The sequence below is a fragment of the Georgenia satyanarayanai genome, from assembly GCF_023715365.1.
GTDB lineage: Bacteria > Actinomycetota > Actinomycetes > Actinomycetales > Actinomycetaceae > Oceanitalea > Oceanitalea satyanarayanai_B.
The window spans coordinates 1-114,029 of sequence record NZ_JAMBNZ010000009.1 but is presented as its reverse complement, the minus strand read 5'-3'; the positions used below and the strand labels follow the sequence as shown (position 1 = coordinate 114,029).

Sequence of the window (114,029 nt, the reverse complement as noted above, 5' to 3'; positions counted from 1 at the left end):
TTGCCGGCGAGGAGCTCGTCGACGGCGTCGACGCGCTTCTTCGTCAGCCCCTCGAGCTCCTTCTCCGCGCGGTCGACCTCGTCCTCGCCGGCCTCGCCGTCCTTCTTCATCCGGTCGAGCTCGTCCTTGGCCTTGCGGCGGACGTTTCGGATGGAGATGCGCGCGTCCTCGGCCTTGGTCTTGGCGAGCTTGACGTAGTCGCGGCGGCGCTCCTCGGTGAGGACGGGCAGCGCGACGCGGATGACGTTGCCGTCGTCCGTGGGGTTGACGCCCAGGTCGGACTCGCGCAGCGCCTTGATGATCGCGTTGGCGGCGCCCCGGTCGTAGGGCTGGATGAGGACGGTGCGCGCCTCGGGGATCGTCAGGGACCCGAGCTGCTGCAGCGGAGTGGGCGCGCCGTAGTAGTCGACGAGGATCTTGGAGAACATCCCCGCGTTCGCCCTGCCGGTGCGGATGCCGGCGAAGTCCTCGCTGGCCACCTCCACAGCCTTGTCCATCTTCTCCTCGGCCTCGAAGAGGATCTCGTCGATCACCGTGTCTCCTTCATGTCGTCTCCTGCCGCGGAGGTGTCGCCACCGCCGTCGACCGTCACCAGTGTGCCGATCTTCTCACCGAGCAGCGCACGCGTGACGTTGCCGGGCGTGGTCATGCCGAACACGCGCATGGTCAGGCCGTTGTCCATGCACAGCGAGAACGCGGCGGCGTCGACGACCCGCAGACCCTGGCGCAGCGCGTCGCCGTAGGTCACGTGGTCCAGGCGGGTCGCCGTGGGGTCGAGGTTCGGGTCGGCGGTGTAGACGCCGTCGACGCCGTTCTTGCCGACGAGCACCTCGTCGCAGTGCGTCTCGAGCGCACGCTGGGCCGAGACCGTGTCGGTGGAGAAGAAGGGCATGCCCGCGCCGGCGCCGAAGATGACGACGCGGCCCTTCTCCAGGTGCCGCACGGCGCGCAGCGGGATGTACGGCTCGGCGACCTGGCCCATCGTGATGGCGGTCTGCACGCGGGTGCGCACGCCGGCCTGCTCGAGGAAGTCCTGGAGGGCCAGGGCGTTCATCACGGTGCCGAGCATGCCCATGTAGTCGGCGCGGGAGCGGTCCAGGCCGCGCTGGGAGAGCTCGGCGCCGCGGAAGAAGTTGCCACCGCCGACGACGATGGCGATCTGCACGCCGGCGGCGTTCGCCTCGGCGATCTCCTTCGCCACGCCGGCCACGACGTCCGCGTCGAGACCGATGGAGCCGCCGCCGAAGACCTCACCGGACAGCTTGAGGAGGACCCGGCGGGGCGAGGGCCCGCTCGCGGGAGTGTCGGACGAGACGTTCATGCAGACCTCCGGAAGATGGTGTGCGGGTGGCCCCGGCCCGTGCGGGCCGGGGCCACCCGGACGACGTGTGTCAGGCGCCGACGCGGAACCGGACGAAGCCGGTCAGCGTGCCACCAGCACCCTCGACGACCTTGCCGACCGTGGTCTTCGGGTCACGGGCGTAGGCCTGCTCGAGGAGCACGGTCTCCTTGAAGAAGCCGTTCATGCGGCCCTCGACGATCTTCGGGAGCGCAGCCTCGGGCTTGCCCTCGTTGCGGGAGGTCTCCTCGGCGATGCGACGCTCGTTGGCGACGACGTCCTGCGGAACCTCCTCACGGGTGAGGTACTGCGGGCTGTAGGCCGCGATGTGCATCGCGACGTCCCGGGCGACCTCGGCGCCCGCAGCGTCCGTGGCGACGAGGACGCCGACCTGCGGGGGCAGGTCCTTGGCGGTGCGGTGCAGGTAGTGCGCCACCTTCGCGCCGGAGAGGCGGGCCACGCGACGCACGACGAGCTTCTCGCCGAGGGTGGCGGCGTGCTCGTCGACGAGGGCGCCGACGGTGCTGTCACCGGCGGGGGCCGCGAGGAGGGTCTCGACGTCGGCCGCACCGGAGGCGACGGCGGCCGCGAGGACCTGCTCGGCGAGGGTGATGAAGACCTGGTTCTTCGCGACGAAGTCCGTCTCGGAGTTGAGCTCGACCATGACACCGGTCTCGCCCTCGCCGTCGGCGACGACCTCGATCGCGATGAGACCGTCGGAGGCCGCGCGGCCCTCACGCTTGGCCACGCCCTTCAGGCCCTTGACGCGGATGATCTCGATGGCCTTGTCGGCGTCGCCGTTGGCCTCGTCCAGCGCCTTCTTGACGTCCATCATGCCGGCGCCGGTCTTCTCGCGCAGCGCCTTGATGTCAGCGGCGGTGTAGTTCGCCATGTGTGTGTCTCCTCGGAGTGTCGGGGATCAGGCCTGGCTGGCGGGGGGCTCGTCCGCCGCGGGGGCGTCCGTCGCGGGGGCGTTGTCGGCCACCTGCGTGGTGTCGGGGCCCTCGGCGCTGACGACGGGAGCGGACTCCTCGCCGGCCTCGGCGGCGGCGGCGACCTGCTCGGCGTCGTTCGTCACGCCGGCGACGTGCTGGGCGGCGTCGACGGCCGCGTCACCCTGCTCGGCGACGACCGGCGAGGCCTGCGCGCTCTGGTCGGCCTCGTTGGCGGCGAGGAGCTCGCGCTCCCACTCGGCCAGCGGCTCGGCCTCGGTCGGGGCGTTGCCCGAGCCGCCACCGTGACGCGTGACGAGACCGGCAGCGGCGGCGTCGGCGATCACGCGGGTGAGGAGACCGACTGCGCGGATGGCGTCGTCGTTGCCCGGGATGCCGTAGTCGACCTCGTCCGGGTCGCAGTTGGTGTCGAGGATGGCGATGACGGGGATGTTCAGCTTGCGCGCCTCGGCGACCGCCAGGTGCTCCTTCTTGGTGTCCACGATCCACACCGCAGACGGCACCTTGGTCATGTCGCGGATACCACCCAGCGTGCGCGAGAGCTTGTCCTTCTCGCGGCGCTGCATGAGCAGCTCCTTCTTCGTGAAGGAGCTGGAGGCGACGTCGTCGAAGTCGACCTGCTCGAGCTCCTTGAGGCGCTGCAGGCGCTTGTTGACGGTGGTGAAGTTGGTGAGCATGCCACCGAGCCAGCGCTGGTTGACGTAGGGCATGCCCACGCGCGCGGCCTGCTCGGCGACGGCTTCCTGCGCCTGCTTCTTGGTTCCGACGAACAGGATCGTGCCGCCGTGGGCGACCGTCTCCTTGACGTACTCGTAGGCACGGTCGATGTCGGTCAGCGACTGCTGGAGGTCGATGATGTAGATGCCGTTGCGCTCGGTGAAGATGAAGCGCTTCATCTTGGGGTTCCAGCGACGGGTCTGGTGCCCGAAGTGGACCCCGCTCTCGAGGAGCTGGCGCATGGTGACGACGGCCATGGCTCGTCCTTTCCGGTGCGGGTGCTCCGCACGTCCTGCGAACAGGGCGCGGGCGTACCGCTGCCTTGTCCGCTACTCGGTTGTCTGTGGTCGACCGGGTGGTCGCCACTCCTGGTGCTCACGACTGCCGGCCCCCGCCTTGGCGGGACCGCGCCGGCTGCCTCGCGTCGCTGGGTCCGAGGGACTGCGAGCGCGACATGTGGGCACGCGATGTCAACCAGATCGCTCCGGCTGCGGTGCCAACTCTACCGCACCCCACCCCCTCCCCCCGGCAGCGCAGGGAGGACCGCCGGTGTGTGGTACCCGCGACACCGAAAGCCCCATCCCGCCGACAGCTGGATTCCGCCCCGCACCCCACCCACGCCGACGGCTGACGTGTGACTCCCTCCCCCGACCGCCGAGCGCTCACTTGTGACCGGTCCACCGGTCACCGTCGCGTGGCCGCCATCCCCAGAGGCCGTCAGACGTCCGACGGTGCCGGCGCGCTGCCCCGATGCTGGTGCCATGGGTCTCAGCAGTGGCACCGTGGCTGCGGCGGGTGTGCTCGCCGTCCTCGGTGGTGCGCTCTTCCTGGCCCAGCAACCCGCGCCCGCGCCACAGGTCGCCGTGCAGAGCCCCACCACGTCAGTCGACCGGGTCCGGTACGAGTGGCCGACCGGCGGCTCCGGAGAGGTCGTCCGCCCCTTCGCCGCACCACCCGAACGGTGGGCGGCGGGTCACCGCGGCGTCGACCTCGCCCTCCCGGCGGGCGCAGATGTCGGGGCGGCAGGCGACGGCGTCGTCGCCTTCGCCGGTCGGGTCGCCGGCCGCGGCGTCGTGTCCGTCGACCACGCCGACGGCCTCCGCACCACCTATGAGCCGGTCACGGCGACAACTCGCCGCGGCGCCCTGGTGACGGCGGGACAGGTGGTCGGCGTGCTCGAGCCGCTCGGCCACCACTGCCCTGACGAGCCGTGCCTGCACTGGGGAGCACGGCGGGGTCGGGACGGCTACGTCGATCCGCTCACCCTCCTCACCGAGGATGTCGTGATCCGGCTGCTTCCCCAGCACGGGTGAGGGACCGAGCCCGCCACCGGGTCCGATCCGCGCTGCACGGCTCGACGTGCGCCAGCAGTCCGCTGGCGGGCGGGGTCCGGCTGTCAGCGGCACGTGAGCCGCCGGTAGTGACCGAGCCGCTGGTGGGCGGGACCCGACTGTCGGCGGCAGGCGACCGGTCGGTCACAAGTGAGCTGTCGGCGGAAGGTGGGGCGTCGGGAATACGTCGCCTCTCGGCGATGAACGGGCAAGACGTTCAGGCGCGGGGGTGGGCTTGGGTGTAGGCGGCGCGCAAGCGCTCGGGAGTCACGTGGGTGTAGCGCTGGGTGGTGGCGAGGGAGGCATGGCCGAGCACCTCCTGGACGGTGCGCAGGTCCGAGCCACCGGCGAGCAGGTGGGTGGCGGCGCTGTGCCGCAGGCCGTGGGGCGACATGTCGCGCACGCCGGCGAGCGCGGTCAGGCCGTGCACCCGCTCGCGCACCGCCCGTACGCCCAGACGCCCTCCCCGCGCGCCGAGGAAGAGGGCCGGTGGCGACGTCGGCGTCACGAGCTCCGGGCGGCCGCGTTGGAGCCACTCCGCCAGTGCGCGGTCGGCGGGGACGCCGAAGGGGACGACCCGCTCGGTGCCGCCCTTGCCGAGCACCCGCACGGTCCGCTCACGTCGGTCGACGGCGGCGAGGTCCATGCCGACGAGCTCGGCGACCCGCACGCCGGTCGCGTAGAGCATCTCGAGGACCGCCCAGTCGCGCAGGTGGAGGGGGTCGCCGTCGTCAGCCACCTGGGCCGTGAGGTCCAGCAGGACGGTCGCCTCGTCGACGGCGAGGACCTGCGGCACGCGCTTGTCGGCCCGCGGGCTCTGCAGCCGCGCACCGACGTCCTCGGCGAGGTGCCCCTGGCGCACGGCCCAGGAGCAGAAGGTCCGCGCGGCCGCCGCGCGGCGGGCGAGCGTCGACCGCGAGCGCCCCTCGCGGGCCTGCCCGGCCAGCCACGCGCGCAGGGCGGTGAGGTCGAGCCGGGCGAGGTCCACGGCGCCGTCGTCCTCGCGCAGCGTGTCGAGGAGGGAGCGGACGTCGGAGAGGTAGCCGCGCACGGTGTGCTCCGACAGACCTCGCTGCAGGGCGAGGTGGCGCCCGAAGGCGTCGAGGAGCGCGGAGGGGTCGGGCACGTGCTCACCGTCGCGCGTCCCGGCGGTGAGGGCAAGCCTCACCGCCAGGCGCGTCGGTCTCAGCGGATCGAGCCGTGGGCGTCGATGACGTACTTCTTCGCCGCGCCCTTGTCGAACTCCTCGTACCCGCGGGGTGCGTCGTCGAGGCTGATGACCTCCGCGTTGACGGCCTTGGCGATGTGGATCTTGTCGTTGAGGATCGCCTGCATGAGGCCGCGGTGGTACTTCATCACCGGGGTCTGCCCCGTGACGAAGGTGAGTGCCTTCGCCCAGCCGGTCCCGAAGTCCATCGACAGGGCGCCACGCTGGGCCGCCTCGTCGATGCCGCCCGGGTCACCGGTGACGTAGAGACCGGGGATGCCGACCGACGCGCCCGCAGACACGATGCTCATCACGCTGTTGAGCACCGTCGCCGGGGCCTCCTTGCCACCGTGACCCATCGCCTCGAAGCCGACGGCGTCGACGGCCGCGTCGACCTCGGGCACCTTGAGCAGGTCCTCGATCTGCTCGTGCGGCTGCCCCTTGCTAAGGTCGATCGTCTCGCAGCCGAAGCTGCGCGCCTGGGCGAGGCGCTCGGTGTTGAAGTCACCGACGACGACGACGGCCGCGCCGAGCAGCTGCGCCGAGGCGGCGGCCGCGAGCCCGACCGGTCCCGCTCCGGCGATGTAGACGGTTGAGCCCGTCCCGACCTTCGCGCTCACCGCACCGTGGTACCCGGTCGGCAGGATGTCGGAGAGCATGGTGAGGTCGAGGATCTTCTCCATCGCCTGCGCCTTGTCCGGGAAGACGAGGGCGTTCCAGTCCGCGTAGGGGACGAGCACGTACTCGGCCTGCCCGCCGACCCAGCCACCCATGTCGACGTAGCCGTAGGCGCTGCCGGGCCGGTCGGGGTTGACGTTGAGACAGATCTCGGTGCGCCGCTTCTTGCAGTTGACGCAGCGGCCGCAGGAGATGTTGAAGGGCACGGAGACGAGGTCGCCCTTCTTGACGAACTCCACGTCCCGTCCGACCTCGACGACCTCACCGGTGATCTCGTGGCCGAGGACGAGGTCCGCCGGCGCCGTGGTGCGCCCCCGGACCATGTGCTGGTCCGAGCCGCAGATGTTCGTCGCGACGGTCTTGAGGATGACGCCGTGGTGCACCTGGCGTCCCACGTTCGCCGGGTTGACCCCCGGCCCGTCCTTGAGCTCGAAGGTCGGGTAGTCCGTGTCGATGATCTCCACCTGACCGGTGCCCTTGTAGGCGACTGCGCGATTTCCTGCCATGTTCTTGCCCTCCTCTGCTGAGCCGGCCCGCGGGCGCCTCGTCGCGTCGGTGTGGCCGGTACGACGACGACATCGTCGCCCTGCCACGTTACCTCACTGTGACGTGGCTCACGTCAGCCTCGGGGTGCGGCGCCAGCCGCTGCCGCTGCGCTGGGCGTGGCCGCTCAGCTCGAGCCGCCCCACACCGGCCCGCACCTCCCGCTCGCTCAGTCCGGCCGCCCGCGCGAGGCTGGCCAGGCTCGCGGCGGACCTCGCCGGCAGGGCGTCGAGCACCCGGGAGCCGAGGGGGTCGAGCCCGTCGAGCAGGCCGGGCTGCACGGGCCGGTCCGGCGCGAGGTCCTCACCGCTGGGTGCGAGTAGCTCGAGGACGTCCGCGGCGTCGGTGACGCACACCGCGCCGTGGTCCCGCAGGAGGCGGTGGCAGCCCGCCGAGGCCATCGAGGTCACCGGCCCCGGCACCGCGGCCACCGGACGCAGGAGGTCCTCGGCGTGCCGGGCGGTGTTGAGGGCGCCCGAGCGCCACCCGGCCTCGACGACGACGCACACCCGGCCGAGGGCGGCGATCAGGCGGTTGCGCTCGAGGAAGCGGTGGCGGCCGGGCGACGAGCCGGGTGCCGGCTCGGCCAGGACGACGCCCTCGTCCATGATCGTCTCGAGCAGGCGGGTGTTGCCGGCCGGGTAGAGACGGTCCACTCCCCCGGCGAGCACCGCCCACGTGAGGCCGTCGGCGCTGAGCGCGCCGCGGTGGGCAGCGGCGTCGATCCCGTAGGCGCCACCGGACACGACGACGACGCCCCGCTCGGCGAGCTCGATGGCCATCTGCGCGGCAAGGGTCTCCCCGTACCGGGTGCTCGCGCGCATCCCGACGATCGCCACGGCCGGGCGCGGCAGGTCCAGGCGGCCGTTGCCGCGCACCCAGAGTGCCGCCGGCGCCCGCTCGGCGAGGTCCCCGAACACGGTCGGCCACTCCTCGTCACCCGGCAGGAGGAGACGACCGCCGAGGGCGTCGAGCATGCTCAGCTCGCGCCGGATGTCGAGGTCGTCGAGGCGCGGGACCCACCGGCCCACGGCCTTGCGCCAGTCATCGGCGGCGACGGCGTCGTCCACGAGGACCCCGCCGGGTGGGAGGACCGAGCTCGAGCCGGCGCGCCGGACGTGGCACAGCCACTCGAGTGCTGCGCCCGCCCCAAGGCGGGCGCGCAGCACACCGGCGGCGCGGTCACCGGGCTCGGCGACGCGTGTCCACGCGGCCGCGGCCAGTCGCTGGTCGGTGGTGTCGAAGGGCAGGTCAGGCACCGGTGCCTCCTCTGATGCGCAGGCTCATGGCGGCCCCGACGTCGTCGAGGTCGGGGTGGGGACGCTCGGAGAGGTCGGCGAGCGTCCAGGCGATCTTGAGCACGCGGTCCATCCCCCGCAGGCTCAGCGTCCCGGAGTCGAGGGCCCGCTCGAGCACGGCACGCGGCCGCGTCCCCAGCCCCTGCTCCGGGGCGCGCAGCCACGCTCCGGGAACCTCGGCGTTGCTCTGCCACGGGGTGCCCGCCAGCCGCCGGTGCTGGGCCGCACGCGCCGCGGCGACCCGCGCGGACACGACCCGGCTGCTCTCCCCCTCCGAGCCGAGCGCGGCGGAGGCGCGGGTGACCGCGGGGACGTCGATCTGGAGGTCGACGCGGTCGAGCAGGGGCCCGGACAGGCGGGCGAGGTACCGGCGCCGCTCCAGGGGCGTGCACGTGCACGCCAGGCCTTTGCCCGTCGCCTTGCCGCAGGGGCAGGGGTTGGCGGCGAGGACGAGCTGGAAGCGGGCCGGGTAGCGCGCGGCGCCACGGGCGCGGTGGACGACGATCTCCCCGTGCTCGAGCGGCTGGCGCAGCGAGTCGAGCACCCGCCGCGCGAACTCCGGGGCCTCGTCGAGCAGGAGCACGCCGCGGTGGGCGCGGGAGGCGGCGCCGGGACGCGGCACCCCGGACCCGCCTCCGACGATGGCCTGGGCCGTGGCCGTGTGGTGGGGGTCCTCGAAGGGCGGGCGTCGCAACAGTCCCCCACCGGCGTCGAAGGTGCCGGCCACCGAGTGGATCGCCGTCACCTCCAGGGCGTCGGCGTCCTCGAGGTCGGGCAGCAGACCGGGCAGGCGCGCGGCGAGCATCGTCTTGCCCGCTCCAGGCGGCCCGACCATGAGGAGGTGGTGGCCCCCGGCGGCGGCAACCTCGAGGGCGAAGCGTGCCTCGTCCTGCCCGATGACCTCCGCGAGGTCCGGGGGCGTCCGCGCCGCCGGCGGCGCCGGCACCGGCAGCGGCTCGGGCACCGGCACGCTCACGTCCGCGCCGTACTCGCGCGCGAGCTCGGTGAGGTGCTGGACCCCGCGCACCCGTGCACCGGGGACGAGCCGTGCCTCGGCGAGATTGCCGGCGGGCACGACGACGTCGGGCCGGCCGGCGGCGACGGCGGCGGCCACCGCGGGCAGCACCCCGCGCACCGGGTGGACGCGTCCGTCCAGCCCGAGCTCGCCGAGGTGGACCGCCCTCCCGGCCCGTCCGGCGTCGGGCAGGCCGTCCGCCCCCAGGCAGGCGACCGCGATGGCGAGGTCGAAGGCGGAGCCCGCCTTGGGCAGCGACGCCGGGGAGAGGTTGACGGTGCGCCGCCGCGCGTCCCAGGGCAGCCCGCAGGACGTCACCGCGGCGCGGACGCGCTCGCGTGCCTCGGACAGCGACGCGTCGGGCAGCCCGACGAGGATGAAGGCCGGCAGCCCGCTCGCCGCGTGCGCCTCGACCTGGACGAGGTGGCCCTCCACGCCCACGAGCGCCACCGACCACGTCCGTGCCAGGCCCACCTCAGCCCACCGCCCGCAGGTGCTCGACGAGCGCGGGGCGCCCGTGGCGGCGCAGCACCGCGACGACATCGATGCGCACCTCGGCGGCGCGCGTGCCGTGCTCGCTCAACCAGCGCCCGGCCAGCCGCCGCAGCCGCTCGAGCTTGACGGCGCCCACAGCCTCGGAAGGGTGGCCGAAGCCAGTACCGCTGCGGGTCTTGACCTCGACGAAGGCGATGGCGTCGGAGCGCGGGTCCCGGGCGACGATGTCGATCTCGCCCTCGCGGCAGCGCCAGTTGCGGTCGAGGATCTCGTAGCCGTCCTCACGGAGCATCGCTGCGGCGATGCGCTCGCCACGGGCGCCGAGCTCGTCCTTTGCGGCCACGGGGCACCACCTCCGCGACCAGCGTCGCCGACGCCGCCCGGGCGGGTCCGGGCACGGTCACCGACCGGTGGACAGCTTCAGCGCGAGCCCGCCCTGTGGGGCAAGGGCCTCAGGACGGGAGGTTGAGCTCCGCCCGCGGCAGCTCCTCGACGTTGACGTCCTTGAACGTCACCACCCGCACCGAGCGCACGAAGCGCGCGGACCGGTAGACGTCCCACACCCACGCGTCCCCGAGGGTCAGCTCGAAGAACACCTCGCCGCCCGCCGAGCGCACCTGCAGGTCCACCTCGTTGGCGAGGTAGAAGCGACGCTCCGTCTCCACGACGTAGGAGAAGAGCCCGACGACGTCCCGGTACTCGCGGTACAGGCCGAGCTCGAGATCGGCCTCGTAGTTCTCCAGGTCCTCAGCACTCACGTCCCCATCATGCCCCGGGACGAGGGAGCGCCGCACCGGCGGGCACCGGGACGGGCGTGGCCTCGCGCACAGCTGCCTCGGTGACGGCGGCTTCCCGAGCGGGCTCCTGAGCCGTCGGCAGACGCCAGGACCGGCGGTGCAGCTCGGTGGGCCCGAGCTCGCGCAGTGCGGCGAGGTGCCCGGGGGCGGAGTAGCCCTTGTTGGCCTCCCAGCCGTAGGCGGGGTGCTCCTCGGCCAGCCCGACCATGATCCCGTCGCGCTCGCACTTGGCCAGCACGCTCGCCCCCGCGATGACGGCGCACCGCAGGTCGCCCTTGACCTGGGTCCGCACCGGCGGGACAAGGACGGGCAGCTCGGGGTCGAGGCCGCCGAACAGGTCGTCGGGCGGGGTGAGCCAGTCGTGGATCCCGTCGAGGACGACGACGTCGGGCACCAGCCCCTGCCCGGCGAGCGTCACCAGGGCCCGGGTCCCGGCGAGCCGCAGCGCGGCGATGATGCCGAGGGCGTCGATCTCGTCCGGCCCGGCGTGCCCGACGGCGCTGCCCACCGACCAGCGGCGCACCGGCTCGCACAGGGCCTCCCGGGCGGGGGCGGTGAGGAGCTTGGAGTCGCGCAGCCCGCGGGGCAGTCGCCCGGTGCTCGCGTCGACGAGGCACACGCCCACGCTCACGGGCCCGGCGAGGGCGCCGCGCCCCACCTCGTCCATCCCGGCGACGAGCCGGTGGCCGGAGTCGAGCAGCTCACGCTCCAGCTGCCGGGTGGGCGCGCGGTTCACAGGCACGCAGCCATCGTAGGCACGGGCCCGGTCAGGGCTCGGGCACCTCGGCGAAGGTGTCGCCCGGGTTGCGGAGCACGGTCCAGCTGTCGAAGGGCCACAGGATGAGCACGGCGGTGCCGACGACGTTGCGCATCGGCACGGCACCACCGCCCGGGTCGCCCTGGTGGGCGCGGGAGTCCTGGGAGTTGGAGCGGTTGTCGCCCATGAGCCACAGGTGGTTCTCGGGGACGGTGACGGAGAACTCGGTCTCGCTCGGGGAGACACCCGGCTTGAGGTAGGGCTCGTCGATCCCGACGCCGTTGACGGTGATCCGTCCGTCCGCGTCGCAGCACTCGACGGTGTCCCCGCCCAGGCCGATGATCCGCTTGATGAGGTGCTCACCGGCGTTCTGCGGAAGCAGGCCGACGAAGGTGAGGACCTCCTCGACGCCGCGCTGCAGCTGGTTGCGGGTGTCGGGCTGGGGCTCGAGCCAGCCGCCTGGGTCGACGAAGACGACGACGTCGCCGCGGCTGACGTCCAGCGGCCCCGGCGCCAGCTTGCTCACCAGCACCCGGTCCCCGACGGCGAAGGTGTCCTCCATCGAGCCGGAGGGGATGAAGAAGGCCTGGACGAGGAAGGTCTTGATGAGGACGGACAGGACGAGCGCGCTCACGACGACGATCGCGGTCTCCCGCAGCCAGCCGCCCGTGCGCCGGGCTGCCGGCCCGGCGGCGTCGCCCGGCTCCTCGGACCGCAGCTGCTCACGGTCGCGGCGCGTGGCGCTGGTCCGTGCGTCGTCGTCGTTCGTCACGGCCTGCGCACTCCTGTGTCGGAAAAGAACTTCTGCCCGGCTCGAGACGAGCCGGGCAGAAGTGATGGTACGTGCTCGCGAGTCAGCGCTTCTCGCGGATCTTGGCCTTCTTCCCCTGCAGACCGCGCATGTAGTACAGCTTGGCCCGGCGGACGGCGCCGCGGGAGACGACCTCGATCTTGTCGATCGACGGGGAGTGGATCGGGAAGGTGCGCTCGACGCCGACGCCGAAGCTCACCTTGCGGACGATGAAGGTCTCGCGGACCCCAGCGCCGGAGCGGGCCATGACGTATCCCTGGAAGATCTGGATACGGCTGCGGTTGCCCTCGACGACCTTGACGTGGACCTTGAGGGTGTCGCCCGCCCGGAAGTCGGGGATGTCGTCGCGCAGCGATGCTGCGTCGACGTGGTCGAGGGTCTGCATGGTTGTGCCTTCCCGCTGGTGCCACAGGTCACCGGCGCTGTTCGTGGCAGCGGACGCTGCCGACATCTGATGGTGGCCACGCTGCCCGGATGCGCCGGTCCCCTGAGGCAGACCGCGCGCCGTGAGCGCATGACCGGTCCATCTTGCCACAGCGGGTCAGGGCACCGAAACCGGTGTGCTCATCACCACGTCGTCGTTGGGCACGCCCCCGACGTCGTAGGTCCGCTTCCCGACGACGGCGAACCCGCAGCGCTCGTAGAAGCGCCGGGCCCGCCGGTTGGCGGCGTTCGTCCCGAGCCACAGCTCCCTGGCCCCACGCTCCGCGGCAGCGTCCGTCGCGGCGGCGACGAGCCGGCCGGCCAGTCCCCTGCCGTGGACGTCGGGGTGGACGTAGCACTTGCTCAGCTCGGCCACGCCCTCGCTCTCCTCCCGGCCGGGGGCCGGGGAGTCGAGGACGACCATCGTGTAGCCGAGCAGCGCGCCGGTGTCCTCGTCGGCGGCGACGTGCACAAGGTGCGCGGGATCGGTGAGGAAGCGGGCGAAGTTGTCGGCGTCGAGCCGGGTCGCGACGTGGGCGGCGATCGCCTCGGGGCCGAGCGACGGCGGGCAGGCGAGCGGGAAGGTAAGGGCGGCGAGCGCGGCCAGGGCGACGGCGTCGTCGGGGCCGGCGAGGCGCACCTGCGCGCGGCGGGGGCCGGCCGGACCGACGTACCAGCCGAGGCCGGCGAGGACCCGGCGGTCCTCGCGGTCGAGCGCCTCGGGCGCGAGCCGCTCGAGGAGGTCGGGGCGGCGGGCGGCGGTGCGCTCCAGGGCGCGGTCACGGCGCCAGCGGGTCACTTTGGCGTGGTGCCCGGAGGTGAGGACCTCGGGGACCGGCAGGTCCCGCCAGGCGGGCGGCTTGGTGTAGACGGGGTACTCGAGCAGCCCCGCGGCGCCGTGGGACTCCTCGACGAGCGACTCGGGGTTGCCGACGACGCCGGGCAGCAGCCGCGCGACGGCCTCGACCACGACGAGCGCCGCCACCTCTCCCCCGTTGAGCACGTAGTCCCCGATGGACACCTCGCGCACGGTGACGCCCGGCCGGGAGGCGTAGTGCTCGGCCACGCGGGCGTCGATGCCCTCGTAGCGGCCGCAGGCCAGGACGAGGCGCCGCGCGCCCGCCAGCTCCTCGGCGGTGCGCTGGGTGAAGACCTCCCCGGCAGGGCTCGGCACGAGGAGCACAGTCCCGCCGTCGTCGGCGTCGCCCTCGAGGACGGCGTCCAGGGCCGTGCCCCACACGTCGGGGCGCATGACCATGCCGGCGCCCCCGCCGAAAGGGGTGTCGTCGACGGTGCGGTGCCGGTCGGTGGTCCACGCCCGCAGGTCGTGGACGGCGAGGTCGAGCAGCCCGGACTGGCGCGCCTTGCCGACGAGCGAGAGCTCGAGCGGCGCAAGGTAGTCGGGGAAGATCGTCAGGACGTCGATGCGCACGTCAGTCCTCGTCGTCGCCGGCGAGCAGCCCGCGGGGCGGGTCGAGGACCACGCGGCGTCCGGGAACGTCGACGAGCGGGACGATCTCGGCGACGAAGGGAACGAGGGTGCGCCGGCCGTCCTCCTCGGTGAGGACGAGGAGGTCCTGGGCGGGCAGCCGCTCGATCCCCGCGACCGTGCCGAGGTGGCGGCCGGTGGTGTCCTCCACGGGCAGCCCGACGAGCTCGTGGGGGTACCAGGCGTCCTCCTCCGGGTCCTCCTCGGGAGGGGCGAGGAGGAGGGTGCCGCGCAGCGCCTCGGCCCCGGTGCGGTCGGGGGCCTCGGTGAAGCGGACGTACCACGAGCCCTGCCGCTCGCTGCTCGCGGCCACGGTGAGGGGGCCGCGCTCGGGCGGGTCGGTGGCGAGCACCGTCCCGGGGGCGAAGCGGCCGGCGGGGTCGTCGGTCCGGACCTCCAGGCGCACCAGGCCGTGCAGGCCGTTGGGTGCGCCGATGCGGGCGACCACCAGCTCCATCTGTAGCTCTCCTCCGGGATAGAACGAGCGCGAGCCCTGGCTCACCGGGGGTGAACCAGGGCTCGCGTCCGTGGTCAGCGGTCGGTGTCGACGACGTCGACGCGGACCGGGCCGCGCGTGGACAGCGCGGAGACGACGGTGCGCAGGGCTCGCGCCGTGCGCCCCTGCCGGCCGATGACGCGGCCGAGGTCGTCGGGGTGCACCCGGACCTCGAGCAGCTCACCGCGACGCAGCGAACGGGAGGTGACGGTGACGTCGTCGGGGTTGTCGACGACGCCACGCACCAGGTGCTCGAGGGCGTCAGCCAGCATTGGTCTCGTCGGCGGGCTCCTCGGCGGGCGCGTCCGAGGGCGCCTTCTCCTCGGTGGCCGCGGCGGCGGCCTCGGAGGCCTTGGCCTTGCGCTTCTCGGCCTCGTCCTCGGCGGCCTTGACCGCGGCGGCGCGCGCCTCGGCGGCGTCCTCGGCGCTGACGCCCTTGACGCGCAGGGTGCCCTCGGCGCCCGGCAGGCCCTTGAACTTCTGCCAGTCGCCGGTCACCTTGAGCAGCGCGGCGACCTGCTCGGTGGGCTGGGCGCCCACGGAGAGCCAGTACTGCGCGCGCTCGGAGTCGATGTCGATGAGCGAGGGCTCCTCGGTCGGGTGGTACTTGCCGATCTCCTCGATCGCCCGGCCATCACGCTTCTTGCGACCGTCCATGATGACGACGCGGTAGTACGGCGCGCGGATCTTGCCCATGCGCTTGAGACGGATCTTGACTGCCACTGTGGTGGTCACTCCTGGTTCATGTGGGGTGGGCCGACGCGTGTCCCCGGTGGGTTTCGGGGACTGCTTGGCCCTGGACACGGCTCCGACGGGTGAGAGGGGCCCACCGGTCCGAGTACAGCGGGTCATTCTGCCAGACCGGCGGGCCCATTCCCAAGTGCGCGCCCTCAGCGGGTGGGTGGGGCGTTCGTCACGCCCAGCGGAACACCTTGGCCGCGACGGGGAAGCCGACGACGCTCCAGCCCGCCATGACGCCGAGCTCGCGCCATGGCACGTCCCCGGTGAACCACCCGGTGGTCATGGCCTCGCTCGCCGCACCGAGCGGCGTGAGGGTCGCGACGGTCGCGAGGGTGTCGGGCATCTGCGAGATCGGGAGCCACAGGCCGGCGAAGAACAGGAGCGGGAAGTACAGGAGCATCCCGATCCCCGAGGCGGTCGACGCCTTGGGCGCCAGACCGCCCACGACGAGGCCGATCGCGAACAGCGCGAGCGTCGCGAGGAGGAAGGCGGCGAGGACGACGAGGGGGCTCTCGGGCAGCGGGATCCCCAGCGTGGCCATCCCGCCCAGGAGGGCGAGGACGACGGCCACGGCGAGCGCCGCCCCGCTCACCGCGACGTGGGAGACCAGGACGGACTTGGGCCGCATCGGCGTCGTCGACAGGCGCCGGAAGATGCCCTGCTCCCGGTAGCCGGCCACGGTGGCCGGCAGCGTGGTGAGGGAGACCGTCGCGATCGCGGTGGCGAGCACGACCGGGCCCCACAGGTGGATGAGGGTGACGCCCTCGAGGCCGGGGACGCTGTCGACCTCCGTCCGCATCCCCGGGATGGCGTGCCCCATGCCGAGGAGCAGCACGGCCGGGAAGGCGAGGGCGAAGAAGACACCTCCGGGGTCGCGGAGGAAGAGCCGGCCCTCGGTCCTCACGAGCGTGCCGAGCCCGCGACGTCCCGAGGGCGCCCGGGTGGCGGCAGTGGCGCTCATGCGGGTACTCCTTCCGTGCTGGGTGAGCCGGTCAGCTCGAGGAAGACGTCCTCGAGGCTGCGGCGGACGGTGGTGATGTCGTCGGGGACGACGTCGTGGCGGGCGAGCTCGAGCACGACGGCGGGCAGCACGCGGCGCGTGCCCGTCACCTCGACCTCGCGGCCGTGGGCGGCGACGCCGGTCACCTCGGGCAGGGCTCGCAGCAGCGCCGGGTCGACGGGCTGCGGGGTGGTCATCCGGAAGCTGCGCTCGTCCGCGCTGCCCGCGGCGAGCTCGGCGGGGGTGCCGTCGGCGACGACCCGCCCGCCGTCGATGACGACCACGCGGTCACTGAGGTGCTCGGCCTCGTCCATGAAGTGGGTGACGAGGAGGATGGTGACCCCCCGCCGTCGGACGCCGTCGATGAGCGCCCAGGTCTCACGGCGGGCCTGCGGGTCCAGGCCGGTGGTGAGCTCGTCGAGGATGGCGATGCGCGGGTTGCCGACGAGCGCTAGGGCGATGGACAGGCGCTGCTGCAGGCCGCCGGACAGGCGCTCGAAGCGCCTGTCGCGGTGCTCGGTGAGGCCGAGGAGCTCGAGGAGCTCCTCGGCGTCGACGGGCTCGGCGTAGAAGGAGGCGTACAGCTCGACGGCCTCGGCCACGGTGATCTTCGGCGGCAGCTTGGCCTCCTGCAGCTGGATGCCCACGTGCTCACGGATGAGCTCGGGGTGGCGCTGAGGGTCGACGCCGAGGACGCGGACCTCGCCGCCGTCGGCGGTGCGCAGGCCGGCGACGGTCTCGACCGTCGTCGTCTTGCCGGCGCCGTTGCGGCCGAGGACGGCGACGATCTCGCCGGGGTGGACGTCGAAGCTGACGTCGGCGACGGCGACCCTGTCGCGGTAAGTCTTGCGGAGGTGGCGGACCTCGATGACGGGTTCCATCTCAGGACTCCGTTCGGGCGATGGGGACACGGCGGACGAGCAGGGCGAAGGCGAGGCCGGCCGCGAGGACGAGGACGGCGCCCACGAGGTAGGCGCTCCAGCCCGGCGCGTCGAAGGGGACGAAGGGGGCCTCCGTCCAGCTCGTCAGGAACATGACGGCGAGGATCGGGGAGATGGTGAGGGGCAGCGCGAGGGTCCCCCACCAGCCGCCGAGCCGGTAGTAGGTGATGCCGACGAGGAGCCCGGTGAGGGTGCCGGAGAGCGCGAGGAGGGCGTGGTCGACGAGGAGCGTGCCGAGCCCCGACTCCCAGACACCCGCGGTGTACTCCTCCCCCGGCTCGGCGTCGTGCTGCCACCCCATGCGGTCGTAGAGGACGCCCTCGAGCAGGAGCAGCCCGGCCGCCGTGACGGCATGGAGCACGGAGCTCGAGACGGCGGCGACGAGCCCACCGGTGAGGAAGGAGCGACGGGTCATGCCGTTGGCGACGTGCGCGGTGAGGTACGTCGTCGCGACGATGACGGCGATCGAGAAGAGGAACCACACGAGCGGGCCGGTGCGGACGAACTGGACCATCGACACGTTGACCGTGCCGACCCGGTCGACGACGGCGATGGCGAGGGCAGCGCCGACGACGACGATCGCCCACAACCACACCCACATGAGCAGGTAGACCTGCAGGTGGTGGACCGCCGAGCGGACCCACTGCGGGCGGCCGACGCTCACGCTGCCGCGCAGGCGCGGGGCTGAGGTGCCGGTGATCATGGGCGGGCCTCCTTCTCGGTGAGGGCGATGAACAGGTCCTCGATCGGCACGGCGCCGAGCTCGAGAGAGGCGGCGCGGAAGCGGCCGAGCGTGGCGTCGTCGAGCCGGCCGAGCACGGTGACGCGCTTGGTCGGCCCGAGCACCTGCTCCCCCAGCACGCGCAGACCGGCGGTGGCGGCGTCGACCTCGGCCGCGGGGCCGGTCACGGTGACGCCGTGGCTGCGCAGGGTGTCGGCCTCCTCGGTGAGGAGCACCCGGCCGCCGTCGAGGACGACGACGTGCTCGAAGAGCCGCTCGACCTCCGCGATGAGGTGGCTGGAGAGGATGATCGTGCGCGGGTGCTCGACGTAGTCGGCGATGAGGAGGTCGTAGAAGCGGCGGCGCGACGGGGCGTCCATGCCGAGGTAGACCTCGTCGAACATCGTCACCGGCGCGCGGGTGGCGAGCCCGATGACGGCGCCGAAGGCGGAGCGCTGGCCGCGGGAGAGCTTGCCCGGCTTCTTGCGCGGGTCGAGCTCGAATGCGTCGAGGAGCTCCTCGGCGTAGGCCTGGTCCCAGGTGGGCCGCGCGGAGGCGACGAGCTCGAGGGTGACCTTGAGCTTCTCCTCGCTCAGCACGTCCCCGCTCTCGCGGATGAGGCAGACGCTTTCCATGAGGCGCTCGTCCTCGAAGGGGTCGCGGCCGTCGACACGGACGGTGCCGCTCGTGGGGCGTCGCAGGGAGGCGATCGTCGAGAGCATCGACGTCTTGCCCGAGCCGTTGCGGCCGAGGAGACCGGTGATGGTGTCGGCGGGAAAGCGGACGGTGGCGGAGTCGACGGCGCGGGTCTCGCGGTAGTCGACCGTGAGGTCGGTGAGCTCGACGTCGAGGCCGCTCATGCTCCGGCTCCCTTCTGCTGGATGTAGCGGACGAGGTCGGCGGGGCTGATGCTCAGGACGCGCGCCTCGTCGAGGACCGCGTCGAGGCGGTCGGTGAAGAAGGCGCCGCGGCGGTGCTCGCGCAGCCGCTCCCGGGCGCCGTCGGCGACGAACATGCCCACTCCTCGCTGCTTGTAGATGACGCCCTCGTCCACCAGCTGCGCAAAGGCCTTTGCGGCGGTGGCCGGGTTGATGCGGTAGGTCGTGGCGTACTGGGTGGTGCTCATGACCTGGTCTCCCTCGGCGAGCGCGCCGTCGAGGATCTGGCGGCGCAGGTGCTCGGCGATCTGTACGTAGATCGGCTCCGGTCCGTCGAACATCTCCCACCTCCCTCGCCTCGTTGGTTCACTGCACGACCAATGAACCATAGGAGCGGCGACGGTGTCAACGGTCTCGGTCACGCGCGCCCCGCCCCATCGGCCATCACTCCGCGGACGCCCGGCGAGCGAAAAGAGCTCCGGCAGCGACCGCAGGCGAAGCTGACGAGCGTGGGCGTCATTTCGCTTCGCGCTCGTCACGTTCGCCTGCGCTCGTGCCACGCGGACGGACGGTGGCGCAGGCAGCCGGCCGGCACCGCCCGCAGCGCGGTCGCCGCGCGACGGTCGCGGTGATCGTCACGCCGTCGTGGTCGAGCTCGGCGTCCACCGTGACGCATCACGCCGACGTCCAGAGAGTGCGGAGGAATCCGGCTGTCGGCGGTGGGTGAGCGCTCGGCGCGTCCGAGGGCTAGAAGAGCTCGCCGCGCAGCACGACGGCGCGCGGGCTGGCGAGGACGGTGACGTCCTCTCGGGGGTCCTCGGCGTAGACGACGACGTCGGCGCTCGCGCCCTCGTGGATGCCCGGCACCCCGAGGAGGTCGCGGCCCCGCCAGCTCGCGGCGGCGACGACGTCGAGGACGGGTACGCCGGCCCGCACGACCTCGGCGAGCTCGGCGGGCAGGGAGCCGTGGCCGATGGTGCCGCCGGCGTCGGAGCCCATGAGCAACGGCACGCCGGCCTCGTGGAAGGCGCGCACCTGCTCGTAGCGGCGCTCGTGCATCGCCCGCATGCGCGCGGCGTAGACGGGGTACCTGGTCCCGGCCTGCTGAGCGAAGTCCGCGAAGTACGCCACCTGGAGCAGGGTCGGGGTGATGGGGATGCGGCGGCGGGCAGCCTCGGCGATGTGGTCGGCCGTCATGCCGGTCCCGTGCTCGATGCCGTCGATGCCGGCGTCGAGGAGGTCGTCGACGACTTCCCGGGAGAAGGCATGGGCGGTGACCTTGGCGCCGGCCTCGTGCGCGGCGGCGATCCCCTCGGCGAGGAGATCGGCCGGCCACAGCGGGCGCAGGTCGGAGTCGGCGCCCTCCGACCTGTCGATCCAGTCGGCGACGATCTTCACCCAGCCGTCCCCGTAGGCGGCCTCCTCGGCCATCGCCTGCGGCAGCTGGGCGACGTCGTCGAGCTCGCGGCCGTAGTGGCGCAGGTACCGCTTGGGCCGCGCGAGGTGGTGACCGGCGCGGATGAGCCGGGGCAGGTCGCTGCGCTCCTGCACCCACCGGTTGTCCTGCGGGGAGCCGGCGTCGCGGACGAGCAGCGTGCCGGTCTCGCGGTCGGCCTTTGCCTGGACCTCCGCCTCCTCGACGCTCACCGCTCCCTCGGGGCCGAGCCCGATGTGGCAGTGGACGTCGACGAGCCCGGGCAGCACCCAGCCCTCGACCTCGCGTGCCGGCTCGGCGGGCGGCTCGAGCGTGAGGCGGCCGTCGACCACCCAGCACTCGTCGAGCTCGGCGGCGTCGCCGACGACGATCGTCCCGGTCAGGTGCAGCGGCTGGCCCATCTCACTCCCGTCAGCGCAGGTACTTCTGTAAGTCCTCGAGGTCCGGCACGGCCTCCGGGGCACCGGACTGCCCACCACCCAGTCCGAAGGCGGAACCGGTGGGCGCGGCAGGCTGCTCGGCGGCCTTGCGCAGCGCCTCGGCCTCCTGCTTGGCGCGCTTGGCGGGGTTGCCGGACTTCGCCTTCTTACCCATCTTGGGCGGCGGGGCCATCCGGCCCTTGGACTTCTTGCCGCCACCGGGCAGACCGCCGGGACCGAAGCCACCGGGCGGCATCTTGCCGCCGGAGCGAGCCATCTGCCGCATCATCGTCTGCGCCTGGCCGAAGCGCTCCATGAGCTGGTTGATCTCGGTGACGGTGGTGCCCGAGCCGCGGGCGATGCGCGAGCGGCGCGAGCCGTTGAGGATCTTCGGGTTCGCGCGCTCCTGGGGCGTCATCGAGCGGATCATCGCCTCGATGCGGTCGACCTCGCGCTCGTCGAAGTTCTCCAGGTGCTCGCGCATCTGGCCCATGCCCGGGAGCATCCCGAGCATCTTCTTCATCGAGCCCATCTTCTTGAGCTGCTGCATCTGGTCCAGGAAGTCCTGCAGCGTGAAGTCCTCGCCGCCGGAGACCTTCGCGGCCATCCGCTCGGCCTCGCCTGAGTCGAAGACTCGCTCGGCCTGCTCGATGAGCGTGAGGATGTCGCCCATGTCGAGGATGCGGGAGGCCATCCGGTCGGCGTGGAAGCGCTCGAAGTCGGTGAGCTTCTCACCGGTGGAGGCGAAGAGGACGGGCCGGCCGGTGACCTTCGCGACCGAGAGGGCGGCGCCACCGCGGGCGTCGCCGTCGAGCTTGGTGAGGACGACGCCGGTGAAGTCGACGCCCTCCTGGAAGGCCTGCGCCGTCGCGACGGCGTCCTGGCCGATCATCGCGTCGAGGACGAAGAGGGTCTCGTCGGGCTGGACGACGTCCTTGATGGCCGCGGCCTGGGCCATCATCTCGGTGTCCACACCGAGGCGGCCGGCGGTGTCGACGATGACGACGGAGTAGAGCTTGTCCTGCGCGTGGGCCAGACCCGAGCGTGCGACCTCGATCGGGTCACCGACGCCGTTGCCGGGCTCGGGCGCCCATACGGGCACGCCGGCGCGCTCACCGACGACCTGGAGCTGAGTGACGGCGTTGGGGCGCTGGAGGTCGGAGGCGACGAGGAGAGGGGTCTGGCCCTGGTCCCTGAGCCACTTCGCGAGCTTGCCGGCGAGGGTGGTCTTACCGGCGCCCTGGAGGCCGGCGAGCATGATGACGGTGGGCGGGCGCTTGGCGAAGCGCAGGTCCCGGGCCTGTCCACCGAGGATCTCGACGAGCTCGGAGTTGACGATCTTGACGATCTGCTGGCCGGGGTTGAGCGCGCCGGAGACCTCGGCCCCGAGCGCCCGCTCGCGCACGGCGGCGGTGAACTCACGCACCACCGGCAGGGCGACATCCGCCTCGAGGAGGGCGCGCCGAATCTCGGAGACGGTGGTGGTGATGTCCTGCTCGGACAGCCGGCCCTTGCCGCGGAGGTTGCGGAAGGTGGCTGTCAGGCGGTCGGAGAGGCTGGCGAACAAGGACGTTCCTCGTGCTCGTTGGGTCCGGTCAGAGGTCCAGCGTACTTGGCGGCACCGACGGCGCGTGCCGCAGCCGCTGACGGCCTCCGGCGGGGAGCTCGCCGGCGGCAGGGCGAGCCGGGCCGCGCGCAGGTCACCGACGGAGTGCACACGGTCAGACCGCGGCGGCGCCGCGATCGCCCGTGCGGACCCGCACGACCTCCTCGACGGGAGAGACCCACACCTTGCCGTCGCCGATCCGCCCGGTGTGGGCGGCCTGGACGATGGCGCCGGTCACGACGGTGACGTCGTGGTCGTCGACGAGGATCTCGATGCGGACCTTGGGCACGAGGTCGACGGCGTACTCGGCACCGCGGTAGACCTCGGTGTGCCCGTGCTGGCGTCCGTAGCCGCTGGCCTCGGAGACCGTCATGCCGCGCACCCCGACGCTCATGAGTGCCTGCTTGACCTCGGTCAGCCGGTGCGGCTGGACGACTGCGGTGATGAGCTTCATGACCCGACCTTCGCTTCGCTGCTGACGGTGGTGGGAGCGGTCTCGCGGGGCGGGAGGGTGGCGGCCAGGCCGCTGCCCAGGCCCTCGTAGGCGGACTCGCCGTGGACGGCGGAGTCGATGCCGATCGTCTCGACGTCCTCGGTCACCCGCCAGCCCAGGGTTGCCTTGAGAGCGAGGGCGATGACGACGGTGACGACGGCGGACAGGAGCATCGCGACGACGGCGATGATCACCTGGACGGCGAGGAGCTTGGGCCCGCCGCCGTAGAGGAGGCCGCCGTCGGTGGAGAGGAAGCCGATCATCACGGTGCCGACGAGGCCGCCGACGAGGTGGACCCCGACGACGTCGAGGGAGTCGTCGTAGCCGAAGCGGTACTTGAGGGACACGGCGAGGGCGCACAGCCCACCGGCGAGGAGTCCCAGGACGATGGCGCCGACCGGGCTGAGCGCGCCGGCCGCGGGGGTGATGGCGACTAGGCCCGCGACGATGCCGGAGGCGGCACCGAGGGAGGTGGCGTGCCCGTCGCGCAGCTGTTCCACGGCGAGCCAGCCGAGGATCGCGGCGGCGGCGCACGTCGTCGTGTTGACCCAGGCGAGGCCGGCCAGGCCGTCGGCCGCGTAGGCGGAGCCGGCATTGAAGCCGAACCAGCCGAACCACAGGAGGGCGGCGCCGAGCATGACGAGCGGGAGGTTGTGGGGGCGGCTGGGGGTGCGCCTGAACCCGCGGCGCTTGCCGACGACGATCGCGAGCACGAGGGCCGCGACGCCGGCGTTGATGTGGACGACGGTGCCGCCGGCGAAGTCGATCGGTTCGGCGATCGAGGCGAAGGGGCCGTCACCGCTGAGGAGGCCGCCGCCCCAGACCATGTGGGCCATGGGGAAGTAGGCCAGGGTGACCCACAGGCCGGCGAACACCATCCAGGTGCCGAACTTCACCCGCTCGGCGAGGGCGCCGCTGATGAGGGCGGTGGTGATGATGGCGAAGGTGACCTGGAAGCCGACGTCGACGATGACAGGCAGCCCGCCGTCGAGGACGAACTCCCCGGACTCGTCCAGGATCGCGCCGTCGAGGCCGAACATCTCGAAGGGGTTGGCGAAGATGCCGCCGATGCTCTGGCTGCCGTAGGACATCGACCAGCCCCACAGGACGTAGATGACGCCGATGACGCCCATCGCCCCGAAGGACATCATCATCATGTTGAGTACGGACTTGGACCGGGTCATACCGCCGTAGAACAGCGCCAGCCCGGGGGTCATGAGCAGCACGAGCGATGCTGAGACCAGCATCCACGCGGTGATGCCGCTGTCGAGCTCCATGGGTGGTTCCTCTCGGTCCCGGCTCCCTACGGCCGGCTGGGACCACCCTGCACGCACCATATTTCAGGCACGTCGCAGCAATGTTTCGGTCAAGTGACGTTATTCACCCCCGTGTGACACCCGTATTTCCACCCCGCCCCCTCCCCCGCTCGTCCGCATATGCGGGATTACGACGTCCGGGGACTCCCCGCGTGCGTCGTTCTCCCGCATATGCGGGGAGGGGGGGAAGCCTCAGGCGAGGAGCGCCTCGACGAAGTCCTCGGCGACGAAGGGGGCGAGGTCGTCCGCGCCCTCCCCCAGGCCGACGAGCTTGACCGGCACGCCGAGCTCGCGCTGGACGGCGACGACGATCCCGCCCTTGGCGGTCCCGTCGAGCTTGGTGAGGACGATGCCGGTGACGTCGACGACCTCGGCGAAGACCTGCGCCTGGCGCAGGCCGTTCTGGCCGGTGGTCGCGTCCAGGACGAGGAGGACCTCGCTCACCGGCGCCTGCCGGGAGATGACGCGCTTGATCTTGCCGAGCTCGCCCATGAGGTCGGCCTTGTTCTGCAGCCGCCCGGCGGTGTCGACGAGGACGACGTCCGCCCCGGCGGTGCGCCCCGCCTGCACGGCGTCGAAGGCGACGGCGGCCGGGTCGGCGCCCTCGCGGTCCGAGCGCACGGTGGGGACGCCCACGCGTTCGCCCCAGGTCTGCAGCTGGTCGGCGGCCGCCGCGCGGAAGGTGTCGGCGGCACCGAGGACGACCTCGAGGTCCTCGGCGACGAGGACACGGGCGAGCTTGCCCACCGTCGTCGTCTTGCCCGTGCCGTTGACGCCGACGACGAGGATGGTCGCGGGGTGCGGCTCGCCGTCGTCGCCCACGCCCTTCGTGGTGCGCAGCGTGCGGTCCATGGTGGGGTCGACGAGCTGGAGGAGCTCCTCGCGCAGGACCTCGCGGACGGAGACGGCGTCCTTGGTGCCGAGCACCTGGACGCGGGTGCGCAGACGGTCCATCAGCTCGGTCGTGGGGCCGATGCCGACGTCGGCGAGCAGGAGGGTCTCCTCGATCTCCTCCCAGTCCTCCTCGGTGAGCGACTCACGGGAAAGGATCGACAGGAGCGAGCGGCCGATGGTGCCCGAGCGGGAGAGCCGCTCGCGCAGGCGGACCATGCGGCCGGCGACGGGCGCGGGACGCTCGGTCTCGACGGCGGGCGGCTCCTGGACGACGACGTCGCTGTCGTCCACCTCCGGTGGCAGCGTGTCGACGGGCGCCTCGGCGGTGGCGACGGACGCGGGCCGCTCCTCCGGCAGTGCGGGTGGACGACGGCGGCGCACGCCCGCGGTAAGGGCGGCGGTTCCGCCGGCGAGGACGACGAGGACGACGGCAAGGACTGCCCAGAGCTGATCGGTCACAACAGCCAAGTCTGGACCACAGGGCGGCCGCAGGGCCACCGCGCAGGTGAGGCGGGGGCACAGCGCGCCCGCAAACCGTGGGTCAGGCGGGCGCCTCGGTCGGCCGACCCTCGCGGCGGTCGGGCAGGGCGGGAGCGTGCTCGCGGATGTCGCGCAGTCGCTCGGCGAGCTCCTCGGCAGTCGTGTAGGCGTTGCCCGGCTCGCTCATGAGGTACAGCGTGCCGAGGCCGCCGGCGTCCTCCTCGTCGACCTCGTCGGCCCACGTGAAGTCCTCGCGCCGCCAGGCGCGGACCGTGGCACGCAGCCAGGTCCCCCAGCCCTCCGCGGGGCGCTGGGCCATGAGGACGGCAGCGAAGATCCCCGCGGCGCACAGCGCCGCGAGCGTGGTCACCAGGATCGCCCCCGTCATGGGCTCCATTATCACTCACGCACGGGCGATTCGTGCTATCCGGTCTCACCGGCGTGGTCACACCCCGGCGCGCTCCTCCTCGGCCAGCCGCTGGCTGATGACGGTGGTGACGCCGTCCCCGCGCATGGTGACGCCGTACAGGGCGTCGGCGATCTCCATCGTCCGCTTCTGGTGGGTGATGACGATGAGCTGGGAGTCCTCGCGCAGCTCGGTGAAGATCTCCAGGAGCCGGCCGAGGTTCGTGTCGTCCAGCGCCGCCTCGACCTCGTCCATGACGTAGAAGGGGCTGGGCCGCGCCTTGAAGATCGCGACGAGGAGCGCGACGGCGGTGAGCGAGCGCTCCCCGCCGGACAGGAGCGACAGGCGCTTGACCTTCTTGCCCGCGGGCCGGGCCTCGATCTCGATGCCGGTGGTGAGCATGTCCTCGGGGTCGGTGAGGACGAGGCGGCCCTCGCCGCCGGGGAAGAGCCGGGCGAAGACGTCGTCGAAGGCGGCCGCGGTGTCCGCGTAGGCCTCCGCGAAGACTCGCTCGACGCGCTCGTCGATCTCCCGGACGATCTCCATGAGGTCGGCGCGGGACTTCTTGAGGTCGGCGAGCTGCTCGGTGAGGAACTGGTGCCGCTCGGCGAGCGCCGCGTGCTCCTCCAGCGCCAGCGGGTTGACCTTGCCCAGGCGCGCGAGGTCGCGCTCGGCGCGCTTGCGCCGCTTGTCCTGCTCCTCGCGCACGTAGGCGACGGGCTCGTGCGGCTCCTCCCCCTCGGGCACGACGACGGGCACCGGCTGGTGGGGGCCGTACTCCTCGACGAGCACCTCGGGGTCCAGGCCGAGCTCGCTCACCGAACGCTCCTCGAGCTGGCTGATGCGCAGCCGCTGCTCGGTGCGGGCAACCTCGTCACGATGGACGGCGTCGGTGAGCCGCGCGAGCTCGCCGGTGGCCCCCTCGAGCTCGGTGCGCACCTGGGCGATCTCCCGCTCGCGGGCCCCGCGGGCCTCCTCGGCCTCCTCGCGGGCGTCCGCGGCTGCGGACAGCGAGCGCTCGATGACGGCGAGCGCCTGCTCGGCGCCGGAGCGGACGAGAGCCGCGGTCTCGGCCTGCCGGGCGCGGCGCTGCTCGCGCTCGGCGGCCTTGCGGCGCGCGACCCGCTCGGCCTCGGCGGCCCGCTCGAGGGACGCGGCCCGGCCGGACAGGGCCCCGGCCCGCTCCTCGACGGTGCGCAGCGCCAGACGTGCCTCGGTCTCCCGGGCCCGCGCGGCGCGGGCCTCACCGGCGGCGCGGTCACGCTCGGCCGTCGCGGCGGTGAGGTCCTCCTCGGTGCGCTCGGGCTCCCGCTGCGCGACCTCGAGGCGGGCGAGGAGCTCGGCGAGCTGGCGCTCGTGCTCCTCGCCCTGGGTGACGAGCTCGGCGATCGCGGGGCGGATGCGATCGCCCTCGGCCTCGGCGGAGCGGGCGGCGGACCCCAGCCGGCCCAGCTGCTCGGCGACGCCCGCGAGCCGGGCGTCCGAGGCGTGCAGGGCGGCGAGGGTCGCGTCGACGGACTCCTGGGCGCGGGCGACGCGGTCACGGGCGGCGACGAGCCCGAAACGCGCCTGCTCGGCGCGGGCGGTCGCGCCGTCCGCCTCGGTGACGGCCTCCTCGTGGGCGGCGTGCAGCTCGAGGACGTTCGGGCCGGCACCCGTGCCGCCGGCGGCCTTGGCGCGGGAGAGGACGTCGCCGTCGCGGGTGACGGCGAGGACGTCGGCGGCCGCGACGGCGGCCCGAGCGGTGGCGAGGTCGTCGACGACGACGGCGCCGGCCAGCAGGGTGGTCACGGCACCCGCGAGCTCGCCGTCGGCCGTGACGACGTCCCTGGCCCAGCGCCCGCCCGCGGGGGCGGCGGCGTCGTCGTCGGGGGTGGCGGCACCGGCGACGACGAGACGCACCTGGCCGAGGTCCTCGTCGCGGGCGCGGCGGATGGCGTCGACGGCGACGTCGGTGGACTCGACGACGGCGGCGTCGGTGTGGGCGCCGAGGACGGCGGCGACGGCGGCCTCGTAGCCGTGCTCGACGCTCAGCGCGTCCGGCAGGGAGCCGCGCAGTCCGGCGAGGCGCTCGGCGGCCTCGAGGAGCGCACCGGTGCCGTCCTTGCGGACGAGGGAGAGCTCGAGGGTGTCGCGGCGGGTCTGCCAGGTGCGGCGCTCGCCCTCGGCGGTGCGCTCCTCCTCGTGGAGCGCGGCGAGGGCGGCCTCGGCGGCGTCGAGCTCCTCCAGGGCCTCCTCGTGCGCCTCGTCCAGGCCCTCCTCGCCCTCCTCCTCGCCGGCGACCTGCTGCTCGAGGGCGGTGAACTCGGCCTGGGCGTGGCGGCTGCGCTCCTCGGCCTCGGCGAGGCTGGCGCGCAGGCGCCCGAGCTCGGCCTGGGCGGCCTCCGCGGCGCTGCGGCGGGCGGCGACCTGCCCGGTGAGCCGCGCGAGCCCCTCGCGGCGGTCCGCGACGCCCCGGTGGACGGCGGCCAGCGCTCGCTCGGCCTCGCGCTCGGCGTCCTCGAGGCGGGTGCGCTCGGCGACGACGGCGTCACGGGCGGCGCGGGCGGCCTCGACCTCCGCGGCGAGCGCCTGCTCCTCCTCGCGGGCGCGGGCGGCGCGGGCGTCGAGCTCGTCGGGGTCGGTGCCGCGGTGCTCCTGGGTGGGGGCGCCGAGCAGGCGGGTGCGCTCCGCGGCCAGGGAGTGCAGGCCGCGCAGGCGCTCGCGCAGCCCGGACAGGGAGTGCCACGTGTCGGTCGCCTCGCGCAGGAGCGGCGCGGCGGCCGCGGCATGTGCCTCGAGGGCGGCGAGGCGGCTGCGGGCGGAGTCCGCGGCGGCCTCGACGGCAGTGCGCCGCTCCCGCAGCGCCGTCTCGTCGGCGACCTCCCGCTGGAGGGTGGCGGTGAGCTGGACGAGGTCGTCAGCCAGCAGGCGGGCGCGGGAGTCGCGCAGGTCGGCCTGGATGACCTGCGCGCGGCGCGCGACGTCGGCCTGGCGGGCGAGCGGGCCGAGCTGGCGGCGGATCTCGGTCGACAGGTCGTTGACGCGGTCGACGTTGGCCTTCATCGCCTCGAGCTTGCGCAGCGCCTTCTCCTTGCGGCGGCGGTGCTTGAGGACGCCGGCGGCCTCCTCGATGAAGCCGCGGCGCTCCTCGGGCCCGGCGGACAGGACGGCGTCGAGCTGCCCCTGCCCGACGATGACGTGCATCTCCCGGCCCATGCCGGTGTCGGAGAGGAGCTCCTGGATGTCCAGGAGCCGGCAGGACTCCCCGTTGATGGCGTACTCCGAGCCGCCGCCCCGGAAGAGGGTGCGGGAGATCGTCACCTCGGAGTAGTCGATGGGCAGCAGCCCGTCGGAGTTGTCGATCGTCAGGGACACCTCAGCGCGGCCGAGCGGCGCGCGCGAGGAGGTGCCGGCGAAGATGACGTCGGACATCGAGCCGCCGCGCAGCGACTTGGCGCCCTGCTCGCCCATGACCCACGACAGGGCGTCGACGACGTTGGACTTGCCCGAGCCGTTGGGCCCCACCACGCAGGTGATCCCCGGCTCCAGGTGCAGGGTCGTCGCTGACGCGAAGGACTTGAACCCCCGCAGCGTCAGCGTCTTGAGATGCACGGAAGCAGCCTAACGGGCGGAACCGCGGTCCCCGGGGAGTCGCGGGCCGGTCCCCTGCCGCAGTCCGCTTGGCTAGGTTGGTCGCGTACCCGGCCGCCCGACCCGAAGGAACCTCGCATGACCGATGCACCGACCGGTGCGCCCGAGCGTGGCCCCGCCCCCGCGGTGTCGCGCTCGCTGCGGATCCTCACCCTGCTGGCGGACGCGCAGGGGGTCCCCTTGACGCTCAGCGAGATCGCCCGGGCCCTGGGCATCGCGAAGTCCTCGACGGCGAACCTGTGCGCGGCCCTTGAGGACGGCGCGATGATCGAGCGGGACAACGGCGGCTACCGGCTGGGGCGGCGGGTGGCCGAGCTCGGAGGCGCCTACGCGCAGCAGTTCAACCAGGTCCGCGAGTTCTACCGGGTCGTCGCCGCGTCGCCGGTGCTCCACGGTGAGGTGGTGCAGATCGCCATGCTCGACGGCAGCGAGGCGGTCTACCTCGCGCGGCACGAGGGGCGGTGGCCCAACCGCTTCGGCACCCCTCTCGGCTCGCGGCTGCCGGCGGCCATGACCGCCACCGGGCTGGCCCTCCTGTCCACCGTCGACGACGCCCAGGTGCGCTCCCTCCTGGCGGACTCGCAGCCCTTCCGGCAGCTGACCCCGGACAGCCCGACGACCGTGGACGAGCTCCTCCCCACACTCGCCGCGACCCGCGAGCGCGGCTACGCGATCGACCGCGGCGCCTCGCTCGCGCGGATCACCGGGGTCGCCGTCCCGCTCGAGCCGTGGGCGCCGGTCGATCCGCCGCTGGCGATGGGCGCCGCGCTCCTCACCGAGGAGGCGGACGAGGCGCGGGTCGCGGAGGTGGGCGCCGCGCTCCTCACGGCGGCACAGGCCCTGACGAACCCCCTCCACCGACCGGCAGTCTGACGACCCAGCATCAATCTGTTCAGCCGGTTGTACGTCGTTCAGCATGGTGTTACGGTTCACACGCAACGGAGCACGCCTATCGAGGGGATGGCACGTGACCAACGACGACACCACCAGGCGCCTGGACCACACGGACGATCCGGACTACGCCGACAACCTGCGCCGCGCGACGCTCGCCTCGAGCGTGGGAAGCGCACTCGAGTACTTCGACTTCGCCCTGTACGGGCTCTTCTCGGCGTTGATCTTCGGTGACCTGTTCTTCTCCAACCTTCCGCCGGAGCTCGCCGTCGTCGCCTCGCTCGCCTCCTTCGGAGTCGGGTTCGTCGCCCGTCCGCTCGGCGGCCTCTTCTTCGGCACGCTCGGCGACCGGCTCGGCCGCAAGTGGGTGCTCGTCGTGACGATCGCCCTCATGGGCGGGGCCACGACGCTCATCGGCGTGCTTCCCACCTACGACTCGATCGGCGTCTGGGCTCCCGTCCTGCTGACGGTGCTCCGTCTCCTCCAGGGCTTCGGGGCGGGGGCCGAGCAGGCAGGCGCGACGGTGCTCATGGCCGAGTACTCCCCGGTCCGGCGCCGCGGCTTCTTCTCCGCGCTGCCCTTCATCGGCATCCAGCTCGGCACCCTGCTCGCCGCCCTGGTGTTCTCACTCATGTCCCTGCTGCCCGACGAGGTCTTCTTCGGCTGGGCCTGGCGCCTGCCCTTCCTCTCCTCCTTCCTCCTCATCCTGCTCGCGCTGTTCATCCGCATGCGGCTGCGCGAGACCCCGACCTTCGTGGAGCTGGAGAAGCACGAGCAGGTCGCCGAACGACCCGTGCGCGACATCTTCACCACGGGCTTCCCCAGCGTCGTCGTCGGGATCGGGCTGCGGATGGCCGAGAACGGCGGCTCCTACATGTTCCAGACGCTGGGTCTGGCCTTCGTCGCCGGCAACTTCATCGCCAACCCCGTCGACCGCGGTGTCGCGACATGGGGCGTGACCCTCGGCGCGCTCATCGCGATGGTCGTGCTTCCGCTCAGCGGTCACCTGTCGGACCGGTTCGGCCGCCGCATCGTCTACCGCGCGGGGGCCGTGTTCCTGCTGCTGTACTCCTTCCCGGCCTGGTGGGTGCTCTCCCAGGGTCACCCCGTCGGCGTCATCGCCGTCATCGCGATCGGGATCGGTGTCGCGGTCAACACCATGCTCGGCCCCCAGTGCGCGATGCTGCCCGAGCTCTTCGGCAACCGCCACCGATACCTCGGCGTCGCGATGGCGCGGGAGATCTCCGCGGTCCTCGCGGGCGGGCTGGCGGGCGTGCTCGGCGCCTACCTCCTCGCGGTCTCCGACGGCGACTGGCTGCTTCCCGCCGTGTACATGGCCACGCTCGCGCTCATCACGACGGCGTCGACGTTCCTCGTGCCCGAGACCAAGGGCCGCGACCTCCTCAGGCACGACGACGCCATCCGCGTCTCCACCGACGAGACGCACGCGGCGATCAGCACGGCGGTGCGGTGATGCGCATCGGACGCGCGGTCCTCGACGGCACGGTCCGCCACGTCCGGTTCGACGGCGACGTCGTCCGGCCCGTCGGGGACCCGTACGTCGCCTTCACCGAGGGACGCCGCCCCCACGACGACGGCGAGGCCGTGCCGGCTGCGGGGCTGCGGCTGCTGCCCCCGACCGTGCCCACGGTGCTCGTCGGTATCGCGCAGAACCGGGGCACGTCGGAGCACCCCTCCCCCGTGCAGGCCTGGCTCAAGAGCCCGCGCACCGTCGTCGCGCACGGTGAGCCGGTGCGCCTGCGCCGCGACGCGGGACGCGCCGTCATGGAGGCGGAGGTTGCGGTCGTCATCGGCCGTGACACCGGCAGCCCGGAGGGCCCGGACCTCAACGAGGGGAACGCCCACGAGTTCGTCCTCGGCGTCACCGCCGTCAACGACATCTCCTACCCGGACCGCTCCACGCTCGACCCGCGCAACTTCGAGTCCAAGGGCGGGGACGGCTCCACGCCGCTGGGACCGTGGATCGACACAGCGGCGTCCCTCGACACCGGGCTGCTCGCCCTCGAGCTCGACGGCACCCGCGTGTGCGCGACGACGGTGGAGGCAATGCCCGTCCCCGTGAGGGAGTCCCTCGCCTACGTCGCCCGGTGGTTACGTCTGGGCCCGGGCGACGTCGTCATGGCGGGCGCACCGCTGTCCAACCACGAGGCCGGCCCCGGTCGCGTCGCCACGGTGCTCGCCGGCGGCACCCGCCTCGAGACCCCGCTGCGCTGACCTAGCCCCACCCGGCCCTGCCGCCCCCACCGAAGGAGATCCCGTGCCGGACCACACCCTCAAGGTGGCGCTCGGCGTCACCCTCGACGACGCATCGGTGGAGCTCATCCTCCGCCGCGAGCCGCGCATCGAGCTGCTGCGCGGACCTGGGCTCACCCCGCCGTGGCGCTGGAGCGGCGACTGGGAGGGTGACCCCGCCTGGCGCCGCGACCCGGCGCAGCAGCATGCCTTCGAGGCTCTGCTCCACGAGGCGGACGCGCTCTTCGGGATCCCCGACGTCTCCCCCGAGGCGCTCGCCCGGACCGTGCGCAGCAACCTGCGGCTGCGGTGGGTCCACACGACCGCCGCGGGCGGCGGCGGTCAGGTCAAGGCCGCACGGCTCACTGCCGAGGAGCTCGGGCGCGTCACCGTGACGACGAGCGCGGGCATGCACGCCGAGACGCTGGCCGAGTGGGCTCTCTTCGGTGTGCTCGCCGGCGCGAAGGACCTGCGGCGGCTCGAGGCCGACCAGGCGTCACGCACGTGGGGCGACGGCCGGCGCCTCATGCGGCACGTGAGCGAGATGACGGTCCTCGTCGTCGGGCTCGGCGGCATCGGTCGCGTCGTCGCGCAGCGCTTCGCGGCGCTGGGCGCCACCGTCTGGGGCACGAGCCGCCGGCGCGAGGCCCTCGAGCACGTCGACCGCGTCGTCCCGCTCGACGACCTCGCCGCCGCGGCCGCGCAGGCGGACGCGATCGTGTCGGCGCTGCCGGGCACCGACCGGACGACCGGCCTCCTCGGGGCCGAGGTCTTCGGTGGCCTGCGAGCCGGCACCCTCTTCGTCAACGTCGGCCGTGGGACCGTCGTCGACGAGGCCGCGCTGGTCGAGGCCCTCGACGCCGGCCGCGTCGGGTTCGCGGCGCTCGACGTCACGGCCGTGGAGCCGCTGCCCGTCGACAGTCCGCTGTGGGGCCACCCGAGCGTGCTCCTCAGCCCTCACACCGCCGCACTCTCCGAGCAGGAGCCGCGCCGGATCGCCGCACTCTTCGCCGAGAACGCCACGCGGCTGCTGGACGGCCAGCCGCTGCGCAACGTCATGGACACGCGCGAGTTCTACTGACCCACGCCCCACGACGCCGAGAGCCGAGCTGTTCCGGGGAACGGCTCAGCTCTCGGCGCGGACGGTGGGGTGTGTCAGAACGTGGGGAACCAGAGGGAGATCTCGCGCTCGGCGGACTCCGGGGAGTCGGAGCCGTGGACGAGGTTCTGGATGACCTTGGTGTCCCACGCGCGGGCGAGGTCGCCGCGGATGGTGCCGGGGGCCGCCGTCGTCGGCTCGGTGGTGCCGGCGAGGGACCGGAAGCCCTCGATCACGCGGTTGCCCTCGACGACGGCGGCGACGAGCGGGCCGGAGCCCATGAACTCGATGAGCGGCTCGAAGTGGGGGCGCCCGCGGTGCTCGGCGTAGTGCTCGCCGAGGAGCTCGGCGTCGGCGCTGCGCATCTCGAGGGCGACGATGCGGTAGCCCTTGGCCTCGATGCGGCGCAGGACCTCCCCGACGAGGGAGCGCTGGACGCCGTCGGGCTTGATGAGGACGAGGGTACGTTCGGTGGAAGTCACGCGACCGACCCTACCGGCCCGTCGCGGCCTCCCCCGCGCCGCGGCGCTCCTCGTGCTCGCGCTCGGCGTCCTCCCGCACCACGCGCTCGGCGTCGATCTGCCCGCCGACGCGCAGGGACACGAGCCACAGCAGCGCGAAGACGCCGCCGACGGCGTACATCATCGGCACGACGAGCCCGGTGGCGATGAGCGCGAGCTGGAGCAGCGAGCCGAGGACGTACCCGACCGTGCCGCGGCGCACGAGGACGCCGGCGAGGACGGCCCACAGCGCGAGCACCGCACCGCCGAGGACGATCTCCCGCACCGGGGCCAGGCGCAGGCCGTAGGCGACCAGGCCGGCGAAGAGGACGACCATCGCCTCGCTGAGGAGGAGGGTGGCCGTGAACAGCGCCCGGGCGCTGCGCCGGGGACGGCGGGTCACCGCTCCGCCTGCGGGGCGTACTCGGCGACGAGCGGCGTGACGTCGGCGATGGAGTCGACGACGCGGGTGGGCACGTAGGGGAAGCGGTCCACCTGCTCGGGCCGGGTCGACCCCGTCAGGACGAGGATGGTCCGCATGCCGGCCTCGAGGCCGGACACGACGTCGGTGTCCATCCGGTCCCCGATCATCACGGTGGACTCCGAGTGCGCGTCGATCCGGTTGAGCGCGCTGCGCATCATGAGCGGGTTGGGCTTGCCGACGAAGTAGGGCTCGACGCCGGTGGCCCGGGTGATGAGGGCGGCGACCGCCCCGGTGGCCGGGAGCGTGCCCTCCTGGGAGGGGCCGGAGGGGTCGGGGTTGGTCGCGATGAAGCGCGCCCCCGCCTCTACGAGCCGGATCGCGCGGGTGATCGCCTCGAAGGAGTACGTGCGGGTCTCCCCGAGGACGACGTAGTCGGGGTCGACGTCGGTCATCGTGTAGCCGATGTCATGGAGCGCGGTGGTGAGGCCGGCCTCGCCGACGACGTAGGCGCTGCCCCCGCGGCGCTGACCGTCGAGGAACTGAGCCGCGGCCATCGCCGAGGTCCAGATCGCGTCCTCGGGGATGTCGATGCCTCCGGCGCGCAGCCGGGCGCGCAGGTCGCGCGGCGTGAAGATCGAGTTGTTCGTCAGGACGAGGAAGCGCCGTCCGGAGGCGATGAGGGCCTGGATGAACTCGGCGGCACCGGGGATGGCCTGCTGCTCGTGGACGAGCACGCCGTCCATGTCGGTCAGCCAGCTCTCGACGGGCTTGATCTCGCTCATGGCCCCTATCGTGCCCTACCGGCCCCGCCGGTTCCTCAGTGGCCGCGGTCGACCCACTCCTGCAGGTGCGGCTTCTCGGCCCCGACGGACGTCGCGTCCCCGTGGCCGGTGAGCACCTCGGTCGACTCGGGCAGCGTGAGGACCCGCTCGCGGATCGACTCGATGATCGTCGGGAAGTCCGAGTAGGAGCGGCCGGTCGCGCCAGGCCCACCGTTGAAGAGGGTGTCGCCGGAGAAGAGGATGCCGCCCTCCCCCAGGTCCGGTGCGTGGAAGCACGTCGAGCCGGGCGAGTGGCCGGGGGTGTGCAGGGCGGTGAGCGTGACGCCGGCGACCGTGATCTCCTGCCCGTCGGTGATCTCCTCGTCCGCCGTCGTGCCGGGGTAGACCTGCTCCCACAGCATCGTGTCGGCCGGGTTGAGGTGGACCGGAGCGCCCACCCGGGCGGCGACGTCGCGCACGGCACGGATGTGGTCGTCGTGGCCGTGGGTGAGCAGGACGGCGACGACGCGGCGACCACCCACCGCCTCGACGACGGCGGCCGGGTCGTGCGCCGGGTCGATGACGACGCACTCGGTGTCGTCACCGACGATCCACACGTTGTTGTCGACGTCCCAGGTCCCGCCGTCGAGCGAGAAGGTGCCGCTGGTGACGAGGTTCTCGACGCGGACGCGTCCGCTGCTGTCCGTGCGCACGGGGGTGGTCATCGGGTGGCTCCCATCGGGTCGGGTGACGGCCGGTAACAACTCAGCTGTCGGCGATAAGGGGTGGGGGGCGTGGGGCGGGTCAGGTCGCGGGCGGGTCGTTGATCTCGACGACGGAGCGCAGCACCTTGCCGGCGGCCATCTTGTCGAAGGCGGGCTCGACGTCGTCGATGCCGATGCGCTCGGTGACGAAGCCGTCGAGGTCCAGGCGGCCCAGGCGGTACTGCTCGACGAGCATGGGGAAGTCGCGCGAGGGCAGGGTGTCGCCGTACCACGCGGACTTGATCGCCCCGCCGCGGCCGAAGACCTGGTCCAGCGGGATTTCCCACGCCGTTCCCGGGTCGGGCACGCCGACGAGGACGACGCGGCCGGCGAGGTCGCGTGCCTCGAAAGCCTGGGCGAAGGTCGCGGCGACCCCGACGGCGTCGACGACGACGTCCGCGCCGAAGCCACCGGTGTGCTCGCGGATCGCCTCGACGGGGTCCTGCTCGCGGGAGTTGACGGTGTGGGTGGCGCCGAAGCGGCGGGCAGTGGCGAGCTTCTCGTCGTCGAGGTCGACGGCGATGATCGTCGTCGCCCCGGCGAGCACGGCACCGGCGATCGCAGCCGTACCGACCCCGCCGCAACCGATGACGGCCACCGACTCCCCGCGCTGGACCGCGCCGGTGTTGAGCACGGCGCCGATGCCGGCCATGACCCCGCAGCCGAGCAGACCGAGGGCGGCGTACTGCTCGGGGGCGATGTCGCCCTCGATCCTCGTGCACTGGCCCGCGGCGACGAGTGTCTTCTCGGCGAAGGCACCGATGCCGAGCGCCGGGCTGAGCTCGGTGCCGTCCTGCAGGGTCATCTTCTGCGTCGCGTTGTGGGTGGCGAAGCAGTACCAGGGCTGGCCCTTGCGGCACGCGCGGCACTGCCCGCACACCGCGCGCCAGTTGAGAATGACGCGGTCCCCGACGGCGATCTCGGTGACGCCCTCACCGACGGCGGAGACGACGCCGGAGGCCTCGTGCCCGAGGAGGAAGGGGAAGTCGTCGCTGACCCCGCCGACCTTGTAGTGGAGGTCGGTCTGGCACACGCCGCACGTGACGACGTCGACGAGTGCCTCCCCCGGCCCCGGGTCGGGGACGAGGATCGTCTCCACGGTGGCGGGGGCGTTCCTCTCCTTGACGACGACGGCCTTGACCTCGTGCATGGGATTCCCTTCGGGCGACGGTGCTGTCGGGCTGAGCGTTCCGGCCACCATAACCAAGTCCCGGCGAGGCGGCGCTACTCCTCCCCGAAGCCCTCGTCGACGACCTGGGCGACGGCGTCGAGGACGTGCTCGGCCTGCGGGCCGCTGGCCCGGACCGTCATCGTCGCCCCGCCCGCGAGCCCGAGCCCGATGAGGGCGAGCACGCTGGCGCCGTCCACGCCGTTGATCTCGACGTGGACGTCGAAGCCAGTGATGAGGCGGGCGAGCTGCGCGGCGGGACGGGCGTGCAGCCCGAGCCGGTTGCGCAGCTGGAGGACCCGCTCCAGGACCTCCCCGTCCCGTGCCGGGCCGGCGGGGCCGCCGCGCTGGGCGGCGGCAAAGGACAGGGCGGCCTCCTCGGCGGCGCGCCGCACCTCCTCCGGGCCGGCACCGCCCTGCGCGGCGACGGCCGCGGCGACGGTGCCCTCGACGAGCGGGGCGTCGGCGAGCAGCACGCGGTCGTCGTCGACCATCTCGAGGACGGACTCGGCGGTCATCGTCGCCGAGCCGAGGTCGGTGAGGACGACGACGCCGTCACCACCGTCCGCGGTCAACTCACCGACCGCGGTGAGGAGCTTGTCGAAGCTCGTGCCGATGCGGCCGTCGTCGGTCCCGCCGGCCGGGCGAAGGAGGACGTCGGGCGCCATCTGCGCCGCCACCTCGCACAGCCCCTGGGCGAGCTGCGCGGAGTGGGAGACGACGACGATCGCCGTCGTCACTGCCCCGTCCCCGCTCCCCCCGCGGCGGCGTCGGCGGCGGCGCGCAGGATGAGGGCGCTGGACTGGGCGCCGGGGTCGCGGTGGCCGGCCGAGCGCTCCCCGAGGTAGCTGGCGCGGCCCTTGCGCGCCACCATCGGCTCCGTGGCCTCCGCGCCCGCGGCGGCGGCGTCGGCGGCGGCCTCGAGGGCCGCCCGGGCGCTGCCGCCCTCCTCGGCGACCGCACCGGCGGCCTCGGCGGCCGGGCGCAGCGCGTCGACCATCGTCTTGTCCCCGGCCGCCGCCCGGCCGCGCGCCGTCACACCCTCGACGGCGCCGGTGAGCAGCGCCGCGACCCCCGCCGCGTCGACCGGCCCGTCCCCCAGGGCCGTGGCGGCCCGAAGGAACGCGGTGCCGTACAGGGGGCCGGCCGCCCCGCCGACCGTGGACATGAGGGTGGTGGCGATGAGCTTGAGGGCCGCCGTCGGGGAGTCCGGGGAGGCGTCGGCGAGCTTGGCGCTGACGGCGGTGAAGCCGCGGTCGAGGTTGTCGCCGTGGTCGCCGTCCCCGATGGCGCGGTCGAGCTCCATGAGCGCGATCCGGTTCTCGGAGACGGCGTGCTGCGCGAGCTCGGCCCAGCGCAGCACCCAGGAGGTGTCGAGCGTGTCGTCCATGCGGTCCTCACATTCCCTGACGCAGTGCCACGGTGTGGGCAGGAGCGTCCCACAGCGTGATGAGCTCCTCGTCCAGCGGCATGACGCTGATACTCGCGCCCGCCATGTCGAGGGAGGTGACGTAGCTGCCGACGAGCGAGCGCACGACGCTCGCGCCGCGCTCCTCGAGCAGGCGCCGGGCGGCGCCGTAGAGGACGTACAGCTCGAGGGCGGGGGTGGCGCCCATGCCGTTGACGAGGAGGAGGACCTCGCGCCCGGACACGTCGCCGAGGTCGGTGAGCACGGCGTCGAGGAGCAGCGCGGCGGTCTCGTCGGCCGGCACGGCCTTGACCCGTCGGCGGCCCGGCTCGCCGTGGATGCCGATGCCGAGCTCGACCTCGTCGTCCTCGAGGTCAAAGGACGGGCGGCCGGCGGCCGGCACGGTGGGCGCGTGGAGGGCGATGCCCATCGTCCGCACGGCCGCGGCGGTGCGCTCGGCGACGGCGACGACGGCGTCGAGGTCGTCGCCGCGCTCGGCGGCGGCCCCGGCGATCTTCTCCACGACGAGCGTGCCGGCCACGCCGCGGCGCCCGGCCGTCCACGTCGAGTCCTCCACGGCGACGTCGTCGGCCACGAGGACACTGCGCACCCTCAGCCCCTCGGCCTCACCGAGCTCGGCCGCGACCTCGAAGTTGAGGACGTCGCCGGTGTAGTTCTTGACGATCTGGATGACTCCCGCACCGCCGTCGGCGGCCTGCATGGCGGCAAGGATCGGCTCGGGGCTGGGAGAGGTGAAGACGGCGCCGGGGACGGCGGCGTCGAGCATGCCGGTCCCGACGAATCCGGCGTGCAGCGGCTCGTGGCCGCTCCCGCCGCCGGAGACGAGCCCGACCTTGCCGCTGACGGCACCGCCGGCGCGGGAGACGAACAGGGGGTCGGTGCTGGCGGTGAGGATGTCGCCGTGCGCGGCCACGAGGCCGGCGACGGACTGGGTGACGACGTCACCCGGGTCGTTGATGAGCTTCTTCACTGCGGTCTCCCTCGTCGTCGTGGGACGGCGCGCACTGCCGCGCCGCAGCAGTGGCCGCCTCCCGGCGGGCTGACGCGGGCCGGTGACGAGGCCGGCCCCGCCTTCCCCCACACCGTACTCGGCCGGTGCGACCGGAGCGGCCGGATCCGGACGCGCACCGCACCCGGCGACAGGAGAATCCTGCCGCCGCCCCACTTCGCCCGCCGGAGGCTGATCGCGCGCGCGCAGGGCGGGCCCGGGTGGCCACCCCGCGCGGCGAGCTCAGCGACGCCGCCCGACGAGGAGCAGGTACTTCCAGCCCATGGTGAACCCGCCGGCCTCGCGGCGGCCGAACCGGTCGGCAACGCCGGTCAGGGCGGCGTCGAGCCCGGCGACGGCCTCGGCGTCACCGGCGTGCGCGCGGTAGAGCGCAACGGTCGGGCCGTAGGTCGTGGCGAAGAAGTCCCGGAAGTGCTCGGGCCCCGTGAACCGGTCGACCGCGAGGATGCGCCGCTCGGCGGTGAGGACCTCGACCCGGTCCCCGAGGAGGGTGCGCACGTGCCCCTCGTCGCCCCAGCGGGGCGCCGGCTGGGCGTCCGGGGGCGGGGTCGGGGCGAAGGGCCGCACGGCCGCGAACAGCTGACCGATGAAGCCCTCCGGGGTCCACGCCGTCAGGGCGAGGGTCCCGCCCGGTCGGACGACGCGGACGAGCTCGTCCGCAGCCCGCTGGTGGTGCGGGGCGAACATCACCCCGACGCAGGAGGTGACGACGTCGAAGGAGGCGTCCGGGAAGGGCAGGTCCTCCGCGTCGGCCTCGACCCACTCGACGGTGGCACCGAGCCGCTGGGCCCGTGCCGCGCCCGCCTCGAGGAGCGCGGGCGTGAGATCGGCGGCGACGACGCGGGCGCCGGTGAGCGCGGCGCGGACGGCGACGTTCCCGGACCCGGCGGCGACGTCGAGGACGGTCTGGCCCGGGCCGGTCCCGGCCTCGGCGACGAGCTCGGCGCCAAGCGCTGGGATGACCTCGTCGGCGACGGCCGGGTAGTCGCCCAGCGCCCACATGGCGCGGTGCCGTGCCTTGAGCTCCCGGTCGGCGGTGGTGCCGGTGGTGGTGATGGTGGACGGTGTCATGGCGAGACCCCTTTTCCGGTGACTGGTGTGCCCTCAGGGTCCGGCGGCCCGGGAGCCGGCTCCAGTGCCAGCTCTGTAGCGTCGGCGGTGCTGGATCTGTACTTGTCGGGAGCAGGCAGGCGGGCGTGTACTTGTCACCGGAGGCTGCGATGACGAGCTACGGCCAGTTCTGTCCTGTCGCCAAGGCGATGGAGATCCTCGACGAGCGCTGGACGCTCCTCGTCGTCCGGGAGATGCTCGCCGGCAGCCGCCACTTCAACGAGCTGCGCCGGGGTGTCCCGCGCATGTCCCCCGCCCTGCTCTCCAAGCGCCTGCGCACCCTCGAACGGGCCGGCCTCGTGCGGCGCGAGAGGGGACGAGGCAAGGTCGGGTACGCCCTCACCGACGCCGGCCGTGACCTCGAGGGCGTGGTGGGCGCCCTGGGAGTGTGGAGCCTGCGGTGGATCGGCGAGCTGGGTGAGGAGGACCTCGACCCCCACCTGCTGTTCTGGGACATGCGCCGGACCATCCCCGTCGAGGCGTGGCCGCGTACCCGCACGGTGCTCGCCTTCCACCTCACCGACCTGCCGCCGGGTGCCGCTGCCTGGTGGCTCGTCGTCGCCGGCGACGAGGTCGACGTCTGCGACCACGACCCCGGCTTCGACGTCACCGTCGACGTCGAGACGTCCCTGCGCACGCTCGTCGAGCTGTGGCGCGCCGACACGACCTGGGAGCGCGCGCTCGGCTCGGGCGCGGTGCGGCTCACCGGCCCGAGCGACGCCCGGCGCGCGGTCCCGGGGTGGCTGGGCCGGATGCGCCTCGCGGACCTCGCCGGCGCGTAGCGGTCAGCTGCCGCGCCGCAGGAGGAACCGCGCCTCCCCGACGAGGACGACCGAGCCCGTGACGAGGACGGCGCCGCCCGGCTCGCCGCCGTACTCGGCCCGGGCCGCCGCGAGGTCGATGGCCTCATCGATCCTGTCGGTGACGTGGACCCGCTCGGGGTCGAAGATCTGACGGGCGAGCTCGGCGAGGTCCTCGACGTCGTGCGCACGGTCGGTCGCCGCCCGGGTGAGGACGATCTCGGTGAGCATCGGCTCGAGGCCCGAGAGGATGCCCTCGGCGTCCTTGTCGGCCATAAGACCGACGACGCCGACCACGCGGCGCAGGTCGAAGGACTCCTCGAGAGCGGCGCGCAGCACCTCCACCCCGGCGGGGTTGTGGGCGGCGTCGACGAGGACGGTCGGGCTCGTGCGGACGAGCTCAAGGCGGCCGGGTGAGTCGACGGAGGCGAGGGCGTGCTCGACGACCTCCCCGCTCAGCGCGCCGCCACCGAAGAACGCCTCGACGGCGGCGACGGCGAGCAGCGCGTTGTGCGCCTGGTGGGCGCCGTGGAGCGGGAGGAAGACGTCGGTGTAGGTGGCGGCCGAGGTGCGCAGGACCAGCATCTGCCCGCCGACGGCGAGCTGGCGGTCGACGACCTCCATGTCCTGCCCGTCGACGACGAGCCGGGCGCCCAGCGCCTGGACGGCGTCCCGGACGACGGGGGCGACCTCCTCGTGCTGCTCGGCGCTCACGACCGTGGAGCCGGGCGTGAGGATGCCGACCTTCTCACCGGCGATCTCCGGCAGCGTGTGCCCGAGCCACCGCTCGTGGTCGCGGGAGATGGGCGTGAGGATCTCCACGGCCCCGTCGGCGACGTTCGTCGCGTCCCAGCGCCCGCCCATGCCCGTCTCGACGACGGCGACGTCCACCGGCGCGTCGGCGAAGGCCGCGTAGCCCATGACGACGAAGACCTCGAAGAAGCTCAGCCGCGGCCCGCCCTCGGCGCGGGAGCGCTGGTCGACCATCTCGATGTACGGCGCGACGTCCTCCCAGGTGCGGACGAAGGCCTCGGGGCTGATCGGCTCGCCGTCCAGGGCGATGCGCTCGCGCACCGTCGACAGGTGCGGGGAGGTGAACCGTCCCGTCCGCAGGCCGCGCTCGCGCAGCAGCCGCTCGACGACGCGCGCCGTCGACGTCTTGCCGTTGGTACCGGCGATGTGGATGACGGGGTAGGCGCGCTGCGGCTCACCGAGAAGGTCCAGGACCTCCCGGACCCGGTCGAGGCTGGGCTGGACGTCGTGCTCCGGGGCCCGGGTGAGGATCTCGGTGTAGACGCGGTGGACCTCCGTCTCGGCCTGGGCGCGAGCGACCGGGTCGACGACGACGGTGACGTCCGGCGAGGCGAGGACGTCGTCGATGACCGTGGGGTCGGGCCCGCTGAACAGGCCGGAGGCGACGAGCTCCTGGGCGGCGCGGTCGTGCTCGGCCTGGACCTCACGGGCGGCGAGCTCGGCGCCGTCGGGTGTCGCCGCGCTCGCCGGCGTGGGTCCGCCCGCGGCCGGTGGGACGGCGTGGTCGCCGGCCCGTCGGGAGAGCATCTCCCGGCGGGCGCGGTCATCGCTGTCCTCGGGACGCTGGTCGTCACGGTTCGTCACGGCTGTGCCACCTCCAGGCGGACGGCGATCTCATCGGTGGGGCTGACGTCGACGGTGAGGGAGACAGCGAGGGTCTCCTCGGTGACGAGACCGGCGTGGTTCTCGATCCAGCGGGCGTAGCGTCCGGGAACGTCGACGGCGAGGGTGATCCGGTCGGTGACGTGCAGGCCGGCGGCCTTGCGCTCGTCCTGGACCCGGCGCACGACGTCGCGGGCGACCCCCTCGGCGAGGAGCTCGTCGTCCAGGGCGGTGTCGAGGACGACGAAACCGCCGCCGTCGAGCACGCCCGCGGCGCGCTCGTCCCCGGCACGGTCCTCGACCTCCGTGGTGAGCGTGTACTCCTGCTCCTCCAGGGCGATGCCATCGACGACGACGCCACCGTCGGTCTGCTCCCACGCCCCCGAGCGGGCGGCCCTGATGACGCGCTGGACGTCCTTGCCGAGCCGGGGGCCAGCGGCGCGGGCGTTGACGGTGAGCCTGGTGTAGACGCCGTACTCCTGGGCGGTGTCGTCGGCGAGCGAGCGCAGCTCGACGGCCTTGACGTTGACCTCGTCGGCGATGAGCCGGGCGAAGGGCTCGAGCGCCGCGGGCTCGTCGGTGACGACCTGCAGGACACGCAGCGGCTGACGCACGCGCAACCCGCCGGCCTTGCGCAGGCCGAGGGTGGTGGAGACGACGTCGCGCACGCGGTCCATCGACGCGACGAGCTCGTCGGCGGCGAAGGCGTCGTCGAGCACCGGCCAGTCGGTGAGGTGGACGCTGCGCCCGCCGGTGAGCCCGCGCCACACCTCCTCGGTGATGAGCGGGGCGAGGGGCGCCATGACCCGCATGAGCACCTCGAGCGCGGTGTGGAGGGTGTTGAAGGCGTCCTCGTCCTCCTCCCAGAACCGGTCCCGGGAGGTACGCACGTACCAGTTGGTGAGGACGTCGAGGTGCTCGCGCACGGCCTGGCAGGCGCCGGGCACGTCGTAGGCCTCGAGCATGGTCCGCACGTCCGCGGCGAGCGCGCGGGTGCGGGCCAGGAGGTAGCGGTCCATGACCGGCAGGCCGGCCGCCTCCTCCGGCGTCACCTCACGGCCCACACGGCCCTGCCCGCCGTTCGCGGCACCCGCGTACAGGGAGAGGAAGTACCAGGTGTTCCACACCGGCAGGAGCACCTGGCGCACGTTCTCCCGGATGCCCTCCTCGGTGACGACGAGGTTGCCGCCGCGCAGGATCGGGGAGGCCATGAGGAACCAGCGCATCGCGTCCGAGCCGTCGCGGTCGAAGACCTCGTTGACGTCGGGGTAGTTGCGCAGGGACTTGCTCATCTTGCGGCCGTCGGAGCCCAGCACGATCCCGTGGGAGACCGACGTCGTGAAGGCCGGCCGGTCGAACAGGGCGGTCGCGAGGACGTGGAGGGTGTAGAACCACCCGCGGGTCTGGCCGATGTACTCGACGATGAAGTCGCCCGGGTAGTGGTGCTCGAACCATCCGGCGTTCTCGAAGGGGTAGTGCACCTGGGCGTAGGGCATCGACCCGGAGTCGAACCACACGTCCAGGACGTCGGGGATGCGGCGCATCGTCGACGTCCCGGTCGGGTCGTCCGGGTTGGGGCGGGTGAGCTCGTCGATGAAGGGGCGGTGGAGGTTGGGCTCGCCGTCGCGGCCCACCGGAAGGCGCCCGAAGTCCGCCTCGAGCTCGGCGAAGGAGCCGTAGACGTCGATGCGCGGGTGCTCCGGGTCGTCCGACACCCACACCGGGATGGGGGTGCCCCAGTAGCGGTTGCGCGAAATCGACCAGTCGCGCGCACCGGCCAGCCAGTTGCCGAACTGGCCGTCCTTGATGTGGTCCGGGACCCAGGTGATCTGCTGGTTGAGCTCGACCATCCGCTCGCGGAACTCGGTGACGCGCACGAACCAGCTCGTCACGGCCTTGTAGATGAGCGGCTGGCGGCAGCGCCAGCAGTGCGGGTAGGAGTGGTCGTAGGTCTCCTGGCGCACGAGGACCGGCCGCTCGACCTCCGGCCGACGGCCGATCGGGCCGGTGCCGTTCTTGAGGTCGGCGATGATCGCGCGGTTCGCCTCGAGCACCTGCGTGCCGGCGTAGTCGGCGACCTCACCGGTGAAGCGGCCGCCGTCGTCGACAGGGACGACGGTGCCGATGCCGGCGGCGGCGGACACGGCCATGTCGTCCTCACCAAAGGCCGGGGCCTGGTGGACGATGCCGGTGCCGTCCTCGGTGGAGACGTAGTCGGCGGTGAGCACCGTCCACACGTTCTCGCCCAGGCCCTCGCGGCCGACGAAGTAGTCGAAGACGGGTGCGTAGCGGCGCCCGGCCAGCTCGCGTCCCGTCGTCGTCGCCACGATCTGCGGCTCCTCGCCGAGCTCGCGGGCGAAGGCGCCCACACGGGCAGCGGCGAGCAGCACCTTCTCTCCCGCGAGCGCCCCCTCGGAAGGGACGACGGTGACGTACTCGACGTCCGGCCCGACGGCGAGGGAAAGGTTGGAGGGCAGCGTCCAGGGCGTCGTCGTCCAGATGAGGGCGAGCTCGCCGCTCTCCAGGCGCAGCCCCACCGTGACCGCCGGGTCCTGACGCATCTGGTAGACGTCGTCGTCCATGCGCAGCTCGTGGTTGGACAGCGGGGTCTGGTCGTTCCAGCAGTAGGGCAGCACCCGGTAGCCCTCGTAGGCCAGGCCCTTGTCGTAGAGCTGCTTGAAGGCCCAGATGACCGACTCCATGTAGGAGGAGTCGAGCGTCTTGTAGTCGTTGTCGAAGTCCACCCAGCGCGCCTGGCGGGTGACGTACTCGCGCCACTCCCCCGTGTACCGCAGCACCGAGTCCTCGCAGGCCTTGTTGAAGGCCTCGATGCCCATCTCCTCGATCTCGGACTTGTCCGTGATCCCCAGGGTCCGCTCGGCCTCGAGCTCGGCCGGCAGGCCGTGGGTGTCCCAGCCGAAGCGGCGCTCCACCCGGCGCCCGAGCTGGGTCTGGAAGCGGCCGACGACGTCCTTGACGTAGCCGGTGAGGAGGTGGCCGTAGTGGGGCAGGCCGTTGGCGAAGGGCGGGCCGTCGTAGAAGACGAACTCGTTGCTGCCGTCCTCGCCGGCCGGCCGGTTGTCGACCGACGCCTGGAAGGTTCCGTCGGCGGCCCAGTGGGCGAGCACCTCCTGCTCGAGCTCGGGGAACCGCGGGGAGGCCGGGACCTCGCCGCCGGTCTGGTGGCGCGGGTAGCGGGGGGTGGTGGCCATGGTGGTGGTGCTCCTCGTCGTCGTTCGCGTCGCTGCGAGGACGACGACGTACCCACCCTGGGCGGGTCCGCTGCCGCGGTACCACCTCGCTTGCCGCCGGGTCCTCGGCCGGAGCCGTGGCCCGGAGCCACTCTCGCGCGGATGTGACGGTCCGCTGCCGGCCGGTTCTACTGGGGGCTCGCACCCCGTTCTTCCGGCGGCTCACCGGTGATGACCGGGTCAATGCCTGTGCCCGGAAGTGTAGCCGTTCGCGGCAGCGGCACGGCGACCGGGCGGCACATGGGGAGTTCTCCCTATGCCCACCGCTGTCCACCGCGCGCGGTGCTCGCCATGATGGTCCCCGGCAGGCGTGCACCGGGCACGTCAGCGGCGAGAGAGAGGCGCACACGTGGTCGACCTGTTCATCGACGGCGACGCCCTGGCAGCCACGAGGACGACGCTGGAGACCATCCGCGAGACCCTGTCCGGCGCGGCCGGGGCGATGTCCGCCGTCCCCGGGGACGTGACCGGGCACGACGCCCTGCGGCAGCAGCTCAGCAGTTTCGGCGAGGAGTGGAACCACGGCATCGGGGAGCTCTCCGAGGTCTCCGGCAACGGTGCCGAGGGGCTCGCCGCGATCGCGCAGGGCTTCGCCGAGCTGGACGCGGCCCTCAAGGCGTCCATCACCGGCGGTGAGGGCTGATGGTCGCCAGGTCCTTCCCCTCCCTCGGCTTCGACCCCACGCCGGGCAGCGTCGTCTCCGCCGAGTCGGTCGCCGAGCAGGTCCGCACGACCGCCGCCCGCATCCGCGAGGCCGCGGACGTCCTCGGCGGCACCGGCCAGCAGGACTGGCAGGGCGAGACCGCCACCGCCTTCCACGAGACGATGTCCGGCGAGCTGACGCCCCGGGTCGTCACGGCCGCCGACAGCTTCGAGGCCGCGGCCGCCGCCCTGGAGACGTGGGCGTCCTCGCTCGTCACCTTCCAGCAGCAGGCCGACGAGCTCGAGACCCGCGCCGCGACGGCGATCACGAACGTGTCGAACGCCGCGGACGACCTCACGGCCGCCCAGCAGAGCGAGGACCCGGACGTCGACACCGACGGGCCGGCCAACCAGCTCACCGCTGCGACCGGCGAGCTCGACCAGATCCGTCTCGAGGCCCAGGGGCTCGCGGAGACCTACGCCGGCGAGGCGGAGTACGTCGCGTCCTGCCTGTCCTGCGCCGCCGGGGACGCCCCGGACTCGAGCATGTGGGACAGCTTCACCGACTGGCTCGGCGACGTCGAGGACTGGTTCCAGGACTACGTCCTGCCGGTGCTCGAGGACATCATCGACATCCTCGCCGTCGTTGTCGCCGTCGCGGCGATCATCGCGCTCATCGTCTCCGGACCGGTCGGCTGGCTCGGCATGGCCGGCCTCGTCCTCGGCGGTGCGGCGGTCGCCGTCGACTTCCTCCAGTTCGCCGGCGGCCGGGAGGACGCCACCGAGATGCTCACCGGCGCGCTCGGCCTGCTCGCCGGTGCGGGCCTCGGCAAGATCGTCCAGGGCCTGGGCACGATGGCGGCGAGCTCGGGAGGGATGTCCGGGCTCGTCCCGGCGGTCGCCGGCATCTCCCGGGGCACGGGCGGCGCCGGTGCCACGGCGACGGCGGCCCTCTCCTTCAACCCCGTCGGGCCGATGGCGACGTGGGGCTACGTCACCGGCCGCACCTACGAGGAGAGCAAGAACGTCATGGACACGCAGGAGAACCTCAACGACGTCGGCAACCCGCTGGGCCGGACGTTCGAGCGCTTCGGCAACCTCTTCGGCGGGCACGGCTTCGTCACCGACGAGCAGCAGCGCGACATCGCCGATCGGAACGACTGATGACCGTGACCGCCGCCCCGAAGCAGTTCTGGGTCCCCACCCCGCCCGGCTGGGTGGAGATCGCTGCCTTCGACATCGACGCCCGCGCCGAGGCTCACTGGCGCGACATGATCGAGCCCGCCCGCGAGCACCTCGGGGACGGTCCGACCGACCACCTCTACGTCGGTCTGCGCGAGGCCCGGGCAGCGGTCGCCGGCACCGGTGTCACCTCCGCGGGCGTCGTTCTGACGGAGGTCGACGACAAGCCGGCCGTGTGGACCTTCTCGACGACGATCGAGCACGTGCCGAGCGGGGAGGTCAACCCCGTCGCGCTCGTCGAGCGCGCCGTCGGGACCGCGGGCACCGTCGAGCGCGTCGAGGACATCACGCTCGTCGACGGGCGCACGGCGGTCCAGGCCTTCCTCACCCTCACCCCGCAGACCCGGCTCGGACGGGCGCACGGGTCCACGGCGCCGCGGCCGGCCACGGGCACCCCACCGGTCGAGCGGCTCGGCTGCTGCGTCGTCGCCGTCGCGCTCCCGGGGCGTCCGCACGACCTCGTCCTCGTCACGGGCAGCTCGCCCGACACCGAGCACCGTCCGCTGCTCGCGCACGTCGTCAGCGCGATCGCGGCCGGGGTCCACGTCGGCGCGGAGCCGCCGGAGGGGGTCGCCAAGGCCAGCGGTGTGCTGCCGGTGGACGGACCGACGCAGTCGTGAGGTTCCTGCCGGCGACGGCCGAGTCCTACGTCCTCGCCGCCGAGCGTGGGGAGACCACGGCCGGGCGCCGACCGGCCGTCCACGCCCTCGTCCGCGAGTACACCGGTGCCCCTCGCATCCTCACCGGCGTGGGGCTGTGGCTCGGTGTCGTCGCGGCACTCGTGCTCGCCGTCGTCGGCTGCGTCGCCGTCCTCGACGCCGTCATCGCCACCGGGAGTGCAGCGGTCGCTGCCACCGGTGTCGTCGCTGTGCTCGCCGCCCTCGCCGGTGGAGCCCTCGCCGCTGCCCGCGGCCTGGACCTGCTCCGCGCGGGCGCCCGCCTGTCCCGCGCCGCGGAGGTGTGGATGACGAGCAGCCCGGCCCGGCAGCCGGGTCTCGCGCACCGCGCCCACGGTCTCCTCTCCGCCCTGCGCCCCGAGCTGTTCCCGCGGGTCGTCCTCAGCAGCCTCGGCGCACTGGCCGCCGTGCTCTGCGCGTGCGCGGCCGGCTACTCCCTCTGGCAGCTGACCGAGGGCACGCCCGACGCCGCGCTCCACGTGCTCCTGGCCGCCGCGTGCAGCCTTCTCGCCGTCGACTGCGCCGTCCCTGCCGTCGCGCTGTGGCGTGGCTCCCGGCGAATCCAGCGCGGCCTCGTCCACGACCCCGCGGCCATGGCGTAGGTCAGGGTTTCGGCCGATCCTGACGAGCACGGCCGTCAGCGCACCGATCGCTGCGACGGTCCGACGGGGAACCGTCCGTCCTTTCCCTGCCGTCTGCCATCTTTCGATCACAGAACACCCGACGGGGTCTACGGGGGACGGCTCCACTCAAGCCCGGGCCTCGGCGCCGGCCGGCGGTCGGGCCCTGACGACCTCCCCAGTAGCGGCTCCCTGCCGGGCAAGATCGATTGAGCCTCAGCGCACGCCGACAACCCGATGAACAGGCTGGCCTCTGATCCGCCGTGGCATCCGGCCGAACTGTCCGACAACCACCATGGTCAGGAAAGTTCCAGCGGCTGGCGAGCACCTCGCCGGTCGAGGCGAGCCATGGGCCGGGCTGGTGGACACACGCGCCGGATGCCATGCGGCCCTAGCCGCCGGGGCGCTCGTCGTCGTGCTCGGGAGTGCTGCCCTCCTCCTGGGCCGATCGAGCTGTTGCTCGCCCCGCGGGCGGCTGTCGCCGGCGGTGCTAAGTCCACCGCGATGGCCGTCGCCGCCTCCTCTGCGGTGCCCCTCTCCGGACTGAGGAGGTCTGAGCTGCCCGGAAGCCCTCCTGTGGGGTGGCGAGCTCGGATGTCAGTGGTCGGTCCTAGCCTTGGAGGTAGGACGGCAGAGCAGTCGAAAGCCCGCAGAGGGGGTGGGGTTGGTGAGCAGCATCGAGGACTTCGACCCGCACGCTGCCTGGCTCGAGGACCCGTACACCCACGAGCCGATCGGTGAGCAGTCTGCCCGTCGTCTGCAGGAGCTGTGGGCCCGGGAGGAGGACGCGGCCGATGTGTTCCTCGGCGGCCGGGACAGGCCGCCACCCTCGGTGGTCACCACCGTGGAGCCGAGCTTCGAGCCGGTCCAGCCGGTGTCGGCCGAGGCCCTGGCGGGCATGGCGCCCGATGGTCAGCTCCTCACCGAGCTGGAGGACATCGACCCTGGCGAGGTGGATGAGTACTACCTCGTGGAGATGGCCGCCGGTTACCAGCGCATCGCCGCGTGGGCCACCGCCAAGCTCACCCGGGTGGCCGGTGAGCTCTCCCGGCGGCCGCTCATGAACGGCAGCGGCGCCCTGCCCTCGCACGTGAGGTCGGGGAACATGGCCGCCGACGAGCTCGCTCCGCGCCTGGGGCTGAGCCGCTTCGCCGCGCAGCGGATCGTGAGCAACGCCCGCGCCTTCGAGAACGTCTTCGCCCTCACCGGTCAGGCGCTGGCCACCGGGCACATCGACGCCCGCAAGGCCACGACGATCGTCTCGATGCTGGAGGACTACCCGGTCGAGATCGCCGTCCTGGTCCAGGACTCGGTTATCGACGACGCCGGCACCCAGACCCACAGCCAGCTCATCGAGGCCATCAAGAAGGCCGTCATCGCCCTCAGCCACGAGCACGCCGACCTCTTCCACGCCCGCGCCCGCGCCCGGCGACGGGTCGAGCACCCCCGTCAACTGCCCGACGGCATGGCCTGCATCCGCGCAGTCCTGCCCGCCACCGACGCCGCGGCCATCGACCTCGCCCTCCAGGCAGCCGCCCGCTCCGCACAGGCCAGCGGCGATGACCGCACCCTCGACCAGCTCCGCGCCGACATCCTCTCCCTCATGGGCCACACCGCACTCGAGCTCGGATACGTCGGACTACCACCAGGCACCACCCCGGCCACCGAGCAGCCCGCACCCGAGCCGATGCCCGACCGGCCAGGGGTACCTGAGCGCGACCCATTGCCGGCACCGATCGGCCCTTCGGACGACACGACGGTGCCCAGCAGCCCAGCGATCGAGGAGACTCCCGCCGCAGACGCCCCCACGGCGCTCCCAGGCCCGTCCACACCAGCGGCCGACCAGGATGAGGCCGGCCCGCTCGCACCGCCGGGCACCACGGACCCCGATCCGGCCGCTCCCGACCCACCCGACCACCGGTCCAAGGGGACAGGTACGCCCACGGTCGGCCCCTCCACCACCGCAGCACCACCCGAGCGGCCTGAGCCGCCTGAGCCGCCTGAGCCGCCTGAGCCGCCTGAGCCGCCCGCGGATGCTCCGCCACCCGGCAGCGGCGGCACCGTCCCGAGCCGTTGGCACATGCCCGTGGGCCACATCGGCGGGCAGCGCGCCCAGATCCGCGTCCTCGTGCCGCTCTCGGTCCTGCTCCCACCCGACATTGCCAGGCAGCTCGGCCTACCGGCCTCGAAGCCGGCCGGCGGCTCCGGCGCGGAGCTGGCCCCGCTGCCCGAGGAGGACGCCATGCTCGCCTTCCTCGACCGCGAGCCCGCCGAGGTCGCCGTCCTGGAGGGCTACGGGCCTATCTCCCCCGCCGTCGCCCGGGCCGCGGCGCTGGGCGGGACGTGGCGACGGATCATCACCGACCCGCTCACCGGCACCGTCCTGGACCACGGACGCACCCGCTACCGGCCACCCAACGAGCTCGCCGAACTCATCCGGCTACGCGACGGCACCTGCGTGCGCGCAGGCTGCACCCACACCGCCCGCCACTGCCAGCTCGACCACACCATCGCGTGGAACGCCGGAGGAACCACCTCCATGCTCGGCCTCGAAGCCCTCTGCGCCCACGACCACATCCTCAAGACCAGCGGCCAGTTCCAGCTCCACCGCCTCAGCACCGGCGCCTACCAGTGGATCACCCCCAGCGGCCACGTCTACCGCCGCCACCCCGGCGGCCGCGTCACCTGCGAACGCCGCCCCACACAACGCATGCCCGACACGCCCACCTTCTAGCACCGCCACAGCCGGCCGCGTCAACCGGAGTCACGGGCCCCCTGGATCGCGTCAACGGCAGGTGCTGCGCCTTCCCCGCAAGCTGGAGGGCCTCCCTTCGAAGGAGAGCTCCTCCCCAACCGGTCGATGCGCAACGCCGGGGCCGGACGTAGACCTTGGTCCTCGACGTCTGGCCGGCTACCGGTCGCGCGCCATGACGGTGTTCGACGCCTGCGCCCGGGGCCGCAGGACCATGAGGTCGACGTTGACGTGGTGAGGGCGGCTCAGCGTCCACGCGATGGCGTCGGCGACGTCCTCCGCGACGAGCGGCTCGGCGACGCCCTCGTAGACCCGTGCCGCGGCCGCCTCGTCACCCAGCCGGTTGAGGGCGAACTCCTCCGTGCGCACCATGCCCGGCGCGATCTCGATGACGCGCACCGGCTGGCCGACCAGCTCCAGGCGCAGCGTCGTCGCGATGACCCGCTCGGCGTGCTTGGCAGCGACGTACCCTCCGCCACCCGGGTACGTGTCGAGCGCCGCGGTCGAGGACACGACGAGCACGTCCCCGACGCCCGACTCTCGCAGGTCCGGCAGCAGCGCCTGCGTGAGCCGCAGCGTCGACAGGACGTTCATCTCGTACATCGTCCGCCAGTCCTCGACGCGGCCCGTCTCGATCTGGTCCGCACCGCGCGCACCGCCGGCGTTGTTGACGAGGGCGTGGAGCACGCCACCTGAGCGCACCGACGCGACGAGGGCGGCGACGTCGTCCTCGCTCGTGAGGTCGGCGGGGACGGCAACGGCGCCCGTCTCCTCGGCGAGCGCGGCGAGCCGGTCCGCGCGACGGGCCGTGGCGACGACGTCCCACCCGTCGGCGCGCAGGCGGCGCACGGTCGCGGCGCCGATCCCGCTCGAGGCACCGGTGACGAGGGCACGGCGGGCAGGCGTGAGCTGCGTGAGGTCCATGCCCTCATGGTGCCCGGTCGCGCGGACGGGGCGCCGTGGATACTGGGGTGCGTTCGCAGACGGCAGCGGGAGGCAGCATGACGATCGGGTTCATCGGAGCAGGCACCATGGCCGGCGCCATCGTGCGCGGCGTGACCGCGGCGGGCGTGGTCCCGGGCGGGGACGTGCTCCTCTACGACGTCAACGAGTCCGCGGCCCAGCGCCTCGCCGACGACGTCGGAGCCACCGTGGCGGACTCGGCGGAGGCGGTCGTCGCGGGCAGTGACGTCGTCGTTCTCGCCGTCAAGCCGCAGGTGCTGCCCGCTGTCCTGGGCGACCTGGCGTCCGCCGTCGTCGAGCGTCGTCCGGTGCTCGTGTCCATCGCCGCCGGGATCACGCTCGCAGCCCTCGATGCGCTGCTGCGCGGCGGTGACGTGCCGGTCGTGCGCGTCATGCCCAACGTCAACGCGATGATCGGCGCCGGCATGGCGGCCCTGTGCGGCAACGAGGCCGCCGGCGAGGCCGACGTCGCGCGCGTCGAGGAGATCTTCGCGGCCGTCGGCGGGACGGTCGTCCTCGCGGAGAAGGATTTCGCCACGTACACGGCGATCGCCGGCTCCTCCCCCGCCTTCGTCTTCACCTTCATCGACGCCCTCGCCCGCGGTGCCGTCCGCGACGGCATGCCCAAGGCCCTCGCCACCCGGATCGCCGCGCAGGCCGTGCTCGGCAGCGCCCGGATGGTGCTCGAGCGGGCCGACGACGGCGTGAGCCCCGCCGACCTCGTCGACATGGTGTGCTCCCCCGGCGGGACGACCATCGCCGGGATCGTCGCGATGGAGGAGGCCGGCTTCACCCCCGCCGTCGTGCGCGGGGTGCGGGCCGTCGTCGACCGGGACCGCGAGCTCGCCGACTGACCCCGCCCGTCGCCGTCGGATCATCCTCCTGCCCTCCCCGGTGGGTGGGCTCAGGTGGCCAACCGGACGTTCCGGGCAATGGTGTCGTCCTGGTCGAGGGCGATCGCGACCGCCTCCCCCCGGTTGTGCACCCCGAGACGTTCGTAGGCGTTCTCCAGGTGTTTGCGCACCGTCCCCTCGGAGATCCCCAGCGCGCGTGCGACGTGCCGGTTCGGCATGCCGAACCTCACCAGGCGCAGGATCTCCAGCTGCCGCGGGGTGAGAGCAGAGGCTGCGACCGTCCGCTCGCTCGCCGCGGCCACCAGCAGCGGCTGCAGGTGCGGATGAAGCAACCGCATGAGGACGAGCTCGCGCTCTGCGAACGGGCTGCCCGAGGTCCTGGGGGCGATGATCCGCAAGGACCGGAACGGCCCGACGGGGTGCCCCACGATCAACTCGTCCACGTAGTGCAGGATCTCGCGGTTCAGCGGGTCCTCGGCAAACTCCCGCTCGGTGTACCAGCTGCGGTCGGAGGTGACCACCGCGGCGCCGGTGCGCTCGATGAGGCTGCAGGTGCCGCTCCACCAGGAGCGCTCCCAGAGGTCCGTCGTCGGATCGTCCTCGGGGACTGCAAGATCCTCGGGCCCGTACAGGGCTTCCTCACCATCCACCATGTCCTGCTGGTGCCACAGTGCCAGCGTCACGGAGTCCATGGCCTGGAACGACACGCCGTCGCAGCCCAGGAGTGGCTCGAGCAGGCGGAGCACCTGGAACGTCGCGTCGACGGGCGACAGGTCGGGGCGCGGCCGGGCGAGGTCGAGGATGTCCCGCAGCGTGGCGATGTCACCCGTGGTGATGTTGCCGTTGACCATCGAGGCCTCCCCGGGCCGTGGCGTTGTCCCACGCTACTCCCCGGGTGGGGAGCAGCGACATACGCGCAACGTCGTATTCCGTCGGGGCCCGCGCGCGCCGGACAGTTGAGGGGTCGACCCGCGACGCCTGGCGTCCGGCAGGCGCACGGCACACCCGAGGAGGTCCTCATGTCCCGCATACGCAGCAAGCGCCACCACATGGTCACAGCGGTTTCCACCACCCTGCTGCTCAGCGGCTGGGGCGCGCTGGACGTCCCGAGCCCGGCCGGCGACCCCTCGGGGGCGGTGGCCGTGGCCACCTGCGAGGTGACGCCCGACTCCCGGCCCGGCGCGTCGATCGACGACCGCTACCGGCCCAGCATCACGCCGGGACTGCTCCTCCACTGGGCCGAGTGACAGACGCTCTGCCCTGCTCGCAGGTGCGAACGCGCGTCGGCTGGTCCCGACGGGTGTCGAGCATCTCGCGGGCGGGGTGGAGCGCGGTCCACCCTCTCCCCGCGCCGACCTCTGCTTTCGGCGCTAGCGTCCCCGTGACCGGACGGCGCGACGAGGAGAGGCCATGAGCGACAGCGGCAGCACGATGAACGGACGCATCCTCGGCATCAGCCTGGCAGCGGCCATGGGCGGGTTCCTCTTCGGCTTCGACACTGCCGTCATCAACGGCGCGATCGACGCGATGAGCGAGCATTTCGGCATCAGCGGCTTCCTCCAGGGCTTTGCCGTCTCCTCCGCGCTGCTCGGCTGCGTGGTGGGAGCGTGGCTCGCCGGGCCCATGGCGTCCCGCCAGGGACGCGTGCGCGTGATGATCATCGCCGCCATCCTCTTCCTCGCCTCGGCGATCGGGTCGGGCCTCGCCTTCGGCACCTGGGACCTCATCGCGTGGCGCGCCCTGGGCGGTCTGGGCGTCGGTGCCGCCTCCGTCATCGCCCCGGCCTACATCGCGGAGGTCTCCCCAGCGGACGTCCGCGGCCGGCTCGGGTCCCTCCAGCAGCTGGCGATCGTCCTCGGCATCTTCGCCGCCCTCCTCGCCGACGCCTTCCTCGCCGACGTCGCCGGCGGCGCCGCCGAGGAGCTGTGGCTCGGCCAGGAGGCGTGGCGCTGGATGTTCATGGCCGAGGCCGTCCCGGCCGCCATCTACGGGCTGCTCGCCCTCACGATCCCCGAGTCCCCGCGCTACCTCGTCGACCAGCATCGGGAGGAGGAGGCCGCGGAGGTGCTGCGGAAGTACACCGGCGTCAAGGACACGGCCGCGAAGATCAAGGAGATCCACAACTCACTCAAGCGAGAGGCCAAGGAGAGCCTCGGCGACCTGCGGGGCGCCTCGATGGGGCTCAAGCCGATCGTCTGGGTCGGCATCGCGCTCGCCGTGTTCCAGCAGTTCGTCGGGATCAACGTCATCTTCTACTACTCCACGTCGCTGTGGCGCTCGGTCGGCTTCGACGAGAGCCAGGCCCTGACGACGTCGGTCATCACCTCAGTGACCAACGTCCTCGTCACCGTCGTCGCGATCCTGCTCGTGGACAAGGTGGGCCGCCGCCCGCTGCTCATCGGCGGCTCCATCGGCATGGTCGTGACCCTCGGGACGCTCGCCGTCGCCTTCTCCCAGTCCCAGGGCAGCGGCGAGGACGTCAGCCTGCCCCAGCCCTGGGGCACCGTCGCCCTCATCGCCGCGAACCTCTTCGTCGTGTCCTTTGGCGCGACATGGGGACCGATCATGTGGGTGATGCTCGGGGAGATGTTCCCCAACAAGATCCGCGCGACCGCGGTCTCGGTCGCCTCCGCGGCGAACTGGCTGGCGAACTTCGCCGTCTCCACCACCTTCCCCACGCTCTCGGAGATCGGCCTCAGCCTCGCCTACGGGCTCTATGCGACCTTCGCACTCCTCTCCCTGCTCTTCGTCCTGTGGAAGGTGCCCGAGACGAAGGGCCGGGAGCTGGAGGACATGACCGACGACGCCAGGCAGAGCAAGGCCCGGACCTAGCTGCGCCCGTCCGGGGCCACGAGGCGTAGGCTGGACCGCGGACCCCGGGCAGCCCCGGTGGCGGGCCTCGACCTGGGCCCACGGTCCGCGCGCGGCGCTGTGACTGCGCAGAGCTCATCCCGTCCTGCTCTGGAGTCACGCGTGTCCCTGCCCCGCCGTGCCGCCGCCCTCGGCGCGCTCGCCCTCGTCCTCACCGCCTGCTCGGCGGCGCCCACCGACGACGCCACGAACGACGACGACGGCGGGAGTGCTGCGCCGTCGTCGTCCGCGGCCGGGTTCCCGGTGACCGTGACGAGCTGCGGGACCGAGACGACCCTGGACGCGCCACCCGAGCGGATCGTGACGATCAAGTCCTCGGCCACCGAGATGGTCATCGCGCTCGGCGCCGGTGACCGGCTCGTCGGCACGGCCTTCTCCGACGGTCCCCTGCCCGACGGCGTGACGCCGCCGCCCGTCCTCGCCGAGCGCAGCCCCTCACGTGAGTCGGTGCTCGATCTCTCCCCCGACCTCGTCTACGCCGGGTGGGAGTCCAACCTGTCCGACGACGGCGCGGGCGAGCGCGCGGGGTACGAGGAGCTCGGCGTCTCCACCTTCGTCTCCCCCTCCGCCTGCCAGGACCCCGCCCACCAGCCGAACCCGCTGAGCTTCGAGGACGTCTTCGCGGAGATCGAGGAGGTCGGCCGGATGCTCGGCGTGCCCGAGGAGGCGCAGGCCGTGGTCGCTCAACAGCGCGCGGACCTCGAGGCCGTGACACCGACCGGTGAGGGGCTCAGCGCCCTGTGGTACTCCTCCGGCTCTGACACCCCCTTCGTCGGCGCCGGCATCGGAGCGCCGCAGATGATCATGGCGGCGGCCGGGCTGACGAACGTCGCCGTCGACGTCGAGGACACGTGGACCTCGCTGTCGTGGGAGGTCGTGGCCGACCGCGACCCGGACGTCCTCGTCCTCGTCGACTCCGCCTGGAACACCGCCGAGCACAAGATCGAGGTGCTTGAGTCCAACCCCGTCACGGCCGCCATGCCCGCCGTCCAGGAGGGCCGCTACCTCACCGTTCCCTTCGCGGCGACGGAGGCCGGGGTCCGCAACGTCTCCGCCGTCGCCGACCTCACCCGACAGATCGAGCAGCTCGCGCGGTGACCGACCTCGACCGCCGTGCACCGGCCACCGACGCACCCGTCCCGGGTGCCGGTCGGCCGCGCCGCCTCGCCCTGGCCGGCGGTCTTCTGGGACTGCTCGCGCTGCTCGTCCTCGCGATGAGCTGGGCGGTCACCGTGGGGCCGGCCTCCATCACGGTGGGGCAGGTGTGGGGCTCGGCGTGGCACCACGTGTGCTCGGCCCTCGCGCCAGGCGCAGTGCGCTGCGCGGGTGATCCGCTCACTGCGATCCAGGACGCCATCGTGTGGCAAGGGCGCGGGGCACGGGTGGTCGCGGCGGCGAGCGTCGGCGCGGGGCTCGCGGTGGCCGGCACGGTCATGCAGGCAGTCGTGCGCAACCCGCTGGCCGATCCCTACCTCCTCGGGGTCTCTTCCGGCGCCTCCCTCGGGGCCGTGGGGGTCCTCGTGCTCGGGATGACCGTGCTGCTGCCGGTGGCCGCGTTCGTCGGTGCGATCGGAGCGCTCATGCTCACGTTGCTGCTGGCCACGGCCCGCGGCGGGAGCCTGCCTCCGGTCCGGACCGTGCTGGCCGGTGTCGCGGTCGGGCAGGCCTGCTCCGCGCTCGTCAGCTTCGTCATCTTCTGGTCCGCGACGGGTGACTCCTACCGGGAGATCCTGTCCTGGCTGCTCGGCTCCTTCGGGGGCATCACGTGGCCCGAGGCGACGCTCGCCGCCGGTGGCACGATCGTCCTGGGCGGCCTGCTTGCCTCACGCTCGCGGGTGCTGGACGCCTTCGCCTTCGGGGACGTGTCCGCCTCGTCCTTGGGCATCGACGTGCGGCGGGAGCGGTGGCTGCTGCTCGTCGTCGTCACGCTCCTCACCGCCGTCCTCGTGTCGGTGTGCGGGTCGATCGGCTTCGTCGGTCTCGTCGTCCCGCACGCCGTCCGGCTCGTCCTGGGCTCGCGCAACCACCGCGTCATGCCGGCCGCCGCGCTCGTCGGCGCGCTGTTCCTCCTCCTCGCGGACACCGCGGCCCGCACGGTCTTCGAGCCGCGCGAGCTGCCGGTCGGGATCCTCACCGCCGCCATCGGGGCGCCGGTCTTCGCCGTCCTCCTGCGCCGGAGCCGGCTGTGAGCTGGCCCGCGCGGACCGGCGCGCGCACCGACGCCGTCACCCTCACGGTTGGTGGGCTCGGGCTGCGGCTGGGCGGGACGCCGGTGCTGCGCGACGTGGCCGCCCAGCTGCCGCCGGGTGAGGTGAGCGCCGTCGTCGGGCCCAACGGCTCGGGGAAGTCGACGCTGCTGCGGCTCCTCGTCGGGGCGCTGGAGCCCGACCACGGCACGGTTCTCCTCGACGGCCGTGAGCTCGCCGAGCTGTCCCGCCGAGCCCGCGCTCGCGAGCTCGCCCTCGTGGAGCAGGACTCGAGCGCTCCCGTGTCCCTCGACGTCCTCGACGTCGTGCTCCTCGGCCGCACCCCGCACCGGCCGACGTGGTCCGCCGACTCAAGCGACGACGTCGTCCTCGCCCGCGAGGCGCTGGGGCGCACAGGGGCCGCGCACCTGGAGGGCCGCGACGTCGCCACGCTCTCCGGCGGCGAGCGTCAGCGCGTCCACCTCGCGCGCGCCCTCGCGCAGAAGCCGCGGCTGCTCCTGCTCGACGAGCCGACCAACCACCTCGACGTCGCCGCCCAGCTCGACGTGCTCCTCCTCGCGGAGGAGCTTGCCGCGACGGGTGTCACGGTGCTCACCGCGCTGCACGACCTCAACCACGCGCTCGCGTACTGCGCGCACGTCGTCGTGCTCGACGCCGGACGGGTCGTCGCGGCCGGCCCACCCACCGAGGTCCTCACCGAGGGGCTCGTCTCGCGCGTCTACGGCGTCTGCGCCGAGCGCGTCACCGTCCGCGGCCGCGACCTCCTCCTCTACACCCGCGCCTGACGCCGTTCGGATCGCGCCACGAGGACGGTCCGTCCAGGGCCAGGGCCAGGGCCAGGGCCAGGGCCAGCGTCTCGCTCGGCGTGTCGTCGGTGTGTCGCTCCCCGGCCGTCGTGCTTGTGGCGCGATCCGAGCGCCACTCCGTCCTACCGGCGCGACAACGCTGAGGCCGACCGGCCGTCGTCGCTGATGCTGCGGACGACGCGCGCCGGCGAGCCGACGGCGACGGACTCGGCGGGGACATCCCGTGTGACGACCGAACCGGCGCCGATGACGGCGTCCTCCCCGATGGTGACTCCCGGAAGAACGGTGACGTTCGCCCCGAGCCACACATTGCTGCCAATGACGACAGGCGAGGGCTCCAGGCCACCGCGTCGAGCGGGGTCGATGTCGTGCTGAAGAGTAGCGATGACAGCGTTGTGACCGATGAGGCAGTCGTCACCGATCGTGATCCCCCCTGGTCTTGGAACCGGCACCCGGAGTTGATGAAGAGGCGTTTGCCGAGCCTGATGTTCTGACCGAAGTCCGCGGTGAACGGAGGGAAGAGGGTGACGGAGTCGTCGACCGGGCGCCCGATGAGGCGAACAAGGCACTCCCGGACCTGCGCCGGTTCGTGGTAGCCCGTGTTGAGCTCCCCGGCGATCCGGAGTGCTTCCTGACCTGTCTCGAGCATCACGGCGTGCGCGGGAGAACCGCCGGTGATGGTCTCGCCGGCGTCGAGCGCGGCGAGAAGGTCGGTGAGCGTCATGCCCCGTCCTCCACATGAGTGACCGAGCCGTGGCCGGAGCGGTGCCCGCTCGCCGCGCCTGGCACCGCGGTCGTCGTCCCGGACGGGACCGACGAGGCCCTCATGCCCTCGCTCCTCACCCTCTCCGACGTCTACCTGACCGGGCACCACGCCGCGCACAAGGGCGGTGTGGAGGCAGGCAGGAGCGTCACCGTCATCGGCGACGGATCCGTCGGACTGTCGGCCGTGCTCACTTCCAAGCAGCACGGCACGGACACGATCATCCTCATGGGTCGCCACGAGGACCGTACCTTCCTCGGCCGTGAGTTCGGGGCCACCCATATCGTCGCCGAACGCGGTGAGGAGGGCGTCGCGAAGGTCCTCGACATCACCGGCGGTGGGGGCGTCCACGTGGTCATCGAGGCCGTCGGCCACATGCCGGCCTACGAGCAGGCCTACGGCATCGTCCGTCCCGGTGACGTCATCTCCCGCGTCGGGGTGCCGCAGTACGAGGAGGCTCCGGTCGGGTTCACCTCGCTGTTCGCCAAGAATGCGACGCTCACCGGCGGGCCCGCCACGATCCGGGCATACATCGAGGCCGCCCTCCCCCAGGTTCTCGACGGCACCATCGCGCCGGGCAGGGTCTTCGACCGCGAGCTCCCGCTGAGCGAGATCGCCGAGGCATACCGCTTGATGGACTCGCGTGAGGCGCTCAAGGTGCTGATCAGGCCCTGAGCCGGGCGGAGGAATCCGGCTGTCGGCGCGGGGGTGGGGCCAGCCCTGAGCGTCGGGGCAGGGGCGCAGGTCAGCCCTGGGCGTCGGCCCGGCCGCGGGCGTAGGCCTCGGCGGAGCCCTCACGGAAGAGATCGTCTGCGGCGGACCGGGCGAGGACGCGGGCGCCGTCGCCGTCCTCGGTCGTCACGAGGTGGGTCAGGCCGCGCACGACGGCCACCGGCCGCCCGTCGGCCTTGCCCTTGACGAGCTCGGCGGCCGCGGCGATCTCGTCGGCGGCGGCGATCGTCGTCATCCGCAGCTCGCGGCCGTACCCGTCGCGCCGGCCGCGGTGGTCCTGCAGGACGACGACCCCGGCCGCGCCGATCGCGATGTCCGCGACGCCCTCGCGCCACGGCCGGCCGACGGTGTCGGTGACGACGACGCCCGGCCGCACGCCCAGACGGGCGTCCAGCCCGCGGCGCAGCCGGCGCGCCGACTCGTCGGGGTCCTCCGGCAGGAGCAGCGCGGTCCCCAGCGGCACGTCGGAGGAGTCGACACCCGCGGCGGCCATGACCAGCCCCTGCGGGGTCTCGACGATCCGCAGCGTCGACCCGTCCGGCCGCGGCCGCTCCGCCACGACCCGCACCGTCTGGGAGGCGATGGCCGCCTCGAGCTCCTCGCGGGTCCGGGCGGCGACGAGCCGTCGTTCGGCCTTGGCCATGACCTTGCTCGCGACGACGACGACGTCCCCCGCGGCGACGCCGGTGCTCCCGTCGGGCCAGACCAGCTCCCGGAGGGCGGGCGCGACGACGGCGGCGAGGTCGTCCCCGCCGGTGACCGGGGGCAGGCCCTCGACGGCCTGGGCGAGCAGCATCAGCGGACGAGCTTGGGCAGGACGTCGCGGCCGAAGACCTCGACCCACTCACGCTGGTTGCGACCGACGTTGTGGAGGTAAATCCGGTCGAAGCCGAGGTCGACGTACTTCTGGATCTCCGCGCGGTGGACGTCGGGGTCGGCAGAGATGACCATCCGCCCCTCGAAGTCCTCGGGACGCACGAGCTTGGCCATGGCGGCGAAGTCGAAGGGCGAGCGGATGTCGGCCTTGGGGAACTTCATCCCGCCGTTGGGCCACTGGTCCAGGGCGTTCGCGAGCGCCTCCTCATCCGTCTCGGCCCACGACATGTGCAGCTGGAGGATCTTGGGCATGGTCTCGGGGTCCTTGCCCACCTCCCGCGCGCCGGAGGTGAACTTGTCGAAGAGCCCGGAGATCTTCTCCAGCGGCGCACCCACGGTGATGAGGCCGTCGGCGTGCTTGCCGGCGCGGCGCGCGGTCACCGGGCCTCCGGTGGCGACGTAGATCGGCGGTGCCTCCTCGGGCATCGTCCACAGCCGGGTGGACTCGAGCTTGTAGAAGGTGCCCGAGTGCTTGGCGTCCTTGCCGGCCAGCGAGGCGGTGAAGAGCTTGCGGATGATCTCGATCGCCTCGAACATCCGGTTGATGCGCTCGGGCGCCTCGGGCCAGTAGCTCGCGGTGACGTGCTCGTTGAGCGCCTCCCCCGAGCCCAGGCCGAGCCAGTGCCGCCCCGGGTACATGGCCGCGAGAGTGGCCGAGGCCTGGGCGACCATCGCCGGGTGCCAGCGGAAGGTCGGGGCGGTCACACCGGGGCCGAGGTCCCCGCGCGTGCGCTCGCCCAGCGCCGAGAGGACGTTCCACACGAACGCGGCCTGACCTTGCGACGGCGTCCAGGGCTGGAAGTGGTCGGCGGCCATGACGCCGGAGAACCCGTGCTCCTCGGCCAGCGCACTGATCTCGACCACCTCGGTGGGGTGGAACTGCTCCAGCGCGGCCGCGTACCCGATCGTGAGGTCCATGGGGCCAGTCTCTCAGGGCCGACAGGCGCCTGCGCGACCGCGGCCGGCAGCGCCGGGGCCGTTCGTGGACGGCCCCGGCGCTGCGCTCAGGCTCGACGGCGGCGGTGGGCCAGCGTCAGGAGCAGGCCACCGAGCAGCGCGACCAGCCCCGCCGTGAGGAGGAGGTCGGCGCCGGCGACACCCGTCGTGGGCAGTCGCCCGCCCTGGTCGGGGCCACCGACCGGCGCGGTGGGCTCACCTGGATCGGTGACCGGGTCGGTGGGCGTGGGCTGCTCCGCCGTGGGCTCCTCGCTCGGCTCCTCCGTCGGCTCCTCGCTCGGCTCCTCCGTCGGGTCCTCCCCGACCGGACCGCCCTCGCGGGTGATGACCTCGTGGATGAGCGGCGCCGGGGAGCCTGCCGCGAACACGAGCCGCACGCCCTCCACGGTCCCGAGGTCCACGGCCGCCTCGTGGAAGGCGACGTCGGCGTCGAGGGTGCCGACCGCCTGCCACTGCCCCTCGGCGAGCACCTCGATCGTGCCGGCCCCGGTTCCGATGACCGTCACCGACCCGACCGGCCGAGGCTCGGGGAAAACCACGGAGGCGAAGGCGCCCTCCTGCGGCGCACCGGCGGCGCGGTAGGCGGTGAGGAGGTCGCCGTCGAAGGCCCGCCCCACGCCCGCGCCCTCGGCGCTCGGCAGGTTGGTCTCGACCGGGGACGCTGCCGAGACGACGAACTCGCGCACCTTGACCCACGCACCGCCGGAGTTGTCGGCGTTCGCGACGAGACGGACGTAACGGGCCGTCACCGGCTCGTCGAGGTCGGCGACCGCGACGGACGTGTCGGTGAAGTCCTCGATGTCCGTCCACTCCTCGCCGTCGAGCGAGTACTGGAGGGTGGCGTCGGAGAACCTGTCCCCGCCCTCGTTGTCGGAGTCGGCCTGGTGCACGGCGACCCGCCCCACCTCGCGCGGCTCCCCGAGGTCGACCTGGACGTAGTCCCCGGTCCGCGCTGTCTCGTTGGACCAGTAGAGCGACTCCTGGTCCCCGTCGGTCATGCGGTCGACGGCGTAGTCCTGGTAGGTGCCCATCGAGCTCGTGGCCGTTGCCGGGTAGCCCACGACCGGCGGGGCGGGCTCGACGCCGAGCCACTCGGCGAAGGCGGCGACGGCGTCCGCGTCGAACTGCTCGAACGCCCCGTCCCCCACCGTGGGGACGATGACGTCGGGACGCAGGACACCGTCCTCGCCCTGGTCGTCGACCGTCGCCTCGTCCGTGAGCTCGATCTGCTCGCGGGCGGCGAGGAAGGCCGCCGCTGCCGGGATGCCGTGGCGCTCGGCCACCGCGGCGAGCATGTCGACGTCGCGCTCGAGCGCCGTGGCCCACTGCGCGGCCGCCGCGGCCCAGGGCTCGACGTCGCTCGCGAAGCCCGGTTCCGCCATCTGCGGCAGGGTCTCGGGCAGCGCCCCGATCACGGCGAGCCGGTCTGCGAGCGCCTCCTCACCGTCGTCGTCCCCGGCCTCGTACGCCCTCCAGAACGCCGCGATGTCGGCGCTGAGCTCCGGAGCGCGCTCCTGCCCCTCCCGGTCCGCCGGGTAGGGCCAGAACTGGTTGAGGTCCGCAAAGGCGGTGAGCGCCTCACGCACGGTGGCGTCCGACCCGGCAAGCTCGCGCAGCACGGCGGCCATCGAGGCCTCGGCGTCGTAGGCCGGGCCGTTCCACGTGTAGTCGGCGTAGTTGGCCAGCGCCGGCCACGAGGCGTACGGCTGGATCATCGGGTTGGAGGTGAAACCGTCGATGTGCTCGTAGAGGTACGGGTCACGGCCGGTGAGCGGGTTGAGGAAGAGTCGGTCGCGCCGCCCGTCGTTCACCGGGAAGTTGTCCCAGATGTACAGGTGGTCGGTGCGGTAGCTCTGCGAGGCACGCTGCACGGACTCCACCGTGATGGTGTCGGAGAAGACACCCTCGCCCGTCCACTGGACGCGGACGTCCTCGTCGAGGCGGTCACCGAAGCGGCCCTTGTAGGGGTCCTCGCCGGAACCTGCGTAGTTCGTCGGCACGGTCTGCAGGTCCTGCAGCCCGTTGGGCTCGATCCACTCGGTCTGGATGCGGTTGAGGTAGTCGGTCTGCGCGTCCGCGAGCCAGTACCAGTTGCCCTCGTTCGGGTAGCGCTCACGGTCGGCGTCGCAGTGGAAGGTCAGCGGGATGTCGTCGAGCGCGACGTAGAAGGAGTCCACGCCGAGGTCCCGGAGCTGCTCGAACTTGGCGATCGTCGCCTTGTAGTCCTCGTCGGAGGAGTAGCACATGTCATTGGCCGGGGACAGCGCGAAGGTGAAGTCGACGTGGTGCTCGCCCGCCTGCTCGACGAGCTCGGCCATGCGCTCGAGCTCCTCGCCCTCGTAGAGCTCGCGCCACTGGGCGCGCAGCAGGAGGTCGTCCTTGGGCGTGTAGATGTAGGTGTTGAGCTTGTGCGCCCCGGAGAACTCGAGCAGGTCCAGGCGTGCCTCGTGGGACCACGGGATGCCGTAAAAGCCCTCGATCGCGCCGCGGATCGGCATGAGCGGGTAGTCCCGCACGCGTAGCGCCGGCACGACACCGTCGCTCACCACCTGGCGCAGCGTCTGGGTCGCGTAGTAGGTGCCACGGGCGTCGGCTCCCGCGAGGACCAGCGTGCGCACGCCGTCAACGTCACCCGTGGCGAGCACGTAGCCCTCGGACGGCAGCGTGTCGGTGCCCTCCACCCCGAGGACGTCCAGCATCGCCTCGACGTCCGTGGTGCCCGCTCCGAGGTGGACGGCGACGCCCGCATCCGGTGCCGTGTCGGTCACCGTCGGGCTGCCGCCCACCCCGGTGACGAGCTCCTCGAGCGCCGCGAGCGCGACGGTGTCGATGTCCTCGGCAGCGACGATCGTCACCTCGCCGGAGAGGTCCACCTCCGCCCCGTGCATGGCCGCCTCCTGCGGCGGTGGGACGATCTCATCGACCGGCACCGCGGCGTCCGCCGGGGCTGCGGGGCCGAGCAGGCCGGCAGCGACGAGGCCGGTGGCCGCGAGCGCCGCGCCCGCCGCGGTGAGCCAACGGGTGACAGACGAGGACGGGTGGACAACAGACACGAGTACCCCCATGGACGTGCAGTTCATGACGGGCGTCACTCTACAACGCCTCACCGACACGGACGGGGCAGCCCGGCTCTCCTGGGAGCGTGGAACAATCTGGTCCCATGACCGACGCGCACGACCCCACCCCCGCCGCCCCGCTGCCCACCTCGTCCGTCCCGGACAAGGTCAGCCTCGACGGCCTGGAGGAGAGGTGGGACGAGCGCTGGGCCGAGCAGGGCACCTACGCCTTTGACCGCACCGCCACCCGCGAGCAGGTCTACTCGATCGACACCCCGCCGCCCACGGTCTCCGGCTCCCTCCACGTGGGCCACGTGTTCTCCTACACGCACACCGACGTCGTGGCCCGCTACAAGCGGATGACCGGCAAGCGCGTCTTCTACCCGATGGGCTGGGACGACAACGGCCTGCCCACCGAGCGCCGCGTGCAGAACTACTACGGCGTGCGCGTGGACCCCACGCTTCCCTACGTGCCGGACTTCGTGCCCCCGCACGACGGCGGTGAGGGCAAGAGCGTCAAGGCGGCCGACCAGCAGCCCATCTCCCGTCGTAACTTCGTCGAGCTGTGCGAGCGCCTCACCCAGGAGGACGAGAAGCAGTTCGAGGCGCTGTGGCGTCACCTCGGCCTGAGCGTGGACTGGTCGCTGCACTACCAGACCATCGGGCGCGAGTCCCAGCTCGTCGCGCAGGCCGCGTTCCTGCGCAACCTCGCCCGCGGCGAGGCCTACCAGGCCGCCGCTCCGGGCCTGTGGGACGTCACCTTCCAGACCGCCGTCGCCCAGGCCGAGCTCGAGGCGCGCGACTACCCGGGCCACTACCACCGGGTCGCCTTCCACCTCACCGACCCGGCCGCCGGCGCCGACCTGGAGCAGGTGACGGACGGCAAGGTCCACATCGAGACGACGCGCCCGGAGCTGCTGCCCGCCGTCGTCGCCCTCATCGCCCACCCCGATGACGAGCGCTACCAGCCGCTGTTCGGCACCACGGTCCGTTCCCCCCTCTTCGAGGTCGAGGTCCCGGTGCTCGCCCACCCGGCCGCCGAGATGGACAAGGGCGCGGGCATCGCGATGTGCTGCACCTTCGGTGACCTCACCGACGTCCAGTGGTGGCGCGAGCTCGACCTGCCCACCCGCCCGGTCGTCCGCCGCGACGGCCGTCTCCTGGCCGAGGCGCCGGAGTGGGTCGCCCAGCCCGCCGCCGTCGAGCTGTGGGAGCAGTCCCTGGCCGGGAGGACGACCTTCACCGCCCGCAAGGAGATCGTCGACGCGCTGCGCACCAGCGGCGACCTCGACGGCGAGCCGGTCGCCACCCAGCGCAAGACGAACTTCTTCGAGAAGGGCGACAAGCCGCTCGAGATCGTCACCTCGCGCCAGTGGTACATCCGCAACGGCGGCCGTCCCGGCACCGACTCCCAGGGCCGCGACCTGCGCGAGGGACTCCTCGAGCGCGGCCGCGAGCTGGGCTTCCACCCCGACTTCATGCGGGTGCGCTACACCAACTGGGTCGAGGGCCTCAACAGCGACTGGCTCATCTCCCGCCAGCGCTTCTTCGGCGTCCCGATCCCGGTCTGGTACGCCGTCGACGAGAACGGCGACGTCGACCACGAGCTCGTGCTCACGCCGTCGGAGGACCTGCTCCCGCTCGACCCGAGCACCGACGTCCCGGCGGGCTACACCGAGGACCAGCGCGGCAAGCCGGGCGGCTTCGTCGGCGAGGTCGACATCATGGACACCTGGGCCACCTCCTCGCTCACCCCGCAGATCGCCGGCGGCTGGCTGCGCGACGAGGACCTCTTCTCCCGAGTCTTCCCCATGGACCTGCGCCCCCAGGGCCAGGACATCATCCGTACGTGGCTGTTCTCCACGATGGTCCGCGCGCACCTGGAGTTCGACTCCCTGCCGTGGCGCGATACCGCGATCTCCGGCTGGATCCTGGACCCGGACCGCAAGAAGATGTCCAAGTCCAAGGGCAACGTCGTCACGCCGCTCGGCCTGCTCCAGGAGCACGGCGCCGACGCCGTCCGCTACTGGGCGGCCTCGGCGCGCCTGGGCACCGACGCGGCCTTCGACACCGGCCAGATGAAGATCGGCCGCCGCCTGGCGATCAAGGTCCTCAACGCCTCGAGGTTCGCGCTCACCATGGGCGGGGACACCCCGGCGAGCCTCGACGTCGCCGCGGTCACCGAGCCGCTGGACCGCTCGCTCCTCGCCGGGCTGGCCGACGTCGTCGAGAGCGCGACGACGGCGCTGGAGCGCTACGACCACACCCGCGCCCTGGAGCTGACCGAGACCTTCTTCTGGACCTTCTGCGACGACTACCTCGAGCTCGTCAAGGACCGCGCCTACGGCTCCACCGCGAACGGGTACACGCCCACCGAGGTCGCCTCGGCGCGGACCGCGCTGGCGATCACCACCGACGTCGTCCTGCGGCTGCTCGCCCCGTTCCTGCCCTTCGCGACCGAGGAGGTGTGGAGCTGGTGGCGCAGCGGGTCGGTGCACGCGGCTGCGTGGCCCTCGGCCGCGCCGCTGCGCCAGGCCGTGACCGACGCCGACCCCGCGCTCCTCCACGCCACCGGCAAGGCCCTCGCGGCCCTGCGGAAGGTGAAGTCCGAGGCGAAGGTGTCCCAGCGGACGACCTTCGCCCGGGTGCGTCTGGAGCTGCCCTCCTCCGACGTCGACCGCATCGGCCACGCGCTCGCCGACCTGCGCGCCGCGGGCCGGGTGCGCGGTGACCTCGAGGTCATGGGCCGCGCCGACCTCGAGGACGCCGTCGTCGGCGCCCACGAGCTGGACGAGCCCCCGGCCAAGACGCGCTGACCAGCCCCCGCGACGGGCGTGCCCCGCGCGCCCGTCGCCGCACGACCGAGCACCCGGGAGCCACTCCCGGGGAGAGGATCGACCGATGAACGAGCAGCGTCCCGAGGCGAGCACGCCCGGGGTCGGGCGGCTCGAGCCGCACATGTCCCTGCCCTGGGTGCTGGCCGACCGGCTGGCCCGCGACCCCGCCGGCGTCATCTTCGAGCGCAAGTCCTCCCTGGGCACGAAGTTCGTCCCGGTGAGCGTGCGGACCTTCGCCGAGGAGGTCACCGCCGTCGCCAAGGGCCTCATCGGCCTGGGCGTGGAGGTCGGTGACCGCGTGGCGATCATGGCGCACACGAGCTACGAGTGGTCGCTGCTCGACTTCGCGGCCTGGTCCGCCGGCGCCGTGCCTGTGCCGATCTACGAGACCTCCTCCGCCGACCAGGCCGAGTGGATCGTGTCGAACTGCGGTGCCCGCGTCGTCTTCGCCGAGACCCGCGGGATGGCGGCGATGCTCCAGCCCATGGTGGAGCGGCTCGAGCACCTCGAGCGGGTGCTCGTCCTGGACGAGAACGCCATCGAGACCGTCATCGGTCGCGGCACGGACGTCCCTGCCGAACGGGTCACCGAGCGCGCCGAGGCCGCCGACATGTCGAGCCTCGCGACGATCATCTACACCTCCGGCACCACCGGACGGCCCAAGGGCGTCGAGCTGACGCACGGGAACTTCGTCAGCCTCGTCGTCAACGGCAGCGACGACCCGAACTTCTCCGGCGTCGTCCGCGGCACGGACAAGCGGACCCTGCTGTTCATGCCGATCGCGCACGTCTTCGCGCGCTTCGTCCAGATCCTGTGCGTCTACTCCGGCGCGACGATGGGCCACGTGCCGGATGCGAAGAACCTCGTCGCGGACCTCGATGCCTTCAAGCCGACGTTCCTCCTCGCCGTCCCGCGCGTCTTCGAGAAGGTGTACAACTCGGCCGACGCCAAGGCGGGTGCCGGTGCGAAGCAGCGCATCTTCCGCTGGGGCGCAAAGGTCGCGATCACCTATTCGCGGGCCCTGGAGTCCGACGGCGGACCCACCGCAGCGCTCAAGGCGCAGCGCGCGCTGGCCGACCGCCTCGTCTACGGGAAGATCCGCGCCGCCATGGGCGGGAACCTGTCGTGGGCGATCTCCGGTGGCGGCCCCCTGGGCGAGCGGCTGGGCCACTTCTTCCGCGGGATCGGCGTCGGCGTCCTCGAGGGTTACGGGCTCACCGAGGTCGGCGCCCCCACCACCGTCAACCGTCCCGGCCTCACGAAGATCGGCACGGTTGGCCCGCCGTACCCGGGCACACGCGTGGCGATCGCCGACGACGGACAAGTGCTCGTCAAGGGCGACCACGTCTTCCGGGGGTACCACGACAACGCCGAGGCGACGGCGGAGGCCTTCACCGAGGACGGCTGGTTCGTCACCGGCGACCTCGGCCAGCTCGACTCCGACGGCTACCTGCGCATCACCGGCCGCAAGAAGGAGATCATCGTGACGGCCGGCGGCAAGAACGTCGCGCCCGCGCTGCTCGAGGACCGGCTGCGGGGTCACCCGCTGGTCTCCCAGGTCGTCGTCGTCGGCGACGGGCGTCCCTTCATCGGCGCGCTCGTGACGCTCGACGAGGACATGCTGCCCGGCTGGCTCTCCAACCACGACCTGCCCGCGATGAACGTCGAGCAGGCCGCCACGGACGAGCGGGTGCTCGCAGCCCTCGACCGCGCGGTCACGCGCGCCAACGAGGCGGTCTCCCGGGCCGAGTCGATCCGCAAGATCAACGTCCTCACGACCGACTTCACCATGGAGAACGGCTACCTCACCCCCAGCCAAAAAGTGAAGCGCGCCAAGGTCCTAATAGCCTTCGAGGCAGAAGTCAACGCCATCTACGGCACCTGAGGCACCTCACCTCCATCCCCCGCATATGCGGAAAAATCACGGCCGCTGCTTCGCGACGGCCGTGATTTTTGCGCATATGCGGGAGGGTGGGGGGTCAGTCGGCCTGGCGGGACTCCGCCGTCGCGACGTGGTGGCGGATGACTTCCTCGACGATGAAGGACAGGAATTTCTCGGCGAAGACCGGGTCCAGCCCGGCGTCCTCGGCGAGCGCGCGCAGGCGCCGGATCTGCTCGGCCTCACGGCCGGGGTCCGACGCCGGCAGCCCGAGGTCGGCCTTGATGTGCCCCACCCGCTGGGTGCACTTGAAGCGCTCGGCGAGCAGGTGGATGAGGGCGGCGTCGATGTTGTCGATCGTGCCGCGGGCGCGTGCCAGCTCGGCCGGGATGGTCTCGCTCATGGGCCGATCCTAGGGGCAAGGTCCCGCGCGACGGCTGCGTGGCCGTGCCGTGGACGCCGAGCCGCTGGCTCCGGCTCTCACCGGCGGTGTCACACGTCCGGGCCGGGGACGACGCCTGTCTCGTAGGCGTAGATCACCGCCTGCACCCGGTCGCGCAGCGCCAGCTTCATGAGCACCCGGCCGACGTGTGTCTTCACCGTGGTCTCCGACACGAACATCTCCGCGGCCATCTCCGCGTTCGTCAGTCCTCGCGCCAGCATCCGCAGGGTCTCGTACCCGCGGGCGGTCAGCGTCGCGAGGTTCGCTCGGGCCTCGACGTCGACCGGCCGCGGCCGCTGGAGGAACAGCTCGATCATGCGTCGCGTCACGGTCGGTGCGAGCAGCGACTCACCGGCACGCACCGCACGGATACCGGAGACGAGCAGCTCGGGTTGCACGTCCTTGAGGAGGAACCCGCTCGCGCCGGCCCGCAGGGCGGCGAAGACGTACTCGTCCATGTCGAAGGTCGTGAGCATCACCACCCGTGCCCCGCTGCCCGAGGCGATGATCTGGCGCTGGTCGGCTACGTGACGATGACGGTGTCCGTCGTCGGCGAGTACTTCACCCCGTGGACCGACCAGATGTTCCTCGTCGGCATCGCCGCTGCCCTGGTCATCGCCCGCAGTGGGATCGCCCTCGGGACGCTCCTGCTGCGTCGCGGGTTCCGGCCGCGGACGACCGCGGTTCTCCTCGTGCTCTTCCTCCCCCTGATGCTCGCCATCACGACCGTGACGTCCCTGGGCAACGCGCTGCTGCCGCTCGCGTGGGGATGGGCCCTCGCCTCTCGAGCGGCCGTCCGGGGCGAGCGACGGGCTTGGCTCGACGCAGGCCCACGCACCGAGCCGGTTGTCCGTCGGACCTGACGAGAACGTCACTGGACACGCCGACGGCGCCGCCCCCGTGGGACGGCGCCGCCGGTCGGGGTCAGGAGCGGGCGTTGTCCCCGCTCACCTTGTAGGCGTGCTCGCTCGGGGTCGAGGCGTCCCGCCACCGGAGCAGTGCACCGACGCCGTCGACCAGCTCGGCGGCTGCCTCGTCGACGATCGTCACACCTGCCGCCTGCTCCGCGGCGGCCCGGCCGATCGCGAGGTCGGCGCGCACCTCCCGCGGCTCGCTGACACCGAGATCGGCGACGAGGGCGGGGGTCGTGGCGATCTCGAGGGCCCCGTCCCCGGCCCAGAGGCTGCGGAGCCGCAGCTGGGAGTTGCGCCCCGTGGTGTCCTCCCGCAGGAGCAGCTCGGCAACCTGGCCGCGGGAGAGCGCGGCGACGACGTCGTCGACGCTCTGCGTCGCCGTCCCGTCCCGGCCCTCCTCCTGGCGGAAGCGGTCGAGCACGTCCTCGCGGCGGCGCACCCGGAAGATCTCCAGCGCCTCGTGCAGCTTGCGCTCGAAGGCCTGCTCGTTGACGCCGGCGGCGCGCGAGCCGCCCTCGAGCACCGTGGCGATCGCCCCGGCCTCCGCACCCAGCCGCTCGCGCACGAGCGCGACGGCCCGGACGTCGCCGGTGAGGAGCAGCAGCTCGGGCCGGCGCTCGGTGACGATCCGGTCCAGCTCCACGGCGACGGTCTCCGCGTTGCGCTCCCAGGAGTCCTCGGCGCGGGCCTGCAGGCGTCGGGTCGCCATCCCGGCACGGCGTACCTTGTTGATGACGTCCTGGTCGCCCTCCACGCTGTCCAGCTCGTCGCCCCCTGCCTCGTACTCGAAGGCGGCGTGCCTCTGCAGGGTGAGATCGGCCCCCGTGCGGTCGATCTCGGCCAGCAGGTAGGCGACGGTGCCGTCCGCGACCTTGGCCAGCGACACGGCGTCGAGGCCCACGACCCCGGTGTCGTCGGACGGCGGTTCGGGCAGCACCCGGTCGATGACGACGCCCTCCGGACCCGCCACGATCGCGCGACCGTGCTTGCCGGGGACGTGGGTGGGGACGCGCACCTGTTCCTCGACGTGGTCGAGGGTGGGGGCGCTCACGCCTCGGCCCTCCAGCGTGCGGCGCAAGTCGCGCCATCGGGTGAGCACGGCTTGGTAGCCGTTCTCCGACTCGCGCGTCGCGTCGAAGGTGACGGTGACGACGTCGTCGCCACTGGGAACCAGGCTCGTGAGCCAGTCGATCTGCATGTGACAGCACCTCACTCGTCTCGCGTGCAGTGCTGTCTACTGTGGTCCACGAAACGCGGGCCCGCACCTCATCGCAGGTGTGTCAGGCGCTCTTCTCACGAGGCGGACGGCGCTTCTTCTCGCGCGGCACGAGCGTGGGATTGACGTTCTGCTGGACGACCTCGCCCGTGATGACGACCTTTTCGACGTCGTCGCGGCTGGGGACGTCGAACATCGTCTCGCGCAGGATCTCCTCCATGATGGCGCGCAGGCCGCGGGCGCCGGTCCCCCGCAGGAGGGCGAGGTCGGCGATCGCATCGAGGGCGTCCTCGGTGAACTCCAGCTCCACGCCGTCGATCTCGAACATCCGCTGGTACTGGCGCACCAGCGCGTTGCGCGGCTCGGTGAGGATCTTGATGAGCGCGCCGCGGTCCAGCGGGGAGACAGTCGTGACGATCGGCAGGCGGCCGACGAACTCGGGAATGAGCCCGAACTTGTGGAGGTCGGCGGGCCGCACCTCGGAGAAGGGGTCCACGTCCACCTCGGTGGAGCGCAGCGTGGCACCGAAGCCGATGCCGCTGCGACCGATGCGGGAGGTGATGATGTCCTCGAGCCCGGCGAAGGCGCCGGCCACGATGAACAGGACGTTCGACGTGTCGATCTGGAGGAACTCCTGGTGGGGGTGCTTGCGCCCGCCCTGCGGCGGCACCGAGGCCTGGGTGCCCTCGATGATCTTGAGCAGCGCCTGCTGCACGCCCTCACCGGAGACGTCGCGCGTGATCGACGGGTTCTCGCTCTTGCGGGCGATCTTGTCGATCTCGTCGATGTAGATGATGCCCTTCTCGGCCTTCTTGACGTCGAAGTCGGCGGCCTGGATGAGCTTGAGGAGAATGTTCTCGACGTCCTCACCGACGTACCCGGCCTCGGTGAGCGCCGTCGCGTCGGCGATGGCGAAGGGCACGTTGAGCATCTTCGCCAGCGTCTGGGCGAGGTAGGTCTTGCCAGTCCCCGTGGGGCCGATGAGAAGGATGTTGGACTTGGCCAGCTCGACGACGTCGTCGGCGGCGGGGGTCTTCTCGGCGGCCTGGACCCGCTTGTAGTGGTTGTAGACGGCGACGGCGAGGGAGCGCTTGGCGGGCTCCTGGCCGACGACGTACTGCTCGAGGAAGTCGAAGATGGCGCGCGGCTTGGGGAGGTCGACCAGACCGAGCTCGCTGGCCTCGGCGAACTCCTCGTCGATGATCTCGTTGCACAGGTCGATGCACTCGTCGCAGATGTACACCCCCGGACCGGCGATGAGCTTCTTCACCTGCTTCTGGCTCTTGCCACAGAAGGAGCACTTGAGCAGGTCAGTACCCTCAGCACTCCGTGCCATGCTCACTCCTCTTCACCGGTGGGGTCACTGTCCATTGGACACCATGACGGGCCCACGTGTCTTGTCACCGGGCCGTGGTGTGTCGGGCGATACGCGGACGTCCCCCGGACACGGGTCCGCCGGCCGGGCAGGTGCCCGGCCGGCGGGGGTGGCTCACGCGGTGATCGCGGGAACCTGCGCCTTGCGGGACTCGAGGACCTGGTCGACCAGGCCGTACTCGAGGGCCTCGGCGGCCGTGAGGATCTTGTCACGCTCGACGTCCTCGCGTACCTGGTCGACCGGCTTGCCGGAGTGGAAGGCGATGGTCTCCTCGAGCCACTCGCGCATCCGCAGGATCTCCCGGGCCTGGATCTCGATGTCCGAGGCCTGGCCGTAGCCGCCGCCCTGGACCGCCGGCTGGTGGATCATGACGCGCGAGTTCGGCAGCGCCAGCCGCTTGCCGGGCGAGCCGGCCGCGAGCAGCACGGCCGCGGCGGAGGCCGCCTGGCCGAGGCAGACGGTCTGGATCTGCGGCTTGATGAACTGCATCGTGTCGTAGATCGCGGTGAGCGCCGTGAAGGAGCCACCGGGCGAGTTGATGTACAGCGTGATGAGGCCGTCGGGGTCCGAGCTCTCCAGGACGAGGAGCTGGGCCATGACGTCGTCGGCCGACGCGTCGTCGATCTGCACGCCGAGGAAGATGATGCGGTCCTCGAAGAGCTTGGTGTAGGGGTCCTGGCGCTTGTACCCGTAGGCGGTGCGCTCCTCGTACTGGGGCAGCACGTACCGCGCGGACGGCGCGGCAGGTGCGAGACCTCCGGCGAGGGCGGAGCCGTCAAGGCGTCCGGCGCGGGCCATGAACTGGGATTCGATGCTCACTGATGCTCCTGGGTGGTCGTCGTGGTCCGCTACTTGCCGGTCGTCCCGCCGCCACCGGAGACGGAGGCAGCGGACTCGACGACGTGGTCGACGAAGCCGTACTCCATCGCCTCGGGCGCGGTGAACCAGCGGTCACGGTCGGCGTCCCGGTTGATCTGCTCGACCGTCTTGCCGGTCTGCTCGGCGGTGATCTCGGCCAGCACACGCTTCATGTGGAGGATGAGCTCGGCGTTGATCCGGATGTCGGTGGCGGTGCCGCCGATGCCGCCGGAGGGCTGGTGCATCATGACGCGGGCGTGGGGGGTGGCGTAGCGCTTGCCCTTGGCACCGGAGGAGAGGAGGAACTGCCCCATCGAGGCGGCCATGCCCATGCCGACGGTCGCGACGTCCGGCTGGACGTACTGCATGGTGTCGTAGATGGCCATGCCGGCCGTCACCGAACCACCAGGGGAGTTGATGTAGAGGAAGATGTCGCGCTCGGGGTCCTCCGCCGCGAGCAGGAGCATCTGCGCGCAGATGGCGTTGGCGTTGTCGTCACGCACCTCCGTGCCGAGCCAGATGATGCGCTCCTTGAGGAGACGCTGGTAGATCGAGTCGCTGAGGCCGAGGCTGTTGCCCTCGTGGGCACCTCGAGGCTGGTGGCTCACGTACACGCTCCCATTGGTCGTCCGGGGCACCGGCGGTCGTGGGGACCCGCCGTGCGGCGATGTTCTTAGGACACTAACCCCGCCCGCGGCCCATCTCTGCCGCCTCACGGGTGTTTTCGCTGTTGGCGCACCTGGCCGGCCCGGGTACGCCGCAGGGCGGCGCCGTGTCGGCACCGCCCTGCGGATGGTCGAGTCAGTCGGCGCTGGGCGCGGACTCGGCGCTGTCGGCCGAGTCGGCGCTGTCGCCCGAGTCTGCGCTCTCGCCGGAGTCGGCGCTGTCCGCGCTCTCCCCGGACTCGGCGCTCTCGGCGGCCGGCTCGGCGGCGTCCGCGACGGCGGCGGCCTCGGCGAGGGCCGCCGCGGCGTCGTCGTCGTCGGAGCCGATGAAGTCGCTGAGGTCGACGTCCTTGCCCTCGCCGTCGACGACCTTGACCTTGCGCAGGGCCACGGCCAGCGCCTTGTTGCGCGCGAGCTCACCGGCGAAGATCGGGATCTGGCCCGCCTGGCCGGCGGACTGGATGAACTCGTTGGGGTCCATGCCGTACTGACGGGAGGTGGACAGGAGGAACTCGAGGAGCTCGTTCTGCCCGACCTGCACCTCCAGCGCCTGGGCCAGCTCGTCGAGGATGAACTGGTCGCGCATGGCCTTCTCGGTGTCCTCGCGGACCTCCTCGCCGTGCGGGTCGTCCTCGGTCTTGCCCTCGGCCTCGAGGTGCGCCTTGATCTCGGCGTCGACGGCGTTCTTCGGCAGCGGGAACTCGATCTCGCCGCGCAGGCGCTCGAGGAGCTGGTCGCGGGCGGCCACGGCGCGGTTCGAGTTCTTGTCCTTGCCGACCTGCTCTCGCAGGTCGGCACGCAGCTCGTCGATCGTGTCGAACTCGGAGGCGAGCTCGGCGAACTCGTCGTCGGCGGCGGGGAGCTCACGCTCCTTGACGCTGTTGACGGTGACGGTGACCTCGGCCTCCTCACCGGCGCGCTCGCCCCCCACGAGGGTGGTGGTGAAGGTGGTGCTCTCGCCGGCGGACAGGCCGGTGATGGCCTCGTCCATGCCCTCGAGCATCGTGCCGGCGCCGACCTGGTAGGAGGTGCCGGTGACGGAGTCGACCTCCTCCTCGCCCACGGTGGCCTTGAGGTCGATGGAGACGAAGTCGCCGTCGGCCGCCGTGCGATCCACGCCCACGAGCGTGCCGAAGCGCTCCCGCAGGGACTCGAGACGCTGCTCGACGTCCTCGTCGGTCACCTCGACGGAGTCGACGGTGATCTCGTAGGTGGACAGGTCGGGCAGGGTGATCTCGGGGCGCACGTCCACCTCGGCGGTGAAGGTGAGCTGGCCACCGACCGCGCCGGTGAGGTTGGGGACCTCGGTGACGTCGACCTCGGGCTGGCCGAGCGGCTTGATGCCGGTCTCAGCGACGGCGTCGCGGTACAGGCCGGGCAGCGCGTCGTTGACGGCGTGCTCGATGACGGCGGCACGACCGACGCGCTGGTCGATGATGCGGGCGGGGACCTTGCCCTTGCGGAACCCGGGCACGTTCACCTGCTCGGCGATGTGCGAGTAGGCGTGGTCGATGCTCGGCTTGAGCTCCTCGTACGACACCTCGACGGTGAGCTTGGCCCGGGTGGGCTCAAGGGTCTCGACGGCGCTCTTCACTGCGATGCTCTCCACTCTTCGGTTCCATGGGACGCCCCCGCGCGGGGGAAGTGCGGGTGCTGTGCGTTCGCGAACCGAGGCAGACGGACGTGCGCACAGGCGCGTTCCATCGTAGAGCACGGCTGCGCTGGCCCGCGACGGCGCGGGAGCCCGGGGGCGTGACGTCCGCCGCAGGCAGGGGGTCGGGATGACAGGATTCGAACCTGCGACCTTCCGCTCCCAAAGCGGATGCGCTACCAAGCTGCGCTACATCCCGGTCGGCCGGTGGCCGCGAGTGCGATTGTAGGGGAAGCCGCCCGGCGCGTTACACTCGGGTCTGCACGCCGGGAGACCGGCGCGCCCGCGGGTGTAGCTCAATGGTAGAGCCTCTGCCTTCCAAGCAGATGGTGCCAGTTCGATTCTGGTCACCCGCTCCACGCACCAGCGCAGGTGCGCCCCTCCAGGAGGTGGCCCGTGACCGCTCGCAGACAGCTGGCGGTGGGCGCCGTCCTGGCCGCCGTCGCCGGCGGCGTCATCGCCGCGGCACGCCCGAGCAGTCCGCCGCTCCCCCGCCGCACCGGCACGTCGGCCGGCGGGATGGAGTTCCTCGTCCTCGGCGACGGTCCGCGCTCCCTGCTCAGCATCCCCGGCGGCCCCGGGAGCGACCTGCCCGAGGGCCTCATGGGCCGGCTCAGCGAGCGCGAGCTGCGACCCTTCGTCGATGCCGGGTTCACCGTCTGGGCCGTCACCCGGCCCAGGCACATGCCCCCGGGTCACACGGTGGCCGACATGGCCACCGACCACGCCCGCTTCGTCCGCGAGGAGATGGGCGGCACAGCCGACGTCGTGCTCGGGCAGTCCTACGGCGGGCTCGTCGCTCTGCACCTCGCCGCCGACCACGCCGACGTCGTGGGTTCGGTCGTCCTCGTCGGCGCGGCGGCGCAGGTCGAGGAGTGGGGCACGGAGGTGGACGCCCGCTGGGCACGCCTGCGTGCCGAGGGCCGCGACGCGGAGGCCGGGGCCGTCTTCCTCGAGTACGTCCTGCCAGCCCCTCGTCACGCCCGACTGCGCCGCCTCCTCGGGCGGGCGGTGGGCAGGCTCTTCACCGGGTCGGCCACGCCGCCGGGCGACCTGCTCGTCGAGTCCGACGCCGAGCGCTCCTTCGACGGGTACGACGCGCTCGGGCGGATCACCGCGCCGGTCCTGCTCCTCGCCGGGGAGGAGGACCGGTTCTTCTCCCTCGACACCGTCCGGCAGACCGCGGCCGGCATCGCCGGCAGCACGCTCGTCACGTATCCGGGACGCGGCCACGTGGCGACGATCTCGAGCAGCGACGTGCCGCGCGACGTCCTCGGCTGGCTCGAGCGGCACGGGGCCGGAACGCGAGACGGCCGCCACCCCGAGGGGTGACGGCCGTCGACGCGTGAGTACGCGATCAGTCTGCGAACTCCAGGCCCTTCTGGTAGGCCTTCGCCAGGCGCCGGGGCACCTGGATCTCGCGGCCCTGGACGCGGACGGTCTGGAGCGTGGTGGGCTCCGCCTTCCACTGGGACCGGCGAGAGCGGGTGTTGCTACGGGACATCTTGCGCTTCGGAACTGCCATCTGCCCTGCCGCTCCTTTCGTGGTCGAGACGATTGCCGTCGTATAGCGTGCCACGGCGCAGGCGTCCGGGTCCAATGCCGGACGCTACGGCCGGGTGTGACATTGCCCCCTCCGGGGCGTCCACAATGGCCTCACCATGGATGTTCGCACCCTTGCCGGCGGCGTGACCACCGCGACCGAGCTGGAGATCCGCCGCTCGCGCTTCCTCACGTGGCTGCGCCGCGCCGACGACGAGGCCGCGGCGCGCGCGCTGGTCCACGACGCACGGCACGCCTTCCCCGACGCCCGGCACCACTGCTCCGCCTTCGTCGTCCGCGCCCCTGGGGCGAACCTCGTCGAGCGGTCCTCCGACGACGGCGAGCCGGCCGGCACCGCCGGCATGCCGATGCTCGAGGTGCTGCGCGGGAGCGGGCTGGTCGACCTCGCCGCCGTCGTCGTCCGTTACTTCGGCGGGGTGAAGCTCGGCACCGGCGGACTGGTACGGGCGTACTCCGACGCCGTCCGCTCGGCACTGGAGGTGGCACCGGTGGTGGTGCAGCGCGAGACGCGCCTCCACGCGGTCTCGCTCGCCCACGCCGACGCCGGCCGCGTGGAGTCCGAGCTGCGCGCGTTGGGCTTCGCCGTCGACGACGTCGCCTACGCCGAGCAGGTGACCCTCGTCCTGGCGACGAACGACGACGGCGCCCTCACCTCCGCGGTCGCGGGCCTCACCGGCGGCGTCGCCGAGGTCAAGACTGCGGGGACGCGCGTGGTCGAGCTCCCCGCATAGTCGCGAGAGAGTTGGGCTTGTTATAGTTGAGATAGAGCAAGTAGAGTTGACGCATGCTCATTCGCATCGACCCGTCCTCGGCGCTGCCGCTGTTCGAGCAGCTCGCCGGTCAGGTGCGCACCGCCGTCCTGCGCGGTGAGGTCGCCAGCGGCGAGCGGCTGCCCTCGGCGCGGGACCTGGCGGAGTCGCTCGACGTCAACCAGCACACGGTGCTGCACGCCTACCAGCTGCTCCGCGACGAGGGTCTCGTCGAGCTGCGCCGCGGGCGCGGCGCTGTCGTCACCGCCCACGCCGTCGAGCACTACGCCCCGTTGCTCGCGGCCGTGGCCACCGCCCGCCGCGAGGCAGGCCGCCTCGGCCTGCCGATGTCCGCCGTCGCCGCCCTGCTCAGCTCCACGGAGGAGACCTCATGACCCGCCCCCTGCCTCACCGCCGCCGCGCCTGGGCGCTCGGCGTCCTCGTGCCGGTGCTCGTCACGGCGGCCGCCTGGCTCGCCGTCGTCCGCCTGCTCCCCCGGCTGCCCGACCCCGTCGCGGTCCACTGGGGACCCACGGGCGCCGTCGACCGCACCGGCTCGATCACCGAGCTCCTCGTGCCGATGGCCGTCATCAGCGGCCTGTCGCTGCTCGTCATGGCCGCCCTCTCCGTCCTCACGGGCCGCCAGGCGATCACGCGCCGCCTCACTCTCGGCCTGGCCGTCGGGCTCTCGGTGCTGTTCGCCGGCATGACGCTGGCGAGCGTCGCCGCTCAGGTCGACGTCGCCTCGGCCACCGCTGCGGCCTCCCCCGACGGCTGGCTCGTCGCCAGCATCCTCGCTGCCCTGCTCCTCGGGGCGGTGGCGGGCGCGTCGGCCGGCGCCGACCCGGCCCTGCCCGCGACCGGTTCCCTCGCCGAGGGCGCCCCCACCGCGGTCCTGCCCGAGGGGCAGCGCGCCGTGTGGGTTCGCGGCGTCGCGGGCCTGGGCACCACGGTCACCTGGGTTGTCGTCGCCGTCGGCGCGGTGGGCGGCGTGGCCCCGTGGCTCCTCGGGGACACGCTGGTCCCCCTCGTCGTCGCGGTCCCGCTGCTCGCCCTCGTCCTCACCATGACGACGTGGCAGGTCCAGGTCGACGCGCGCGGGCTCACCACCCGCGGCACCTTCGGCTGGCCCCGGATCCACGTCCCCGCCGGTGAGGTGGAGCGCGCCGACGTCACCACGGTGCGGCCCTTCCCCGACTTCGGCGGCTGGGGACTGCGCACGAACGTGTCGGGGACGGTCGGCGTCGTCATCCGCTCCGGTGAGGCGGTCGCCGTCGAGCGTTCCGGCGGGCGGCGGCTCGTCGTCACGGTCGACGACGCCGCGTCGGGTGCCGCGCTCCTCAACACCTACGCCACCCGCGCCCGCCTGCAGACGCCCGCCCGCGATACGACCACCGATTGATCGGTCCGAGGGCCTGGTTTAGGGTTCAAGGAACGCAGGCCGGCACGTCGACCGGCCCGGCAGCAGTGAGAGGAGATGCCGCAGCCGTGCTCGTGCTTGCCGCCCCCGCCTCCTCCCGCCGCCGGCGCTGTCCGTAGAGCGCCCGGCTCCAACCGTGCGGCCTGCCGCATGCCCGGCGCTCCCCAGCCACCAGAGTCGGTGGCGCCCTTGCCCCGAACCTCCCGAAGTGAAGGAAGTCCCATGGCACGTATCTACGACGACGTCACCGCCCTCGTCGGCCGCACTCCGCTCGTGCGCCTCAACCGCGTCACCGAGGGCGTGAACGCGACCGTCCTGGCCAAGCTCGAGTTCTACAACCCCGCCAACTCCGTCAAGGACCGCATCGGCGTCTCGATCGTCAACGCGGCCGAGCAGTCCGGCGCCCTGCCCCCCGGCGGCACCATCGTCGAGGCGACCTCGGGCAACACCGGCATCGCCCTGGCGATGGTCGGCGCCGCCCGCGGCTACAACGTCGTCCTCGCGATGCCCGAGACGATGAGCCGCGAGCGCCGTGCGCTGCTGCGCGCCTTTGGTGCCGAGCTCGTCCTCACCCCGGGCTCCGAGGGCATGAAGGGGGCCGTCGCAAAGGCCGAGGAGATCGCCGCGGAGCGCAAGGGCGCCGTCCTCGCCCGGCAGTTCGCCAACGAGGCAAACCCCGCCATCCACCGCCAGACCACCGCCGAGGAGGTGTGGAACGACACGGACGGCGAGGTCGACTACTTCGTCGCCGGCATCGGCACCGGTGGCACCATCACGGGTGTGGGCCAGGTGCTCAAGGAGCGCAAGCCCGACGTCAAGATCATCGCCGTCGAGCCGGCCGAGTCGCCGATCCTCAACGGTGGCAAGCCCGGCCCGCACAAGATCCAGGGCCTCGGCGCGAACTTCGTCCCCGAGATCCTCGACACCTCCGTGTACGACGAGGTGATCGACGTCAACGCCGAGCAGTCGGTGGAGATGGCCCGCCGGCTCACCGCAGAGGAGGGCATCTTCGTCGGCATCTCCTCCGGCGCCGCCGTGACCGCCGCGCTCGAGGTCGCCGCCCGCCCGGAGGCCGAGGGCAAGACGATCGTCGTCGTCATCCCGAGCTTCGGCGAGCGCTACCTCTCGACGCCGCTCTACAGCGAGTTCGCCGACTGACGTGCACAACTCCCACATCCGCTTCTGGGTCCTCCTCCGGGAGGACCTCGAGGCTGCGCGCCGCGGTGATCCCGCGGCGCGCAGCCTCGCAGAGGTGGCGCTCGGCTACCCGGGGGTCCACGCCCTGTGGGCCCACCGGGTCTGCCACCGGATGTGGCACGCCGGTCCCCTCGGCAGGCTGCCGGCGCGACTGCTGTCCCAGCTCGTGCGCGCCCTCACCGGCGTCGAGATCCACCCGGCGGCAGTCCTCGGCCGCCGCCTGTTCATCGACCACGGCATGGGCGTCGTCATCGGCGAGACCTCCCGGGTGGGCGACGACGTCGTCCTCTTCCACGGCACCACGCTGGGCGGCCGCTCGATGACGCGTGGCAAGCGGCACCCCACGATCGGCAACCGGGTGGTCATCGGCGCCGGCGCCAAGGTGCTCGGCCCGATCAGCGTGGGCGACGACGCCCAGATCGGCGCCAACGCCGTCGTCGTCAAGGACGTTCCGGTGGGTGCCGTCGCGGTCGGGGTACCGGGCCGCGTGCGCGAGAACCCCCCGGAGATCGACCCCTACGCCGATCCCGCGCTGTTCATCTGAGCGGCCTCCTGCCGCACCGCGCCGGGGAAGGTCGGTGGCGCCGGGCACCGGCTGCCTCCCCACGGGCAACCGCTCCCGGCGCGCCGGGTCGGTGAAGTAGTCGTGGAGGGCGACCTCGAAGCCCGCGCAGGCGGCCACGCGGCGGTCGACGACGACCGCCACGTGGGCCGCCGGGTCACTGCTCGCCACCACCCCGACGACGCCCGCGAACCGCCGGCCGTCGGGCAGGACGACGACGGCCATCCGGTCGCCCGCGAGGGTTTCCTCAGGCGGCGGCCGAGGGGCGGCGCTGCTCGCGGGGGCACCAGAAGACCCGCCGGCCGGCCATCTCGTCCTCGGCGACCCTGCTCCCGCAGCGCAGGCAGGGGCGCCCCTCACGGTGGTAGACGTACCAGCGGTCCTCGTCCTCCTGCCGGTCCTCCGGCTCGGTCGTGACGATCCTGCCGGTGGCCACGCCGTCGGACATGAGCGTGACGAGGTCGGCCCACATCTCCCGCAGCCGCGGCGCGGCGACGGTCCGGCCGAGCTTACGAGGGTGCAGCCGGGCCCGGTAGAGCGCCTCGGCGCGGTAGATGTTGCCCACGCCGGCGATGACGGACTGGTCCATGAGGAGCTCGCCCACTGGGCGGGCCCGGCGACGCACGTTGGCGACGAACTGCTCGACGTCCCCGTCCGCCCGCAGCGGGTCGGGACCGAGCCGGGCGTGCACGGCGTCCTTCTCCTGCGGCGTCACGACCTCGCAGGCGGTCGGTCCGGTGAGGTCGGCGACGCCGTGCTCCCCGAGCAGCCGCACCCGCACGGCGCCCCGCGGCTCCGGCGGCTCCCACTCCGCCGGCGCCGGCGCCTGAGCACCGCCGTCGTCCACGGGCGTCTCCTCCTCGGCCACCCGGCGGCGCGGCGCGCCGATCGCGTGCGGCGCCTGGAAGGTGGTGTCCCCGGCGAAGGTCCACGAGCCGTACAGCCCCAGGTGCACCCGCAGCCAGCGGAAGTCCTCGGGCGCCTCACCGTCCTGAGAGAAGCCGAGGAACAGGTGCTTGCCGTGGGCGTCGGTCGCCGCCAGGCGGCGTCCGTCGAGCAGCTCGGCGCCCGCGGCGAAGCGCCCCTGCGGTGAGGTGACCTCCAGACGCTCGCCGTGGAGCAGCTCGTCAAAGGCGAGCGCGAGGCGGTGGATCGAGTGGCCTTCAGGCATTGGGTTCCTCCACGGGGTCCCACAGGGCGCGGGTGAGGTCGACGGAGCCGCCGGGGCGCCGCGGGGTCCCCTCGCTGCGGTAGTGCTCGCCGGCGCGGGCGGTGAGCTGTTCGGGCAGGGAGCCGTCGGCGCGGACCACCCGCCACCAGGCGACGGACCCGCCCTCGCGGGACATGACGGCGCCGACCGACCGCGCCGACCCACGGCCGGTGCGGGCGCGGGCAGCCTCCGCGATGAGTCCGTACGTCGTGGCGCGGCCGGGCGGGACGTCGTCGGCGATGTCGAGGACGAGCTCGCTCCAGTCGGTCACGCCGGCCATTGTCCCAAAATCCGCTCGCGGTGCCGTCGGGAGCGCTGCCATGCTCCTGTGCGTGACCTTCATCGACCCCACCCCCGTCCCCCTGCCGCCGGGCTACCGCCTCGCCGAGCTCGACGACGCCGCAGATCGTGCCGCCATGCAGGAGGTCGACCGCTGGGCCTTCGCCTCCGACCTCGCCCCGGAGGACGAGCCGGTCCAGGTGTGGACCCTCGAGCCAGGCCGCAGCGTCGGCGTGTGGCACGCGGGCGCCCGTGGCACGGCGCTCGCGGCCGTGCACTCCTCCTTCGCCTTCCGTCTCCAGGTGCCGGGCGGTGAGCGTGTGCCCGCGTCCGGACTCACCTGGGTGGGGGTGCACCCGGGCCACCGCCGTCGGGGTCTGGGGCGCGCCATGCTCCACGCCCACCTGCGGCGCTCGCGCGAGCGCGGGGAGGTCGTCTCGGTGCTCAACGCGGCCGAGAGCGGGATCTACGAGAGGTACGGCTACGGGATCGCCACCCACCGCGTCGCACTCAGCCTCGGCCGCGGCGCGGGCCTGCGCCCCGTGCCCGAGGCGGAGGACCTCGTCGTCGAGCTGGAGACCATCGACCCCGAGCACCACAGCGCGGACGTCGAGCGCGTCCACGGCGCGGTGGTGCGGCCGGGGTGGATCACGCGGGACACGCCGGCCCTGCGCACCGCGCACCTCGTCGACTGGCCCTCCGCCCGGCGCGGCGCCGAGCGCAAGCGCCTCGCCGTCGTGCGGGACGCGGCCGGCCGGCCGAGGGGCTACGCCGTCTTCCGCCGCAAGGACAGCTGGGGGGAGGAGAACCTCCCGGCGGGCACGGTCGAGGTCCACGACGCCCTCGCGCTGGACCCGGCCGCGGCGCGCGCCCTCTGGGGCACCCTGCTCGACCTCGACCTCATGGGTCAGGTCAAGGCGTACACCCTCGCGCCCGACGACGCGCTCCTCGGGCTGCTCACCGAGCTGCGCGGCATCGGGCGACGGGTCCATGACGACGTGTGGCTGCGCATCCTCGACCTGCCGGCGGCGCTGCGCGCACGGGCCTACCCGTGCGGCGTCGACGTCGTCCTGGAGGTGAGCGACCCGCTGGTCCCGGACAACGCCGGCCGCTGGCAGGTGCGCGGCGGGCCGGGCGGCGTCCAGGTCACCCCCACCGAGGAGGCGGCACACCTCGCGGTGGGCATCGCCGACCTCGGCGCGGCGTACCTCGGTGGCACGTCACTCACCGCGCTCGCGGCAGCGGGCCGCGTCACCGAGCTCGTGCCCGGGACGCTGGTACCCGCCGCGACGGCGTTCTCCTGGCCGGTGTCCCCGTCCACCGGCTGGGGCTTCTGACGCGGCGCGCCTCAGCGCAGCTCGTACTCCGCGAGCTGGTCGATGCGGCGCTGGTGGCGGGCCTCGCCGGAGAAGGGCTCGGCGACAAAGGCCTCGACCATGGCGACGGCGTCGTCGACCGAGTGCTTGCGAGCACCGAGGGACAGGACGTTGGCGTCGTTGTGGGTGCGCGCGAGCGTCGCGGTGTCGAGGTCCCACGCGAGCGCGGCGCGCACGCCGCGGACCTTGTTCGCGGCGATCTGCTCGCCGTTCCCGGAGCCTCCCAGCACGATCCCCAGGCTGCCCGGCTCCGCGACGACAGCCTCCCCGGCCGCGAAGCAGAAGGACGGGTAGTCGTCCTGGGCGTCGTAGGTGTGGGCCCCGTGGTCGACGACGTCGTGGCCCCCCGCGGTGAGGTGCTCGACGAGGGCGGCCTTGAGCTCGAACCCGGCGTGGTCGGCGGCGATGTGGATGCGCATGGCCCCTATCTTGCCGTGTCCCACGCCCGTCGCGGGCGCCGACTCAGCCCGCGCCGGCTACGGCACCTCCCGTATCGTCGGACCATGACGACTGACGAGACCACCACGTCGATGTCGTTCGAGCAGGCCATGGACACGACCGTGCGGCCGCAGGACGACCTCTACCGCCACATCAACGGGACCTACCTCCGCGAGCACGAGATCCCGGCCGACCGCGCTCGCGACGGCGCCTTCATGGTGCTGCGCGACCTGTCCGAGCAGCGGGTGCGCGAGATCATCGCCGACGCCGCCGCCGCGGAGGACGCGACGGACGAGGCCAAGCAGGTCGGCGACCTGTTCGCCTCGTTCATGGCCGAGGAGCGCATCGAGGCGCTCGGGACCGGGCCGCTCCAACCCGACCTCGAGCTGTTCACCGCCGCCCGCGACAAGGAGTCGCTCGCCCGCGCGATGGGCACCCTCGCCTCCACGGGGGTGGGCGGCGCCGTCGCGCTCTTCGTCGACACCGACTTCAACGACCCCGACAACTACCGCGTCTTCCTCTGGCAGAGCGGGCTGGGGCTGCCCGACGAGTCCTACTACCGCGAGGACGCCCACGCCGAGACCCGCGCGGCCTACCTCGCGCACGTCGCCGCGATGCTCGAGCTCTCCGGGCTCGTCATCGCCGACGAGGCGCTGGGCGCGGCGCAGCGCGTCATGGACGTCGAGACCCGCCTGGCCGCCGGCCACTGGGACAAGGTCCGCTCCCGCGAGGCGGATCAGATCAACAACCCCCGCACGTGGGCCGAGGTCCTCGACTCCGCTCCCGGCTTCCCCTGGGACCTGTGGCGCGAGTCGCTCGACCTGCCCGCCGGCGCCGTCGACTCCACCATCGTCGGGATGCCCTCCTTCCTCACCCACTTCGCCACGGCGTGGGAGGAGCTGGACGTCGACTCGCTGCGGATGTGGCTGCTGTGGCACGTCGTCTCGGCCCGCTCGCCGTACCTGCCGGCCGCCTTCGTCGAGGAGCACTTCGACTTCTACGGCCGCACCCTCACCGGCGCGCCGGAGATGCGCGAGCGCTGGAAGCGCGGCGTCGCGCTCGTCGAGGGTGCCCTGGGCGAGGCCGTGGGCAAGATCTACGTCGAGCGCCACTTCCCGCCCGAGCACAAGGCCAGGATGCAGGAGCTCGTCGACAACCTCATCGAGGCCTACCGCCAGTCGATCACCGAGCTGGACTGGATGGGCGAGCAGACCAAGGAGCGCGCGCTGGAGAAGCTCGCCGCCTTCACCCCGAAGATCGGCTACCCCGACACGTGGCGCGACTACTCCACCCTCGAGACGGACCCGACCGACCTCCTCGGCAACGTCCGTCGCGCCGAGCTCTTCGAGACCGCGCGCAACCTCGCCAAGCTCGGTGAGCCCATGGACCGCGACGAGTGGTTCATGCCGCCGCAGATGGTCAACGCCTACTACAACCCGACGATGAACGAGATCGTCTTCCCGGCCGCCATCCTCCAGCCCCCGTTCTTCGACGTCGACGCCGACGACGCGTGGAACTACGGCGGCATCGGCTCGGTCATCGGGCACGAGATCGGTCACGGCTTCGACGACCAGGGCAGCAAGTACGACGGCACCGGCCGGCTGCGCGACTGGTGGACCGAACAGGACCGTGCGGAGTTCGAGGCCCGCACCACGGCCCTCATCGCCCAGTACGACGCCTTCTCCCCCGCCCAGCTGAACGGCTCGCACCACGTCAACGGCGCTCTGACGATTGGGGAGAACATCGGGGACCTCGGTGGGCTGTCGATCGCGATCACGGCCTACGAGATCGCGCTGCGCAAGCAGGGCCTGTCCGGCCTGGAGGATGCTCCGGTGGTGGACGGGCTCACCGGTCTGCAGCGCATCTTCTTCTCGTGGGGCCGCATCTGGCAGCAGAAGGCGCGCGACGCCGAGGTGATCCGGCTGTTGTCGATCGACCCGCACTCCCCCAACGAGTTCCGCTGCAACGGGGTGGTGCGCAACCTCGACGCCTTCGTCGAGGCCTTCGACGTCCAGCCCAGCGACGCGCTGTACCTCCCGCCCGAGGAGCGCGTGCGCATCTGGTGACTCGCTGATGACGAGGGCCGCCCGAGGCTTCCGGGCGGCCCTCGTCGCGTCAGAACAGCTCGTAGGAGGCCCGAGCCACTGCGAAGCCGTAGCCGGAGTCGTCGTGGCGGCAGGTGACCCCGGACTCAGCGCTCTCGCAGGTGAAGCCGTGCGCCGTCGTCGTCTCCCCGTAGTTCAGGGCCGGCACGTCACCGGCGACGACGAGCGGCTCACAGGGCATCGACGCCCCGGCCGCCTCCACGCGCAGGTGCCCGCCGGCACCCTCCTCCTCGCAGTCGGCGTCCTCGGGCTCGTACTGGAAGTTCGAGATCACGCAGTCGGCGCTGTCGGGGGTGAGGGCGCAGACGATGTTGCCCGACGGCGAGGCGAAGTACTCCGCCACGGGCTCCGTCGTCCGCGTCACGTCGTCGGCCACGTCGTCGTCCGGGGCGGTGGTGGCCGTCGACGCGTCCGCACCCCGCTCGCCCCCGCCGCCCGTGAGGCGGCCGGCGAGGAGGATGACGAAGAGCAGCACGAGGATGCTGACGACGACGATGAGGAGCAGCTGCGCCGGCGTCAGCCGGCGGCCGGTGTCGGACATGGACCTTCCCGTCTCTCGAGAACCCCGACACGGTACGTGACGAGCCCCCGTGGGGGACAACTTAGCCGGTGGGGCGGGCTCCGAAGACGGCGGTCCCGACCCGGACCATCGTCGCGCCGGCGGCGACGGCGAGCTCGAGGTCGGTGCTCATCCCCATCGACAGCTCCCGCGCCTCGGCGGTCCCCGGCGCACCGCTCGCCACGACCTCGTCCCGCAGCGCGGCGAGCCGCTCGTAGGAGGCGCGGACGACGTCGACGTCCTCGGACCGGGCACCGATCGTCATGAGCCCACGCAGCCGCAGGTGCGGCAGGGCGGCGACGGCGAGGGCGTGCGCGACCGCGTCCTGCGGCGCCGCCCCGGCCTTGGTCTCCTCACCGGAGGTGTTGACCTGGGCGAAGACGTCGAGGCGGCGTCCCTCGCGCGCGGCGAGGCGGTCGAGCCGCTCGGCGAGGGCGAGGCTGTCGACGCTCTGGACGCAGCTGACGAGCGGCACGACCTTGCCGGCCTTGTTCGACTGCAGCCGCCCGATGAAGTGCATCTCGTGCGGGAGGCCCGCGAGCTCGGGGGCGGTGGCGACGAGCTCCTGCGCCCGGTTGTGCCCGAGGAGGTGGGCGCCGGCACCGATCGCCTCCCGGACACGGTCGACGGGCAGGGTCTTGACCGCGAGGAGGAGCTGGACCTCCTCCGGGTCGCGGCCGACGACGCGGGCGGCGCGGGCGACGCGGTCCCGGACTGCGACCAGTGCTTCCAGGACCTCACTCACGGGCCCGAGCCTATCGTTCTCACCGCTGCTCCCGGATCCCGCCACAAAGGGCGGCAGGCAGACGCGACACGCCGCGCCGACGCCGTGGACCGGCGGCGTGTCGCCGACGGTTGTGGCGGGATCCGGAAAACGCGGCTCAGGGGACCCGGTAGGTCCACGCGTCGTCGAGGAACTTGTCCTGGACGAGCTGCTCGGCGCGCGCCAGCTCGTCCTCGGTGTAGTCCGAGCGGACGGTGTCGTAGCGGCCCTCGAAGTGGGCGATGAAGGCGTCGATGATGGCCGCACGGCTCATGCCGGTCTGTGAGCGCATCGGGTCGACGCGCTTGTTGGCGCTCGCCGTGCCCTTGTCCGACATCTTCTCCCGGCCGATGCGCAGCACCTCGAGCATCTTGTCGGCGTCGATGTCGTAGCTCATCGTCACGTGGTGAAGGACGACGCCGCTGGCGAAGCGCTTCTGCGCGGCGCCGCCGATCTTCCCGGCGTCGGAGGCGATGTCGTTGAGGGGCACGTACCGGGCGTCGACCCCGACCTCCTTGAGGGCGCCGAGCACCCAGTCGTCGAGGAAGGCGTAGGAGCGCTCGAAGCTCAGCCCCTCGACGAGCGAGGTCGGCACGACGAGGGAGTAGGTGATGCAGTTTCCCGGCTCCATGAACATCGCCCCGCCGCCGGAGACGCGGCGCACGACCGTCATCCCGTGCCGGGCCAGGCCCTCGGCGTCGATCTCGTTGCGCACCGACTGGAAGGAGCCGATGACCACGAGCGGGGCGTCCCAGTCCCAGATCCGCATGAGCGGGCCGCGGCGGCCGGCGGCGACCTCCCCCGGCAGGACCTCGTCCAGGGCCACGTGCAGCGCGGGCGGCAGCACACGCGGGCCGATGACCTCGAAGGTGTGGTCGGCCCAGCTCGTCGCGTGGCCGAGCGCGCGGCGGACGGCGATCCCGACGGCGTCGGCGCTGAAGCCGACGAGCGCCACCTGCGGGTCCAGCGCCCGCGTCACCGCCTGCGCGAGCTCCTCGGCGCCCGCCGTCGCGGGCATGCCCTCGAGGGCCGCGTTGATGTCCTCCAGCGCGGAGTCGGGCTCGAGGAAGAAGTCCCCCGAGACACTGACGTGACGCAGCCGGTCCTCGACGACGTCGAGGTCGACGGCGACCAGCTTGCCCTGGGGAACCTTGTACTCGCCTCGCACGCCTGCAGGCTACCGCGCACCGCCCCTGCCGCGGCGGTCGCGGTCAGCGCGGGTGGACGTCACGGTGGAGCAGCCCGTAGACGACCGAGTCGACCAGGGCCTCCCAGCTCGCCTCGATGATGTCGGGGCCCACGCCCACCGTGCTCCACGAGCGGGCGCCGTCGGAGGTCTCGATGAGCACGCGGGTGGTGGCGTCGGTGCCGGACTGGGTGTCGAGGATGCGCACCTTGAAGTCGATGAGCTCGAAGTCCTCGAGCTCGGGGTACACGTCGACGAGAGCCTGGCGCAGGGCGTGGTCCAGGGCGTTGACCGGGCCGTTCCCCTCACCGGTGCACACGACGCGGCCGCGGCCCGTGTGGAGCTTGACGGTGGCCTCGGCGAGAGTGAGGGAGATGTCCTCGCTCAGCGTCTGCACCATGGCCCGCCAGCTCTCGACGGTGAAGTAGCGGGGGCGGGCGCCGTCGAGCTCCTCGCGGAGCAGGAGCTCGAAGGACGCGTCGGCGGCGTCGAAGGTGTAGCCCTGCGCCTCGGCGGCCTTGACCCGCTCGGTGACGCGCGAGAGGACGTCGGCGCGGCCGGACAGGTCGATGCCGAGCTCGCGGCCCTTGAGCTCGATGCTCGCCCGGCCCGCCATCTCCGAGACCAGCATGCGCATGTCGTTGCCGACGGCGACGGGGTCGATGTGCTGGTACAGGTCGGGGTCCACCCTGATCGCCGAGGCGTGCAGGCCGGCCTTGTGGGCGAAGGCGCTGGAGCCCACGTAGGGCTGGCGGGCGTAGGGGCTGATGTTGGTGATCTCGCTGATGGCGTGGGACAGGCGGCTGGACTCCCGCAGGCCCTCACCGGCGAGGGTGTCGACGCCGTGCTTGAGCTCGAGGTTGGCGACGACGGTGACGAGGTCGGCGTTGCCGGTCCGCTCGCCGTAGCCGTTGACGGTGCCCTGGACGTGCCGTACCCCGGCCTCGACGGCGGCGAGGGAGTTGGCGACGGCGCAGCCGGTGTCGTTGTGGGCGTGGATGCCCAGGACCCCGTCGACCCGGGAGCGGACAGCGGTGACGATCTCCCCGACCCAGCCGGGCAGCATGCCTCCGTTGGTGTCGCACAGGACGGCGACGTGCGCGCCGGCGTCCAGGCCTGCCCTGATCGCGGCGACGGCGTACTCGGCGTCGTAGCGGTAACCGTCGAAGAAGTGCTCGGCATCGAGGATGACCTCACGGTCCTGCTCGCGCAGGTAGCGGACGGTGTCGGCGATCATCCGCAGGTTCTCCTCCCCGGTCGTGCGCAGCGCCCGCTCCACGTGCCGGATGTCGCTCTTCGCGACGATCGTGACGACGGGTGCCTCGGAGTCGACGAGGGCGCGGACCTGAGCGTCGTCGTGGGGGCGCGTGCCTGCCTTGCAGGTGGATCCGAACGCGGCCAGACGCGCGTGGCGCAGGTCCAGCTCCTTGGCGGCACGCGCGAAGAACTCGGTGTCCTTGGGGATCGCGCCGGGCCACCCGCCCTCGATGTACCCGACCCCGAGCTCGTCGAGGAGCGGGGCGATGGCGAGCTTGTCCGCGACGGAGAGGTTCATCCCCTCCTGCTGCGCGCCGTCGCGCAGGGTCGTGTCGTAGACGTCGATGGTGAGCTCAGCCTGCGAGGCGGGGCGCGTCGTCGTGCTCATGGTGTCGGTCTCCCTGTGTCAGCCGTCGCAGTCCTGCTCCCCGGCGGGGGTGGTGCCGGGTCTCGGTCGCCGCGGGCAGGTGGCCCCGGCAACAAAAAAACCTCCCGGGGTACGGGAGGTTGCGCACGTGGCGGGTGGTGCCGCGTGCGCTAGCCGATAATGAGCCGGAACTGCATGAGGTCATGATGCCACACGCGGAGAGTGATCCGTACCACCCGTCCACCCCCCCCCGCCTCCCCCGAACCCCGCATATGCGGGATTTTCACCGTCCGGCCGGCGCCGCGGCCGCATTATTCCCGCATATGAGGAGAGGGGGGCGGGGTCAGGCGAGGGGCTGCATCCAGCCGTGGGGGTCGGGCGCGTGACCGAACTGGATGTCGGTGAGCTGGGTGAACAGGCGCTCGGTGACCGGGCCCGCCGCGCCGTCGGCGACGGTGATGTCAAAGGACTCCCCCGCCAGCCGCCCGATGGGGGTGATGACCGCGGCGGTCCCGCAGGCGAAGACCTCGCTGACCGAGCCGTCGCGAATGCCGGCGAGCAGCCCCTTGAGCGGGATGTCGCACTCCTCGACCGGGTTGCCCTGGTCGGCGAGCAGCGTGAGGATCGACGCGCGCGTGACGCCCTCGAGGATGGTGCCGGTGAGGGCGGGGGTGCGCACGACGCCGTCGGCGCCGACGACGAAGACGTTCATGCCCCCGAGCTCCTCGAGGTTGGTCCCGGTGCCGGCGTCGAGGAAGCACACCTGGTCGAAGCCGCGGGCGTAGGCGATCTGCTGCGGCAGCAGGCTCGCGGCGTAGTTCCCGCCGAACTTCGCGTTGCCGGTCCCACCGGGGCCGGCGCGGTGGTAGTCCTCGGCCACCCAGATCGAGACCGGCTGGAAGCCGTTGACGAAGTAGGGGCCCACCGGGGAGGCGATCACGAGGTACTCGTAGCGGTGCGAGGGCCGCACCCCGAGGAAGGGCTCGGTCGCGACCATGAAGGGGCGCAGGTAGAGGCTCGCGCCGGCGGCCGCCGGCACCCACTCGAGGTCGGTCTCCACGAGGGCGCGGATGGAGGCGAGGAAGTCCCCGACCGGCAGCTCGGGCATCGCCAGGCGCCGCGCGGAGGCCTGGAAGCGCCGGGCGTTGGCCTCGGGGCGGAAGGCCCAGGCCGAGCCGTCGGCGTGCCGGTAGGCCTTGAGGCCCTCGAAGATCTCCTGGCCGTAGTGGAAGACCGAGGCGGCCGGGGAGAGCTCGAGCGGGGCGAATCCCTCGACCCGGTGCCCGTGCCACCCGCCGTCGACCGTCCACGTCGCCCTGGCCATGTGGTCGGTGAACTCCACACCGAAGCTCAACCGGTCCAGGGCGGCCGCGCGCTCGGCCGTCGTCCGCGGCCGCGAGCTGGGCACGATCGCGAACTCGGCAGGTGCAGTGGTCATGGCGGGCCTCCAGCGGTCCTTCGGTCATCCGCCCCACGGCGGGTGCTGGTGCGTGCAGGGGTACTCGAGGGTAGCGCCGGGGAGCGCGTCGCCGGGAACCGGGATCGCCGGTTCCCGGCGCGGACCGCCGTCAGGGGACGGGCTGTGCCTCGGCGACGCCGGCCGCGAGCGCGTCGCCGACCTCGCTCGTCGTGCGGGGGGTCGTTCCCCGGGCGGCGATGTCAGCGGCGACGGCGCGCTCAACACGGGCCGCGGCGTCGCCGTGGCCGAGGTGCTCGAGCAGGAGCGCGACCGAGAGCACGGTGGCGGTCGGGTCGGCCTTGCCCTGGCCGGCGATGTCCGGCGCGGAGCCGTGGACGGGCTCGAACATGCTCGGTGCGGTGCCGTCGGGGTTGACGTTGCCGGACGCGGCCAGGCCGATACCGCCGGTGACGGCCGCGGCGAGGTCGGTGACGATGTCGCCGAAAAGGTTGTCGGTGACGATGACGTCGAAGCGTGCGGGTTCGGTGACGAGGAAGATCATCGCGGCGTCGACGTGGAGGTAGTCCACGGTGACGTCGGGGAACTCGGCGTTGACGCGCTCGACCGTCCGTCGCCACAGGTGGCCGGCGTGGACGAGGACGTTGTGCTTGTGGACGAGGGTGAGCTTCTTGCGGGGCCGTGCCGCGGCGCGGGCGAAGGCGTCTCGCACGACGCGCTCGACGCCGAAGGCGGTGTTGACGCTCACCTCGTTGGCCACCTCGTGCGGCGTGCCGACACGGATGGCCCCGCCGTTGCCGACGTAGGGCCCCTCCGTGCCCTCGCGGACGACGACGAAGTCGATGTCGCCGGGCTCGGCCAGGGGCGTGGACACACCGGGGAAGAGCTTCGAGGGGCGCAGGTTGACGTAGTGGTCGAGCTCGAAGCGCAGGCGGAGCAGCAGCCCACGCTCCAGGACACCGCTCGGCACACCCGGGTCCCCGACGGCGCCGAGCAGGATGGCGTCGTGCTGGCGAATGGCAGCGAGGTCCTCGTCGGTGAGGGTCTCGCCGGTCCGGTGCCAGCGGGCGGCGCCGAGGTCGTAGGGGGTCGTGCGGACGGTGACGTCCGTCAGTGCCGCGTCGAGGACCTTGAGCCCCTCGGCGACGACTTCCTGACCGATCCCGTCCCCGGCGATCACTGCGAGGTCGATGCTGCGCGTCATGCGGGTCATCGTAGAGAACCGTCCACGTGTCGGGACGCGCGTCTCACCACGTGAGCGGAGTCTCCGGTTCCCCCACGCGGGGTGACGGCACCGTCCTTTCGCACAGCCAAGGGACCCTACTTTCGACGGGCACGACCTGGAGCCTGCAGGTACCGTCCGGTCTGGCGACGCACCGGACAGTGCTGTCCGGCCCTCCATACCGACTTGAAAGCAGGGCCTTCCATGCAGCACGGCTTGAGACCACGACCCGCGAACGCGGTGGCGCGGTGGTTCGCACTCGGCATCGCGGCGATCGTGGCGATGATGACGGTGGTGCCTGTCGCGGCGTACGCGGACACGGACACGGACGACTACGTCCACATCGGCGACAGGAGCCAGGCGCAGAGGGGCGAGGGCATCGCGAGCCTGTTCCCGATCTTCACCAGCGAGGGCAGCCGGACCACCGGAGTGCCCGACCTGTGGGCGTACTGCATCGAGTACAACGTCGCTGCCCGTTACGACACTCCGGCGGAGCGCGCCGGGTGGAGCGAGTTCCCGGGCGACAACGCCTTCAGCACGTCTCTGGATGTGCGGGAGAAGATCGCGTGGATCATCACGAACAGCTACCCGACGCTCACCCTGGAGCAGCTCGGCCAGGCCGTCGGGGTGCCCGACCTGACCGTCAGCGAGGCCGTCGCTGGCACGCAGTACGCGGTCTGGAAGCTGACGGACGGCGTCGACGCGGAGCTGAGCGCCGACGCACGCACCGTGCGTGAGCACCTTCTTGGCGAGGCCAACGTCGGGCTCCCCGAGAACGACAGCCGCGCCGAGGTCACCCTCACGACGACGACGGAGCAGCAGCACGCCGGCACCCTGGTGGGCCCCGTGACGGTCACCACCAACCGCGACTCGGTCACGGTCACAGTCGACCCCGCCCTGCCGGTCGTCGACGCCGACGGCATGGAGATCGAGCTGAGCTCCGTGCACAACGATGACCAGCTCTACCTCGACGCGCGTGAGGAGTCCGCGGCCGGTTCGGCCACGATCGAGGCGACGGCAACCGCATCGGGAGTCACGGGGTCCATCCTCAAGGTCCCGGCCGCCGGCGGTAGCGCTGCCGGCCACGCGCAGACCATCATCCTCGTCGACGCGGCCAGTGGCGCGGACGCGAGGGCGACGCTGTCCTGGGGCGCCCTGTCAGACGATCGGCTGGTCGCCCCTGTCATGCCCGAGGTGACGCAGGCCGTCTGCACGGAGGAGGGGGACACCACGACCCCGTCGATCACCCCGGCCACCACCGAGGGCGTGGACTACTCCTTCGAGGGTGAGGTCCAGGCCGGCGGCACGGTCCAGGTGACCGCGACCGCCCAGAAGGGCTACACCCTCACCGCGGCCGAGGGCTGGACCGTCTCCGAGGACGGCACTCGCGCGATGACCACCATCGAGCTTGCGGAGGTCGACTGCGCATCCGTGCCCCTGCCCGATGTTCCCGTGGCTCCCGTGATGCCCGAGGTGACGCAGGGGATCTGCACGGGCGAGGGGGACACCACCACCCCGTCGATCATCCCAGCCACGACCGAGGGCGTGGACTACTCCGTCGAGGGCCACGTCCAGGCCGGCCGCACGGTCCAGGTGACCGCGACCGCCCAGGAGGGCTACACCCTCACCGCGGCCGAGGGCTGGACCCTCAACGACGACGGCACTCGCGCGATGACCACCGTCGAGCTCACCGAGCCCGGCTGCGCAGTCGCCGGTGAGCAGACCCCCGGGGCTCCGCCCGCGGGGCGGCTGCCCAGCACCGGCGCGAACGCGATCATGCCGCTCGCCGTGGCGGGCGCACTCCTCCTCGGTGGGGCCGCAGCGGTGATCCGTCGCCGCTCGCTCTCCCTGTAGGCACTGAGCAGGCACGCAGGGTGCCCGGCCACCGGCCGGGCACCCTGCGGCGTTCCCGGCGCGAGGGCGGTTGCCTCAGGTGAGGACCGGCTCCCGCTCGTTCGCTCCCTGTGTGTGTCGTTTCGGGTCGAGGAGCCGGAAGCGCTCGAGGACGACCTCGCTGTCGTCGTCGAAGCTCAGTCCCACCTCCGCGAGCTCCGCGGCGAAGAAGGGCGCGTGGACGGCCCGCCAGTGCTCGAGCGACAGGTCCCCCTCCCCCTCGGCCGTGGCGTGCGCGGCGTCGACCACGGAGTACGGGACGACCTCGATCGCCGTCGTGACGATGAGCGCGCGCGGGCGGCCCGAACCGTCGAGGATGATCGAGAGGTCACCCGGCCGCGGCACCGACTCGCCGCGTACGGCGTAGGGCTGGGCCGCGCTCGAGGTCCCGGTCTTCCGGCCGCTGAGCACCAGGCCGAGCAGGGAGTCGGCCTCGCGAGGATCGGAGCCGAAGGACCACGCGGGCGGCTGCACCGATCCGATCGCCTGCTGCCCGACGACGACGTCGAGCCGGGTGAGGCCGGCCCTCTTGCGAGCCGTCGCCCAGTAGGCGGCGACGGCGGCGTCCCGCGCCTCCGCCGTCCCCGGCTCGTGCTCGGTGCTGCCGTCGGTGTCCTCGCTCCACGTCATGGGGCGAGTGTGCCAGGCAGTGAGGACAGCGGCGCCGGCGCGCCCGTACGCTGGGCCCGAGCACACCGTGCCGACGAAGGAGCACCATGTCCACCACGCCTCCGGACGACTTCCGCGACCAGAGCGAGCCGCCGCCCTCGGGTGGACAGCCGTGGCAGGGTGCCGGGTACTCGTCCCAGGGACAGCCCTACGCCGAGCAGCCCTACGGTGGCCCGCAGGGCGGCTACCCGCACCCCGGGCAGCAGCCCTACGGCTACCCGCCGTACGGGCAGCGGCCCGACGCCTCGAACGACGACCGCACGATCGCCGTCGTCGCGCACCTGTCCCCGTTCATCGGCATCGTCCTCAGCGCCGGTCTCCTCAGCTTCCTCGCGCCGCTCATCGTGTGGTTCGTCTGGCGCGACCGCGGACCCCTGGTGCGGAACGCGGCCGCGAGCGCCTTCAACTTCAACGTCACCGTGTGGGTCGCCAACGCCGCCGGCTGGATCTGCGCCGCCACGATCTTCCTCCTGCCGGTCGCGGTCATCCTGTGGGCCGTCGCCTCCATCGCCCAGCTCGTGCTGTCGATCAAGGGCGCGATCGCCGCCAACCGCGGCGAGGTCTACCGCTACCCGTTCCAGGTGCCGATCCTGCGCTGAGCGCCGAAGGGTGAAGGAGGGTGCTTCGCGGAAATCCTCCCTCGTCACCCTGTCCACCGCTCGATACGCGGGCATAGCCTCGCGCTGTCCCGGCGAAGACGGGAGGGCGAGGCGGGCCCGAGAAGCCCGTCTCCGCGCTCTCGGGTACCGGTCGTCCCAGCCAGGGACGGTCGTCCTCCCTCACGCCTGGAGAAGCCATGCGCAAGAGATCCACCCTGACAGCCGGAGCGGGCATCCTCGCCCTGGCCGCCTCCCTCCTCACGGTCCCGGCTCGGGCCGACGACCACGCCCCCGAGCCGGAGGTGGTCACGGGCGGCCTCATCGGCCCGCTCACGGTCGCCGCCGGCGACGGCGGCGACATCTACGTCACCCAGACCTTCGCCAACACGCTGTCCAAGGTCGACGGGGACGGCGCGGTGACCAACCTCCACTCCCTCGCGGGCAGCCCGGAGACCGCCGAGCTCGTCGGCGTCACCTACAGCGACGGCGCCACGTACCACATCGAGAGCGACTTCAGCGGCGAGGCGCCCACCACCTACATCGTCAGGACGAAGGACAGTGAGCGCACCGTCGTCAGCGATGACCTGTGGGCCCACGAGATCGCCAACAACCCGGACCGGTCCCAGCGGTACGGCGTGACCAACGCGCGCGGCACCTGCCTCGACCAGCTCACCGCGTTCCAGGAGACGGCGGGCTTCCCGCTCGTCAACTACCACGGCATCGTCGAGTCGCACGGCTACCAGCTCGAGGTGCACGACGGCACCATCTACGTCGCCGACGCGGCCGCCAACGCGGTCCTCAAGGTCGACGAGAGCACGGGAGACATCTCGACGGTGGATGTCCTGCCCGGCAAGACGATCACGTTCACCGCCGGGCTCGAGGCCGCCTGGGAGGAGCAGCTCGGGCTCGACATCCCGAACTGCATCGTCGGCAAGCGGTTCATCGCCGAGTCGGTCCCGACAGACGTCCAGGTGGGCTGGCTCGGCGGGCTGTACGTCAGCACGCTGGGCGGGGGCGCCGGGGAGGTCCTGCCGTTGAGCAGCGTGTACTGGATCAGCCCGGACGCCGAGCACACCTTCGAGGTCGCCGGTGACCTGCACGGCGCGACGGGTCTGGACGTGACGCCGGACGGCACCGTCATCGTCGCAGAGATGTTCGGCGGAAGGGTCTCAGCCATCCCCCACGGCCACAACGAGGCGACCACGCTCTTCGAGGCGGACTCGCCCGCGGACGTCGCCGTCGCCGGCCACACGGTGTACGCCGTCACCGGCGCCTTCGGTGAGGGCGCGCTGGTGAAGTACGGCGACTGACCGGTCGTCCACGCACGAGGCGCCGGCCGGGATCTCTCCCGGCCGGCGCCTCAGGTGCGAGCTCAGCGTGCGGCGCTGCCCTCGGTGTAGTCGGAGTCCGTGGCCTCCACCCAGCTGAAGAGCTTGCGCAGCTCGCGGCCGGTCGTCTCGATCGGGTGCTGCTCGCCCTTGGCGCGCAGGTCCTTGAACTCCGGCGCACCGGCGTCCTGGTCGGTGATGAAGCGGTCCGCAAAGGCCCCGGACTGGATGTCGGCGAGCACGCCCTTCATGTTCTCCTTGACCTCCGGAGAGATGACCCGGGGACCGGAGACGTAGTCGCCGTACTCGGCGGTGTCGGAGATGCTCCACCGCTGCTTGGCGATTCCGCCCTCCCACATGAGGTCGACGATGAGCTTGAGCTCGTGGAGCACCTCGAAGTAGGCGACCTCGGGCTGGTAGCCGGCCTCGGTGAGCACCTCGAAGCCGTACTGGACGAGCTGGGAGGTGCCACCGCACAGGACGGCCTGCTCCCCGAAGAGGTCGGTCTCGGTCTCCTCGGTGAAGGTCGTCTTGATGCCCCCGGCGCGCAGTCCACCGACGGCCTTGGCGTAGGACAGCGCGGTGTCCCACGCTGTGCCGCTCGCGTCCTGCTCGACGGCGACGATGACGGGCACGCCGCGGCCGGACTCGTACTCGCGGCGCACGAGGTGGCCCGGGCCCTTGGGGGCGACCATGACGACGTCGTGGCCCGCGGCCGGCTTGATGTAGCCGAAGCGGATGTTGAAGCCGTGGGCGAAGAGCAGCGTCGCGTCAGCCTTGAGGTTCGGCTCGATGTCCTGCGCGAAGAGGGTGCGCTGCGCCTGGTCCGGCGCGAGGATGACGACGACGTCGGCGCCGGAGACGGCGTCGGCGATGCTCGCGACCTTCAGGCCCTGGTCCTTGGCCTTGGCGGCCGACGAGCTGCCCTCACGCAGGCCGACGGTGACGTCAACGCCGGAGTCGCGAAGGTTCAGCGCGTGGGCGTGCCCCTGGCTGCCGTAGCCGATGACGGCGACCTTCTTCCCGGCGATGACGGACAGGTCGGCGTCGTCGTCGTAGTACAGCTCAGCCACAGTGTTCTCCCTGGTGTGTGATGTGGTGGCCCGTGAAGGCCGGTGCTTCGTTGGTCAGTGTGGGGGTCAGGCGGTGCGGACCCGCTCGAGGGCGCGGTCGGTCATCGAGCGGGAGCCGCGGCCGATGGCCACGGTGCCGGACTGGACGATCTCGCGGACGCCGTGCGCCTCGAGCGCGGTGAGCAGCGCCTGGAGCTTGGAGTGCGAGCCGGTCGCCTCGACGGTGACGGCGTCCGGGGCGACGTCGACGACGTGGGCCCGGAACAGTTCGACGACCTGGAGGACGGCGGTGCGCGAGGCGTCGTCGGCCCGGACCTTGACGAGCAGGAGCTCGCGCTGGACGGACGACTCCGCCTCGAGCTCGACGATCTTGATGACGTTGATGAGCTTGTTCAGCTGCTTGGTCACCTGCTCGAGGGGCAGCTCCGCGGCATCGACGACGACCGTGATCCGGGAGATCTCCGGGTGCTCGGTCGGGCCGACGGCGAGGGAGTGGATGTTGAAGGCGCGGCGGGCGAACAGCGCGGAGACGCGGGTGAGCACGCCAGGCTTGTTCTCCACCAGCACCGAGAGGGTGTGACGGGTACTCATCGCTTTCCTCGCTTCACTCGTCGCGGTCCCACGAGGGGGTGATTCCCCGCGCGTACTGGATGTCGTCGTTGCTCACGCCGGCAGCGACCATCGGCCACACCATGGCGTCGCGACTGACGACGAAGTCGACGACGACGGGCCGGTCGTCAATCTCCATCGCCTTCTTGATCGTCGCGTCGACCTCGCCGACGGTCTCGGCTCGCAGGCCCACGCAGCCGTAGGCCTCGGCGAGCTTGACGAAGTCGGGGATGCGCGCCGTCTCGTGGCCGGTGTTGAGGTCGGTGTTGGAGTAGCGGCCGTCGTAGAAGAGGGTCTGCCACTGGCGCACCATGCCCAGCGAGGAGTTGTTGATGACCGCCACCTTGATCGGGATGCCCTCGAGGGCGCAGGTGGCCAGCTCCTGGTTGGTCATCTGGAAGCATCCGTCGCCATCGATCGCCCACACCGTGCTGTCCGGCATGCCGACCTTCGCCCCCATGGCGGCGGGCACGGCGTAGCCCATGGTGCCCAGACCTCCGGAGTTGAGCCAGGTGCGCGGGTTCTCGTAGCGGATGAACTGCGCGGCCCACATCTGGTGCTGCCCCACACCCGAGGCGTAGATCGACTCGGGTCCGGAGATCTCCCCGATCCGGCTGATGACGTGCTGAGGGGCGACGAGGCCGTCGGCGGTCGGCGTCCAGCCCAGCGGGTAGGTCTCACGCAGCTCGTCCAGGCGCTGCCACCAGGCCTCGATGTCCGGCTTGCCGAACTGCTCGTGGGCGGCGGCGAGCTCGGTGACGAGGTCGGGGATGGTGTCGGCGAGGTCGCCGACGATCGGGACGTCCGCGTGCCGGTTCTTGGAGATCTCCGCCGGATCGATGTCGGCGTGGATGATCGTCGCCTTGGGCGCGAAGGAGGAGAGCTGACCGGTGACCCGATCGTCGAACCGGGCCCCCAGGGTGACGAGGAGGTCGGCCTGCTGGAGCGCGGAGACCGCCGCCACCGAGCCGTGCATCCCGGGCATGCCCAGGTGCTGCGGGTGGGAGTCGGGCAGCGCGCCGCGAGCCATCAGCGTCGTCACGACGGGGGCGCCGGACAGGTCGGCGAGCCGGCGCAGCGCCGCCGAGGCCTGGGCGTGGATGACGCCGCCACCGACGTAGAGCACCGCCCGCCGGGAGGTGGCCAGCAGACGCGCGGCCTCCCGCACCTGGCGGGAGTGGGGCTTGACCGAGGGCCGGTAGCCGGGCAGGTCGAGCTCCTGCGGCCACGCGAAGGTGGTGGGTGCCTGCTGGGCGCTCTTGGCGATGTCGACGAGCACCGGGCCCGGGCGGCCGGTCGAGGCGATGTGGAACGCCTCGGCGATGCGGGCGGGGATCTCGTCCGGGTCGGTGACGAGGAAGGAGTGCTTGGTCAGCGGCATCGTGGCCCCGACGATGTCCGCCTCCTGGAAGGCGTCGGTGCCGATCGCGGAGGCCCCCACCTGGCCGGTGATGGCGACGATCGGCACCGAGTCCATGTTGGCGTCGGCCAGCGCGGTGATGAGGTTCGTCGCGCCGGGGCCGGACGTCGCCATGCAGACGCCGACCTTCCCGGTGGCGACGGCGTAGCCGGTGGCGGCGTGCCCCGCCCCCTGCTCGTGGCGCACGAGGATGTGGCGCAGCCGCTTCGAGTCGAAGAGCGGGTCGTAGGTGGGCAGGATCGCGCCACCGGGGATGCCGAAGATGACCTCCGTACCGACCTCCTCGAGGGAGCGGACGATGCTCGTGGCTCCGTTGACCTCCTCGCGGATCTGCCCGACGGGCGCGGACGACGCCGCGACGACGCTCGGCACCGACGGCTGCGGCGTGGTGCGCGGCGGCGCGGGGACTGGTCCCTTGGCCATGATGACCCTCCTGGTACCTCGGTGGTGGTGCGGCAGAGCGGCAAACAAAAAACCCCTCGACCCGAGGCGGGTGCGAAGGGATGCGCGCAGCGGGACCGGCTCAGCGGTCGGCGGCTGCGCGCCTGTGAAGTACGACGTCCTGCTGCATGCCAGAACTGTAACCCCGCACCCCAAGGTCACCCAACCGGTCTCACATAATGGATTCCCGTCCCGCAGTCTGAACAGCAGCCCTTGACGTCGACGGCTCGAAACGCTCCGGGAGGGTGACAAGGGACAACGTGCACTCCGGGGGCGACCGCTCCACCGGTTGCCGTACTCGATGACGGCCCGCTGCCCGTCCCGCGGAAGGTGCGGTCGAGCACACCCAGGCCGGACATCGGATCCCGCGGCTGCGAACCTAGCCGCCCACGCGCTGAGCAGACCCGGTATACATGACCCATGCGCGCCGTCCACGCCACCGAGGCCGGGGGCCCGGAGGTCCTCACCGTCATCGACCTGCCCGATGAGCCCCCAGGTCCGGGCGAGGTCCGCGTCGAGGTGGCGGCCGCCGGGGTGAACTTCATCGACACCTACCGCCGCGGCGGGGTGTACCCGGTGGAGTTCCCCCACGTCGTCGGTACCGAGGGAGCGGGCACCGTCGTCGAGGTGGGCAACGACGTCACCGAGCTCGCGGTCGGGGACCACGTCGCGTGGGCCGCCGCACCTGGGAGCTACGCGGAGCGGGTGAACGTCCCGGCGCACGAGGCGATCCCCGTCCCGGCCGGGATCGACCTCCACACCGCCGCCGCACTCCCCCTCCAAGGGATGACCGCCCACTACCTCAGCGCCTCGACCTTCCCGGTGTCACCCGGCGACGTCGCGCTCGTCCACGCCGGTGCCGGTGGCGTCGGTCTGCTGCTCACCCAGCTCGTCGTGCGGCGCGGCGGCCGGGTGATCTCGACTGTCGGCAGCGTGGAGAAGGAGCACCTCTCCCGCCAGGCGGGGGCCCAGCACGTCATCCGCTACACCGAGCTCGACGACCTCACGGCCGAGCTGCCGCAGCACGTTCGCGAGCTCACCGACGGCCGGGGCGTCGACGTCGTCTACGACGGCGTGGGCAGGGCGACCTTCGACGCCTCCCTGGGCAGTCTGCGCCCGCGGGGGATGCTCGTCCTGTTCGGCGGGTCCAGCGGGCAGGTGCCGCCCTTCGACCTCCAGCGCCTCAACGGCGCGGGGTCGCTCTTCGTCACCCGTCCGACGCTCGCGCACTACACCGCCGACCGCGCCGAGCTGCTGTGGCGGGCCACTGACCTCTTCCACGCCGTCGCCGACGGGCTGGACGTCCGCATCGGGCAGGAGTTCCCGCTCGCCGAGGCGGCCGCCGCACACGCCGCCCTCGAGGGCCGGCAGACGACCGGCAAGGTCCTCCTCGTCCCCTAGCCTCGCCCCCTCTTACGCCGAGAGCCGGATCCTCCGTGGAGGAATCCGGCTCTCGGCGCGATGCGGGGTGGCTCAGGCGAGGATGGCGCCCGTGCTCGCCGACTGCACGAGCTTGGTGTACTTGCCCAGCACGCCCTTGGTGAACTGCGGGGCGAGCGGCGCCCAGCCCTCGCGGCGCCGTGCCAGCTCCTCCCCGTCGACCAGGAGGTCGAGGGTCTTGCCGGCCACGTCGAGGCGGATCTTGTCACCGTCACGGACGAAGGCGATGGGTCCGGCGTCGACCGCCTCGGGGGCGACGTGCCCGACGCACAGGCCGGTCGTGCCACCGGAGAAGCGGCCGTCGGTGAGCAGGAGGACGTCCTTGCCGAGCCCCGCGCCCTTGATCGCGCCGGTGATGGCGAGCATCTCGCGCATGCCCGGGCCGCCCTTGGGGCCCTCGTAGCGGATGACGACGACGTCGCCGGCCTGGATGGTGCCGTCCTCGAGGGCGTCCATCGCGGCCCGCTCGCGCTCGAAAACGCGGGCGGTGCCCTCGAAGACGTCAGAGTCGAAGCCCGCGGACTTCACGACCGCGCCCTCCGGGGCGAGGGAGCCACCGAGGATGGTGATGCCGCCGGTCGCGTGGATCGGGTTGTCCAGCGCCCGCAGGATCTTGCCGTCCGGGTCCGGCGGGTTGATGCCCGCGAGGTTCTCCGCGACGGTCTTGCCGGTAACGGTGAGACAGTCGCCGTGGAGCAGACCGGCGTCGAGCAGGGCCTTCATGACGACGGGCACGCCGCCGATGCGGTCGATGTCGTTCATGACGTAGCGGCCGAAGGGCTTGAGGTCGCCCAGGTGCGGGACGCGCTCGGCGATGCGGCTGAAGTCGTCGAGCGAGAGGTCGACCTCGGCCTCGTTGGCGATCGCGAGGAGGTGCAGCACGGCGTTCGTCGAGCCGCCGAAGGCCATGACGACGGCGATCGCGTTCTCCAGCGACTTCTTCGTGATGATGTCGCGCGCGGTGATGCCCTGGCGCAGCATCTCCACGACCGCCTCACCGCTGCGGTGGGCGAACATGTCCCGGCGACGGTCGGCCGACGGCGGGGCGGCGGAGCCGGGCAGGGACATGCCCATGGCCTCGGCCACGGAGGCCATGGTGTTGGCGGTGTACATGCCACCGCACGCGCCCTCGCCGGGGCAGATCGCGCGCTCGATGCGGTCGAGGTCGCCCTTGCTCATGAGTCCACGCGAGCACGCGCCGACGGCCTCGAAGGCGTCGATGAGGGTGACGTCCTTCTCGGTGCCGTCCTCGAGCTTGACCCAGCCCGGCATGATCGTGCCGGCGTAGAGGAAGACGGCGGCGAGGTCGAGGCGGGCCGCGGCCATGAGCATGCCCGGCAGCGACTTGTCGCAGCCGGCGAGGAGCACCGAGCCGTCGAGGCGCTCGGCCTGCATGACGGTCTCGACCGAGTCGGCGATGATGTCGCGCGAGACGAGCGAGTAGTGCATGCCCTCATGGCCCATCGAGATACCGTCGGACACCGAGATGGTGCCGAACTGGAGCGGGTAGCCACCGCCGGCGTGCACGCCCTCCTTCGCTCCCTGGGCCAGACGGTCCAGGGAGAGGTTGCAGGGTGTGATCTCGTTCCACGAGCTCGCGATGCCGATCTGGGGCTTGGCGAAGTCGTCGTCGCCCATGCCGACGGCGCGGAGCATGCCTCGCGATGCCGTCGCCTCGATGCCGTCGGTCACCTGACGGCTGCGCGGCTTGATGTCAGTGGCTTCGGTGGTCATGTCCCGAGTCTAAGACTCCGAACCGACACTCTCGGCGCACGTTCGAGCGGCAAGACATGACAGCGGGGCGGCACCCCGGTCGCAGGTGCCGCCCCACAGGGTCACGCCGGTGTCAGTCCGTCCCGCGACGGCGGGCGACGAGCACCCCGCCACCGCCGGCGAGCAGCACCGTGAGGACACCAAGGGCCCAGACGTCGGCACCGGTGCTGGGCAGACGCCCGCTTCCCGGACCGTTCGTCGGGCCCGCCGTCGGGACGACCGTCGGCTCCTCGGAGGTCGGGGCCGTCGTCGGCTCCTCGGTCGGCTCGGAGGTGGTCGGCTCCTCGGTCGGCTCGGGAGTCGTCGGCTCCTCCGTCGGCTCCTCGACGGGCGGCTCGACGAGTGCGCCCTCGGGACCTGCCCAGTACAGCGCGGCCGCGACGTCGTCGAACATCCCGCGCGGGTGGGTGCGGAAGAGCGGGTCGGTGCCGAAGACGAGGGCCCGAGAGCCGTCGTCGGTCACCGCGGAGATGACCGAGGGCTGGCCGGCAGCCTGCTCCGGCCCGCCGGTCCCGTCCTCGTTCGGCAGCCAGTGACCGCTGAGCAGCGGCTCGGCGGTGAAGGTCTGTTCGACCGTCACCTCCTCCCCGAGGTCGGTGAAGTACGCCGGCCCGTAGGTGAACGCGGCGCCCTCGGCCTGGGCGCCGATGACGCCGTCGGCCGTGTCGACGAGCACAACGCCGTTGGCGCGGCCGGGACCGCTCACCGCCGTCGCCTCGAAGAGCCCAAAGGTGTCGGCTGCCCACGTACCGGCTTGCGCGGAGGCGACGACGCCCCGGCCCGACTCGAAGTACTCGTCCAGCTCGAGCGCTGCCCGCGCGGCAGCGTCGTCCGTGCCCAGCCGAAGCGGCGCCCCCAGCCACAGCACGTCGATCTCGTCGAGGTCGACGGTCCCGTCGGCGAGCCCGGCCGGCGTCACACGAACCGGGTCGACGAAGCCGAGGCCGGTGAGGACCAGCTCGTCCTCACCGCCGTAGGCCGCGGACGAGGTGTAGCCGACGCGCAGCGCGGACAAGCCGCGGACGTCGTCGCCGGCGAGCTCGCTCCCGTCGCTGGCGGTGAAGGCGACCCCGAGCAGCTCGCTCACCACCTCCGCCTCCTCCAGCCCGTCTGGGCCGACGACGACGGTGCCGTCACCGACGTCGGCGACGGCCACCCCTGCCGCGAGCAGGAGGTTGACCGCCTGCACCGCCGCGACGCCGTCGAGCGCGAGGCTCACGTACCCGGCATCGGCCGGAAACGAGCCGGTCGGGGGCGCGACGACCAGCGGCGTCGCCGTGACAGGCAGGGCCGGGTCGGTCGTGTCACCGACGCGGTCGACCTCGGCTCCCCACAGACGGCCCAGGCTCCACGCGGAGATGTCATACATGCTGGGCACGCGGTCGGAGATGTCGGAGCCGTCGGAGAGCAGGACGTTGGCCAGGCCACGCAGTGGCTGGTGCATGTCGACGACGAAGGTGCCTGACGGGTACTCCTCGCCGGCGGCCCCGAAGGCGGCATCGGCGGTGCCGACCTCGACACCGTGGGCGAGGAGATGGTCGACGAGAGTTGCGGCATCGGTCGTCCCGGCGGGGATGAGGTAGGCGCGCGGGAAGTCGGTGCCGGTGACGTCGGGCTCGTCCCACTCCTCGGTCCACTCGTCCGGACCGGCGTAGTCGTCCGGGTCGGGGTTCGCCGGGATCTCTCGCAGCGGCTCACCTTCCTGCCCGCGCCGGAAGATCTCCATCTGGTTGCCGAGGATGGCGTCGCGGTTCTCGTCGACGTAGGCGACCGTCGACTCGATGACCTGGCGGCCGACCTCGCGGTTGGTCACCAGGCGCTGGGCGTTCTCCACCAGCTGCTCCTCCACCGTCGCCGCACGGCTCCGGCCGGGGCCGAGCTCGACGGTGTAGGCGATGGAGCCCTGGAACTGGACATACTGCGGGGTGAAGATCGGCGGCCAGCCGTCCCACCCGGACGGGATGTCACGGAACGGGATGATGATCCCGCCGTCCTCGGTCAGCGGGTTCCCTTCGATGTCCGCGGCGACGACGTCCTGCTCGATCCGCAGCGCGGCGGCGTAGGAGTAGGGCATGAGAAGGTCGTGCTCGTAGTTCTCGCCCTGCGGTGGGCCGGTGGGTTCCACCTGCAGGGTGCCGGTGTACCCGTGCAGGTCGATGAAGAAGACCGGCTGCAGGTCCCCGGTGAGGTCGCGGACGGCGCGGGTCTCCGGCGTCGTGTTCGTGATGAAGTCGCGGTTCGCGTCGAGGTTGAGCGCGGTCGCCCGCGTGCCGGCCACGCGTCCGTCGGGATTGTTCGTCACCGTGAAGTACAGGCGGTACCCCTCGGCGAGGGCCAGGGCCTCCTCGTCACCAGCCTCGAGCGCCCCGACGAGCTCGGTGATGTAGGCGAGTGTGGCGTCGGTGCCGTCCCACTCGTTGCCGTGGATGTTGTTGTTGAACCAGATCGGTGTCTTGTAGCCGGCCATGAGCGCGGCGTCGTCCTGGGCGGCATCGGCGTCGTGCTTGATCCGGTCGCGCCACGCGTCCTGCTGGGCACTCTCCGCCGCGGTCTCCGGGGCCGTGATCGTCACGAGGTACAGGTCGCGTTCCTCGGTGGACTGGCCGACGACCTCGGTGGAGACGTACTCGCTGGTCTCCGTGAGGCCGTTGAGGAGCGGCGCGATCTCGTGGAAGGGGATGGCCCCGCGCCAGTAGGACTGGTCCTCCTCGTTGACCGGCGGCTCGGTGAGCGGCTCCTGCCGCGGGTAGGGCACGCCGTCGTCCTCGGCCGCGGCACTCGCCGTCGGGGGCGTGACCACCGCGGTCACCGGGCCGGCGCCCACCGCGGGTACGGTCACCGCCCCCAGCAGCACGGCGGAGACCGCGGCACCGCACCAGACTCGTCGTCGAACCTGCATCGTGTTCCTCTCGTCAACCTTGCAAAAAGCGGGTGATAAGGAGGTGCGCCAGCGGCGGGGGTCGGAGCAACTAGAGCACCTTCGACAGGAACGCCTGGGTGCGGGCGTGCTGTGGTGAGGCCAGGACTTCTGCGGGGATGCCCTCCTCGACGATGAGGCCGTCGTCCATGAAGACGAGCCGGTCCCCCACCTCGCGCGCGAAGCCCATCTCGTGGGTGACGACCATCATCGTCATTCCTTCGGCGGCGAGGAGCTTCATCACGTCGAGGACCTCACCGACGAGCTCGGGGTCGAGCGCGGAGGTCGGCTCGTCGAAAAGCATCATGTCGGGGTTCATCGACAGGGCTCGGGCGATGGCCACGCGCTGCTGCTGGCCACCGGAGAGCTGCGCCGGGTAGGCGTCCCCGCGGTCGGCGAGGCCGACGCGCTCGAGCATCGCGCGGGCCACCTCGGTGGCCTCCTGCTTGCCGCGCTTGAGGACGCGGCGTTGAGCGATGGTGAGGTTGCCCATGACGTCGAGGTGCGGGAAGAGGTTGAACTGCTGGAACACCATCCCGATGCGGGTGCGCACGGCGTCGATGTCGCAGTCCGGGTCGAGGATGTCCTCGCCCTCGATACGCAGCGAGCCGCCGCTCGGTTCCTCGAGCCTGTTCACCGTGCGCAGCAGGGTGGACTTCCCCGAGCCGGATGGGCCGATGACGCAGACGACCTCGCCGTTGTGCACCGCCAGGTCGATGCCCTTGAGCACCTCGTTGTCGCCGAAGCTCTTACGCAGCCCCGTGATCTCGATCGCGGGGGTGGTGCCCGTCATCGTCCCCTCGCCATCCGTCGTTCGAGCACTGCCACGAGCCGGGTCAGCGGGATCGTAATCACCAGGTAGAGCAGGGCGCCCATGACGAGCGGGGTGCCGTTGCCCGTCGTCGTCTGGCCGTCCCGCGCGAAGGTCGTGAGCTCCTTGGTGAGGACCGTGGAGCCCGCGATGAACAGCAGCGAGGTGTCCTTGAGAAGGAGCACGAACTCGTTGGTCAGCGGCGGGATGATGATGCGGAAGCCCTGCGGCAGGATGATTCTCACCATCGTCTCAGCCGGCGACATGCCGAGCGATCGAGCCGCCTCGCTCTGCCCCTTGGGCACGGCCTGGATACCGGATCGGATCACCTCGGCCATGTAGGCGGAGGCGACGAAGATGAGCCCGACGAGCCCGGCCCCGACGTTGCCGCCGGGGATCCGGAAGCCGAAGGCGATCGGCACGACGTACGCCATCACGAAGATCGTCAAGAGCGCCGGCAGCCCGCGGAACAGCTCGATCCAGGCGGTGGCGAACCACCGGTAGGGGCCGACGCTGGACAGCTTCATGAGGGCGAAGACGATCCCGAGCACCAGGCCGCCGGCGAAGGAGATCAGCGTGAAGAGGAGGGTGTTCTTCAGGGCGATCGTGACGATCTCGGGGAACTGGTCCCGGGCGATGTCGAGGCGGAAGAACTGGTTGGAGATCCGCTCCCAGTCGGCCAGCAGCGCGATGGCCGCGAGGGCGGCGAAGAACAGGACGTACATCCCTGTCCGGGTCAGCCGCCGGCGTGTGGTGAGGCGCATGGGCTAGCGGCGCTCGACGGCGAAGTAGGAGTCGTAGATCTCCTGGTAGGTGCCGTCGTCACGCAGGCCCTGGAGCGAGGAGTTGATTGCGTCGACGAGCTCGGTGGAGGCGTCCTTGGCCATGGCGTAGCCGTACTGCTCGTCGGTCGAGTACTCCTCGACGATGACGTAGCTCGGGTCTGCCTCGGCGTTCTCGATGTTGACCGGCAGGTCTTGGAGGATCGCGTCGATCTGGCCCGCCTGGATGGCCGACCACAGCTCGGCGTTCCCCGGGTACTCCACGAGCGTGGCGCCCTCGGCGTTCTCCTCGGCGTAGGACAGGCCCGTCGTGCCGGCCTGGACGCCGACGTTCTTGTCCGCGAGGTCGGCGATGGACTCGATGCCGGAGTCCGGCGCCACGAGCAGCGACTGGAGGGAGTCGTAGTAGGGCTCGGAGAAGGTGAGGTTCTCCTGGCGCTCCTCCGTGATGGTGATTGCGGAGGCGCCGACGTCGCACTGCCCGGAGACGAAGGTGGTCCCGGACTGGAGCGCCTCGAAGCTGACGTTCTCGACGGCGAGGTCGAGCTCGAGGTCGTCGGCAATGGCCTGGAGGAGATCGATGTCGAACCCGCTGTACCCGCTGGGCGCCTCCGCGTCCTCGAGCTCGAAGGGCGGGTAGGGGACGTTGGAGCAGGCGGTGAGCGTGCCTTCGTCGACCAGCCCGAGGCCGGCACTCTCACCGCTCTCGCCCTCGTCGCCGCCGCAGGCGGACACGAGCAGGAGCGCCGCGGCTGCCGTCGCAGCGAGCGCGGAGCGCCGGGCCAGAGGAGAAGAGTTCATTGTCCGTTGTCCTTCTGCTGGGTGAGAGACGGCTGGCGTCATGCTACGCGGTCCCACGTTACCGGCGTGTCACATGGCTGCCTCGTTGGAACTGGTCTTGAAACGCGGACTTCTCACGGCTCTCCTGCTTACCATCGTGATGGATCGCACCGAGGCGAGGAGGCGTGGATGAGCACCGCGGACACCATCGCAGCCGAGACGTCCGTGATCGCCCAGACCTACGCGCCGCTGCCGGTCGTGCTGAGCGAGGGACGCGGCGTGTGGGTACGGGACGTCGAGGGCCGCGAGTACCTCGACGCTCTCGCCGGGTACTCCGCCCTCAACTTCGGACACTCCCACCCGGCCCTGCTCGCGGCGGCCGAGGAGCAGCTGCACCGCCTCACCCTCACCAGCCGCGCCTTCCACAACGACCGTCTGGCCGGCTTCGCCACCCGCCTGGCACGGCTGTGCGGCAAGGAGCGGGTGCTGCCGATGAACACCGGGGCCGAGGCGGTGGAGACCGCCATCAAGGTGGCCCGGAAGTGGGCGTACACGAGGCGCGGGATGCCGGACGGGCGAGCGCGGATCATCGTCGCCGAGGGGAACTTCCACGGCCGGACGACGACGATCGTCGGCTTCTCGAGTGACCCGGCCGCGCGTGCGGGTTTCGGACCGTACGACGGCGGCTTCGACCCCGTCCCCTTCGGTGACGCTGCAGCGCTGGAGGCCGCCGTCACACCGACCACGACAGCGGTCCTCCTCGAACCCATCCAGGGCGAGGCCGGTGTCCTCCTGCCGCCGCACGGGTACCTCGCCGCGGTGCGGGAGATCTGCAACCGTCACGGCCTGCTCCTTCTCGCCGACGAGGTGCAGAGCGGGCTGGGGCGCACGGGCCACACCTTCGCGTGCGAGTCCGAGGGGGTCGTGCCCGACGTCTACATCCTGGGGAAGGCACTCGGGGGCGGGGTCCTTCCCGTCTCCGCCGTCGTCGCCGACCACGCCATCCTCGGCGTCCTCGGTGTCGGGGAGCACGGTTCCACCTTCGGGGGCAACCCGCTCGCCTGCGCCGTCGGGGAAGCCGTCGTCGAGCTCCTCGAGCCGGGGGACCTGCAGGAGCACGTCCGCCGCCTCGAGCCCGTCCTCGAGGAGGGCCTGGCCCGGCTCCACGCCCTTGGGATCGTGCGCCACCGGGTCCGCGGGCTGTGGGCCGGCATCGACCTCGATCCGCGCGTGGCCAGCGGGAGGAGGCTGTGCGAGGAGCTGCAGCACCACGGGGTCCTCGCCAAGGACACGCACGGCGCGACGATCCGGTTGGCTCCTCCCCTCGTGGTGACCGAGGAGGAGCTTGTGTGGATGATGGAGCGCCTGGAGGCGGCGTTGATGGTGGTGCGTGGGTGAGTGTTGGGTGGTGAAACACGTAAGGGCCGCACCTGAGGTGCGGCCCTTACGGGAATGGGTGTTCGGCGGTGTCCTACTCTCCCACGTAGTCTCCCACGCAGTACCATCGGCGCTGAGGGGCTTAGCTTCCGGGTTCGGAATGGGACCGGGCGTTTCCCCCTCGCT

At 72.3% G+C, this 114,029-nt stretch carries 106 protein-coding genes, 2 tRNA genes, 1 rRNA gene and 2 pseudogenes (1 of these 111 running past the window's edge); 36 read left to right on the top strand and 75 right to left on the bottom strand.

Translation table 11 applies throughout. The features are described 5' to 3' along the window. The 4 genes from frr to rpsB all read right to left on the bottom strand — a co-directional run. A protein-coding gene (gene frr / locus M3148_RS12295; RefSeq protein WP_251304992.1) for a ribosome recycling factor crosses the window boundary here: on the bottom strand, positions 1-533 show its 5' portion. The gene continues 25 nt to the left of window position 1, outside the view; only the first 533 of its 558 coding nucleotides appear in the window; its start codon is at positions 531-533; its stop codon lies off the left edge, out of view. Further along, positions 530-1,321, bottom strand: a complete 792-nt coding sequence (pyrH, locus tag M3148_RS12290; RefSeq protein WP_251304991.1) for a UMP kinase — start codon at positions 1,319-1,321, stop codon at positions 530-532. The genes frr and pyrH overlap by 4 nt, the downstream gene beginning before the upstream one ends. A gap of 70 nt (positions 1,322-1,391) precedes the next feature. Then, positions 1,392-2,231 carry a translation elongation factor Ts gene (gene tsf / locus M3148_RS12285; protein ID WP_251304990.1) on the bottom strand — a complete coding sequence of 280 codons (840 nt, stop codon included), beginning with the start codon at positions 2,229-2,231 and terminating at the stop codon, positions 1,392-1,394. Positions 2,232-2,258: 27 nt separating this feature from the next. Next, complete coding sequence (gene rpsB / locus M3148_RS12280; RefSeq protein ID WP_251304989.1) at positions 2,259-3,266, bottom strand: 30S ribosomal protein S2; 1,008 nt, start codon at positions 3,264-3,266, stop codon at positions 2,259-2,261. Between the two features lie 504 nt (positions 3,267-3,770). On the opposite strand from rpsB, the gene M3148_RS12275 reads away from it, so the two are divergent. Then, a complete protein-coding gene (locus M3148_RS12275) occupies positions 3,771-4,322 on the top strand; it encodes a M23 family metallopeptidase (protein ID WP_251304988.1) in 552 nt (183 codons plus the stop codon). Positions 4,323-4,557: 235 nt separating this feature from the next. Here the strand turns inward: M3148_RS12275 and M3148_RS12270 are convergent, their stop codons facing one another. The 26 genes and pseudogenes from M3148_RS12270 to smc form a co-directional block, all read right to left on the bottom strand. Then, positions 4,558-5,508, bottom strand: a complete 951-nt coding sequence (locus M3148_RS12270) for a tyrosine recombinase XerC (RefSeq protein WP_251304987.1) — start codon at positions 5,506-5,508, stop codon at positions 4,558-4,560. A gap of 17 nt (positions 5,509-5,525) precedes the next feature. Then, positions 5,526-6,731 carry a formaldehyde dehydrogenase, glutathione-independent gene (fdhA, locus tag M3148_RS12265; RefSeq protein WP_251304986.1) on the bottom strand — a complete coding sequence of 402 codons (1,206 nt, stop codon included), beginning with the start codon at positions 6,729-6,731 and terminating at the stop codon, positions 5,526-5,528. 108 nt (positions 6,732-6,839) lie between these two features. Then, positions 6,840-8,027 (bottom strand): DNA-processing protein DprA, encoded by a 1,188-nt coding sequence (dprA, locus tag M3148_RS12260; RefSeq protein ID WP_251304985.1) that lies wholly within the window; start codon positions 8,025-8,027, stop codon positions 6,840-6,842. Beyond that, a complete protein-coding gene (locus M3148_RS12255) occupies positions 8,020-9,555 on the bottom strand; it encodes a YifB family Mg chelatase-like AAA ATPase (protein ID WP_251304984.1) in 1,536 nt (511 codons plus the stop codon). Before M3148_RS12255 ends, dprA begins: the two co-directional genes overlap by 8 nt. Before the next feature lies 1 nt (position 9,556). Next, a complete protein-coding gene (locus M3148_RS12250) occupies positions 9,557-9,919 on the bottom strand; it encodes a YraN family protein (protein ID WP_251304983.1) in 363 nt (120 codons plus the stop codon). Between the two features lie 109 nt (positions 9,920-10,028). Beyond that, positions 10,029-10,334, bottom strand: coding sequence for a DUF2469 domain-containing protein (locus M3148_RS12245; protein ID WP_110852344.1), 306 nt, complete (start codon positions 10,332-10,334; stop codon positions 10,029-10,031). A gap of 7 nt (positions 10,335-10,341) precedes the next feature. Beyond that, positions 10,342-11,115 carry a ribonuclease HII gene (locus M3148_RS12240; RefSeq protein WP_251304982.1) on the bottom strand — a complete coding sequence of 258 codons (774 nt, stop codon included), beginning with the start codon at positions 11,113-11,115 and terminating at the stop codon, positions 10,342-10,344. Positions 11,116-11,140: 25 nt separating this feature from the next. After that, positions 11,141-11,902: a signal peptidase I gene (gene lepB / locus M3148_RS12235; protein ID WP_308203246.1), complete on the bottom strand. Its 762-nt coding sequence runs from the start codon at positions 11,900-11,902 to the stop codon at positions 11,141-11,143. An 82-nt stretch (positions 11,903-11,984) separates the two neighbouring features. Beyond that, entirely contained in the window at positions 11,985-12,326 is a 342-nt protein-coding gene (gene rplS / locus M3148_RS12230; RefSeq protein ID WP_251304981.1) for a 50S ribosomal protein L19, read from the bottom strand. A gap of 156 nt (positions 12,327-12,482) precedes the next feature. Then, a complete protein-coding gene (locus M3148_RS12225; protein ID WP_251305009.1) occupies positions 12,483-13,004 on the bottom strand; it encodes a GNAT family N-acetyltransferase in 522 nt (173 codons plus the stop codon). A 6-nt stretch (positions 13,005-13,010) separates the two neighbouring features. Then, positions 13,011-13,796: pseudogene (gene trmD / locus M3148_RS12220) on the bottom strand (tRNA (guanosine(37)-N1)-methyltransferase TrmD); the annotation flags it as partial. A 1-nt stretch (position 13,797) separates the two neighbouring features. Further along, positions 13,798-14,310: a ribosome maturation factor RimM gene (rimM, locus tag M3148_RS12215; protein WP_251304980.1), complete on the bottom strand. Its 513-nt coding sequence runs from the start codon at positions 14,308-14,310 to the stop codon at positions 13,798-13,800. 74 nt (positions 14,311-14,384) lie between these two features. Then, positions 14,385-14,621: an RNA-binding protein gene (locus M3148_RS12210; protein ID WP_110852349.1), complete on the bottom strand. Its 237-nt coding sequence runs from the start codon at positions 14,619-14,621 to the stop codon at positions 14,385-14,387. Continuing rightward, entirely contained in the window at positions 14,611-15,072 is a 462-nt protein-coding gene (gene rpsP / locus M3148_RS12205) for a 30S ribosomal protein S16 (protein ID WP_251304979.1), read from the bottom strand. Before rpsP ends, M3148_RS12210 begins: the two co-directional genes overlap by 11 nt. A 190-nt stretch (positions 15,073-15,262) precedes the next feature. Next, positions 15,263-16,051 (bottom strand): ABC transporter permease, encoded by a 789-nt coding sequence (locus tag M3148_RS12200; protein ID WP_251304978.1) that lies wholly within the window; start codon positions 16,049-16,051, stop codon positions 15,263-15,265. After that, positions 16,048-16,971, bottom strand: coding sequence for an ABC transporter ATP-binding protein (locus M3148_RS12195; RefSeq protein WP_251304977.1), 924 nt, complete (start codon positions 16,969-16,971; stop codon positions 16,048-16,050). The genes M3148_RS12200 and M3148_RS12195 overlap by 4 nt, the downstream gene beginning before the upstream one ends. A 1-nt stretch (position 16,972) precedes the next feature. Continuing rightward, positions 16,973-17,734, bottom strand: a complete 762-nt coding sequence (locus M3148_RS12190) for a hypothetical protein (RefSeq protein ID WP_251304976.1) — start codon at positions 17,732-17,734, stop codon at positions 16,973-16,975. Then, entirely contained in the window at positions 17,731-18,612 is an 882-nt protein-coding gene (locus M3148_RS12185) for an ABC transporter ATP-binding protein (protein ID WP_251304975.1), read from the bottom strand. The genes M3148_RS12190 and M3148_RS12185 overlap by 4 nt, the downstream gene beginning before the upstream one ends. Next, on the bottom strand, positions 18,609-18,971 hold the full coding sequence (locus M3148_RS12180) for a GntR family transcriptional regulator (RefSeq protein WP_251304974.1): 363 nt from the start codon (positions 18,969-18,971) through the stop codon (positions 18,609-18,611). Before M3148_RS12180 ends, M3148_RS12185 begins: the two co-directional genes overlap by 4 nt. 406 nt (positions 18,972-19,377) lie before the next feature. Beyond that, a complete protein-coding gene (locus tag M3148_RS12175) occupies positions 19,378-20,466 on the bottom strand; it encodes an amidohydrolase family protein (protein WP_251304973.1) in 1,089 nt (362 codons plus the stop codon). 10 nt (positions 20,467-20,476) lie between these two features. Further along, on the bottom strand, positions 20,477-22,051 hold the full coding sequence (ffh, locus tag M3148_RS12170; protein WP_251304972.1) for a signal recognition particle protein: 1,575 nt from the start codon (positions 22,049-22,051) through the stop codon (positions 20,477-20,479). Between the two features lie 154 nt (positions 22,052-22,205). Next, a complete protein-coding gene (locus M3148_RS12165) occupies positions 22,206-22,544 on the bottom strand; it encodes a P-II family nitrogen regulator (RefSeq protein ID WP_251304971.1) in 339 nt (112 codons plus the stop codon). Then, positions 22,541-23,860, bottom strand: coding sequence for an ammonium transporter (locus tag M3148_RS12160; RefSeq protein ID WP_251304970.1), 1,320 nt, complete (start codon positions 23,858-23,860; stop codon positions 22,541-22,543). Before M3148_RS12160 ends, M3148_RS12165 begins: the two co-directional genes overlap by 4 nt. Positions 23,861-24,091: 231 nt before the next feature. Further along, positions 24,092-25,252, bottom strand: coding sequence for a signal recognition particle-docking protein FtsY (gene ftsY, locus M3148_RS12155; protein WP_251304969.1), 1,161 nt, complete (start codon positions 25,250-25,252; stop codon positions 24,092-24,094). An 82-nt stretch (positions 25,253-25,334) separates the two neighbouring features. Then, positions 25,335-25,661 (bottom strand): hypothetical protein, encoded by a 327-nt coding sequence (locus M3148_RS12150; RefSeq protein WP_251304968.1) that lies wholly within the window; start codon positions 25,659-25,661, stop codon positions 25,335-25,337. A gap of 57 nt (positions 25,662-25,718) precedes the next feature. Next, positions 25,719-29,273, bottom strand: coding sequence for a chromosome segregation protein SMC (gene smc, locus M3148_RS12145; RefSeq protein ID WP_251304967.1), 3,555 nt, complete (start codon positions 29,271-29,273; stop codon positions 25,719-25,721). A gap of 117 nt (positions 29,274-29,390) precedes the next feature. Between smc and M3148_RS12140 the strand changes: the two genes are divergently transcribed. From M3148_RS12140 to M3148_RS18350, 4 genes are all read left to right on the top strand, one after another. After that, the gene (locus M3148_RS12140; protein ID WP_251304966.1) at positions 29,391-30,185 is read left to right on the top strand and encodes an IclR family transcriptional regulator; all 795 of its coding nucleotides are present in this window, start codon (positions 29,391-29,393) and stop codon (positions 30,183-30,185) included. Positions 30,186-30,279: 94 nt separating this feature from the next. Then, positions 30,280-31,677: an MFS transporter gene (locus tag M3148_RS12135; RefSeq protein ID WP_251304965.1), complete on the top strand. Its 1,398-nt coding sequence runs from the start codon at positions 30,280-30,282 to the stop codon at positions 31,675-31,677. Next, complete coding sequence (locus M3148_RS12130; protein ID WP_251304964.1) at positions 31,677-32,438, top strand: fumarylacetoacetate hydrolase family protein; 762 nt, start codon at positions 31,677-31,679, stop codon at positions 32,436-32,438. Before M3148_RS12135 ends, M3148_RS12130 begins: the two co-directional genes overlap by 1 nt. A 43-nt stretch (positions 32,439-32,481) precedes the next feature. After that, a complete protein-coding gene (locus M3148_RS18350) occupies positions 32,482-33,537 on the top strand; it encodes a D-2-hydroxyacid dehydrogenase (protein WP_251304963.1) in 1,056 nt (351 codons plus the stop codon). Positions 33,538-33,611: 74 nt separating this feature from the next. Here M3148_RS18350 and ndk read toward each other — a convergent pair whose 3' ends face one another. The 9 genes from ndk to M3148_RS12080 all read right to left on the bottom strand — a co-directional run bounded on the left by ndk (position 33,612) and on the right by M3148_RS12080 (position 40,681). Continuing rightward, positions 33,612-34,037 (bottom strand): nucleoside-diphosphate kinase, encoded by a 426-nt coding sequence (gene ndk, locus M3148_RS12120; RefSeq protein ID WP_251304962.1) that lies wholly within the window; start codon positions 34,035-34,037, stop codon positions 33,612-33,614. A gap of 10 nt (positions 34,038-34,047) precedes the next feature. Beyond that, on the bottom strand, positions 34,048-34,458 hold the full coding sequence (locus M3148_RS12115) for a DUF4233 domain-containing protein (protein ID WP_251304961.1): 411 nt from the start codon (positions 34,456-34,458) through the stop codon (positions 34,048-34,050). Then, the gene (locus M3148_RS12110) at positions 34,455-35,261 is read right to left on the bottom strand and encodes an HAD-IIA family hydrolase (protein ID WP_251304960.1); all 807 of its coding nucleotides are present in this window, start codon (positions 35,259-35,261) and stop codon (positions 34,455-34,457) included. Before M3148_RS12110 ends, M3148_RS12115 begins: the two co-directional genes overlap by 4 nt. Positions 35,262-35,296: 35 nt before the next feature. Then, on the bottom strand, positions 35,297-35,965 hold the full coding sequence (locus M3148_RS12105; protein ID WP_251304959.1) for an MBL fold metallo-hydrolase: 669 nt from the start codon (positions 35,963-35,965) through the stop codon (positions 35,297-35,299). Positions 35,966-36,044: 79 nt separating this feature from the next. After that, the gene (locus tag M3148_RS12100) at positions 36,045-37,154 is read right to left on the bottom strand and encodes an S-(hydroxymethyl)mycothiol dehydrogenase (protein WP_251304958.1); all 1,110 of its coding nucleotides are present in this window, start codon (positions 37,152-37,154) and stop codon (positions 36,045-36,047) included. 74 nt (positions 37,155-37,228) lie between these two features. Continuing rightward, positions 37,229-37,912, bottom strand: a complete 684-nt coding sequence (dhaM, locus tag M3148_RS12095; RefSeq protein WP_251304957.1) for a dihydroxyacetone kinase phosphoryl donor subunit DhaM — start codon at positions 37,910-37,912, stop codon at positions 37,229-37,231. Next, on the bottom strand, positions 37,909-38,562 hold the full coding sequence (gene dhaL, locus M3148_RS12090; RefSeq protein ID WP_251304956.1) for a dihydroxyacetone kinase subunit DhaL: 654 nt from the start codon (positions 38,560-38,562) through the stop codon (positions 37,909-37,911). The genes dhaM and dhaL overlap by 4 nt, the downstream gene beginning before the upstream one ends. A 7-nt stretch (positions 38,563-38,569) precedes the next feature. Next, entirely contained in the window at positions 38,570-39,571 is a 1,002-nt protein-coding gene (gene dhaK, locus M3148_RS12085) for a dihydroxyacetone kinase subunit DhaK (protein WP_251304955.1), read from the bottom strand. 261 nt (positions 39,572-39,832) lie between these two features. Further along, positions 39,833-40,681, bottom strand: coding sequence for a class I SAM-dependent methyltransferase (locus M3148_RS12080; RefSeq protein ID WP_251304954.1), 849 nt, complete (start codon positions 40,679-40,681; stop codon positions 39,833-39,835). Positions 40,682-40,830: 149 nt separating this feature from the next. Between M3148_RS12080 and M3148_RS12075 the strand changes: the two genes are divergently transcribed. Further along, a complete protein-coding gene (locus M3148_RS12075; RefSeq protein ID WP_251304953.1) occupies positions 40,831-41,502 on the top strand; it encodes a winged helix-turn-helix transcriptional regulator in 672 nt (223 codons plus the stop codon). A gap of 3 nt (positions 41,503-41,505) precedes the next feature. On the opposite strand, the gene M3148_RS12070 is transcribed toward M3148_RS12075, so the two are convergent. Then, positions 41,506-43,137 carry a bifunctional folylpolyglutamate synthase/dihydrofolate synthase gene (locus tag M3148_RS12070; RefSeq protein ID WP_251304952.1) on the bottom strand — a complete coding sequence of 544 codons (1,632 nt, stop codon included), beginning with the start codon at positions 43,135-43,137 and terminating at the stop codon, positions 41,506-41,508. Next, a complete protein-coding gene (gene ileS, locus M3148_RS12065; protein WP_251304951.1) occupies positions 43,134-46,367 on the bottom strand; it encodes an isoleucine--tRNA ligase in 3,234 nt (1,077 codons plus the stop codon). Before ileS ends, M3148_RS12070 begins: the two co-directional genes overlap by 4 nt. A 388-nt stretch (positions 46,368-46,755) precedes the next feature. Here ileS and M3148_RS12060 point away from each other — a divergent pair, with 388 nt between their 5' ends. The 5 genes from M3148_RS12060 (at position 46,756) to M3148_RS12040 (ending at position 52,321) form a co-directional block, all read left to right on the top strand. Continuing rightward, a complete protein-coding gene (locus M3148_RS12060; protein WP_251304950.1) occupies positions 46,756-47,049 on the top strand; it encodes a hypothetical protein in 294 nt (97 codons plus the stop codon). Beyond that, the gene (locus tag M3148_RS12055; RefSeq protein WP_251304949.1) at positions 47,049-48,212 is read left to right on the top strand and encodes a hypothetical protein; all 1,164 of its coding nucleotides are present in this window, start codon (positions 47,049-47,051) and stop codon (positions 48,210-48,212) included. The genes M3148_RS12060 and M3148_RS12055 overlap by 1 nt, the downstream gene beginning before the upstream one ends. After that, positions 48,212-48,910, top strand: coding sequence for a hypothetical protein (locus M3148_RS12050; protein WP_251304948.1), 699 nt, complete (start codon positions 48,212-48,214; stop codon positions 48,908-48,910). Before M3148_RS12055 ends, M3148_RS12050 begins: the two co-directional genes overlap by 1 nt. After that, positions 48,907-49,569: a hypothetical protein gene (locus tag M3148_RS12045; protein ID WP_251304947.1), complete on the top strand. Its 663-nt coding sequence runs from the start codon at positions 48,907-48,909 to the stop codon at positions 49,567-49,569. Before M3148_RS12050 ends, M3148_RS12045 begins: the two co-directional genes overlap by 4 nt. A 685-nt stretch (positions 49,570-50,254) precedes the next feature. After that, positions 50,255-52,321, top strand: coding sequence for an HNH endonuclease signature motif containing protein (locus tag M3148_RS12040; protein WP_251304946.1), 2,067 nt, complete (start codon positions 50,255-50,257; stop codon positions 52,319-52,321). Between the two features lie 177 nt (positions 52,322-52,498). On the opposite strand, the gene M3148_RS12035 is transcribed toward M3148_RS12040, so the two are convergent. Next, on the bottom strand, positions 52,499-53,263 hold the full coding sequence (locus tag M3148_RS12035) for an SDR family oxidoreductase (RefSeq protein WP_251304945.1): 765 nt from the start codon (positions 53,261-53,263) through the stop codon (positions 52,499-52,501). A gap of 77 nt (positions 53,264-53,340) precedes the next feature. Between M3148_RS12035 and proC the strand changes: the two genes are divergently transcribed. Beyond that, on the top strand, positions 53,341-54,156 hold the full coding sequence (gene proC, locus M3148_RS12030) for a pyrroline-5-carboxylate reductase (RefSeq protein ID WP_251304944.1): 816 nt from the start codon (positions 53,341-53,343) through the stop codon (positions 54,154-54,156). Positions 54,157-54,206: 50 nt separating this feature from the next. Here the strand turns inward: proC and M3148_RS12025 are convergent, their stop codons facing one another. Further along, positions 54,207-55,007, bottom strand: coding sequence for a helix-turn-helix transcriptional regulator (locus M3148_RS12025; protein ID WP_251304943.1), 801 nt, complete (start codon positions 55,005-55,007; stop codon positions 54,207-54,209). Between the two features lie 168 nt (positions 55,008-55,175). Here M3148_RS12025 and M3148_RS12020 point away from each other — a divergent pair, with 168 nt between their 5' ends. From M3148_RS12020 to M3148_RS12000, 5 genes are all read left to right on the top strand, one after another. After that, positions 55,176-55,403: a hypothetical protein gene (locus M3148_RS12020; protein ID WP_251304942.1), complete on the top strand. Its 228-nt coding sequence runs from the start codon at positions 55,176-55,178 to the stop codon at positions 55,401-55,403. A 163-nt stretch (positions 55,404-55,566) separates the two neighbouring features. Further along, on the top strand, positions 55,567-56,988 hold the full coding sequence (locus M3148_RS12015; RefSeq protein WP_251304941.1) for a sugar porter family MFS transporter: 1,422 nt from the start codon (positions 55,567-55,569) through the stop codon (positions 56,986-56,988). Positions 56,989-57,129: 141 nt separating this feature from the next. After that, a complete protein-coding gene (locus M3148_RS12010; protein WP_251304940.1) occupies positions 57,130-58,125 on the top strand; it encodes a putative F420-0 ABC transporter substrate-binding protein in 996 nt (331 codons plus the stop codon). Next, the gene (locus tag M3148_RS12005; protein WP_308203245.1) at positions 58,122-59,216 is read left to right on the top strand and encodes an iron chelate uptake ABC transporter family permease subunit; all 1,095 of its coding nucleotides are present in this window, start codon (positions 58,122-58,124) and stop codon (positions 59,214-59,216) included. The genes M3148_RS12010 and M3148_RS12005 overlap by 4 nt, the downstream gene beginning before the upstream one ends. Further along, positions 59,213-60,019: an ABC transporter ATP-binding protein gene (locus tag M3148_RS12000; protein WP_251304939.1), complete on the top strand. Its 807-nt coding sequence runs from the start codon at positions 59,213-59,215 to the stop codon at positions 60,017-60,019. Before M3148_RS12005 ends, M3148_RS12000 begins: the two co-directional genes overlap by 4 nt. A gap of 143 nt (positions 60,020-60,162) precedes the next feature. Here the strand turns inward: M3148_RS12000 and M3148_RS18170 are convergent, their stop codons facing one another. Then, a complete protein-coding gene (locus M3148_RS18170; protein WP_308203244.1) occupies positions 60,163-60,492 on the bottom strand; it encodes a DapH/DapD/GlmU-related protein in 330 nt (109 codons plus the stop codon). On the opposite strand from M3148_RS18170, the gene M3148_RS18165 reads away from it, so the two are divergent. Continuing rightward, positions 60,480-60,782 carry a hypothetical protein gene (locus M3148_RS18165; RefSeq protein ID WP_306469971.1) on the top strand — a complete coding sequence of 101 codons (303 nt, stop codon included), beginning with the start codon at positions 60,480-60,482 and terminating at the stop codon, positions 60,780-60,782. The genes M3148_RS18170 and M3148_RS18165 overlap by 13 nt on opposite strands. A 36-nt stretch (positions 60,783-60,818) precedes the next feature. Next, positions 60,819-61,478: pseudogene (locus M3148_RS11990) on the top strand (zinc-binding dehydrogenase); the annotation flags it as partial. Positions 61,479-61,548: 70 nt separating this feature from the next. Here M3148_RS11990 and cofE read toward each other — a convergent pair. The 3 genes from cofE to M3148_RS11975 all read right to left on the bottom strand — a co-directional run bounded on the left by cofE (position 61,549) and on the right by M3148_RS11975 (position 66,448). Next, on the bottom strand, positions 61,549-62,331 hold the full coding sequence (gene cofE / locus M3148_RS11985; RefSeq protein WP_251304938.1) for a coenzyme F420-0:L-glutamate ligase: 783 nt from the start codon (positions 62,329-62,331) through the stop codon (positions 61,549-61,551). Beyond that, positions 62,331-63,329, bottom strand: coding sequence for a TIGR03557 family F420-dependent LLM class oxidoreductase (locus M3148_RS11980; protein WP_251304937.1), 999 nt, complete (start codon positions 63,327-63,329; stop codon positions 62,331-62,333). The genes cofE and M3148_RS11980 overlap by 1 nt, the downstream gene beginning before the upstream one ends. Positions 63,330-63,415: 86 nt before the next feature. Further along, positions 63,416-66,448, bottom strand: a complete 3,033-nt coding sequence (locus M3148_RS11975) for a beta-N-acetylglucosaminidase domain-containing protein (RefSeq protein ID WP_251304936.1) — start codon at positions 66,446-66,448, stop codon at positions 63,416-63,418. Between the two features lie 80 nt (positions 66,449-66,528). Between M3148_RS11975 and valS the strand changes: the two genes are divergently transcribed. Together valS and M3148_RS11965 are read left to right on the top strand one after the other, a co-directional pair. Next, positions 66,529-69,240 (top strand): valine--tRNA ligase, encoded by a 2,712-nt coding sequence (valS, locus tag M3148_RS11970; protein ID WP_251304935.1) that lies wholly within the window; start codon positions 66,529-66,531, stop codon positions 69,238-69,240. Between the two features lie 85 nt (positions 69,241-69,325). Then, entirely contained in the window at positions 69,326-71,146 is a 1,821-nt protein-coding gene (locus M3148_RS11965) for an AMP-dependent synthetase/ligase (RefSeq protein ID WP_251304934.1), read from the top strand. A gap of 94 nt (positions 71,147-71,240) precedes the next feature. On the opposite strand, the gene M3148_RS11960 is transcribed toward M3148_RS11965, so the two are convergent. Both M3148_RS11960 and M3148_RS11955 read right to left on the bottom strand, forming a co-directional pair. Beyond that, positions 71,241-71,543, bottom strand: a complete 303-nt coding sequence (locus M3148_RS11960; RefSeq protein ID WP_251304933.1) for a chorismate mutase — start codon at positions 71,541-71,543, stop codon at positions 71,241-71,243. A gap of 89 nt (positions 71,544-71,632) precedes the next feature. Further along, a complete protein-coding gene (locus tag M3148_RS11955; RefSeq protein ID WP_251304932.1) occupies positions 71,633-72,058 on the bottom strand; it encodes a LuxR C-terminal-related transcriptional regulator in 426 nt (141 codons plus the stop codon). 57 nt (positions 72,059-72,115) lie between these two features. Here M3148_RS11955 and M3148_RS11950 point away from each other — a divergent pair, with 57 nt between their 5' ends. Then, positions 72,116-72,445, top strand: a complete 330-nt coding sequence (locus M3148_RS11950; RefSeq protein WP_251304931.1) for a hypothetical protein — start codon at positions 72,116-72,118, stop codon at positions 72,443-72,445. Positions 72,446-72,506: 61 nt separating this feature from the next. Here the strand turns inward: M3148_RS11950 and M3148_RS11945 are convergent, their stop codons facing one another. The 6 genes from M3148_RS11945 to M3148_RS11920 all read right to left on the bottom strand — a co-directional run bounded on the left by M3148_RS11945 (position 72,507) and on the right by M3148_RS11920 (position 78,460). Beyond that, positions 72,507-73,694 carry a baeRF2 domain-containing protein gene (locus tag M3148_RS11945; RefSeq protein WP_251304930.1) on the bottom strand — a complete coding sequence of 396 codons (1,188 nt, stop codon included), beginning with the start codon at positions 73,692-73,694 and terminating at the stop codon, positions 72,507-72,509. An 82-nt stretch (positions 73,695-73,776) separates the two neighbouring features. Next, positions 73,777-75,048: an ATP-dependent Clp protease ATP-binding subunit ClpX gene (gene clpX, locus M3148_RS11940; RefSeq protein ID WP_251304929.1), complete on the bottom strand. Its 1,272-nt coding sequence runs from the start codon at positions 75,046-75,048 to the stop codon at positions 73,777-73,779. Between the two features lie 153 nt (positions 75,049-75,201). Next, positions 75,202-75,906 (bottom strand): ATP-dependent Clp protease proteolytic subunit, encoded by a 705-nt coding sequence (locus tag M3148_RS11935; RefSeq protein WP_308203243.1) that lies wholly within the window; start codon positions 75,904-75,906, stop codon positions 75,202-75,204. Between the two features lie 29 nt (positions 75,907-75,935). Continuing rightward, positions 75,936-76,553 (bottom strand): ATP-dependent Clp protease proteolytic subunit, encoded by a 618-nt coding sequence (locus tag M3148_RS11930; RefSeq protein WP_251304928.1) that lies wholly within the window; start codon positions 76,551-76,553, stop codon positions 75,936-75,938. Between the two features lie 193 nt (positions 76,554-76,746). Then, on the bottom strand, positions 76,747-78,219 hold the full coding sequence (tig, locus tag M3148_RS11925) for a trigger factor (RefSeq protein ID WP_251304927.1): 1,473 nt from the start codon (positions 78,217-78,219) through the stop codon (positions 76,747-76,749). 167 nt (positions 78,220-78,386) lie between these two features. After that, positions 78,387-78,460 (bottom strand) — tRNA-Pro (locus M3148_RS11920). An 86-nt stretch (positions 78,461-78,546) separates the two neighbouring features. Here M3148_RS11920 and M3148_RS11915 point away from each other — a divergent pair. Continuing rightward, positions 78,547-78,620 (top strand) — tRNA-Gly (locus M3148_RS11915). 37 nt (positions 78,621-78,657) lie between these two features. Continuing rightward, positions 78,658-79,593: an alpha/beta fold hydrolase gene (locus M3148_RS11910; RefSeq protein ID WP_251304926.1), complete on the top strand. Its 936-nt coding sequence runs from the start codon at positions 78,658-78,660 to the stop codon at positions 79,591-79,593. Positions 79,594-79,618: 25 nt separating this feature from the next. Here M3148_RS11910 and rpmF read toward each other — a convergent pair whose 3' ends face one another. After that, entirely contained in the window at positions 79,619-79,786 is a 168-nt protein-coding gene (gene rpmF / locus M3148_RS11905) for a 50S ribosomal protein L32 (protein WP_110853715.1), read from the bottom strand. Positions 79,787-79,922: 136 nt separating this feature from the next. Between rpmF and M3148_RS11900 the strand changes: the two genes are divergently transcribed. The 5 genes from M3148_RS11900 to epsC all read left to right on the top strand — a co-directional run bounded on the left by M3148_RS11900 (position 79,923) and on the right by epsC (position 83,734). Beyond that, positions 79,923-80,555, top strand: coding sequence for an IMPACT family protein (locus M3148_RS11900; RefSeq protein WP_251304925.1), 633 nt, complete (start codon positions 79,923-79,925; stop codon positions 80,553-80,555). Positions 80,556-80,608: 53 nt separating this feature from the next. Next, the gene (locus M3148_RS11895; RefSeq protein ID WP_251304924.1) at positions 80,609-80,968 is read left to right on the top strand and encodes a GntR family transcriptional regulator; all 360 of its coding nucleotides are present in this window, start codon (positions 80,609-80,611) and stop codon (positions 80,966-80,968) included. Further along, positions 80,965-81,975 carry a DUF1648 domain-containing protein gene (locus M3148_RS11890; RefSeq protein WP_251304923.1) on the top strand — a complete coding sequence of 337 codons (1,011 nt, stop codon included), beginning with the start codon at positions 80,965-80,967 and terminating at the stop codon, positions 81,973-81,975. Before M3148_RS11895 ends, M3148_RS11890 begins: the two co-directional genes overlap by 4 nt. 240 nt (positions 81,976-82,215) lie before the next feature. Continuing rightward, the gene (gene cysK, locus M3148_RS11885) at positions 82,216-83,151 is read left to right on the top strand and encodes a cysteine synthase A (protein WP_251304922.1); all 936 of its coding nucleotides are present in this window, start codon (positions 82,216-82,218) and stop codon (positions 83,149-83,151) included. Position 83,152: 1 nt separating this feature from the next. Continuing rightward, on the top strand, positions 83,153-83,734 hold the full coding sequence (gene epsC / locus M3148_RS11880; RefSeq protein ID WP_251304921.1) for a serine O-acetyltransferase EpsC: 582 nt from the start codon (positions 83,153-83,155) through the stop codon (positions 83,732-83,734). Positions 83,735-83,999: 265 nt separating this feature from the next. Here epsC and M3148_RS11875 read toward each other — a convergent pair whose 3' ends face one another. Together M3148_RS11875 and M3148_RS11870 are read right to left on the bottom strand one after the other, a co-directional pair. Continuing rightward, a complete protein-coding gene (locus M3148_RS11875) occupies positions 84,000-84,923 on the bottom strand; it encodes an Fpg/Nei family DNA glycosylase (protein ID WP_251304920.1) in 924 nt (307 codons plus the stop codon). After that, positions 84,916-85,233, bottom strand: coding sequence for an MGMT family protein (locus M3148_RS11870; protein WP_251304919.1), 318 nt, complete (start codon positions 85,231-85,233; stop codon positions 84,916-84,918). The genes M3148_RS11875 and M3148_RS11870 overlap by 8 nt, the downstream gene beginning before the upstream one ends. 61 nt (positions 85,234-85,294) lie before the next feature. Here M3148_RS11870 and M3148_RS11865 point away from each other — a divergent pair, with 61 nt between their 5' ends. Then, on the top strand, positions 85,295-86,578 hold the full coding sequence (locus M3148_RS11865) for a GNAT family N-acetyltransferase (protein ID WP_251304918.1): 1,284 nt from the start codon (positions 85,295-85,297) through the stop codon (positions 86,576-86,578). Between the two features lie 11 nt (positions 86,579-86,589). Here the strand turns inward: M3148_RS11865 and M3148_RS11860 are convergent, their stop codons facing one another. Further along, positions 86,590-87,036 carry a ribose-5-phosphate isomerase gene (locus tag M3148_RS11860; RefSeq protein WP_251304917.1) on the bottom strand — a complete coding sequence of 149 codons (447 nt, stop codon included), beginning with the start codon at positions 87,034-87,036 and terminating at the stop codon, positions 86,590-86,592. Between the two features lie 84 nt (positions 87,037-87,120). On the opposite strand from M3148_RS11860, the gene M3148_RS11855 reads away from it, so the two are divergent. Next, a complete protein-coding gene (locus tag M3148_RS11855; RefSeq protein ID WP_251304916.1) occupies positions 87,121-89,121 on the top strand; it encodes a M13 family metallopeptidase in 2,001 nt (666 codons plus the stop codon). Positions 89,122-89,170: 49 nt separating this feature from the next. On the opposite strand, the gene M3148_RS11850 is transcribed toward M3148_RS11855, so the two are convergent. The 6 genes from M3148_RS11850 to M3148_RS11825 all read right to left on the bottom strand — a co-directional run bounded on the left by M3148_RS11850 (position 89,171) and on the right by M3148_RS11825 (position 95,913). Then, complete coding sequence (locus M3148_RS11850) at positions 89,171-89,701, bottom strand: hypothetical protein (protein WP_251304915.1); 531 nt, start codon at positions 89,699-89,701, stop codon at positions 89,171-89,173. Between the two features lie 61 nt (positions 89,702-89,762). After that, on the bottom strand, positions 89,763-90,464 hold the full coding sequence (locus M3148_RS11845) for a YggS family pyridoxal phosphate-dependent enzyme (RefSeq protein WP_251304914.1): 702 nt from the start codon (positions 90,462-90,464) through the stop codon (positions 89,763-89,765). A gap of 136 nt (positions 90,465-90,600) precedes the next feature. Beyond that, a complete protein-coding gene (locus tag M3148_RS11840) occupies positions 90,601-91,650 on the bottom strand; it encodes a lipoate--protein ligase family protein (protein WP_251304913.1) in 1,050 nt (349 codons plus the stop codon). Positions 91,651-91,693: 43 nt separating this feature from the next. Next, positions 91,694-93,313 (bottom strand): citramalate synthase, encoded by a 1,620-nt coding sequence (cimA, locus tag M3148_RS11835; RefSeq protein ID WP_251304912.1) that lies wholly within the window; start codon positions 93,311-93,313, stop codon positions 91,694-91,696. 322 nt (positions 93,314-93,635) lie between these two features. Beyond that, entirely contained in the window at positions 93,636-94,730 is a 1,095-nt protein-coding gene (locus tag M3148_RS11830) for a branched-chain amino acid aminotransferase (protein WP_251304911.1), read from the bottom strand. Positions 94,731-94,860: 130 nt separating this feature from the next. Beyond that, the gene (locus M3148_RS11825) at positions 94,861-95,913 is read right to left on the bottom strand and encodes a 3-isopropylmalate dehydrogenase (protein ID WP_251304910.1); all 1,053 of its coding nucleotides are present in this window, start codon (positions 95,911-95,913) and stop codon (positions 94,861-94,863) included. A gap of 234 nt (positions 95,914-96,147) precedes the next feature. On the opposite strand from M3148_RS11825, the gene M3148_RS11820 reads away from it, so the two are divergent. Continuing rightward, positions 96,148-97,785, top strand: a complete 1,638-nt coding sequence (locus tag M3148_RS11820) for a thioester domain-containing protein (protein ID WP_251304909.1) — start codon at positions 96,148-96,150, stop codon at positions 97,783-97,785. A gap of 75 nt (positions 97,786-97,860) precedes the next feature. Here the strand turns inward: M3148_RS11820 and M3148_RS11815 are convergent, their stop codons facing one another. Then, on the bottom strand, positions 97,861-98,454 hold the full coding sequence (locus M3148_RS11815; protein WP_251304908.1) for an ASCH domain-containing protein: 594 nt from the start codon (positions 98,452-98,454) through the stop codon (positions 97,861-97,863). Positions 98,455-98,540: 86 nt separating this feature from the next. Between M3148_RS11815 and M3148_RS11810 the strand changes: the two genes are divergently transcribed. After that, positions 98,541-99,092 carry a DUF4870 domain-containing protein gene (locus tag M3148_RS11810; RefSeq protein ID WP_251304907.1) on the top strand — a complete coding sequence of 184 codons (552 nt, stop codon included), beginning with the start codon at positions 98,541-98,543 and terminating at the stop codon, positions 99,090-99,092. 197 nt (positions 99,093-99,289) lie between these two features. Beyond that, entirely contained in the window at positions 99,290-100,402 is a 1,113-nt protein-coding gene (locus M3148_RS11805; RefSeq protein ID WP_251304906.1) for a ScyD/ScyE family protein, read from the top strand. 62 nt (positions 100,403-100,464) lie between these two features. Here M3148_RS11805 and ilvC read toward each other — a convergent pair whose 3' ends face one another. The 3 genes from ilvC to M3148_RS11790 form a co-directional block, all read right to left on the bottom strand. Continuing rightward, a complete protein-coding gene (ilvC, locus tag M3148_RS11800) occupies positions 100,465-101,493 on the bottom strand; it encodes a ketol-acid reductoisomerase (protein WP_251304905.1) in 1,029 nt (342 codons plus the stop codon). Positions 101,494-101,559: 66 nt separating this feature from the next. Then, entirely contained in the window at positions 101,560-102,084 is a 525-nt protein-coding gene (gene ilvN, locus M3148_RS11795) for an acetolactate synthase small subunit (protein ID WP_251304904.1), read from the bottom strand. Between the two features lie 13 nt (positions 102,085-102,097). Beyond that, on the bottom strand, positions 102,098-103,945 hold the full coding sequence (locus M3148_RS11790; protein ID WP_251304903.1) for an acetolactate synthase large subunit: 1,848 nt from the start codon (positions 103,943-103,945) through the stop codon (positions 102,098-102,100). A gap of 438 nt (positions 103,946-104,383) precedes the next feature. Between M3148_RS11790 and M3148_RS11785 the strand changes: the two genes are divergently transcribed. After that, on the top strand, positions 104,384-105,364 hold the full coding sequence (locus M3148_RS11785) for a quinone oxidoreductase family protein (RefSeq protein ID WP_251304902.1): 981 nt from the start codon (positions 104,384-104,386) through the stop codon (positions 105,362-105,364). A 72-nt stretch (positions 105,365-105,436) separates the two neighbouring features. On the opposite strand, the gene ilvD is transcribed toward M3148_RS11785, so the two are convergent. The 5 genes from ilvD to M3148_RS11760 all read right to left on the bottom strand — a co-directional run bounded on the left by ilvD (position 105,437) and on the right by M3148_RS11760 (position 112,487). After that, complete coding sequence (ilvD, locus tag M3148_RS11780; protein ID WP_251304901.1) at positions 105,437-107,137, bottom strand: dihydroxy-acid dehydratase; 1,701 nt, start codon at positions 107,135-107,137, stop codon at positions 105,437-105,439. 112 nt (positions 107,138-107,249) lie between these two features. Further along, positions 107,250-110,075, bottom strand: a complete 2,826-nt coding sequence (locus tag M3148_RS11775) for a M14 family zinc carboxypeptidase (protein WP_251304900.1) — start codon at positions 110,073-110,075, stop codon at positions 107,250-107,252. Positions 110,076-110,145: 70 nt separating this feature from the next. After that, complete coding sequence (locus M3148_RS11770) at positions 110,146-110,886, bottom strand: amino acid ABC transporter ATP-binding protein (RefSeq protein WP_251304899.1); 741 nt, start codon at positions 110,884-110,886, stop codon at positions 110,146-110,148. Further along, the gene (locus M3148_RS11765; RefSeq protein ID WP_251304898.1) at positions 110,883-111,668 is read right to left on the bottom strand and encodes an amino acid ABC transporter permease; all 786 of its coding nucleotides are present in this window, start codon (positions 111,666-111,668) and stop codon (positions 110,883-110,885) included. Before M3148_RS11765 ends, M3148_RS11770 begins: the two co-directional genes overlap by 4 nt. 3 nt (positions 111,669-111,671) lie before the next feature. Further along, positions 111,672-112,487 (bottom strand): ABC transporter substrate-binding protein, encoded by an 816-nt coding sequence (locus M3148_RS11760; RefSeq protein ID WP_251304897.1) that lies wholly within the window; start codon positions 112,485-112,487, stop codon positions 111,672-111,674. Between the two features lie 168 nt (positions 112,488-112,655). Between M3148_RS11760 and rocD the strand changes: the two genes are divergently transcribed. Beyond that, entirely contained in the window at positions 112,656-113,864 is a 1,209-nt protein-coding gene (gene rocD / locus M3148_RS11755) for an ornithine--oxo-acid transaminase (protein ID WP_251304896.1), read from the top strand. A gap of 60 nt (positions 113,865-113,924) precedes the next feature. Here the strand turns inward: rocD and rrf are convergent. Beyond that, positions 113,925-114,029, bottom strand: a 5S ribosomal RNA gene (rrf, locus tag M3148_RS11750); the annotation flags it as partial.

Bases quoted from the DNA above. Each gene is read 5' to 3' on its own strand.
- M3148_RS12035 (WP_251304945.1), bottom strand. From the start codon at position 53,263: ATGGACCTCACGCAGCTCACGCCTGCCCGCCGTGCCCTCGTCACCGGT.
- cimA (WP_251304912.1), bottom strand. From the start codon at position 93,313: ATGAGCACGACGACGCGCCCCGCCTCGCAGGCTGAGCTCACCATCGAC.
- rpmF (WP_110853715.1), bottom strand. From the start codon at position 79,786: ATGGCAGTTCCGAAGCGCAAGATGTCCCGTAGCAACACCCGCTCTCGC.
- M3148_RS12210 (WP_110852349.1), bottom strand. From the start codon at position 14,621: ATGCTGGCTGACGCCCTCGAGCACCTGGTGCGTGGCGTCGTCGACAAC.
- M3148_RS12050 (WP_251304948.1), top strand. From the start codon at position 48,212: ATGACCGTGACCGCCGCCCCGAAGCAGTTCTGGGTCCCCACCCCGCCC.
- rplS (WP_251304981.1), bottom strand. From the start codon at position 12,326: ATGCAGACCCTCGACCACGTCGACGCAGCATCGCTGCGCGACGACATC.
- M3148_RS11815 (WP_251304908.1), bottom strand. From the start codon at position 98,454: ATGACGTGGAGCGAGGACACCGACGGCAGCACCGAGCACGAGCCGGGG.
- M3148_RS12195 (WP_251304977.1), bottom strand. From the start codon at position 16,971: ATGGAACCCGTCATCGAGGTCCGCCACCTCCGCAAGACTTACCGCGAC.
- tsf (WP_251304990.1), bottom strand. From the start codon at position 2,231: ATGGCGAACTACACCGCCGCTGACATCAAGGCGCTGCGCGAGAAGACC.
- M3148_RS11805 (WP_251304906.1), top strand. From the start codon at position 99,290: ATGCGCAAGAGATCCACCCTGACAGCCGGAGCGGGCATCCTCGCCCTG.
- fdhA (WP_251304986.1), bottom strand. From the start codon at position 6,731: ATGGCAGGAAATCGCGCAGTCGCCTACAAGGGCACCGGTCAGGTGGAG.
- M3148_RS11980 (WP_251304937.1), bottom strand. From the start codon at position 63,329: ATGGACCTCACGATCGGGTACGCGGCCGCGCTGGAGCAGTTCCACCCC.
- M3148_RS12175 (WP_251304973.1), bottom strand. From the start codon at position 20,466: ATGGGCCAGCCGCTGCACCTGACCGGGACGATCGTCGTCGGCGACGCC.
- M3148_RS12275 (WP_251304988.1), top strand. From the start codon at position 3,771: ATGGGTCTCAGCAGTGGCACCGTGGCTGCGGCGGGTGTGCTCGCCGTC.
- valS (WP_251304935.1), top strand. From the start codon at position 66,529: ATGACCGACGCGCACGACCCCACCCCCGCCGCCCCGCTGCCCACCTCG.
- cofE (WP_251304938.1), bottom strand. From the start codon at position 62,331: ATGCTGCTCGCCCAGGCCGTCGAGGGCCTGCCCCCGGTCACCGGCGGG.
- M3148_RS12130 (WP_251304964.1), top strand. From the start codon at position 31,677: ATGCGCATCGGACGCGCGGTCCTCGACGGCACGGTCCGCCACGTCCGG.
- ilvD (WP_251304901.1), bottom strand. From the start codon at position 107,137: ATGACCACCGAAGCCACTGACATCAAGCCGCGCAGCCGTCAGGTGACC.
- M3148_RS11785 (WP_251304902.1), top strand. From the start codon at position 104,384: ATGCGCGCCGTCCACGCCACCGAGGCCGGGGGCCCGGAGGTCCTCACC.
- M3148_RS11855 (WP_251304916.1), top strand. From the start codon at position 87,121: ATGACGACTGACGAGACCACCACGTCGATGTCGTTCGAGCAGGCCATG.
- clpX (WP_251304929.1), bottom strand. From the start codon at position 75,048: ATGGCACGGAGTGCTGAGGGTACTGACCTGCTCAAGTGCTCCTTCTGT.
- M3148_RS11765 (WP_251304898.1), bottom strand. From the start codon at position 111,668: ATGCGCCTCACCACACGCCGGCGGCTGACCCGGACAGGGATGTACGTC.
- M3148_RS11900 (WP_251304925.1), top strand. From the start codon at position 79,923: ATGGATGTTCGCACCCTTGCCGGCGGCGTGACCACCGCGACCGAGCTG.
- M3148_RS12200 (WP_251304978.1), bottom strand. From the start codon at position 16,051: ATGAGCGCCACTGCCGCCACCCGGGCGCCCTCGGGACGTCGCGGGCTC.
- M3148_RS11960 (WP_251304933.1), bottom strand. From the start codon at position 71,543: ATGAGCGAGACCATCCCGGCCGAGCTGGCACGCGCCCGCGGCACGATC.
- M3148_RS11945 (WP_251304930.1), bottom strand. From the start codon at position 73,694: ATGCAGATCGACTGGCTCACGAGCCTGGTTCCCAGTGGCGACGACGTC.
- dhaL (WP_251304956.1), bottom strand. From the start codon at position 38,562: ATGGACGACACGCTCGACACCTCCTGGGTGCTGCGCTGGGCCGAGCTC.
- M3148_RS12140 (WP_251304966.1), top strand. From the start codon at position 29,391: ATGACCGATGCACCGACCGGTGCGCCCGAGCGTGGCCCCGCCCCCGCG.
- M3148_RS11770 (WP_251304899.1), bottom strand. From the start codon at position 110,886: ATGACGGGCACCACCCCCGCGATCGAGATCACGGGGCTGCGTAAGAGC.
- M3148_RS12105 (WP_251304959.1), bottom strand. From the start codon at position 35,965: ATGACCACCCCCGTGCGCACGGACAGCAGCGGACGCGTCCGCGTCGAG.
- M3148_RS12150 (WP_251304968.1), bottom strand. From the start codon at position 25,661: ATGACGGGGGCGATCCTGGTGACCACGCTCGCGGCGCTGTGCGCCGCG.
- pyrH (WP_251304991.1), bottom strand. From the start codon at position 1,321: ATGAACGTCTCGTCCGACACTCCCGCGAGCGGGCCCTCGCCCCGCCGG.
- M3148_RS11950 (WP_251304931.1), top strand. From the start codon at position 72,116: ATGACGGTGTCCGTCGTCGGCGAGTACTTCACCCCGTGGACCGACCAG.
- rimM (WP_251304980.1), bottom strand. From the start codon at position 14,310: ATGGAGCTGGTGGTCGCCCGCATCGGCGCACCCAACGGCCTGCACGGC.
- M3148_RS12100 (WP_251304958.1), bottom strand. From the start codon at position 37,154: ATGCACGAGGTCAAGGCCGTCGTCGTCAAGGAGAGGAACGCCCCCGCC.
- M3148_RS12080 (WP_251304954.1), bottom strand. From the start codon at position 40,681: ATGACACCGTCCACCATCACCACCACCGGCACCACCGCCGACCGGGAG.
- rocD (WP_251304896.1), top strand. From the start codon at position 112,656: ATGAGCACCGCGGACACCATCGCAGCCGAGACGTCCGTGATCGCCCAG.
- cysK (WP_251304922.1), top strand. From the start codon at position 82,216: ATGGCACGTATCTACGACGACGTCACCGCCCTCGTCGGCCGCACTCCG.
- M3148_RS12110 (WP_251304960.1), bottom strand. From the start codon at position 35,261: ATGAGCGAGATCAAGCCCGTCGAGAGCTGGCTGACCGACATGGACGGC.
- ileS (WP_251304951.1), bottom strand. From the start codon at position 46,367: ATGGCCACCACCCCCCGCTACCCGCGCCACCAGACCGGCGGCGAGGTC.
- M3148_RS11850 (WP_251304915.1), bottom strand. From the start codon at position 89,701: ATGTCCGACACCGGCCGCCGGCTGACGCCGGCGCAGCTGCTCCTCATC.
- M3148_RS11875 (WP_251304920.1), bottom strand. From the start codon at position 84,923: ATGCCTGAAGGCCACTCGATCCACCGCCTCGCGCTCGCCTTTGACGAG.
- ilvN (WP_251304904.1), bottom strand. From the start codon at position 102,084: ATGAGTACCCGTCACACCCTCTCGGTGCTGGTGGAGAACAAGCCTGGC.
- M3148_RS11790 (WP_251304903.1), bottom strand. From the start codon at position 103,945: ATGGCCAAGGGACCAGTCCCCGCGCCGCCGCGCACCACGCCGCAGCCG.
- M3148_RS11975 (WP_251304936.1), bottom strand. From the start codon at position 66,448: ATGAACTGCACGTCCATGGGGGTACTCGTGTCTGTTGTCCACCCGTCC.
- M3148_RS11965 (WP_251304934.1), top strand. From the start codon at position 69,326: ATGAACGAGCAGCGTCCCGAGGCGAGCACGCCCGGGGTCGGGCGGCTC.
- M3148_RS12185 (WP_251304975.1), bottom strand. From the start codon at position 18,612: ATGAGCGGCCTCGACGTCGAGCTCACCGACCTCACGGTCGACTACCGC.
- M3148_RS12180 (WP_251304974.1), bottom strand. From the start codon at position 18,971: ATGTTCGACGGACCGGAGCCGATCTACGTACAGATCGCCGAGCACCTG.
- M3148_RS12075 (WP_251304953.1), top strand. From the start codon at position 40,831: ATGACGAGCTACGGCCAGTTCTGTCCTGTCGCCAAGGCGATGGAGATC.
- M3148_RS11760 (WP_251304897.1), bottom strand. From the start codon at position 112,487: ATGAACTCTTCTCCTCTGGCCCGGCGCTCCGCGCTCGCTGCGACGGCA.
- M3148_RS12015 (WP_251304941.1), top strand. From the start codon at position 55,567: ATGAGCGACAGCGGCAGCACGATGAACGGACGCATCCTCGGCATCAGC.
- M3148_RS12020 (WP_251304942.1), top strand. From the start codon at position 55,176: ATGTCCCGCATACGCAGCAAGCGCCACCACATGGTCACAGCGGTTTCC.
- M3148_RS11775 (WP_251304900.1), bottom strand. From the start codon at position 110,075: ATGCAGGTTCGACGACGAGTCTGGTGCGGTGCCGCGGTCTCCGCCGTG.
- M3148_RS11830 (WP_251304911.1), bottom strand. From the start codon at position 94,730: ATGACCACTGCACCTGCCGAGTTCGCGATCGTGCCCAGCTCGCGGCCG.
- M3148_RS12055 (WP_251304949.1), top strand. From the start codon at position 47,049: ATGGTCGCCAGGTCCTTCCCCTCCCTCGGCTTCGACCCCACGCCGGGC.
- proC (WP_251304944.1), top strand. From the start codon at position 53,341: ATGACGATCGGGTTCATCGGAGCAGGCACCATGGCCGGCGCCATCGTG.
- rpsB (WP_251304989.1), bottom strand. From the start codon at position 3,266: ATGGCCGTCGTCACCATGCGCCAGCTCCTCGAGAGCGGGGTCCACTTC.
- M3148_RS11810 (WP_251304907.1), top strand. From the start codon at position 98,541: ATGTCCACCACGCCTCCGGACGACTTCCGCGACCAGAGCGAGCCGCCG.
- M3148_RS12025 (WP_251304943.1), bottom strand. From the start codon at position 55,007: ATGGTCAACGGCAACATCACCACGGGTGACATCGCCACGCTGCGGGAC.
- M3148_RS12165 (WP_251304971.1), bottom strand. From the start codon at position 22,544: ATGAAGCTCATCACCGCAGTCGTCCAGCCGCACCGGCTGACCGAGGTC.
- M3148_RS11890 (WP_251304923.1), top strand. From the start codon at position 80,965: ATGACCCGCCCCCTGCCTCACCGCCGCCGCGCCTGGGCGCTCGGCGTC.
- M3148_RS11895 (WP_251304924.1), top strand. From the start codon at position 80,609: ATGCTCATTCGCATCGACCCGTCCTCGGCGCTGCCGCTGTTCGAGCAG.
- M3148_RS11955 (WP_251304932.1), bottom strand. From the start codon at position 72,058: ATGCTCACGACCTTCGACATGGACGAGTACGTCTTCGCCGCCCTGCGG.
- M3148_RS12160 (WP_251304970.1), bottom strand. From the start codon at position 23,860: ATGGAGCTCGACAGCGGCATCACCGCGTGGATGCTGGTCTCAGCATCG.
- M3148_RS11860 (WP_251304917.1), bottom strand. From the start codon at position 87,036: ATGCGCATCCACATCGCCGCCGACCACGCCGGGTTCGAGCTCAAGGCC.
- M3148_RS12190 (WP_251304976.1), bottom strand. From the start codon at position 17,734: ATGATCACCGGCACCTCAGCCCCGCGCCTGCGCGGCAGCGTGAGCGTC.
- M3148_RS11825 (WP_251304910.1), bottom strand. From the start codon at position 95,913: ATGACGCGCAGCATCGACCTCGCAGTGATCGCCGGGGACGGGATCGGT.